101 protein-coding genes and 1 riboswitch (2 of these 102 running past the window's edge) are annotated in these 113,757 nt (G+C 72.3%); of the genes, 48 read left to right on the top strand and 53 right to left on the bottom strand.

From position 1 onward, the window contains the following. On the bottom strand, positions 1 to 708 hold the 5' portion of the coding sequence (panB, locus tag IH48_RS0126585) for a 3-methyl-2-oxobutanoate hydroxymethyltransferase (protein ID WP_030909754.1). Its footprint begins 201 nt before the window's first position; the window shows 708 of its 909 coding nt (coding positions 1-708); it begins with the start codon at positions 706 to 708; its stop codon lies beyond the left edge, outside the window. Between the two features lie 442 nt (positions 709 to 1,150). On the opposite strand from panB, the gene IH48_RS0126580 reads away from it, so the two are divergent. After that, positions 1,151 to 2,068, top strand: coding sequence for an endonuclease/exonuclease/phosphatase family protein (locus IH48_RS0126580; protein ID WP_420705550.1), 918 nt, complete (start codon positions 1,151 to 1,153; stop codon positions 2,066 to 2,068). A gap of 100 nt (positions 2,069 to 2,168) precedes the next feature. On the opposite strand, the gene IH48_RS0126575 is transcribed toward IH48_RS0126580, so the two are convergent. From IH48_RS0126575 to IH48_RS0126550, 6 genes are all read right to left on the bottom strand, one after another. Beyond that, entirely contained in the window at positions 2,169 to 2,957 is a 789-nt protein-coding gene (locus IH48_RS0126575) for a DUF1684 domain-containing protein (RefSeq protein ID WP_030909750.1), read from the bottom strand. A gap of 23 nt (positions 2,958 to 2,980) precedes the next feature. Continuing rightward, the gene (locus tag IH48_RS0126570; RefSeq protein WP_051840592.1) at positions 2,981 to 4,429 is read right to left on the bottom strand and encodes an MFS transporter; all 1,449 of its coding nucleotides are present in this window, start codon (positions 4,427 to 4,429) and stop codon (positions 2,981 to 2,983) included. A gap of 191 nt (positions 4,430 to 4,620) precedes the next feature. Beyond that, the gene (locus tag IH48_RS0126565; RefSeq protein WP_037843275.1) at positions 4,621 to 5,202 is read right to left on the bottom strand and encodes a helix-turn-helix domain-containing protein; all 582 of its coding nucleotides are present in this window, start codon (positions 5,200 to 5,202) and stop codon (positions 4,621 to 4,623) included. Between the two features lie 94 nt (positions 5,203 to 5,296). Further along, positions 5,297 to 6,193, bottom strand: coding sequence for an SDR family NAD(P)-dependent oxidoreductase (locus IH48_RS0126560; RefSeq protein WP_078850045.1), 897 nt, complete (start codon positions 6,191 to 6,193; stop codon positions 5,297 to 5,299). Positions 6,194 to 6,263: 70 nt separating this feature from the next. Further along, positions 6,264 to 6,554 carry a hypothetical protein gene (locus IH48_RS0126555; protein ID WP_030909744.1) on the bottom strand — a complete coding sequence of 97 codons (291 nt, stop codon included), beginning with the start codon at positions 6,552 to 6,554 and terminating at the stop codon, positions 6,264 to 6,266. A 112-nt stretch (positions 6,555 to 6,666) separates the two neighbouring features. Next, positions 6,667 to 8,028, bottom strand: coding sequence for a glutamine synthetase family protein (locus tag IH48_RS0126550; protein WP_030909742.1), 1,362 nt, complete (start codon positions 8,026 to 8,028; stop codon positions 6,667 to 6,669). Positions 8,029 to 8,332: 304 nt separating this feature from the next. On the opposite strand from IH48_RS0126550, the gene IH48_RS0126545 reads away from it, so the two are divergent. Then, positions 8,333 to 8,995, top strand: a complete 663-nt coding sequence (locus IH48_RS0126545) for a Type 1 glutamine amidotransferase-like domain-containing protein (protein ID WP_030909740.1) — start codon at positions 8,333 to 8,335, stop codon at positions 8,993 to 8,995. A gap of 29 nt (positions 8,996 to 9,024) precedes the next feature. On the opposite strand, the gene IH48_RS0126540 is transcribed toward IH48_RS0126545, so the two are convergent. Continuing rightward, positions 9,025 to 9,633 carry a pyridoxamine 5'-phosphate oxidase family protein gene (locus IH48_RS0126540; protein WP_051840591.1) on the bottom strand — a complete coding sequence of 203 codons (609 nt, stop codon included), beginning with the start codon at positions 9,631 to 9,633 and terminating at the stop codon, positions 9,025 to 9,027. A 174-nt stretch (positions 9,634 to 9,807) separates the two neighbouring features. On the opposite strand from IH48_RS0126540, the gene IH48_RS0126535 reads away from it, so the two are divergent. After that, positions 9,808 to 12,819, top strand: coding sequence for a bifunctional [glutamine synthetase] adenylyltransferase/[glutamine synthetase]-adenylyl-L-tyrosine phosphorylase (locus tag IH48_RS0126535; RefSeq protein WP_030909736.1), 3,012 nt, complete (start codon positions 9,808 to 9,810; stop codon positions 12,817 to 12,819). A 267-nt stretch (positions 12,820 to 13,086) separates the two neighbouring features. Here the strand turns inward: IH48_RS0126535 and IH48_RS0126530 are convergent, their stop codons facing one another. Continuing rightward, on the bottom strand, positions 13,087 to 14,007 hold the full coding sequence (locus tag IH48_RS0126530) for a phosphatase PAP2 family protein (protein ID WP_078850044.1): 921 nt from the start codon (positions 14,005 to 14,007) through the stop codon (positions 13,087 to 13,089). A gap of 238 nt (positions 14,008 to 14,245) precedes the next feature. Here IH48_RS0126530 and IH48_RS0126525 point away from each other — a divergent pair, with 238 nt between their 5' ends. Continuing rightward, positions 14,246 to 16,099 carry a glycoside hydrolase family 13 protein gene (locus IH48_RS0126525; protein WP_078850043.1) on the top strand — a complete coding sequence of 618 codons (1,854 nt, stop codon included), beginning with the start codon at positions 14,246 to 14,248 and terminating at the stop codon, positions 16,097 to 16,099. Positions 16,100 to 16,252: 153 nt separating this feature from the next. Further along, on the top strand, positions 16,253 to 16,942 hold the full coding sequence (locus tag IH48_RS0126520) for a DUF4230 domain-containing protein (protein ID WP_030909730.1): 690 nt from the start codon (positions 16,253 to 16,255) through the stop codon (positions 16,940 to 16,942). Here IH48_RS0126520 and IH48_RS0126515 read toward each other — a convergent pair. Next, on the bottom strand, positions 16,939 to 17,676 hold the full coding sequence (locus IH48_RS0126515) for a TetR/AcrR family transcriptional regulator (protein ID WP_030909728.1): 738 nt from the start codon (positions 17,674 to 17,676) through the stop codon (positions 16,939 to 16,941). The two genes, IH48_RS0126520 and IH48_RS0126515, sit on opposite strands and share 4 nt — an antisense overlap. Positions 17,677 to 17,728: 52 nt before the next feature. Here IH48_RS0126515 and IH48_RS0126510 point away from each other — a divergent pair, with 52 nt between their 5' ends. Next, on the top strand, positions 17,729 to 18,040 hold the full coding sequence (locus IH48_RS0126510; protein ID WP_030909726.1) for a hypothetical protein: 312 nt from the start codon (positions 17,729 to 17,731) through the stop codon (positions 18,038 to 18,040). Between the two features lie 752 nt (positions 18,041 to 18,792). Here IH48_RS0126510 and IH48_RS0126505 read toward each other — a convergent pair. From IH48_RS0126505 to IH48_RS0126495, 3 genes are all read right to left on the bottom strand, one after another. Next, positions 18,793 to 20,865: a hypothetical protein gene (locus IH48_RS0126505; RefSeq protein ID WP_030909724.1), complete on the bottom strand. Its 2,073-nt coding sequence runs from the start codon at positions 20,863 to 20,865 to the stop codon at positions 18,793 to 18,795. Positions 20,866 to 21,010: 145 nt separating this feature from the next. After that, positions 21,011 to 21,679 (bottom strand): LuxR C-terminal-related transcriptional regulator, encoded by a 669-nt coding sequence (locus IH48_RS0126500; protein WP_030909723.1) that lies wholly within the window; start codon positions 21,677 to 21,679, stop codon positions 21,011 to 21,013. After that, a complete protein-coding gene (locus tag IH48_RS0126495; RefSeq protein ID WP_030909722.1) occupies positions 21,664 to 22,935 on the bottom strand; it encodes a sensor histidine kinase in 1,272 nt (423 codons plus the stop codon). Before IH48_RS0126495 ends, IH48_RS0126500 begins: the two co-directional genes overlap by 16 nt. A gap of 186 nt (positions 22,936 to 23,121) precedes the next feature. On the opposite strand from IH48_RS0126495, the gene IH48_RS0126490 reads away from it, so the two are divergent. The 3 genes from IH48_RS0126490 to IH48_RS0126480 all read left to right on the top strand — a co-directional run bounded on the left by IH48_RS0126490 (position 23,122) and on the right by IH48_RS0126480 (position 25,071). Further along, positions 23,122 to 24,033 (top strand): Gfo/Idh/MocA family protein, encoded by a 912-nt coding sequence (locus IH48_RS0126490; protein WP_030909721.1) that lies wholly within the window; start codon positions 23,122 to 23,124, stop codon positions 24,031 to 24,033. Positions 24,034 to 24,187: 154 nt separating this feature from the next. Beyond that, on the top strand, positions 24,188 to 24,499 hold the full coding sequence (locus tag IH48_RS0126485) for a hypothetical protein (protein WP_078850041.1): 312 nt from the start codon (positions 24,188 to 24,190) through the stop codon (positions 24,497 to 24,499). Positions 24,500 to 24,576: 77 nt separating this feature from the next. Beyond that, positions 24,577 to 25,071: a GNAT family N-acetyltransferase gene (locus IH48_RS0126480; RefSeq protein WP_030909718.1), complete on the top strand. Its 495-nt coding sequence runs from the start codon at positions 24,577 to 24,579 to the stop codon at positions 25,069 to 25,071. A gap of 44 nt (positions 25,072 to 25,115) precedes the next feature. On the opposite strand, the gene IH48_RS0126475 is transcribed toward IH48_RS0126480, so the two are convergent. From IH48_RS0126475 to IH48_RS0126460, 4 genes are all read right to left on the bottom strand, one after another. Then, positions 25,116 to 26,117: a hypothetical protein gene (locus IH48_RS0126475; RefSeq protein WP_030909717.1), complete on the bottom strand. Its 1,002-nt coding sequence runs from the start codon at positions 26,115 to 26,117 to the stop codon at positions 25,116 to 25,118. A 159-nt stretch (positions 26,118 to 26,276) separates the two neighbouring features. Further along, the gene (locus IH48_RS0126470) at positions 26,277 to 27,470 is read right to left on the bottom strand and encodes a PP2C family protein-serine/threonine phosphatase (RefSeq protein WP_030909715.1); all 1,194 of its coding nucleotides are present in this window, start codon (positions 27,468 to 27,470) and stop codon (positions 26,277 to 26,279) included. Between the two features lie 103 nt (positions 27,471 to 27,573). Next, a complete protein-coding gene (locus IH48_RS0126465; RefSeq protein WP_030909712.1) occupies positions 27,574 to 27,936 on the bottom strand; it encodes a DoxX family protein in 363 nt (120 codons plus the stop codon). After that, on the bottom strand, positions 27,933 to 28,457 hold the full coding sequence (locus IH48_RS0126460) for a cupin domain-containing protein (protein ID WP_051840589.1): 525 nt from the start codon (positions 28,455 to 28,457) through the stop codon (positions 27,933 to 27,935). The genes IH48_RS0126465 and IH48_RS0126460 overlap by 4 nt, the downstream gene beginning before the upstream one ends. A gap of 80 nt (positions 28,458 to 28,537) precedes the next feature. Here IH48_RS0126460 and IH48_RS0126455 point away from each other — a divergent pair, with 80 nt between their 5' ends. Further along, positions 28,538 to 29,389, top strand: a complete 852-nt coding sequence (locus IH48_RS0126455) for a LysR family transcriptional regulator (RefSeq protein ID WP_030909709.1) — start codon at positions 28,538 to 28,540, stop codon at positions 29,387 to 29,389. Positions 29,390 to 29,444: 55 nt separating this feature from the next. On the opposite strand, the gene IH48_RS0126450 is transcribed toward IH48_RS0126455, so the two are convergent. After that, positions 29,445 to 30,266 carry an SDR family NAD(P)-dependent oxidoreductase gene (locus IH48_RS0126450; protein WP_030909707.1) on the bottom strand — a complete coding sequence of 274 codons (822 nt, stop codon included), beginning with the start codon at positions 30,264 to 30,266 and terminating at the stop codon, positions 29,445 to 29,447. An 86-nt stretch (positions 30,267 to 30,352) separates the two neighbouring features. On the opposite strand from IH48_RS0126450, the gene IH48_RS0126445 reads away from it, so the two are divergent. Next, entirely contained in the window at positions 30,353 to 31,204 is an 852-nt protein-coding gene (locus tag IH48_RS0126445) for a helix-turn-helix transcriptional regulator (RefSeq protein ID WP_030909704.1), read from the top strand. Here IH48_RS0126445 and IH48_RS0126440 read toward each other — a convergent pair. Beyond that, complete coding sequence (locus IH48_RS0126440; protein WP_078850098.1) at positions 31,194 to 31,748, bottom strand: molybdopterin-dependent oxidoreductase; 555 nt, start codon at positions 31,746 to 31,748, stop codon at positions 31,194 to 31,196. The genes IH48_RS0126445 and IH48_RS0126440 overlap by 11 nt on opposite strands. Positions 31,749 to 32,143: 395 nt before the next feature. Between IH48_RS0126440 and IH48_RS36380 the strand changes: the two genes are divergently transcribed. Both IH48_RS36380 and IH48_RS36375 read left to right on the top strand, forming a co-directional pair. Next, entirely contained in the window at positions 32,144 to 32,284 is a 141-nt protein-coding gene (locus IH48_RS36380) for a hypothetical protein (protein WP_158710355.1), read from the top strand. Between the two features lie 73 nt (positions 32,285 to 32,357). After that, entirely contained in the window at positions 32,358 to 32,534 is a 177-nt protein-coding gene (locus tag IH48_RS36375; protein ID WP_158710354.1) for a hypothetical protein, read from the top strand. A 259-nt stretch (positions 32,535 to 32,793) separates the two neighbouring features. On the opposite strand, the gene IH48_RS0126425 is transcribed toward IH48_RS36375, so the two are convergent. Further along, a complete protein-coding gene (locus IH48_RS0126425) occupies positions 32,794 to 33,393 on the bottom strand; it encodes a TetR/AcrR family transcriptional regulator (protein WP_037843273.1) in 600 nt (199 codons plus the stop codon). 242 nt (positions 33,394 to 33,635) lie between these two features. Here IH48_RS0126425 and IH48_RS0126420 point away from each other — a divergent pair, with 242 nt between their 5' ends. Both IH48_RS0126420 and IH48_RS0126415 read left to right on the top strand, forming a co-directional pair. Further along, positions 33,636 to 33,842: a hypothetical protein gene (locus tag IH48_RS0126420; RefSeq protein ID WP_030909698.1), complete on the top strand. Its 207-nt coding sequence runs from the start codon at positions 33,636 to 33,638 to the stop codon at positions 33,840 to 33,842. Beyond that, a complete protein-coding gene (locus tag IH48_RS0126415; RefSeq protein ID WP_030909695.1) occupies positions 33,839 to 35,344 on the top strand; it encodes an FAD-dependent monooxygenase in 1,506 nt (501 codons plus the stop codon). The genes IH48_RS0126420 and IH48_RS0126415 overlap by 4 nt, the downstream gene beginning before the upstream one ends. A 192-nt stretch (positions 35,345 to 35,536) precedes the next feature. On the opposite strand, the gene glnA is transcribed toward IH48_RS0126415, so the two are convergent. Continuing rightward, positions 35,537 to 36,946 (bottom strand): type I glutamate--ammonia ligase, encoded by a 1,410-nt coding sequence (gene glnA / locus IH48_RS0126410; RefSeq protein WP_030909692.1) that lies wholly within the window; start codon positions 36,944 to 36,946, stop codon positions 35,537 to 35,539. Between the two features lie 273 nt (positions 36,947 to 37,219). On the opposite strand from glnA, the gene IH48_RS0126405 reads away from it, so the two are divergent. Beyond that, positions 37,220 to 37,687, top strand: a complete 468-nt coding sequence (locus IH48_RS0126405) for an RDD family protein (RefSeq protein ID WP_030909689.1) — start codon at positions 37,220 to 37,222, stop codon at positions 37,685 to 37,687. 697 nt (positions 37,688 to 38,384) lie between these two features. Here the strand turns inward: IH48_RS0126405 and IH48_RS0126400 are convergent. The 4 genes from IH48_RS0126400 to lipB form a co-directional block, all read right to left on the bottom strand. Further along, the gene (locus IH48_RS0126400) at positions 38,385 to 39,083 is read right to left on the bottom strand and encodes a DUF4191 domain-containing protein (RefSeq protein ID WP_030909687.1); all 699 of its coding nucleotides are present in this window, start codon (positions 39,081 to 39,083) and stop codon (positions 38,385 to 38,387) included. 10 nt (positions 39,084 to 39,093) lie between these two features. Beyond that, positions 39,094 to 39,309, bottom strand: coding sequence for a hypothetical protein (locus tag IH48_RS0126395; RefSeq protein ID WP_030909684.1), 216 nt, complete (start codon positions 39,307 to 39,309; stop codon positions 39,094 to 39,096). Between the two features lie 319 nt (positions 39,310 to 39,628). Next, entirely contained in the window at positions 39,629 to 40,630 is a 1,002-nt protein-coding gene (lipA, locus tag IH48_RS0126390) for a lipoyl synthase (RefSeq protein ID WP_051840730.1), read from the bottom strand. 157 nt (positions 40,631 to 40,787) lie between these two features. Continuing rightward, entirely contained in the window at positions 40,788 to 41,618 is an 831-nt protein-coding gene (gene lipB / locus IH48_RS0126385) for a lipoyl(octanoyl) transferase LipB (RefSeq protein WP_030909678.1), read from the bottom strand. A 375-nt stretch (positions 41,619 to 41,993) separates the two neighbouring features. On the opposite strand from lipB, the gene IH48_RS0126380 reads away from it, so the two are divergent. After that, complete coding sequence (locus IH48_RS0126380; protein WP_030909675.1) at positions 41,994 to 43,622, top strand: hypothetical protein; 1,629 nt, start codon at positions 41,994 to 41,996, stop codon at positions 43,620 to 43,622. A 689-nt stretch (positions 43,623 to 44,311) separates the two neighbouring features. Here IH48_RS0126380 and IH48_RS0126375 read toward each other — a convergent pair. From IH48_RS0126375 to IH48_RS0126365, 3 genes are all read right to left on the bottom strand, one after another. Next, a complete protein-coding gene (locus tag IH48_RS0126375; RefSeq protein ID WP_051840728.1) occupies positions 44,312 to 45,673 on the bottom strand; it encodes an NAD(P)/FAD-dependent oxidoreductase in 1,362 nt (453 codons plus the stop codon). A gap of 715 nt (positions 45,674 to 46,388) precedes the next feature. Beyond that, on the bottom strand, positions 46,389 to 47,279 hold the full coding sequence (locus IH48_RS0126370) for a TIGR01777 family oxidoreductase (RefSeq protein WP_030909669.1): 891 nt from the start codon (positions 47,277 to 47,279) through the stop codon (positions 46,389 to 46,391). Between the two features lie 78 nt (positions 47,280 to 47,357). Next, positions 47,358 to 47,891: a DUF4240 domain-containing protein gene (locus IH48_RS0126365; RefSeq protein WP_030909666.1), complete on the bottom strand. Its 534-nt coding sequence runs from the start codon at positions 47,889 to 47,891 to the stop codon at positions 47,358 to 47,360. Positions 47,892 to 48,039: 148 nt separating this feature from the next. Here IH48_RS0126365 and IH48_RS0126360 point away from each other — a divergent pair, with 148 nt between their 5' ends. Next, on the top strand, positions 48,040 to 49,002 hold the full coding sequence (locus IH48_RS0126360) for an SDR family oxidoreductase (protein ID WP_030909663.1): 963 nt from the start codon (positions 48,040 to 48,042) through the stop codon (positions 49,000 to 49,002). Positions 49,003 to 49,044: 42 nt separating this feature from the next. Here the strand turns inward: IH48_RS0126360 and IH48_RS0126355 are convergent, their stop codons facing one another. Further along, a complete protein-coding gene (locus IH48_RS0126355) occupies positions 49,045 to 49,827 on the bottom strand; it encodes a dioxygenase (protein ID WP_030909661.1) in 783 nt (260 codons plus the stop codon). A gap of 148 nt (positions 49,828 to 49,975) precedes the next feature. Between IH48_RS0126355 and IH48_RS0126350 the strand changes: the two genes are divergently transcribed. Together IH48_RS0126350 and IH48_RS0126345 are read left to right on the top strand one after the other, a co-directional pair. Further along, entirely contained in the window at positions 49,976 to 50,650 is a 675-nt protein-coding gene (locus IH48_RS0126350; RefSeq protein WP_030909659.1) for a glyoxalase, read from the top strand. Between the two features lie 60 nt (positions 50,651 to 50,710). Then, entirely contained in the window at positions 50,711 to 51,196 is a 486-nt protein-coding gene (locus IH48_RS0126345) for an iron chaperone (protein WP_030909657.1), read from the top strand. A 155-nt stretch (positions 51,197 to 51,351) separates the two neighbouring features. Here IH48_RS0126345 and IH48_RS0126340 read toward each other — a convergent pair whose 3' ends face one another. The 3 genes from IH48_RS0126340 to IH48_RS0126330 all read right to left on the bottom strand — a co-directional run bounded on the left by IH48_RS0126340 (position 51,352) and on the right by IH48_RS0126330 (position 54,153). Continuing rightward, on the bottom strand, positions 51,352 to 52,077 hold the full coding sequence (locus IH48_RS0126340) for a dienelactone hydrolase family protein (RefSeq protein ID WP_030909656.1): 726 nt from the start codon (positions 52,075 to 52,077) through the stop codon (positions 51,352 to 51,354). Positions 52,078 to 52,191: 114 nt separating this feature from the next. After that, complete coding sequence (locus IH48_RS0126335; protein WP_107059374.1) at positions 52,192 to 52,902, bottom strand: IMP cyclohydrolase; 711 nt, start codon at positions 52,900 to 52,902, stop codon at positions 52,192 to 52,194. Between the two features lie 348 nt (positions 52,903 to 53,250). Next, positions 53,251 to 54,153, bottom strand: a complete 903-nt coding sequence (locus IH48_RS0126330; RefSeq protein ID WP_030909652.1) for a dihydrodipicolinate synthase family protein — start codon at positions 54,151 to 54,153, stop codon at positions 53,251 to 53,253. Between the two features lie 71 nt (positions 54,154 to 54,224). On the opposite strand from IH48_RS0126330, the gene IH48_RS0126325 reads away from it, so the two are divergent. Then, the gene (locus IH48_RS0126325; RefSeq protein WP_030909650.1) at positions 54,225 to 55,121 is read left to right on the top strand and encodes a LysR family transcriptional regulator; all 897 of its coding nucleotides are present in this window, start codon (positions 54,225 to 54,227) and stop codon (positions 55,119 to 55,121) included. Between the two features lie 285 nt (positions 55,122 to 55,406). Here the strand turns inward: IH48_RS0126325 and IH48_RS36370 are convergent, their stop codons facing one another. Further along, positions 55,407 to 55,877 carry an ATP-binding protein gene (locus IH48_RS36370; protein ID WP_037843271.1) on the bottom strand — a complete coding sequence of 157 codons (471 nt, stop codon included), beginning with the start codon at positions 55,875 to 55,877 and terminating at the stop codon, positions 55,407 to 55,409. Between the two features lie 149 nt (positions 55,878 to 56,026). Between IH48_RS36370 and IH48_RS0126315 the strand changes: the two genes are divergently transcribed. Both IH48_RS0126315 and IH48_RS0126310 read left to right on the top strand, forming a co-directional pair. Beyond that, the gene (locus IH48_RS0126315; RefSeq protein ID WP_030909647.1) at positions 56,027 to 56,893 is read left to right on the top strand and encodes a DUF5753 domain-containing protein; all 867 of its coding nucleotides are present in this window, start codon (positions 56,027 to 56,029) and stop codon (positions 56,891 to 56,893) included. Continuing rightward, on the top strand, positions 56,890 to 57,111 hold the full coding sequence (locus IH48_RS0126310) for a DUF397 domain-containing protein (RefSeq protein WP_030909644.1): 222 nt from the start codon (positions 56,890 to 56,892) through the stop codon (positions 57,109 to 57,111). Before IH48_RS0126315 ends, IH48_RS0126310 begins: the two co-directional genes overlap by 4 nt. Positions 57,112 to 57,228: 117 nt before the next feature. Here the strand turns inward: IH48_RS0126310 and IH48_RS37155 are convergent, their stop codons facing one another. Further along, positions 57,229 to 58,761: a WYL domain-containing protein gene (locus IH48_RS37155; protein WP_234434388.1), complete on the bottom strand. Its 1,533-nt coding sequence runs from the start codon at positions 58,759 to 58,761 to the stop codon at positions 57,229 to 57,231. Between the two features lie 309 nt (positions 58,762 to 59,070). On the opposite strand from IH48_RS37155, the gene IH48_RS0126295 reads away from it, so the two are divergent. Further along, complete coding sequence (locus IH48_RS0126295; protein WP_030909640.1) at positions 59,071 to 59,580, top strand: GNAT family N-acetyltransferase; 510 nt, start codon at positions 59,071 to 59,073, stop codon at positions 59,578 to 59,580. A gap of 209 nt (positions 59,581 to 59,789) precedes the next feature. Then, positions 59,790 to 61,733, top strand: coding sequence for a S9 family peptidase (locus tag IH48_RS0126290; protein WP_030909637.1), 1,944 nt, complete (start codon positions 59,790 to 59,792; stop codon positions 61,731 to 61,733). Positions 61,734 to 61,754: 21 nt separating this feature from the next. On the opposite strand, the gene IH48_RS0126285 is transcribed toward IH48_RS0126290, so the two are convergent. From IH48_RS0126285 to IH48_RS0126255, 7 genes are all read right to left on the bottom strand, one after another. Continuing rightward, a complete protein-coding gene (locus tag IH48_RS0126285; protein WP_030909634.1) occupies positions 61,755 to 62,747 on the bottom strand; it encodes a helix-turn-helix transcriptional regulator in 993 nt (330 codons plus the stop codon). A gap of 105 nt (positions 62,748 to 62,852) precedes the next feature. Continuing rightward, positions 62,853 to 65,522 (bottom strand): pyruvate dehydrogenase (acetyl-transferring), homodimeric type, encoded by a 2,670-nt coding sequence (gene aceE, locus IH48_RS0126280; RefSeq protein ID WP_030909631.1) that lies wholly within the window; start codon positions 65,520 to 65,522, stop codon positions 62,853 to 62,855. A 242-nt stretch (positions 65,523 to 65,764) separates the two neighbouring features. Next, positions 65,765 to 66,409: a GntR family transcriptional regulator gene (locus IH48_RS0126275; protein ID WP_030909628.1), complete on the bottom strand. Its 645-nt coding sequence runs from the start codon at positions 66,407 to 66,409 to the stop codon at positions 65,765 to 65,767. 184 nt (positions 66,410 to 66,593) lie between these two features. Beyond that, entirely contained in the window at positions 66,594 to 68,360 is a 1,767-nt protein-coding gene (sucB, locus tag IH48_RS0126270; RefSeq protein ID WP_030909625.1) for a 2-oxoglutarate dehydrogenase, E2 component, dihydrolipoamide succinyltransferase, read from the bottom strand. Positions 68,361 to 68,418: 58 nt separating this feature from the next. Further along, positions 68,419 to 69,807 carry a dihydrolipoyl dehydrogenase gene (lpdA, locus tag IH48_RS0126265; protein ID WP_030909622.1) on the bottom strand — a complete coding sequence of 463 codons (1,389 nt, stop codon included), beginning with the start codon at positions 69,805 to 69,807 and terminating at the stop codon, positions 68,419 to 68,421. Between the two features lie 657 nt (positions 69,808 to 70,464). Next, on the bottom strand, positions 70,465 to 72,015 hold the full coding sequence (locus tag IH48_RS0126260) for a leucyl aminopeptidase (RefSeq protein ID WP_030909619.1): 1,551 nt from the start codon (positions 72,013 to 72,015) through the stop codon (positions 70,465 to 70,467). Positions 72,016 to 72,171: 156 nt separating this feature from the next. After that, the gene (locus tag IH48_RS0126255; RefSeq protein WP_030909616.1) at positions 72,172 to 72,987 is read right to left on the bottom strand and encodes an adenosylcobinamide-GDP ribazoletransferase; all 816 of its coding nucleotides are present in this window, start codon (positions 72,985 to 72,987) and stop codon (positions 72,172 to 72,174) included. A gap of 85 nt (positions 72,988 to 73,072) precedes the next feature. Here IH48_RS0126255 and IH48_RS0126250 point away from each other — a divergent pair, with 85 nt between their 5' ends. Together IH48_RS0126250 and IH48_RS0126245 are read left to right on the top strand one after the other, a co-directional pair. Beyond that, on the top strand, positions 73,073 to 73,837 hold the full coding sequence (locus IH48_RS0126250; RefSeq protein ID WP_030909612.1) for a hypothetical protein: 765 nt from the start codon (positions 73,073 to 73,075) through the stop codon (positions 73,835 to 73,837). A 356-nt stretch (positions 73,838 to 74,193) separates the two neighbouring features. Then, on the top strand, positions 74,194 to 75,432 hold the full coding sequence (locus IH48_RS0126245; protein WP_030909609.1) for a styrene monooxygenase/indole monooxygenase family protein: 1,239 nt from the start codon (positions 74,194 to 74,196) through the stop codon (positions 75,430 to 75,432). Between the two features lie 68 nt (positions 75,433 to 75,500). Here the strand turns inward: IH48_RS0126245 and IH48_RS0126240 are convergent, their stop codons facing one another. Beyond that, positions 75,501 to 76,592, bottom strand: coding sequence for a nicotinate-nucleotide--dimethylbenzimidazole phosphoribosyltransferase (locus IH48_RS0126240; protein WP_051840588.1), 1,092 nt, complete (start codon positions 76,590 to 76,592; stop codon positions 75,501 to 75,503). Between the two features lie 119 nt (positions 76,593 to 76,711). Then, positions 76,712 to 77,920, bottom strand: coding sequence for a bifunctional adenosylcobinamide kinase/adenosylcobinamide-phosphate guanylyltransferase (locus tag IH48_RS0126235; RefSeq protein WP_030909602.1), 1,209 nt, complete (start codon positions 77,918 to 77,920; stop codon positions 76,712 to 76,714). Positions 77,921 to 78,049: 129 nt separating this feature from the next. Here IH48_RS0126235 and IH48_RS0126230 point away from each other — a divergent pair, with 129 nt between their 5' ends. Further along, the gene (locus tag IH48_RS0126230; protein WP_030909599.1) at positions 78,050 to 78,292 is read left to right on the top strand and encodes a hypothetical protein; all 243 of its coding nucleotides are present in this window, start codon (positions 78,050 to 78,052) and stop codon (positions 78,290 to 78,292) included. A 101-nt stretch (positions 78,293 to 78,393) separates the two neighbouring features. Here IH48_RS0126230 and IH48_RS0126225 read toward each other — a convergent pair whose 3' ends face one another. The 3 genes from IH48_RS0126225 to IH48_RS0126215 all read right to left on the bottom strand — a co-directional run bounded on the left by IH48_RS0126225 (position 78,394) and on the right by IH48_RS0126215 (position 81,005). Then, complete coding sequence (locus IH48_RS0126225) at positions 78,394 to 79,533, bottom strand: S1C family serine protease (RefSeq protein WP_030909596.1); 1,140 nt, start codon at positions 79,531 to 79,533, stop codon at positions 78,394 to 78,396. Positions 79,534 to 79,605: 72 nt separating this feature from the next. Next, positions 79,606 to 80,328, bottom strand: coding sequence for a class I SAM-dependent methyltransferase (locus IH48_RS0126220; RefSeq protein WP_030909593.1), 723 nt, complete (start codon positions 80,326 to 80,328; stop codon positions 79,606 to 79,608). Between the two features lie 80 nt (positions 80,329 to 80,408). After that, a complete protein-coding gene (locus IH48_RS0126215) occupies positions 80,409 to 81,005 on the bottom strand; it encodes a DUF3043 domain-containing protein (RefSeq protein ID WP_078850040.1) in 597 nt (198 codons plus the stop codon). A gap of 295 nt (positions 81,006 to 81,300) precedes the next feature. Here IH48_RS0126215 and IH48_RS0126210 point away from each other — a divergent pair, with 295 nt between their 5' ends. From IH48_RS0126210 to IH48_RS0126190, 5 genes are all read left to right on the top strand, one after another. Beyond that, on the top strand, positions 81,301 to 82,101 hold the full coding sequence (locus tag IH48_RS0126210) for a PspA/IM30 family protein (RefSeq protein WP_030909588.1): 801 nt from the start codon (positions 81,301 to 81,303) through the stop codon (positions 82,099 to 82,101). Positions 82,102 to 82,110: 9 nt separating this feature from the next. Further along, a complete protein-coding gene (pspAA, locus tag IH48_RS0126205; RefSeq protein WP_030909585.1) occupies positions 82,111 to 82,395 on the top strand; it encodes a PspA-associated protein PspAA in 285 nt (94 codons plus the stop codon). A gap of 622 nt (positions 82,396 to 83,017) precedes the next feature. Next, on the top strand, positions 83,018 to 84,325 hold the full coding sequence (locus IH48_RS0126200) for a sensor histidine kinase (RefSeq protein WP_078850039.1): 1,308 nt from the start codon (positions 83,018 to 83,020) through the stop codon (positions 84,323 to 84,325). Continuing rightward, a complete protein-coding gene (locus IH48_RS0126195) occupies positions 84,322 to 85,014 on the top strand; it encodes a response regulator (RefSeq protein WP_030909581.1) in 693 nt (230 codons plus the stop codon). Before IH48_RS0126200 ends, IH48_RS0126195 begins: the two co-directional genes overlap by 4 nt. Before the next feature lie 233 nt (positions 85,015 to 85,247). Continuing rightward, a complete protein-coding gene (locus tag IH48_RS0126190) occupies positions 85,248 to 88,394 on the top strand; it encodes an efflux RND transporter permease subunit (protein ID WP_030909565.1) in 3,147 nt (1,048 codons plus the stop codon). 80 nt (positions 88,395 to 88,474) lie between these two features. On the opposite strand, the gene nadA is transcribed toward IH48_RS0126190, so the two are convergent. Then, on the bottom strand, positions 88,475 to 89,662 hold the full coding sequence (gene nadA, locus IH48_RS0126185) for a quinolinate synthase NadA (RefSeq protein ID WP_030909563.1): 1,188 nt from the start codon (positions 89,660 to 89,662) through the stop codon (positions 88,475 to 88,477). 295 nt (positions 89,663 to 89,957) lie between these two features. On the opposite strand from nadA, the gene IH48_RS0126180 reads away from it, so the two are divergent. Then, complete coding sequence (locus IH48_RS0126180; protein ID WP_030909560.1) at positions 89,958 to 90,314, top strand: HesB/IscA family protein; 357 nt, start codon at positions 89,958 to 89,960, stop codon at positions 90,312 to 90,314. Between the two features lie 592 nt (positions 90,315 to 90,906). Here the strand turns inward: IH48_RS0126180 and IH48_RS0126175 are convergent. Both IH48_RS0126175 and IH48_RS33605 read right to left on the bottom strand, forming a co-directional pair. Continuing rightward, positions 90,907 to 92,439, bottom strand: coding sequence for a hypothetical protein (locus IH48_RS0126175; protein WP_030909557.1), 1,533 nt, complete (start codon positions 92,437 to 92,439; stop codon positions 90,907 to 90,909). A 139-nt stretch (positions 92,440 to 92,578) separates the two neighbouring features. Beyond that, positions 92,579 to 92,803, bottom strand: coding sequence for a hypothetical protein (locus tag IH48_RS33605; RefSeq protein WP_037843267.1), 225 nt, complete (start codon positions 92,801 to 92,803; stop codon positions 92,579 to 92,581). A 152-nt stretch (positions 92,804 to 92,955) separates the two neighbouring features. Between IH48_RS33605 and IH48_RS0126165 the strand changes: the two genes are divergently transcribed. Continuing rightward, positions 92,956 to 93,933 carry a carbohydrate kinase family protein gene (locus tag IH48_RS0126165; RefSeq protein WP_030909554.1) on the top strand — a complete coding sequence of 326 codons (978 nt, stop codon included), beginning with the start codon at positions 92,956 to 92,958 and terminating at the stop codon, positions 93,931 to 93,933. Positions 93,934 to 93,967: 34 nt separating this feature from the next. On the opposite strand, the gene IH48_RS0126160 is transcribed toward IH48_RS0126165, so the two are convergent. Beyond that, positions 93,968 to 95,383 carry a cysteine desulfurase/sulfurtransferase TusA family protein gene (locus IH48_RS0126160; protein WP_030909551.1) on the bottom strand — a complete coding sequence of 472 codons (1,416 nt, stop codon included), beginning with the start codon at positions 95,381 to 95,383 and terminating at the stop codon, positions 93,968 to 93,970. A gap of 243 nt (positions 95,384 to 95,626) precedes the next feature. Between IH48_RS0126160 and coxB the strand changes: the two genes are divergently transcribed. The 4 genes from coxB (at position 95,627) to IH48_RS0126140 (ending at position 100,129) form a co-directional block, all read left to right on the top strand. Further along, a complete protein-coding gene (coxB, locus tag IH48_RS0126155) occupies positions 95,627 to 96,598 on the top strand; it encodes a cytochrome c oxidase subunit II (protein WP_030909548.1) in 972 nt (323 codons plus the stop codon). Next, positions 96,595 to 98,337: a cytochrome c oxidase subunit I gene (gene ctaD / locus IH48_RS0126150; protein WP_030909545.1), complete on the top strand. Its 1,743-nt coding sequence runs from the start codon at positions 96,595 to 96,597 to the stop codon at positions 98,335 to 98,337. Before coxB ends, ctaD begins: the two co-directional genes overlap by 4 nt. Then, the gene (locus tag IH48_RS0126145) at positions 98,334 to 98,732 is read left to right on the top strand and encodes a cytochrome c oxidase subunit 4 (RefSeq protein WP_030909542.1); all 399 of its coding nucleotides are present in this window, start codon (positions 98,334 to 98,336) and stop codon (positions 98,730 to 98,732) included. Before ctaD ends, IH48_RS0126145 begins: the two co-directional genes overlap by 4 nt. A gap of 107 nt (positions 98,733 to 98,839) precedes the next feature. Beyond that, a complete protein-coding gene (locus IH48_RS0126140; RefSeq protein ID WP_030909539.1) occupies positions 98,840 to 100,129 on the top strand; it encodes a L,D-transpeptidase in 1,290 nt (429 codons plus the stop codon). Between the two features lie 108 nt (positions 100,130 to 100,237). Here the strand turns inward: IH48_RS0126140 and IH48_RS0126135 are convergent, their stop codons facing one another. After that, positions 100,238 to 100,639, bottom strand: a complete 402-nt coding sequence (locus IH48_RS0126135; RefSeq protein ID WP_030909536.1) for a hypothetical protein — start codon at positions 100,637 to 100,639, stop codon at positions 100,238 to 100,240. A 212-nt stretch (positions 100,640 to 100,851) separates the two neighbouring features. Between IH48_RS0126135 and IH48_RS0126130 the strand changes: the two genes are divergently transcribed. From IH48_RS0126130 to IH48_RS0126105, 6 genes are all read left to right on the top strand, one after another. Beyond that, positions 100,852 to 101,472 (top strand): cytochrome c oxidase subunit 3, encoded by a 621-nt coding sequence (locus IH48_RS0126130; protein WP_030909533.1) that lies wholly within the window; start codon positions 100,852 to 100,854, stop codon positions 101,470 to 101,472. A gap of 74 nt (positions 101,473 to 101,546) precedes the next feature. Further along, positions 101,547 to 102,356 carry a c-type cytochrome gene (locus IH48_RS0126125; RefSeq protein ID WP_030909530.1) on the top strand — a complete coding sequence of 270 codons (810 nt, stop codon included), beginning with the start codon at positions 101,547 to 101,549 and terminating at the stop codon, positions 102,354 to 102,356. Beyond that, a complete protein-coding gene (locus IH48_RS0126120) occupies positions 102,353 to 103,402 on the top strand; it encodes a ubiquinol-cytochrome c reductase iron-sulfur subunit (RefSeq protein ID WP_030909527.1) in 1,050 nt (349 codons plus the stop codon). The genes IH48_RS0126125 and IH48_RS0126120 overlap by 4 nt, the downstream gene beginning before the upstream one ends. Then, positions 103,399 to 105,024 (top strand): cytochrome b, encoded by a 1,626-nt coding sequence (locus IH48_RS0126115; protein WP_030909525.1) that lies wholly within the window; start codon positions 103,399 to 103,401, stop codon positions 105,022 to 105,024. Before IH48_RS0126120 ends, IH48_RS0126115 begins: the two co-directional genes overlap by 4 nt. Before the next feature lie 164 nt (positions 105,025 to 105,188). Beyond that, entirely contained in the window at positions 105,189 to 106,253 is a 1,065-nt protein-coding gene (gene trpD / locus IH48_RS0126110; RefSeq protein ID WP_030909522.1) for an anthranilate phosphoribosyltransferase, read from the top strand. A 674-nt stretch (positions 106,254 to 106,927) separates the two neighbouring features. Beyond that, positions 106,928 to 107,045, top strand: a riboswitch (SAM riboswitch). Positions 107,046 to 107,163: 118 nt separating this feature from the next. Next, positions 107,164 to 108,480, top strand: a complete 1,317-nt coding sequence (locus IH48_RS0126105; protein WP_030909519.1) for an aminotransferase class V-fold PLP-dependent enzyme — start codon at positions 107,164 to 107,166, stop codon at positions 108,478 to 108,480. A gap of 51 nt (positions 108,481 to 108,531) precedes the next feature. Here IH48_RS0126105 and IH48_RS0126100 read toward each other — a convergent pair whose 3' ends face one another. Further along, positions 108,532 to 108,813 (bottom strand): Lrp/AsnC family transcriptional regulator, encoded by a 282-nt coding sequence (locus IH48_RS0126100; protein ID WP_030909516.1) that lies wholly within the window; start codon positions 108,811 to 108,813, stop codon positions 108,532 to 108,534. Further along, a complete protein-coding gene (locus tag IH48_RS0126095; RefSeq protein ID WP_030909513.1) occupies positions 108,810 to 109,535 on the bottom strand; it encodes a rhomboid family intramembrane serine protease in 726 nt (241 codons plus the stop codon). Before IH48_RS0126095 ends, IH48_RS0126100 begins: the two co-directional genes overlap by 4 nt. Before the next feature lie 160 nt (positions 109,536 to 109,695). On the opposite strand from IH48_RS0126095, the gene IH48_RS0126090 reads away from it, so the two are divergent. The 3 genes from IH48_RS0126090 to IH48_RS0126080 form a co-directional block, all read left to right on the top strand. Further along, complete coding sequence (locus tag IH48_RS0126090) at positions 109,696 to 111,078, top strand: NYN domain-containing protein (protein ID WP_030909510.1); 1,383 nt, start codon at positions 109,696 to 109,698, stop codon at positions 111,076 to 111,078. A gap of 330 nt (positions 111,079 to 111,408) precedes the next feature. After that, positions 111,409 to 112,434 (top strand): C40 family peptidase, encoded by a 1,026-nt coding sequence (locus tag IH48_RS0126085; protein WP_030909507.1) that lies wholly within the window; start codon positions 111,409 to 111,411, stop codon positions 112,432 to 112,434. Positions 112,435 to 112,712: 278 nt separating this feature from the next. Beyond that, on the top strand, positions 112,713 to 113,757 hold the 5' portion of the coding sequence (locus tag IH48_RS0126080; protein ID WP_420705544.1) for an NlpC/P60 family protein. The gene runs 44 nt beyond the window's last position; only the first 1,045 of its 1,089 coding nucleotides appear in the window; it begins with the start codon at positions 112,713 to 112,715; its stop codon lies off the right edge, out of view.

Below are 113,757 nucleotides of genomic sequence, written 5' to 3'. Positions count from 1 at the left end.
CGGAATGTGCAGGCTGCCCGTCACCTCGGCGGCGAGCTCTCCGGGCACCAGTTCGAGCACCACCGCGAACGCGCCGGCGTCCTGCACGGCCTTCGCGTCACGCAGCAGCTGCTGCGCCGCCTCCTCGCCGCGCCCCTGCACCCGGTAGCCCATCGAGTTGACCGACTGCGGGGTGAGGCCGATGTGCGCCATCACGGGAATGCCCGACCGCACGAGCAGGGAGATCTGCTCGTGCGAGCGCTCACCGCCCTCCAGCTTCACCGCGCCCACGCCCGCGTCCTTCACCAGGCGGGTGGCGCTGCGCAGGGCCTGCACAGGGCCCTCCTGGTACGAGCCGAACGGCAGGTCGCCCACGATCAGCGCGCGCTTGGTGCCGCGCACGACGGCGGCGGACAGCATCGCCATCTCGTCGAGTGTCACCGGCACCGTTGTCTCGTACCCCAGGTGGCAGTTGCCCATGGAGTCGCCGACGAGCATCACGGGGATCCCGGCCTCGTCGAACACGGACGCCGTCATGGCGTCGTACGCGGTGAGCATGGGCCACCGCTCGCCGCGCTCCTTGGCCGCGGTGATGTCGTGGACCGTGATCCTGCGGGAGCTCTTGCCGCCGTACAGGGCCTTGCCGCCGTCGGAGCGCGCCGATGGCCGCCGGCCGGCCGGCGGCTGTTCGGCGGGCGGCTGCTGTTCGCGGGCAGGATGAACTGTCATGGCCGAAGGCCCTTCCGTCATCTCGAGGCGCCCTGACGGCGTCCCCGGACCACCTCCATGGTGGCACTCGCGGACGGGTGCGGGAAGTGGGGGTTGCGCCGCACCCCTGTGATTCCGCCCCCACCGCCGTCGGGGAACCCCCGACGGCGTACGTCACGTCATGGTCTCGGAAGGGCCGTCGTGAGGCGGCACGGAAAGCGGGCTCACATCACCTAGGGTCGGACGGACCCGGGGCGGGACGCGGGACGGGTTCCCGGTCCCGGCCCGGCAGGCACGGGCGAAGTCAGCGAGGGCATACATGACGCAGGAGCGCACGGCGGACACGGAGACGACGACGGTCGCGCAGGACCGGCTCGGCACCGGGATCCGGCGCGGCCCTGCCTGGCTCAAGGGCCCCGCCGGGTTCAAGAGCCCTGCCTGGCTGAGGCGCTGGCGGCCCGGCATGTGGCGCAGGGGAGTGGTGCTCGCGGCCTTCGCCGTCCTGCTCACGCTGCTGATGGCGCTGCATTCGCACATCCCGGACAGAATCGGCAACTTGGGCAGCCTGGCCGAGACCTTCCTGCCCTGGTTCGGCGTCTTCCTGCCCGCCATCCTGGTCCTCGCGCTGGTGCGGCGGTCCGCGACGGCGCTCGTCGCGCTCATCCTGCCCGTCGCCGTCTGGCTGAACCTGTTCGGCGGACTGGTCGTCAGCAAGGAGTCGCCCGGCGGCGACTTCACCGTCGCCACGCACAACGTGGACGCGGACAACCCCGATCCGGCGGGCACGGCCGCGGACCTGACGCGCTCGGGCGCCGACGTCGTCGCGCTCGAAGAGGTGACGCCGGCAGCGCTGCCCGCGTACGAGAAGGGCCTGGCCGGCACGTACAAGTACCACGCCGTCGAGGGCACGGTCGGCCTCTGGAGCAAGTACCCGATGAGCGGCACGCGCGCGGTCGACATCCGGATCGGCTGGAAGCGCGCCATGCGCTCCACGATCTCCACACCGCACGGGGACGTCGCGGTCTACGTGGCGCACCTGCCGTCGGTGCGCGTCAAGCTGCACGCGGGCTTCACCGCCAACCAGCGCGACAAGAGCGCCTTCGCGCTGGGCAAGGCGATCGCGAAGGAGCGCCAGCGGCGCGTGGTCCTGCTCGGCGACCTGAACGGCACGATGAACGACCGCTCCCTCACCGCCGTGACGTCCCAGCTGCGCAGCACGCAGGGCGCGGCGGGCGACGGGTACGGATTCAGCTGGCCCGCGTCGTTCCCGATGGCGCGCATCGACCAGATCATGGTGCGCGGCGTGGGCCCGAGGTCGTCCTGGACACTGCCGCGCACGGGCAGCGACCACCGCCCGATCGCGGCGCGCGTCGAGCTGTGAGCCGGCCGGCACGCCGAGGCCGCGGCGCGGCTACGAGGAGCGCGTCGCGGCCGTGCTGGGCCCTGCCCGCAGGGCGTGTCCCCGACGGGCAGGGCGGGCCTTACCTGACCGGCTTCTTCTCGCCGGCCTCGACGCGGAAGGGGTACCGGTTGCCGGCAGGCGGCGTCGGGCAGATCGGGAAGTGGTCGCCGAAGGCGCAGGGCAGGTTGATGGCCCGGTTGAAGTCGAGCGTGACGTTGCCGTACTCGTCCGGGGCGGGGATGTCGAGCGCGCGGCCCGCCGGGTAGGTGGTGTCATCGCCGGTGGCGTCGGCGAAGACGGTGGTGTACTGCCCGTGGGGGGTGATGACCTGCATCGTGTACTCCTGGCCGGCGATCTCGAAGCGCACCACGCCCGGAGTGGCGTAGTCGTGCGAGCCCTGGCCCACCGTGCGCAGGGCGAGCGACTGGTCGGAGTCGTACGCCTCGAACCTGCCCGGGATGATCCAGTCGGGGTTCGGGTCGTAGGTGGGAACGCCGTCGAACGCTCGCAGGGCCGGAGCGCCCGGGTTGTACGTGATGATGTGGTAGCCCTCACGGTAGGTGATCCCGACCTCCACGTCAGCCGCGACGACCCGTTGGTCGTCGGGCCCGGCGGCGAGGCCGAGGGCCTGAACGGCGGTGAATTCGGCCCCGTCGAAGGACATGGCCGTGCCGTCGGGGTCGACCATCAGCCTGTCGCCGTCCTGCCACCACAGGCCGGGGGTGCCGTCAAACCGGCGAGGGGTGTCATCCAGCCAGTTGACCGACACGGCGGACAGCCAGCCGTGGGGCCGGCTGAGCCACTGCTCCCAACCGGTCCGCCAGGCTTCCCAGTCGGTGCGGTAGCTCTCGGAGAGTGAGGTTTTCATGTCGTAGTCCTCATCGTGTGTGTTCAGTCGCGCGGGGTGGTTTGTTCGGTGTCCGCCCGGTTTTCTCGGCGCTTGCCGAGGGGGCGTGCCCAGACCGCGAACAGCAGCAGGGCAAGGAGGGGGAAGACGATGGCCAGCGTCAGGGCGGTGGAGATTCCGGTCGCTTTTCCGGACGAGGCCGCGGTGCCGGCGAAGACGGTCGACAGAACGGACAGCCCGGTGGCGCCGCCGAGCTGCTGCATGGCCTGGTTCAGGCTTGAGGCCGCTCCCAGGTGCTCCGGCGGAGCGTTGTGCATGATCACGGTGGTCAGCGGTCCGATGGTCAGGCCCGCGCCCAGCCCCAGCAGCAGGAAGGGCCCGAAGAGCCCGCCGAGGTAGCCGCCGGCCGGCGTGATGGATGACATCCATGCCAGGCCGCTCGCCAGGCCGACCATGCCCAGCGAACCGACCAGGCGCTCTCCGTAACGGGTCACCAGACGGCTGACGGTGAAGTTGGTGGTCAGCATGCCCGCGGTGAAGGGAAGCACGGCAAGGCCGGTCTGCAGCGGGGTGAAGTCCAGGACGTCCTGGGTGTAGAGAGCGGCGAAGTAGAGGAAACCGAACTGGCCGGCCGGGATCAGCATCATCGCCAGCAGAGGGGCCGCGCTGGACATGCGCTGGAAGAAGCTCAGCGGTACCACTGGCGACGAGTGGCGGCGCTCGGTCACGACCAACACCGCCAGTCCCGCTGCGGCCAGGACGAAGGATCCGATGACCGTACTGCTCGTCCACCCTTGATCGGCCGCCGTGGTCAGCCCGTAGACCAGAGCGGACATTCCGATCGTGGACGCCGCCGCACCACCGACGTCAAGCCGGCTGGAGTGACGTTCGGTCTCGGGAATCCGCGCCCGGACCCCGAAGAACACCAACGCTCCGATCGGCACGTTGATGAACATCACCCACTGCCACCCGAGGCCGGTGGTCAGGGCGCCGCCCAGGGTGAGACCGAGGCCGGCACCCAGCCCGATGGACAGCACGAACAGCGACATCGCGCGGGCGCGCTGCACACCGGGCCGGGTGATCGACATCAGCAGCACCAGTGTGCTCGGCGCCGCCAGAGCGGCGCCGATACCCTGAAGGACACGCGCCGCGATCAACATGGCCGGTGTTCCGGCGAACCCGCCCAAGGCGGACGCCGCGACGAAGATGGCGATACCGGTCAGCAGCGCCCGCCGCGGGCCGATGATCGAGCCCACCTTGCCGCTGACCAGGACCAGGCCCCCGAACACCAGTGCGTAGGACGTCACGACCCACGACAGGCCGGCGGCCGAGAAACCGAGTGCGCGCTGGATCTCGGGGAGCGCGACGTTCACCACGCTGTTGTCGATCACCAGCGTGACCTGCATCAAGGTGAGAACCAGCACGGACACGTACGGAAGCCGTGTCTGTTCGGCCGTGCCCTGGCCGGTGTCGCCTGCGGTCTGGACGGACATCGATCCTCTCCTCCTGTCTCGCCCGGCACCAGCCGGGTCACAGGGGCGTCAACGGATCTCTGCGGCAGACGAACGCGTCTTTGCCACCTTCGCAAAATGCGGGTCGAGCGGTCATCGGTACGGACCGTTCGCGCAGGCCGGAGGAGGCCCGCGCCGGGCCACGGACTCTCTCGGGCGGCGGGCGGCCCCAGTCACGTCGTGTGCGTGTGGAGGTGCATCTCCTGGCCTTGCTGCCCGAAGATGATGAGCACCTCCAAGGGCCTGCTCCCCGCGTTCACCATCGCGTGCGGGGTCCGGGTGCCGAACTCGGCGGCCTCTCCGGAGCCCAACCGGAACTCCTCATCACCGAGAACGAGCCGCAACGTGCCGGTGAGGACGTAGATCCACTCGCGGCCCTCGTGCACCTGCAGGTCGAGCTGGTCGGGGTGCTGTGCCTGCACCGGCAGCACCTGCTTGAACGCGTTGACGCCGCCCGGATCCCGGGACAGCGGAACCCACACCACGCCGTCACGGGAGATCGGTCGCGGGTGGATGCGCGGATCGCCTGTCGGCGGCGCACCGACCAGTTCGTCGAGCGGCATGCGGTACGCCTGCGCGAGGGGCAGCAGTACCTCCAAGGTGGGACGCCGTTTTCCCGACTCGATCCGGGACAGCGTGCTGATGGACATGCCTGTCAGTTCCGAGAGCTGCTCCAGTGTGCGTCCGCGCCGCCGGCGAATGGCACGCAGCCGTTGTCCGATCGAACTGAGGGCGGCATTGATGTCGTCGGCCATGGCGCAGTCTCGCATCCACCCGCTCGGCATGTCCTGTCGTCCACGATCGGGGAACCACACGTTGACGATGCCGTGCGCCGGCGGTGCGCCGGCGTCAGCGGCCGCCCGCCGCCCTCAGTACCGCGCCCGACACGTAGCTCGCATCCGGCGAGAGCAGCCATGCCACCGCCGCCGCGATCTCCTCCGGTTCGCCCGCGCGCCGCAGCGGGATGCCCGGCGCCATCCTGGCCGGGCGGTCGGGGTCGCCCATCGACGCATGCATGTCCGTGTCCACCAGGCCGGGTGCCACCGCGTTCACACGGATGCCGTCCGGGCCGAGCTCCTTCGACAGGCCGACCGCCAGCGCGTCCACCGCCGCCTTCGTCGCCGCGTAGTGCACGTACTCGCCCGGGCTGCCCAAAGTCGCCGCGGCCGACGAGACGTTGACGATCGCGCCGCCCCGCCCGGTGCCGCTCGGGGCCGTCATGTCCCGTACGGCCCGCCGCGAACACAGCAGTGTGCCCACGAGGTTGACGTCCACCACCCGGCGCAGCACGTCCGTCGGCACGTCGGCCAGCCGCCCGAGCGGGCCCGTCACCGCGGCGTTGTTCACCAGGCCCGTGATCGGGCCGAGTTCGGCCGCCGCCGTGTCGAACAGCAGGTCCACGTCGCCCTCGCGCGAGACGTCCACCCGTACCGTCACGCACCGCGCCCCCGCCTCCCGCACGGCCCGCGCCGTGCGCTCGGCGGCGTCCGCGTCGTTGACGTACGCCAGGGCGATGTCGTGCCCGTCCGCCGCGAGCCGCGCGCAGACCGCCGCCCCTATGCCCCTGCCGCCCCCGGTGACGACGGTGACCGGCCGCCCACCCGGCAGCGTCGCCGGACTGGCGCCGGGCTCCGCCCCGGCCACGGCCTCCTCGATCTCGACCGGCTCCGGCGCGCCCGGCGCGCTCGACGCCCCGTCCGCCGGTGCCGCGCCGCCGCTTCCGCTGTTGCTGTCCTGGCTGCTCATAGTGCTGTTGTCTACACGAAGGACGGCCGGTCCGCCTGCCGCCGGCCGCGCACGCGGGCGGACGGCCGCGTCATGCGCCTTCTTCCCGCTCGCTCGTGTCCTCAGTAACCGCGGTCCGGGCGCGCCTGCGTCCCAGCAGGGCGCTTCCCGCCATCACCAGTCCGATGGCGGCGATCTTGGCGGCCTGGTAGTAGCCCTGCGCCAGGTTCTCCGGTGTGCCCGGCAGCCGGAAGAAGGCCCACACCGCCACCAGAGCACCGAAGGCGATCAGCGCGGCGGAGCCAACCGCCCCGAGCTCCGCCCACCAGGGCGCTGCCGCGTAACCCCGCTCGTCGCTCTGGTCAACGCCCTTGCCGGTCATGGTCTGTTCTCCCGTGCGATGGATGGCCGTCGCAAGCCATGACGCGGGGTACACGCGTGTGGTTCACCGGCACGGGCGGTTCACCGATCCCCAACGGGCGGATCACCGGCCCCTACAGCACCGGCAGGTTCGTGCGCAGCTCGTAGACCGTCACCTGCGAGCGGTACTCCTCCCACTCCTGTTTCTTGTTGCGCAGGAAGAACTCGAAGACGTGCTCGCCGAGCGTCTCCGCCACCAGCTCGCTCCGCTCCATCAGCGCGATCGCCTCGCCGAGGTTCTGCGGGAGCGGCTCGATGCCCATCGCGCGCCGCTCGCCGTCCGACAGCGCCCACACGTCGTCGTCGGCGCCCGCAGGCAGCTCGTACCCCTCCTCGACCCCCTTGAGGCCCGCCGCGAGCAGCACCGCGTACGTGAGGTACGGGTTCGCGCCCGAGTCGATCGACCGCACCTCGACCCGCGCTGAACCCGTCTTGCCCGGCTTGTACATCGGCACGCGGATCAGGGCCGAGCGGTTGTTGTGGCCCCAGCAGATGTACGACGGGGCCTCGCCGCCCGCGCCCGCGCTGCGGCTGGACCCGCCCCAGATGCGCTTGTAGGAGTTGACCCACTGGTTGGTGACGGCGGAGATCTCCGCCGCGTGCGTGAGCAGCCCCGCGATGAAGGACCGGCCCACCTTCGACAGCTGGTACTCGGCGCCCGACTCGTAGAACGCGTTGCGGTCGCCCTCGAACAGTGAGAGGTGCGAGTGCATGCCGGAGCCGGGGTGCTCGGAGAAGGGCTTCGGCATGAACGTCGCATGCACGCCCTGCTCAAGCGCCACCTGCTTCATCACCAGGCGGAACGTCATGATGTTGTCCGCCGTCGACAGCGCGTCCGCGTACCGCAGGTCGATCTCCTGCTGGCCGGGGGCGCCCTCGTGGTGGCTGAACTCGACCGAGATGCCCATCGACTCCAGCATCGTGATCGCCGTACGCCGGAAGTCCATGCCCACGACCTGCGGCGTGTGGTCGAAGTAGCCGGAGTTGTCGGCCGGGGTGGGCCGCGAGCCGTCCAGCGGCTTGTCCTTCAGCAGGTAGAACTCGATCTCGGGGTGTGTGTAGAAGGTGAAGCCCAGGTCGGACGTCTTCGCCAGCATCCGCTTCAGCACGAAGCGGGGGTCCGCGAAGGACGGCGAGCCGTCGGGCATGAGGATGTCGCAGAACATCCGGGCGCTGCCGGGCGCCTCGGCCCGCCACGGCAGGATCTGGAACGTGCCGGGGTCCGGCTTCGCGATCATGTCGGACTCGTAGACCCGCGCGAAACCCTCGATCGCCGACCCGTCGAAGCCGATGCCCTCGTCGAAAGCCTGCTCAAGCTCGGCCGGAGCCACGGCCACCGACTTCAGGAAGCCGAGCACATCGGTGAACCACAGACGCACGAAGCGGATGTCGCGCTCCTCTAGCGTGCGGAGCACGAATTCCTGCTGCTTATCCATTTCCACCTATCCTCGCTGGTCAGGCCGTATGCTCCGGTGTCGGCGCGTGCGTCGGCCGCGCTGGGCGTGTCCCCTCGGTGCCCATACTGCCTGCCGGACGGCCGGGTGGGTAACGCGGCGGCGGCACCGACGCGTGTCGGGGTGCCCGGCCGCCGGGCAGACGGGCCGCAGCCCCGGCGCTGTCAGTGCCGCGTGCCACACTGCGAACGACCGGGCCCACCCGGGCCCACCCGGCCCGCCCGCTTCGTCACGGCGGGCTCCCGCACGCTGTTCGCAGGGCGGTCGTCCCTGCGCTGGAGGCATCGTGAAACTGCTCCTCACGTCCGCCGGAGTGAAGAATCCCAGCATCCGGCGGGCCCTGGTCGACCTCCTGGGCAAGCCCGTCGAGGAGGCCGACGCCCTGTGCATCCCCACCGCCGGCTACGGGCACCCCATGGTGGGCCCGGCCGGAGCCTGGCGCTTCATCACCGGACGGTCCGCCGCCCCGATGTGCGGGCTCGGCTGGAGATCCATGGGCGTCCTGGAGCTCACCGCCCTGCCCGGCATCGGTGCGGAGCGCTGGCAGCCGTGGGTCCGGCAGGCCGACGTCCTGCTCGCCAACGGCGGGGACGCGCTCTACCTGTGCCACTGGATGCGCCGGTCCGGCCTGGCGGAGCTGCTCCCCTCCCTGCACGAGAAGGTATGGGTCGGGATGAGCGCGGGCAGCATGGTGATGACGCCCCGCATCGGGGACGACTTCGTCGAATGGAAGCCGTCCGCCGGAGGCGACGAGACCCTGGGCCTCGTCGACTTCTCCCTCTTCCCGCACCTGGACCACCCGGACCTGCCGGAGAACACCATGGCCGAAGCCGAACGCTGGGCGGCCGCCCTGCCGAACCCGGCCTACGCCATCGACGACGAGACCGCCGTCAAGGTCGCCGACGGAGTCGTCGAGATCGTCTCCGAGGGCCACTGGCGGCTCATCTGACGCGGTTTCCGCCGCCTCGCGGCGGCGGGTCATGCCTCCGGAGCCTCCGGAGCCTCCGGCGCCGCCGGAGTCGCCGGAGTCGCCCGGCCGAAGTCCCACCGAGTCTGGCTGTACGGCGCCTTGCCGAAGCCGTACGCGCGTGACGGCGCGACCCGGAACACCAGGGCCTCGTTCCCGCGTGCGCCCACGAACACTCCGTCGCCGACGTCGAAGTGCCACTCCGCCCCGTATTTCTCCTCCCACGCGCGCGCCAGTACCCGCAGCGAGCCCGGGTCCGTGACCCGCACCGCCTCGCCCTCCACCACCAGGTCCAGGCCGCCGTGCAGCGCGTTCGCGCCCGTCAGGAGCGACACCCGGGGGTCGGCCGCCAGGTTGCGGGCCTTCTGCTCGCCGGCCCCGGTGCAGAAGTGCAGCGCGCCGCGCGACCACACCGCGAGCAGCGGTGTCGTGTGGGGGCCACCCTGCCCGGCTCTCAGCGTCGTCAGCGAGAACAGCTCCGCCGCGCCCAGCGCCTCCACGGCCGCGGACCACCGCGTCGCGCGCGCCGCCGGTTCGCCGTAGCGCGCGTCCAGCACCGTACGCGGTGACGGCCACGCCGCTGCATCAGTCGCCTCAGGTCCGTTCGTCTCGTTCGCCATGGGGTGGCGACTCCCGTCGCGGCCGGAAGTCATCGGCTCCCGTCCCGGCGCCCCCGGGACTAGGCTCGATCCCGGTCCGCAAACCCGCCGTCTTGCATGGCGGACACACCGGGCCGTCAGACGCCGGCGGGACGGGACAGCGCACCGCCGGAAGACGGGACGAGGAGAACCGAGATGACGTCGGCGCCGGGCCGCCGCAGCAGCACGTTCACACGCCTGCTGCGTCAAGGATTCACCGACCCATCCGCCGCCGAGCGGTTTCTCGACATGCCGGCCGTCGCCCCGATAAGGGCCGACCCGCTGCTCCTCGACGCCCTCGGCGCAACCGCCGACCCCGACCTGGCGCTGCGCGGGCTCGTACGGCTCGCCGAGGCGCACGAGAGACCCGAGGAGCGGCAGGTGCTCCTCGACACACTGATCACCGCCAAGCCGCTGCGCGACCGGCTGCTCGGCGTGCTCGGCGCGTCCGAGGCGCTCGGCGACCACCTCGCGCGCCACCCGGAGGACTGGCGGGTGCTGGCGACGTACGAGTCGGCCGACCTGCACCCGGGCGTCGCCGAGTTCGAGCACGAGCTCGCCGGCGTCACCGACGCCGTCGCCCTGCGCGTCGCCTACCGCCGCTGCCTGCTGGCCATAGCGGCACGCGACGTGTGCGGCACCACCACCGTCACCGAGGCCGCCGCCGAGCTCGCCGACCTCGCCACGGCCACCCTGCGCGCCGCACTCGCCCTCGCGTGCGCCGCCGCGCCCGAGGACGCCGCCGCCTGCCGGCTCGCCGTCATCGCCATGGGCAAGTGCGGCGGCCGCGAGCTGAACTACATCTCCGACGTCGACGTGATCTTCGTCGGCGAGCCCCCCGAGGGCGCCAGGGACGTGGACGAGAACACCGCGCTGCGCGCCGCCACCCGCCTCGCCTCGCACCTGATGCGCATCTGCTCGGAGACCACCGTCGAGGGCGCCATCTGGCCCGTCGACGCCAACCTCAGGCCCGAGGGGCGCAACGGCCCCCTCGTGCGCACCCTCAGCAGCCACCTCGCGTACTACGAGCGCTGGGCCAAGACCTGGGAGTTCCAGGCGCTGCTCAAGGCCAGGCCCGTGGCGGGCGACGCCGCGCTCGGCACCGCGTACGAGGACGCCGTCGCCCCGCTCGTCTGGCAGGCGGCCGAGCGCGACCACTTCGTGCCCGACGTCCAGGAGATGCGCCGCCGCGTCGTCGACCAGATCCCCGTCGGCCAGGCGGAACGCGAACTCAAACTGGGCCCCGGCGGGTTGCGCGACGTCGAGTTCGCTGTGCAGCTGCTCCAGCTCGTGCACGGCCGCAGCGACGCGTCGCTGCGCAGCGGCACGACGCTCGACGCGCTGCGCGCCCTCGCCGCCGGCGGCTACGTGGGACGCACGGACGCGGCCCAACTCGACGAGGCATACCGGTTCCTGCGCACGGTCGAGCACCGCATCCAGCTCTACCGGCTGCGGCGCACGCACCTGATGCCGGACGACGAGCACGACCTGCGCCGCCTCGGCCGCTCCATCGGGCTGCGCACGGACCCCGTCGCCGAGCTGACGCGCGAGTGGAAGCGGCATGCCTCGGTCGTGCGGCGCCTGCACGAGAAGCTGTTCTACCGGCCGCTGCTCGACGCCGTCGCCCAGCTCGCACCGGGCGAGATCCGGCTCAGCGCCAAGGCGGCGGGCCAGCGGCTCGAAGCGCTCGGCTACGCCGACCCGGTGGCCGCGCTCAGGCACCTGGAGGCGCTGTCGTCCGGCGTAACGCGCAAGGCGGCCATCCAGCGCACGCTGCTGCCCGTCCTGCTGGGCTGGTTCGCGGACTCCGCCGATCCCGACGCGGGGCTGCTGGGCTTCCGCAAGGTCTCCGACGCGCTCGGCAAGACGCCCTGGTACCTGCGGCTGCTGCGGGACGAGGGCGCCGCGGCCGAGAACCTGGCACGCGTGCTGTCCGCCGGCCGCCTCGCCCCTGACCTGCTGCTGCGCGCGCCTGAGGCCGTCGCGCTGCTGGGCGATCCGGAGGGGCTGAAGCCGCGCGGCCGCGCCGGTCTCGAACAGGAGATCATCGCGGCCGTCGCCCGCTCGGACACCGCGGAGGGCGCCGTCGCCTCCGCGCGCGGGATGCGCCGCAAGGAGCTGCTGCGTACCGCCGCCGCCGACATCATCGGCTCCTACGGCACGGAGGAGAACCCGGTGGAGGCGGACCGCGGGTCGCTCGTCGACCGGGTCGGCGGCGCGCTCAGCGACCTCAACGCGGCGACCATCGCGGGCGCCGTGCGCGCCGCCGTGCGGGAGCGCTGGGGCGACACCCTGCCCACCAGGTTCGCCGTCATCGGCATGGGCCGCTTCGGCGGCCACGAGCTGACCTACGGCTCGGACGCGGACGTTCTCTTCGTGCACGAGCCCCGGGACGGCGTGGACGAGCACGAGGCGGCCGTCGCCGCGTCGGCGCTCGTGACGGAGGTGCGCAGGCTCCTCCAGGTGCCGACGGCAGAACCGCCGCTGCTGATCGACGCCGACCTGCGGCCCGAGGGCAAGAGCGGCCCGATCGTCCGCACCCTCGCCTCGTACCGGGCGTACTACCGGCGCTGGTCGCTGGTGTGGGAGAGCCAGGCGCTGCTGCGGGCGGAGCCGGTGGCGGGCGACCCCGGGCTCGGGGAGCGGTTCGTCGAGCTGATCGACCCGCTGCGCTTCCCGCCGCGCGGCCTTTCCGACGACGACGTGCGCGAGATCCGCCGCCTCAAGGCCCGCATGGAGACGGAGCGGCTGCCGCGCGGCACGGACCCGAACCTGCACACGAAGCTGGGCAGGGGCGGCCTCTCGGACGTCGAGTGGACCGTGCAGCTGATCCAGATGCGCCACGGCCACGAGGTGCCTGGACTGCGCACCACCCGCACCCGTGCCGCCCTCGCGGCCGCACGCGACGCGGGTCTGATCAGCCCGCAGGACGCGGAGACCCTGGACGAGGCGTGGGTGCTGGCGACGCGCGTGCGCGGCGGCGCGATGCTGGTGCGCGGCAGGCCGGGCGACACGTTCCCCTCGGAGAGCAGGGACCTGGCGGCCGTCGGCCGCTACCTGGGTTACGGCCCCGGCCGCGTGGGGGAGATGCTGGACGACTACCTGCGCACGACGCGCAGGGCGCGTGCCGTGATGGAGGAGGTCTTCTACGGCTACGAGGCGCCCTGACCGCCGCAGACTTCGTCATGCGGGGGCGCTCGTCACGGGACGGACGGACCCCGCGCGGCGAGTGCGCACGTGGGGCCGGGCCCGCCGCGTGGCCGGCCGGCGTCCGCGCGGGCAGTCGCCGCTGGATGGACGCCTCGATGCGGTGTGAAGACCCCGGTCGCACGGGGCAGGCCCGCAGGTCGGGAGGCCGAGCCGGGAGGGGTCCAGCGCACTGGGGGGCGGCGGGAGGCGCCGGAGTGGGCCCGCCGGGCGCCCGGCGGAAGCCCGCTAGACGCCCGCTGGTTGCGCTTGTCCCGTCCCGTGTTCCTTGACCACGCGCGGCAGCCGGTAGGGCGCCGTGCCGTACCACAGGCACGAGAGGCCGTAGCCGAACGCCAGGCAGACCACCCCGCCGAACGCGTCGAGCCAGAAGTGGTTGGCCGTCGACACGATCACCAGCAGGGTGAAGACGGGATAGCAGGCGCCGAGGATGCGTGCCCACGGCGCCTTCGCCAGCGCGTAGATCGTCAGGCCGCACCACAGCGACCAGCCGATGTGCATCGACGGCATCGCCGCGTACTGGTTCGACACCGACTTGAGGTCCCCCGTGGAGTCCGAGCCCCACGTGTGGTGCACGACCACCGTGTCGATGAATCCACTCGTCAGCAACCGCGGCGGCGCGAGAGGGTAGAGGTAGTAGCCGAGCAGCGCGATGACGGTCTCCGCCGCGAGCACGAGACGCGCCGCCGCGTACCGGCCGGGGTGGGCGAAGAAGAGCCATACGAGCACCCCGATGGTGATGATGAAGTGCAGCGTCGCGTAGTAGTAGTTCATCGCCACGATCAGCCACGTCACCGAATTGACGGCGTGGTTGACCGACTGCTCCACGGCGATTCCGAGGTGGTGCTCCGCCTGCCAGACCCAGTGGGCGTTGCGCAGCGCCTTGGTGCGCTGTTCGGGAACGGCATTGCGGATCATGGAGTAGATCCAATAGCCGACAGCGATCAGCAGGATCTCGAACCAGATGCGCGGCTTGCGCGGCCTCCTGCGGCGGCGCAGCCACCTTCCTGTGACGGCTGTCGCCCCTCCGGGAAGCGGAGTCGATGCTTCCGTCGTTGCCTGTGCGTCGACCGTCCTTGTCCCCTCGTCAACACCGGGTGACGGTGCGGCCGTGAGACTCGTCCGTCTGTCCACGGTCGGTTCACCCATGGCACAGCAGTCTGCCAGATGGCCTCCACCGAACCGATCATCCGCAGGTCCGGTTCACCACCCGTTTGCCGCACTTTGGGCACACGATGACCAAAACGAGGGCATGTCGCGGCGGCGAGAGCCGAATCGGAGGAGCCCTGACGCCTCCGGTCCGCGTGTCGCTCGATCGCATGTGCGTGCTGTTACCGTTTGATCACGGAAAGCCAACGCCTCCGGCGCCTGAAGAAACAGGGACGACATGATCGAGCCGCCCGCTGCCTCCGCCCGCGACGCCGCACCCGCCGCCGCACCCGCCGCCGTCCCCGAACTCCCCGCACCCCTCGCCCCGTCCGAACCCCGTACCCTCTGCGAACCCCTCGCGCCCCATGCCGCCGGGGCGGACGGCCCCGGAGCCCGGCGCGACTGGTGGCGCGGCGCGGTGATCTACCAGGTCTACCCGCGCAGCTTCGCCGACGGGAACGGCGACGGCATGGGAGACCTCCCGGGCGCCCGCGCCCGGCTGCCGTACCTCAGGGGCCTCGGCGTCGACGCCGTCTGGTTCAGCCCCTTCTACGCGTCGCCGCAGGCGGACGCCGGCTACGACGTCGCCGACTACCGCGCCGTCGACCCCGCGTTCGGCACCCTCCACGACGCGGACGCGCTGATCCGCGACGCGCACGCGCTCGGCCTGCGCGTCATCGTCGACCTCGTGCCGAACCACTCGTCGGAGCAGCACGAGTGGTTCCGCCGCGCCCTCGCGGAAGGGCCGGGATCGCCGCTGCGCGAGCGCTACCACTTCCGGCCGGGAAGGGGCGCGGACGGCGCGCAGCCGCCCAACGACTGGGAATCCGTCTTCGGCGGACCCGCCTGGACGCGCACCACAGACCCCGACGGCACGCCGGGCGACTGGTACCTGCACCTGTTCGCGCCGCAGCAGCCCGACTTCGACTGGGAGCACCCCGCCGTCGCCGAGGAGTTCAGGTCGGTCCTGCGCTTCTGGCTCGACATGGGCGTCGACGGCTTCCGCGTCGATGTCGCACACGGGCTGGTCAAGGCCCGTGGCCTGCCCGACATCGGCGGCAGCGGTCGCCTGCGGCTGCTGTCCGGCGAGGCCGTGCCGTTCTTCGACCAGCAAGGCGTCCACGAGATCTACCGCGACTGGCGCGCCCTCCTCGACTCGTACGCGGGCGAGCGCATCGCCGTCGCCGAGGCGTGGACGCCCACCGTGGAGCGCACCGCCCACTACGTACGCGGTGACGAGCTGCACCAGGCGTTCAACTTCCAGTACCTGGAGACGCCGTGGGACCACGCGGCGCTGCGCGCCGTCATCGACCGCTCGCTCGCCGCGATGAACGAGGTCGGCGCGCCGGCCACGTGGGTCCTTTCCAACCACGACGTGTCACGGCACGCCACCCGGTTCGCGTCGGGCCCAGGGGCGGGTCCGCAGACCCGCGATCCCGGCGACCGGGCGCTCGGCCTGCGCAGGGCCAGGGCCGCGACGCTGCTCATGCTCGCCCTGCCCGGCTCCTCCTACCTCTACCAGGGCGAGGAGCTCGGCCTCCCCGACGTCACCGACCTGCCCGACGAGGTCCGGCAGGACCCGTCGTACTTCCGCGGCGACGGGCAGGACGGCCTGCGGGACGGCTGCCGCGTCCCCATCCCCTGGACGCGCGAGGGCGGTTCCCTCGGCTTCGGCGCCGGCGGCAGCTGGCTGCCGCAGCCCGCGTCCTGGCCGGAGCTGAGCGTCGAGGCGCAGACCGGCGACCCCGGCTCGACGCTGGAGATGTACCGGACGGCCCTCGCCGTGCGCCGCGACCACCCGGGTCTCGGCGCGGGGGACGGCGTGGAGTGGCTCGACGCCCCCGAGGGCGTCCTGGCCTTCGCGCGTCCCGGCTTCGCCTGCACGACCAACGCCGGCGGCGCGCCCGTGCGGCTGGCGGCCCCGGGCAGGCCGTTGCTGTCGAGCGCGCCGGCGTCCGGCGCGGACACCGCACCGGCCGCGGACACGATGCCGGGCCTGCCCGTGGTGCTGCCGCCCGACACGACGGTGTGGTGGACGCTCACGCCGGCCCGCCCGCGGGCGGCCACGGAACCGCCACGCGGGCGCCACTGAACTTCCACCCGTTCTCCGGACACCCGCACGAGGCTGAGGGCCGCGCCAGATCGATGCCGGGCGGCAGGGAGGCGCGGCCATCTCCCGGGCCGGACAGGGTGATTGGCGCCTGCCGGGCCGCGTGAAGGGCGCCATGCGGGACATCCGACAGGTATGACGTCCACAGACGTGCAACCCGATCCGGAAGACGACAGGTACCGTGCGCCCGCGCCGCGCGCACCGCGGTGGCGCAAGGCGCTCATCGCGGTCGTCGCCGTACTCGCGCTGCTGTTCCTCGGCACCCGCATCCACCTGCTGCCCGGCTTCGGCGGCCTGTTCGGCGAGGAGAGCCACGACAGGACGGGGCCGACGCTGCTGCGCTCCATCCAGGACCTGAACCGCTACGAGGCCGCGGAGGGCGACTTCCAGGTGGTGGTCGACCTGCAGAAGGACGCCAGGTTCCTGCCCGACGCGATCCGCGGGACGCGCACCCTGTACGTGGGCGCGGGCACCGTCGGCTCGTACGTCGACTTCTCGGGGATCGGGAAGGACGACGTCACGACGAACGCGGACCGCACGTCGGCGACGATCCGCCTGCCGCACGCGCGGCTCGGCAAGCCCGCACTCGACCCGGACCACTCGTACACGGTCGACAAGCAGCGCGGTCTGCTCGACCGGCTCGGCGACCTGTTCTCCGGCAACCCGGACAGCGAGCAGGCCGTGACGAAACTCGCCGCGCGGCACATCGAGGCCGCGGCGAAGGACAGCGAGCTGGCCAAGCGTGCGGAGACCAACACCACGGCGATGCTGCAAGGGCTGCTGCACTCGCTCGGTTTCACGACCGTCAGCGTCAGCTACCGCTAGCTTCCGGCGGCGGCGCCGCCGGCGCCGCCGAGCAGCCCGAGCTGTTCGGCGAGTTCGCCGAAGGGGCCGTCGGACGGCTCCCCGGCGAGTACGCGCGCCAGCAGCCCGGCCATCCCGTCGTCGTAGGAGGCGCTGACGGCGGCGAGGGCGACGAAGCCGTGCACGAGCTGGAGTTCCACCTCGCAGCGCGGGATGCGGCGGCCGTCCAGCCAGACGAGCGCCGTCGACTCGGCCAGCGCCACCCAGGACTTGACGACGAGCTGCAGGCGCGGCGGCGGGTTGTGGGAGGCGTCGAGGTGGCCGAGCATCCGCTCGTACGCGGCCTTGCGCACCCCGTCGAGTACGGCGCTCGCGCCGCCCGTGCCGGTGGAGGCGGGCGCACCGCGCACGAGGGCGGCGAAGCCGGGCCCGTGCTCGTCGAGGAAGTCGAAGAAACGTTTCACTACACGCAGCAGGCGCGCACCGAACGGCCCCTCGTGCGGTTCGTCGAACCGCGAGACGAGATCGTCGGCGGCCCGGTGCAACGCGGCGGCGTACAGGCCCTGCTTGCCGGGGAAGTAGTGGTACACCAGCGGTCGCGAGATGCCCGCCGCCGTGGCGATGTCGTCGAGGGAGACGTCCTCGGGCGAACGGCGGCCGAACAGGTCGAGTGCCACGTCGGTCAGCTGGCGCCTGCGCTCCTCGACACCCATCCTGCGCCGTCCGCGGGGCGCCGGGGTCATCACCGTCGTCATGGGAACAGCCTAACGGGCTGCGTGTGGCGGAAGTCCGTTACGCTCCCGGTTCATGAGCTCATCAGACCACGAGGACGTGGAGCGGGACGCGGGCGACGAGGTGGTCGCGGTGGGCCTGACGCCACGTCAGGCCCGCATGATCAGGGTCACGATGGGCTGGGTGGTGCTCGCGGGGATGGCGGTCCTGCTCTGGGTCCGCCTGGAACAGCGCCAGTCGGTGCTGGTGATGGGCGTCTACGGGCTGGCGATGGTGGTGTGCGGAGTGGTGATCGAGCTCAGCCGCCACGGCAGGACGCGGCTGGGCACCTACCTGCTCGGCCTGGTCCTCGTGGCCGCGCTCGGGGCGGACTGGCTGCTGCCCTGAGCGCGCCGGGACCTGGCTGCCGGGCCTGGCACCGGCCCTGTCCGGCGTGCGGAGCGGTGGCGTGGAGCCGGACGGCCCGGGTGGCCCCCGACGCGTGCGTTCGCTGTGCCGTCGGCCCGCGGGTGGCGCACCGGCCGGGGCCGGATGGTTCCGGTGGGCCCGGGTGCTTGCGTTCTTCGGGCCGCCACCTATGGGCGTGGGTGGGGCCGCGCCGGGACCTGGTTGCTCGGCCCGGTGCCGGTGGCGGCATCAACCCTGGCGGGTGCAGGGGGCGTGGCGTGGAGCTGGGCGGTCCCGTGTCGGCGCGGACGCGTGCGTTCTTCGCGGAACCACCCATGGGCGTGGGTAGGGCTGCGCCGGGACCTGGTTGCTCGGCCCGGTGCCGGTGGCGGCAGGAACCTCGACGGGTGCCTCGGAGCGGTGGCGTGGAGCTGGGCGGTCGCGTGTCGGCCCGGACCCGTGCGTGGCCGTGAAGCCGCCCGGGTGGGCGCCGATGTACTGCGGTCGCGCCCACCCGGGCGCCGGTGGGGCCGTGACCCGGCTGGGCCGCCCGGTGCCGGCGGCGGCGCGAGCCCCTGCCGGTGGACGGGAACGGCGGGGGCGGACGATCCCGGTCGGCGCCTGGACGCGTGCGTTCTTCGCACAGCGATCCACCTGGCCTCCGATGCGCGGGCAGCCGCGCCACCACCTGTTCCGGCGCCCGCGAGGACGGACGCGGACGGCCCGGACGTGCCGTGGCCGCACGCGGCCGGTCAGTGCAGGGGCTCCAGCGTGTGGCCGTCGTCCAGCGTGCCCTTCAGGCCCGCCTTCGTCGTCTGCTTCGCGGGCAGTGCCATCAGGCGGCCCTGCACGGACGCCTTCAGGTCGCCCGACGCCTTGAGCGACGCCACCCGGTCGCTGCCCGCGCCCAGCAGGAACCAGTCGCCGGACTTCGACTTCCACAACGCGCCCGCCAGCACGTCGGGCGAGTTGGCACCGCACGCGGGCGTGTCCGTGGCGCTCGCCGCGATGGCGCCGGGGTTGCCGTCGGGGCTGCCGTCCTTGCCCGTGGCCACCGGCGGCTGGAACTGCGCCATCACCCTGCTGTCCGCGCCACGCCAGGTCTCGCCGCGCGTGCACACCCAGTCCGCCGTGCCCTCGCCCTCGGGCAGTACCTGCTGTGCGTACTTCCAGGAGTTCACCGACTTCACGCCGTGCCCGCGCATGGTCGGCAGCAGGCACGCCGTGCGCGCCCAGGACGCCCGGTCCGCCTGTGAGGTGACGTCCTTCGGCGACTTCGGCGACCCCGACGTGAGCCGTGCGGGCACCAGTTCGCCGAGGTCCGTCAGCAGCCGCTGCTTCCCCTCGCCGTCCCGTACGTCCAGGGTGTCCCACGACGTGCACGTGCTCGCCAGGGCCGGGCTGCGCAGCGCGCCCGTCACGCCGTCCGCGTCGCGGTGCAGCGGCAGCGCGGACGCGTCGGGCGTCAGCAGGTCGCGCACCGTCGTCGAGGTGACCCACGGCGCCGTCAGATAGCGGACGTTGCCGTCGGAGCGGTCCACGACGACCGCGTCCGACGTGGCGCCGTCCGCCGCGTCCACCCGGGCGAAGTCGATCGCTGCCGCCGACGTGCCCTGGACCGGCTCGGCGTAGCGCACCACGCGCAGGCCGTCGTAGAACAGCACCACACGCGCCCGGTCCACCGTGCCCGCGTAGAGCAGCTGCGGCGGGCCCATCGGCGGCCCCGACGGGGTGCCGGGCGTGGTCGACACCTGGACCGAGGAACCCGGCCGCGCCCACACCGCGAGCGCCCTGCGCAGCAGCTCCTTGTCCTTGACGAGTGGGCCGCGGGCGGGCCACACCGAGTAGTCCGTGCGGCTCGCGTGGTGCCACACCGTGGGGGCGACCTTGACCACCTTCGCCGGGTCAAGGGCGGCCTGCGACGCGGGGTTGAGCGCGTACGGGGGCGCTGCGGGCCCGTCGGGGCCCCAGCCGCTGCCCGGGATCCCGAAGAGCGCCCCGCACACGGCAAGCGCGGCGACCGCGGCGAGCGCCGCCTTGCTGTGCTGTCGGCGGCGCACGAGGTCGGTGGGCCGGGCCTGGAGCGCGCACGGGTCGAACTCGGGGGAGCGCAGCAGCGACAGGTCCAGCGGGGCCGCGCTGCCGGCGCCGCGCGCGCCGGCGCCCGCGCCCGCGGTCCGTTCCTGCCCGGTCGTGCGGTCCGCCTCCCACACCGCGGCGGCGGGATCCGCGACGCCGGCGGCGGCCAGAACCCGCCGCGCCTCCGGGTCGGGCAGCCGATCGAGGCCGCGCAGCACGACTGCGGCGCGCACCGGCGCCGTCATCTTCGCGAGCCGCTGGTCCAGGGCGAGTTCACCCGCGCCGCCCTGCCGGGGGAACAGGCGCAGGCCCCACACACGCGGGAGCGCCGGGGGCAGTTGGGACCGCTTGGGCAGGCCGAACCGCAGCAGCGGCAGCTCCGTGTCGAGGGCCTGGCGCACGACACGGACGCGCAGCAGCGCGTACGCCGGGTCCTGCACTCCGGCCTCGTCCGCCTCGCCTCCCGGGGCCGTGCGGCGGGGCGCGGGCAGCAGCGCCTGTGCGTCCTTGTCACGCCCGCGCGGCAGTGACCGCTGGACGATCGCATGGGCCGTCAGGACGCGGCGGCTCCGGCCCAGCGAGGGCGAGAGGATCAGGTACGCGAGGCGTACCAGGCGGGGGTAGTGCTCGACGAGCGCGGCCTCCGCCCGGTCCACACCGATCGCGGAGAGCGGATCGGCGGAGCCGGTGGGGGAACCGGGCGCGGCAGGGCCGGCGGGGGAGGTGACGGCATCGTGGGAACGCACGTGGAGAAGAACGAGCGATTGGTCGGATGGTCACTCCGCGGCGTGCGCGCCCGTGCACGGAGCGCCACCGTGTGCCGCCGAGCGTGCGGTGCACCGCCCCGCCGCTCACGGCGAGTCGGGCACCGACGGGTCGGGCCGGCGGCCCTCAGCGGGACGGTCCCTGCGTCCTGCCGTGGTCGAGGTAGGCCAGCACGGCGAGCACGCGGCGGTTGTCGTCGTCCGACACCGGCAGGCCCAGCTTGCCGAAGATGTTCGACGTGTGCTTGGCCACCGCACGCTCCGTGACGACGAGTTGCCCGGCGATCGCCACGTTGGAGCGCCCCTGCGCCATCAGCTCCATGACCTCGCGCTCCCGCGGGGTGAGCGTGCCGACGGGGGAGTCGCGCGAACGGCGGCTCAGCAGCTGCTGGATGACCTGCGGGTCCATCACCGTGCCGCCGCCCGCCACCCGCCGGACCGCGTCGATGAACTGCTCCGCGTCGAACACCCGGTCCTTGAGCAGGTAGCCGATCCCGCCGTCGCCGTCGGCCAGCAGTTCGCGTGCGTAGAGCTGTTCGACGTGCTGCGAGAGCACCAGCACGGGAAGGCCCGGCCGCGCCCTGCGGGCCGCCAGCGCGCACTGCAGGCCCTCGTCGGTGTGCGACGGCGGCAGCCGCACGTCGACGACGGCCACGTCGGGCTCCGACTCGGCCAGCGCCCCGGCCAGTTCAGGACCGCTCTCCACGGCTGCGGCGATCTCGAAGCCGTACGCCTCGAGCATCCGCACCAGGCCGTCCCGCAGCAGGAAGAGGTCTTCGGCTAGGACAACGCGCAAGGGATCTCCACGGTCACCATGGTCGGACCGCCCGCCGGGCTGCTGACGGCCAGTACACCGTCGAATGTACCGAGCCTGCGCTCAAGGCCGCTGAGCCCCGAGCCCGTTCCCCCGGACACCGCGCCCCCGTGGCCGTTGTCGGTGACCGACGCGCGCAGCATCCCGTCGCTGTGCGAGAGGTCGATCCAGACCCGGTCGCCCCCCGAGTGCTTCACGGCGTTGGCGAGCGCCTCGCTGACCGCGAAGTACGCGGCGGACTCGACGGGCCCGCCCGCACGCCCCGGCAGCGCCACCGCGACCTCCACCTCCATCGGCATGCGCAGGGCGAGCGCCCTGACCGCGTCCCCGAGACCCCGCTCGGCCAGCACCGGCGGGTGGATCCCGCGCACGAGGTCGCGCAGTTCGGTGAGGGCGTCGGCCGACGAGCGCCGCGCCTGGCCGATCAGCTCCTTCGCCCTGGCCGGGTCCTTGTCGACGAGCGCCTCGATCGTGCCCAGGTCCATGCCGACGGCGACGAGCCTGGCCTGCGCCCCGTCGTGCAGGTCGCGCTCGATGCGGCGCAACTCGGCCGCCGACGCGTCGACGGCGTCGTGCCGCGTCTCGGTGAGCCGCTCCACGCGCCGCGCCAGCTCCTCGTCCCTGCCGGGGTCGAGCAGCGACCGCGTCAGGAGGAAGTGGCCGCGCAGCAGCGCGGGCGCGTACCGGACGCCGAGGCACAGGAACACGGCGCCGAGCGCCGCCGCCGGAAGCGCGGAGAGGGGTCCTGAGACCGGTATGAACCCGTACCAGTAGGGGTCGTGCCGGTAGGCGGCCCACAGCCCGGCGAGGAGTACGAACCCCTCGATCCCGTAGAGGAAGAGCGCGGGCGCGAGGAAGGCGCTGACGCACCCCGCGGTCATGTCGGCCGTCAGCCAGCGCAGATCGCGCCAGGTGGCCGGATCCTTGAGCAGGTGCACCGTCCGCTGCACGTCTCCGACGACGCCGCGCCGGGCATCGGGCGGCAAGGGCCGGTAGGCGGCCGGGATGCGCACCCCCGCCCACTCGGCCGCCCAGGCGCGCCTCCGGTGCGCGTGCCTTCTGACGGCATCCAGCACCGCGGGCGTGGTGAAGAAGCCGACGCCGAGCGGGACGAAGGCGATCGACAGGACGGAGAAGACGAACAGCGTGATCGACCCGGCCAGCGACACCACGAACAGCCGGGCGCCGCGCCATGCCGCGCGCGACGACTCCCGGATCCGCTTCCTCACACCGATCATCTCCTCCCGCACCGGGCACCCCCGTGGACCCGACCACCGGATCGGTCTCCAGTGTGTCCGGCGGCGGGTCGCCCCGTCAGCCGTGCAGCCCCCCATATCGGTGGTGTAGCCAGCACCACCCGGCGGCCGGACGCGGCGGGGACCCGGCGGCCGGCCCCGTCGCGCCGGCACGGCACACTGAACCGCATGAGCAAGCCACGCATCGCACTTTTCGGCACAGGCCCTTGGGCGCAGATGACCCAGGGCCCCGCGCTCGCCGCCCATCCGGGCGCCGAGCTCACCGGCGTCTGGGGGCGCCGCCCCGAGGCGGCGGGCGCGCTCGCCGCCACCCTCGGCACCACCGCCTACTCCGGCGACGAGGGTGCCGACGCGCTGATCGCCGCGAGCGACGCCGTCGCCTTCGCCCTGCCGCCGGACATCCAGGCCCCGCTGGCCGTACGCGCCGCCGCGGCCGGCCGCCACCTGCTGCTCGACAAGCCGGTCGCGGCGACGGCCGAGGGCGCACGCGAGGTCGCGGACGCGGCCGGGCGCTCGGGCGTGTTCTCCGTCGTCTTCTTCACCTCGCGCTTCGAGTCGGCCGTCTCCCGGTGGATCGGCGAACAGGCTGCCAGGGGCGGCTGGTTCACCGCACACGCGCACTGGCTCGGCTCCCTGTACGCGGACGGCTCCGACAGCCCGTTCGCCGCCTCGCCGTGGCGCCGCGAGAAGGGCGGCCTGTGGGACGTCGGACCGCACGCCCTGTCGGTGCTGCTGCCCGTACTCGGCGACGTGACGGACGTGACGGCCGTGCGCACCGAACCCGACCTGACGCACCTGGTGCTGCGCCACGCCTCGGGCACGTCGAGCTCGGTGGCGCTGAGCCTCAGCGCCCCGAAGGCGGGCGCGAGCACGGGCGTCGAGCTGAGCGGGACGCACGGCGTGGAGCGGATGCCGCAGGGGCGCGACACGGCGCAGACGTCCTTCGAGTCGGCGATCGACGGCCTGCTCCAGGCGGTGCGCACGGGCAGGGCCCACGAGGTGGACGTGCGCTTCGGCGCCAGGGTGACGGAGGTCCTGACGCGGGCGGAGGAGAGCATCGGAGCACACGCGCACGCCTGACCGCCGCCGGCGCGGTCCGCCCGCCTCCCCCTCGCGGCCCACAAGGGCCACAAAGTGCCTCTGGCCAGGGAGGATTGTCAGTGGCCGGTAGTAAAATCGAGGTAGTTCGGCAGAGCTGACAGACCGTACGCCAGCCACCGCTAGGAGGTCACCGATGGCCGCTGCCGCGTTGACGGAGACGACGACGATCCACACCGGCGAGTCCCGCCGCGGGCGTCCCGCCGTCCGCCCCGAAACCCTCCCGCCGCTCAGGCGCGCGCCACTGCCCGCGGGCCGGCCCCGTGCGTGGTACGAAGCGCACAACCGCAGGCTGAAGGCCATGCGCCTGGCCATCGCCCTGCTCGACACCGGCGTCTACCGCCCGGCGAGCGCCGATGACGGGCGGATACGCGACACGGCGGCGCGCATCGGCGTGCGCCCGCCGTCCGCCACCACGTGCAGGATGGTCCGCGCCCTGATCGCCTGACGGCGTCCGGGAGGGGCCTGGGAGGCACACGGGCACCTCCCAGGCTCTGGGGGCACTGGGGGAGGCATACTCTTCCCATGGCACACGGCGTTACCGGTGGGGCGAGAGTGGCGATCCGGCGGGCGACCGCACGGGACGCGAAGCGGCTCACCACCCTGGTCGGCTCATCGCGCGCATACGAGGGCCGGTACGCGTCGATGGTCGCCGGCTACCGGGTCGGCCCCGACTACATCGAGACGCACGAGGTCCATGTGGCCGTCGAGGCCCCGGGCGAGGCCCTGGGCCCCGGCGGCCCGGTCCTCGGCTTCTACTCCCTGCTGCTCGCGCCGCCCGAGCTCGACCTCCTCTTCGTGGCCGACTCCGCCCAGCGGCTGGGCATCGGCCGCCTCCTCGTCACACACATGAAGGCGACCGCGCGCGCGGCGGGCGCGGACCACGTCCACGTCGTGTCGCACCCCCCGGCCGAGGGCTTCTACACGAGCGTCGGTGCCACCCGCACGGGCACGAGCAGGGCCGCCCCGCCCGCCGTACCGTGGGACCGCCCGGAGCTCTCGATCCCCACACGCCCCTGACACCACCGGCCCCGACATGACGCCCGTCAGGCCGGGCCCGCTCCTCAGGCGGGGCCCGCCCCGGAGGCGCCGGTGTCCGCGCCTCCCGCGATCCTGCCGGTCATGTCGGCCGTCTTCGCCGCGGGCGGCGCGGTGACGTCGGCCTTCGTCCCGAAGTCCGTGAACCGGAGCTTCGAGTCCAGCGCGAGCTTCTTCCCCGCCGCCGAGCCGCCCGACCCGCTCCCGGCCGACGGGCTCTGCGCCGCCGACGCGGACGCGCCACTGCCGCCGCCCGCGCCCGGGGACATGGGCGCGGGTGTCCTGACCGCCGCCTTGACCTCCTCCTGGCGGATCCTGCCCTGGTCATCGAGCCACAGGTCGACCGGCAGCCTGTCGCCGAGCTGCTGCTTCAGCCGCTTGGCCTGCGCACCGCTGTCCTTCGCGAGCTTGTCCACGTCGACCGACACCTTGTAGTGCGTGGTCTTCGTGCCGTTCACCGTCTCCGTGCCGACCTTGGTGACGTTCTTGCCGCTCAGCCCCTTGACGTACGAGAACGGGGCGGCCGGGTCCGCCATGCGGGTCATGCCGCCCGCGCCGCCCGCGACCTTCTTCAGGTCGATCCTCACCCACGTCCTGCCACCCGGCAGCAGCTTCTTCGCGGCACTCGCCGGCAGCTTCTCGTAGAGGACGCCGTCCACGGTGCGTTCCTCGGTCCGCTGCCCCTGGACGCTCATGCGGAGGTCGCTCGCGCCGTTCGCCAGGTCGATCACGCCCGAGCCGCGGATCGTCGTGCCGCCGCCGTCCGTGCCGCCGACCGTGGTGCTCATGGTCATCTTCGCGGTCCTGGCGTCCGCCGTCTTCCGGTACGCCGACCGCACGGCGCTCGCGCTCTGCCCGTCGCCCGAGCCCCCGCCGCCCGACTCCGAGGCCGACGCGCCTGCCGCGGAGCCCGCCGACGAGGACGCCTCCCCCGCGCTGTGGGAGCCGCAGCCCGCCAGCACACCGACGGCCGCCGCACCACTGATCGCGAAGGCCGCCACCCGGCGGCCCGTGTTCTTCCGGACCATGCCATCTCCCGTTGTGCGCTTGCCTGTTCTGCCTTGGCCTCTCTTGTCCTGACAGGGGTCGGCTACCCGTCCCGCCAGTCCGCATACGCGGCCCCCGGACCGATGCGGGGCGATGCGGGGCGATGCGGGGCGATACGGCAGCCGCCCGCTGACCGCGTGTCAGCGTTCTGGCTTCCACTCCACCAGCACCAGCGTCGCGTCGTCGCGCAGCACGTCCCGCTGGCGGGCCAGCAGCGAGTGGATGAGCTGCCGCAGTGCCTCGGCCGGCATCGTGCCGGCGGCGGTGGCTCGGATGATGGTGTCGGTGAACCGTTCGAGGCCGAACTCCACGTCGCCGACGATCCGCGACTCGGTGACGCCGTCCGTGTACAGCAGCACACGGTCACCGGGCCGCAGCCGCTCCTCGTGCAGCGTCCGTGGGCTCGCGAACAGCTCGGACGGCATGCCCATCGGCGGCTCCGGCGTCCTCTCCAGCGCCTCTTCGAGCACCCGCTCGTCGCGGATGAGGAGCGGCGGGGGATGGCCGCAGTTGCACCACCGCAGGATCCCCTCGTCCGTGTCGAGCCGTGCCAGGATCCCGGTGCAGTACTGCTCGGGCAGCCAGCGGGCGAGTGCACGGTCGATGGTGCCGACCATCTCGGGCAGGTCCGCGTCGGCGCGCCGCGCGCTGCGGCACGCCGCCATCGCCACGGCCGTCGCCAGCCCCGCGGAGAGGTCGTGCCCCATGGCGTCGAGGATCACGGCGTGCAGCGTCGACCCGGTGAGCGAGTGGTCGAAGGCGTCACCGCCGAGCCGGTACGCGGGCTCCAGCACGGCGGTGGAGGTGGCGTGCCGGTTGGCGATGGTGCGCGGCGGCAGGAAGGCGCGCAGCAACTCGGCCGGCAGCCGCATCGTCTCCAGCCGGGTGCGGCGCGCGAAGTCTTCGCTGTACTCGCGCTTCGACACGACCACCATGGACAGCAGCGAGGCCAGGATGCGGCAGCGGCGCCTCAGCGCGGTGTCGACATCCACGGCCGTCACCCCGAGCACCCCGAGCCGCTCGGCCCCGTCCACGAGGGGCAGCCATGTCACCAGACGCTCGTGCCGTGTCTCCTCCATGCGCAGCCCGAGGGTCCGGTACGCGCGCCCCGCCATGGTGGAGTCGATGTCGAGGGGCGGCAGGCCGTCGACGAGCGGCACGAGGAGGCGCTGCTGGAGGTCGACGAGGTAGAGGTCGACCCGCTCGACACCGACGAGCGGGGCGAGCCGGCTCACGAGGACCGGCAGGTCCGTGGGAGACGCCTCGTGCGCCTCGGCCAGGAGCTCTTCGAGCATCTGCTCGTCGATGCCGCCGCCCGGGCCGTCTGCCGCCATCGTCGATCACCGCCCTCAAGGGCAGTCTCGCCCAGGCCCCGGCCCCTCGCGCCTCATGGGCACCCGGACGAGCGGCGGCAGGGCGCCGCCTGTGCGTCCGGGCTCACAGCCACGTCGTCGCCGTCGCGACGGCCGCCGCCGAGGCGAGGACGAGGACGATGTTGAGGGCGATCCGGCGGTCCCCGCGTGCCAGGTGCACCCTGATCGCGCCGGCCTGCAGCACCGTGAACCCGGCGGCCGCGGCCAGGGCGAGCCAGGGCGCGATGCCGGTCAGCGGCGGGAGCACGAGACCGGCCGCGCCGGCCACCTCGGCAGCGCCGAGCGCTCTGACGGCCGCCATCGGCATGTCGTCGACCCAGCCCATCATCGGGCGCAGCCGCTCGCGGCTGCGTACCAGCTTCAGGACGCCCCCGTAGAGGTAGAAGGCGGCGAGCAGGGCGGCGACGACCCAGTACACGGCGGTCACGAGCCCACCCGCGGCGGCTGCTCGCCCGCGGTCCCGCCCGCCGGCTCGGTGGCGTACCGGCTCATCACCAGGGCGGTCGCCTCCGGGGTGACGGCCCCGCCGCCGGCGATCATGTCGCGCAGGTCCCGGAAGTACTGCACGTACAGGTCGGGCGTGAACGTGCTGAGCATGACGGCCGGTTCGCCGGTCACATTGGCGAAGGTGTGGGGTGCCCCCGGCGGAACCATCACCAGCGTTCCCGCGGTCGCGTCGTGGACCTCGTCCCCGACGGTGAACCGGACGGCGCCGGAGATGACGTAGAAGCCCTCGTCGTGCTGGGCGTGCCGGTGCTGCGGCGGCCCGGGCGTGTGCGGGGCGAGTACGGACTCGGCGAGCCCGAGGCGGTGGCCGGTGTTGCTGCCGTCCTCCAGCACACGCAGCCGCGTGCTGCCGAGGACGATGGTCTCGCCGTCGCCGGGGCCCACCACCGACACGGCTGCTCCGGCGCTCTGATCGCCGCTGTTCTTCGGTTCTTCGCTCATGCCCCGATTGCACCGGCAGGGTGCGGCGGCTGTCCAAGACCTGTTCCACGTCCCCGATACCGTACGGGTATCGTCCCACCATGGAGCTACGCACGCTGCGCTACTTCGTGGCGGTCGCCGAGGAGCTGCACTTCGGCCGGGCCGCCGCCCGGCTGCACATGAGCCAGCCGCCGCTGAGCCGCGCCATCAAGCGGCTGGAGGCCGAGACCGGGGCGGCGCTGTTCGACCGGTCGCCCGCCGGCGTCGCGCTCACCGGGGTGGGGGAGGTGCTCCTCGACGAGGCGCGTGCCCTGCTCGACCGGGCGGACCGGCTGCGCGCACGCGTCGCCGCGGCGGCCGGCGCCGCGACGATCACCGTCGGCATCCTGGGTGGCAGCGCCGACCCGCACGCCATCCGGCTGGCCGGCGAATTCCGCAGGCTCCACCCGCGCGTCGAGGTCCGCGTCCGCGACACGGACCTGACCGACCCCACCTGCGGGCTGCACGCCGGCCTCGTCGACGTCGCACTGACCCGCGGACCGTTCGACGAGACCGGCCTCGCCGTACGGGTCCTGCGCGCCGACCCCGTGGGCGCGCTGCTGCGCGCCGACGACCCGCTGGCCCGCCGCGGGAGCCTGGAGCCGGCCGACCTGGCCGGCCGCCGCTGGTTCAGGTTCCCCGAGGGCACCGACGCCCTGTGGCAGGCGTACTGGAACGCCGGGGCCGTCCGCGATGGCCCGGTGGTGCGCGCCGTCCAGGAATGCAGGCAGGCCGTCCTGTGGAACGGCACGGTCGGCATGACGCTCCTGGACGACGAGCCGGCGGAAGGCCTCACGGTCGTGCCGCTGACCGGCGTGGAGCCGAGCCGAGCCGTGGTGGCGTGGAAGGAGGGCGACACGGATCCGCTGATCCGCTCGTTCGTGCGCACCGTGGCCACCGTCTACCGCGACTGAGCGGCCCCGGGCCGGCCCGGGACGGCCCACCGGCTCTCGGCCCGGCCCCTCGATCTCAGGCCCGTGCGCCGCCGTCCACTCGCAGCACCGTGCCGGTCACGTACGAGGCGCGGTCGCTGAGGAGCCAGGCCGCGGCCTGCGCGATCTCCCGCGGGTCCGCCGCGCGGCGCAGCGGTGTGTGTGCCGTGAGACGCTCCCGCAGACCCGGCGAGTCCTGCTCCCAGGCGCTGATCATGTCGGTCGGCGTGTTGCCTGGGGCGATGGCGTTCACGCGGATGCCCTCGGGGCCGTACGTGACGGCCGCCGACTCCGTGAGGCTGTTGACCGCCCGCTTCATGGCGCCGTAGGCCGGCAGCTCGGGGTTGCCCATCAGGCTGCCCACGGACGAGTTGTTGACGACGGCGCCCGTCCCGGCGGTGGCGCGGATCGCGGAGATCTCCGCGACCATCGCCAGCCACACGCCCTTCAGGTTCACGTCGTAGATCTGGTCGAAGTCGGCCTCCTCCATCCGGTCCATCGGGCCGGGCCGCTGGATCGTCGCACCGTTGTTGAAGGCGACGTCGAGTCGGCCGAACACGTCCACGGCGCGGTCCACGGCGGCGCGCACGGAGGCCGAGTCGGCCAGGTCGCACACGACGTACTCCGCGGTGCCGCCCGCCGCCCCGACCTCCTCGGTCACGGCCGCAAGCTGGGCCTCGGTCCTGGCCGCGAGCAGCACCCGGGCGCCCTCCTGGGCGAAGAGCCGGGCCGCGGCGGCCCCGATGCCGCGCCCGGCACCCGAGACGAAGGCGACCTTGCCTGCCAGCAGGCCCTCTCCCGCAGCGGCGCCGGACGTGCCGGTCACGCTGGTTGTGCTGGTCACACTGGTGTTGTCCATGGCACCGAGCCTGCGCCCGTCCGCGCGGGCCGGCCAGGCACCGGCAGTACCTGGCTGGGCGGCCGCCACCCGTACACACTGGATGCGTGGACAGAAGAGAACTGGCCGATTTCCTGCGCAGCCGGCGCGAGCGGATCGCACCCGCGGACGTCGGGCTGCCCGCGGGCACGCGCCGTCGCACGCCGGGGCTGCGGCGCGAGGAGGTGGCGCAGCTCGCGTACATCTCGATCGAGTACTACACGCGGCTGGAGCAGGCCCGCGCGCCGCGCCCGTCGCACGAGGTGCTGGCCGGGCTGTCCCGCGCCCTGCGCCTGTCGGACGCCGAGCGCGACCACCTCCACCACCTCGCGGGCGCGCCGCCGCTCCCGGCGGCCGGGCCGCCGCGCGCGGTACGGCAGAGCATCCTCGACCTGATGCGGCGCCTGCCGCAGGCGGCGGCGACGGTGACGTCCGCGAGTTTCGAGATCCTGGCCTGGAACGACCTGGCGGCAGCCCTGATGGAGGACTTCTCCGCCGTGCCGCGACGCGAACGCAACTTCGTGCGCCGCGTCTTCCTCGGCCCGCACACGAACGGGCAGCGCCTCTACGGGGTTTCCGATGCCGACGAGTTCGCCCGCAACGCGACACAGCGGCTGCGCGCCACGGCCGCCCGCTACCCCGACGACCCCGAGGTGGCCGAGCTCGTGGCCGAACTGCTCGACGGCAGCGAGGAGTTCACACGACTGTGGCAATCGCACGACGTGTCGGCCGAACCCTCACAGCACAAGACGTTCCAGCATCCGCTGGTCGGCCCGGTCACCGTCGACTGCGACGCCCTCGCGATCACCGACCGCGATCAGCAGCTCGTGATCTACACCGCGGCCCCTGGCTCCCCCTCGGAACAGGCGCTCCGGCTGCTTTCGGTCATCGGCACGCAGCGCATGGACGTCACGGGCTGAGTACCGCGGCGGATTCGCGGGAGCGCCGGCCACGCGCGGTGGGCGGTTCGCACTGCCCCGCCGTGCACCGGCCTATCCAGATGCGGGTGATCCGGCTGACATACCGTGCGCCGCAGCGGTCGGTCGAGACGACCAGCTGGCTGCCGGCGACGTCCAGATCCGTGCCGTCCATGCGGGTGGCCAGCACGATGGGCGCGCCGCCGAAATCGGGGTCCATCTCAGCCCAGGTCAGCACGGTGTGGTGACCGTCCAGACCCGTGACGGTCAGCAGAAAGTGGCAGCGGTCCTTGCGCCGTCGTGCGTCGAAGGCCGGCCCGGCGTCGGCGGCCACCTCCCGTAGGAGCGGCCCCTCGAAGGTGTGGTGCCGCACTCCGCTGGTGGCGCAGTCGAAGGTCACCTCGACCCGATGCTGTCGCCAACCCGCCCGCAGGTCGGCCACGGTCAGCGTCATGGTGCGGGCCACCTCGCCGCCCAGCACGAGCGCTGTTGGCGCACGATCCCCGGCCGGGCTGTCGGTGGTGCGAGGAGGAACGACACGGCTCATCGGCATCTGCCTTCCAGGAGAACCCGCGACCCCGTCAGGGCGGCTACGCCAGAGATACCCGAACACTGAATAGCAGAACCGCATTTGCGGCAATGCGACGCCTTTTCGTCTCGATTTTGCCAGCCGAAATCGTATACAATCCCGCAGATGCTAGGAGCGGCCACGGCAGTCCCTGTCGAGACCGCCGACGGAATCCGCCCGCACCATTGCCGCGTGCGTGGTGAGCCGGTCGGCGAGGACCCCGCACGCAGGTCGGGTCGGTGTCCGCGGAGGCGGCGAAGACCACCGCTTCTTCGGGCGTCCCGCCTCGGACTCGTGCCGGGCGGGGGCGCCTTCGTGCGTGCGGACCTTCTGCCGTCGCGTGGGCCGCCGTACGCCGGCCGTACGGGGCCTTCATGATGACGCCGGCCGGCCGGTACGACGTCGACCAGGGCCAGGCCGTCCTACCTCGCGTGCTGTCCTGGCGCGAGGCCGAGTGGCTCCGCGACGCCCTGACGGAACTGCTCGTGCCAACGCCGGTCGGGATGAGCCCATGATGGCCACCGTCCTTTCCGACGGGGACCGCGTCTTCCCCCGCGCGCACCGCGGCTGCCTTCCGGGCGGTGCGTCATGACGCAGTGCCGCAGGGGCGGGCACGAGTTCCCCGTCGAGGACGATTACGGCGGCTACCGCAAGGAGCACGGGGTCGAGCTCATCGGGAAGCGCTCGCACGACGAGGTGCGACCGCCGCACCCGCTCTTGCCCCGGCCCGTGGACGCCGATGAGCCCGCGTCGCGCGCCGGCTGACCGCTCCGGTCGGCGGCGGCACGTGACGGATCCGTCGGCCGGAACCAAGACCGACCCCGAATCGGTGGCCACTGACCGTCTCGGCTTCGCTCGTCCCGTCGAGGAGCGTGTCCAGCAGCGGTCCCACCCGACCTGGCCTGTCCGGGGGGCGGCCACCCTTTGCCGTCCTCGACGACGCAGCTGATCCCTGGAGATCGGATCGCTGCCCCACCGGCCGCAGCCGGGGCTGACCCCGTCGCCGTCACCGGCCCTGCCGTCGTCATGACGTCGGGGTTTCAGCCGAGGAGGCCTGGGCGCTGGTCAGCGCCCGCACGGTCGCCTGGAGGGTGCGGGCGAGTTCGTCGGGTTCGACGGGCTGATCGGTGTCGAGCCAGGTCAGGATGGCATCGAAGATGACGGCCGCCATGAGGGCGGCGATCCATCGGCGTCGAGCCGGGTCGGGGATGCGTTCACGCAATCGGGTCTCGGCAGTCTGCCTGGCGTTGGTGTCCAGCTCGTCGACGTAGTCGGCGAAGTCCGGCTCCCGGCGGGCGTGGCGGTACAGCAGCCGGAAACCGTCCGGGGCCTCGCGGGCGGCCAGGGCGAGTTCTGCCACGGTGTCAGGGTTGAGCTGCGGGTCACGCACGTGGTCGCGGATGCGTCGGCGGGTGTCGAGCAGGACCGCGAGGTACAGGTCGTGCTTGGACTCGAAGTGCCGGTAGATGATCGCTTTGGTGACCCCCGCCGCGGCGGCGACGTCGTCCAGGCTGGTGGCCGCGAAACCGGCCTGCATGAACGAGCGGGCCGCCGCCGCCACGAGCTGGGCTCGGCGCTCCTCGCGCCCCAGCCGCCGCGTTGGCTTCGATCTTTCCTCACTCACCGTGCCACCACCGAACTTTCTCTAGTATCCTTCATAGTGTACAAAGCCAAGTGTATATTGTTCGTTAGACACGGTGCCGCGAGGGGAGGGGTCGGCATGGATCGGCTGCCGTTCGCACGCGGGCAGACCTGCCGGCGTTGGCGCCGTGATACCCGCAACTGCAACAGCAGGCCCCGTCTCGCGGGTGTGCACCCCGACTGGGGATACCGCATGGCTGGTCTGCACGTCTGAAGGAGAGTGTCATGTTCCTCATCCCGCTCCTGTTTCACAGCTACCTCGGCCTCACCGGCACCATCGTGCTCGTCGTCGCGCTGGTTGCACTGCAAATCGCACTCCGCCGCCGCCGCGCCCGGCGCAGCGGCGGACCTCAGGCACCCCGCGGCACCACACGTGGACGCGCCCGGCGCACCGACAACGACCGCACCACCACCACGAAGCCGTCGCGATGACAGACTCGTACGAGGAGATCGACGCCGACGTCCTGGTCGTGGGGGCCGGTCCGACCGGGTTGATGCTGGCCTTCGAGCTAACCCTGGCCGGAGCGAGCGCGATCGTGGTGGAGAAGGCCGAACACCCCAACCCCCAGTCCCGGGCCGGCAACATCCAACCGCGCACCGCGGAAGTGCTGGACATGCGGGGCCTGCTCGATGAGATCTCCGACCCGGCGACCCGGACTCTGTCGCGCGTGGGGCACTTCGCCGGGCTGCCCGTGCGGCTTGACTACACCACGTGGAACACGCCCTACCCAGCCAGCTTGGCCATCGGGCAAGGCCGCATCGAACGCCACCTCGAACGCCTGCTGACCGGGAACGGCACGCCGGTCGAGCGTGGTCAGGAGGTCCTCGGCGTCACCCAGGACGAAGACGGTGTCGAGATCAGGACCGAGCATCGTCGCCGGCGGGCCCGCTATCTGGTCGGCTGTGACGGCGCGCACTCCGCCGTGCGTCGCCTGAGCGACGTCGCGTTCCCCGGGCAGCCCGCCACCAGTCGCTCCACCGTGGTTGACCTGGACCTCACCGGGGACACCCCACCTCCGGGGCAGCACTTCTCCGACTACGTCCGCCATGCCGGCGACCGCTGGACGATGCTGCACCCGATCGAGGACGACCGGTTCCGCATGATGTTCGGCCGCACCGGCGCCGGTCTCGCCGAGGCCGACGAAGGCCCGGTGCATCATGAGGAAGTCGCTCAAGCGTTGCGGGCCACCCACAGCGACCGGGTGCAGGTGCGCGCGGTGCTGGCGGGGTCCCGGTTCAGCGACGCCACCCGCCAGATCGAGCAGTACCGCCACGGCCGGATCCTGTTCGCCGGCGACGCCGCACACATCCACGCCCCGATCGGCGGCCAAGGAGTCAACCTCGGTATCCAGGATGCGACCAACCTCGGCTGGAAGCTGGCAGCCGAACTGCGCGGCGACGCCCCCACCGGGCTGCTCGACAGCTACCACGCCGAACGACATCCCGCCGCCGCGCAGTCGCTGCAACTGACCCTGGCTCAGCGGGCCATCATGAACCCCACCGCACCCGAGTCCAGCGCTCTGCGCGGTCTCATGCTCGACCTCGCCGAACTCCCCGACGTGGTCGCGCGGCTGTCCGGGCTGATGTCCGGTTTGGCGCTGCGCTACGAGTTGCCCGGGCCCGACCATCCGCTGCTGGGTGCCCGGGTACCCGAGGCCACCCTCGCTACCGAGGCCGGCCCGCGGCGGCTCGCTGAGCTCTTGCACCCTGGCCGCGCGCTCGTCCTGCTGTTTTCCGACCGGCTCCGGCCCGAGCTGCCCGACAGCCCGCATGGTCCCTTGATCATCCGGGCCGACCCGGTACCCGAAATCCCCGCCGCTGCCGCCCTTGTCCGCCCTGATGGTTATATCGGCTGGGTCGGCGACGACATCGCCGGCCTGACCCAGGCACTCGCCACCTGGATCACCAACGCAACACCTCTCCACAGCGCGTGACCACTCCGAGCCGATCAAGACCCGGATGTCCATGACCGCGGTACCGATCCCCGACGCGTTCCCCGGAACGAGAAGCGCCGCGCCCGCGCGAAGGCCGCCGGCCTTCCGGCTCCGAGGCGGTGGTGGTCCAGCACCGCCTCCGCCACTCCTCGGCGAAGACGGTGCTGGACACATACGGTCGACAGATGATCTTTAAATGTCGAAGTAAAGCTCGAACTCGTGCGGGTGCGGGCGCAGCTGGATCGGGGCGATCTCCTTCGTGCGCTTGTAGTCGATCCACGTCTCGATCAGGTCAGCCGTGAAGACGCCGCCCGCCTGGAGGTACTCGTTGTCCGCCTCAAGCGCGTCAAGGACGGCCGGGAGGGATGTCGGGACCTGGGGGACGCCCGCGTGCTCCTCGGGGGCGAGCTCGTAGAGGTCCTTGTCGATCGGCTCCGCCGGCTCGATCTTGTTCCTGACGCCGTCGAGACCCGCGAGCAGCAGCGCCGAGAACGCCAGGTACGGGTTGGACGAGGGGTCGGGCGCGCGGAACTCGACGCGCTTGGCCTTCGGGTTCGAGCCCGTGATCGGGATGCGCATCGCCGCGGAGCGGTTGCGCTGCGAGTAGACCAGGTTGACCGGCGCCTCGAAGCCCGGGACCAGGCGGTGGTACGAGTTCACCGTCGGGTTCGTGAAGGCCAGCAGCGACGGCGCGTGCTTCAGGATGCCGCCGATGTAGAAGCGCGCCGTGTCCGACAGGCCCGCATAGCCCTGCTCGTCGTAGAAGAGCGGCGAACCGTTCTGCCACAGCGACTGGTGCACGTGCATGCCCGAGCCGTTGTCGCCGAAGATCGGCTTCGGCATGAACGTCGCGGTCTTGTTGTTGCGCCACGCGACGTTCTTGACGATGTACTTGAACAGCATCAGGTCGTCAGCCGCGTGCAGCAGCGTGTTGAACTTGTAGTTGATCTCCGCCTGGCCCGCGGTGCCGACCTCGTGGTGCTGGCGCTCGACCTCAAGGCCGGCCTGTTCGAGCTCCAGCGAGATCTCGGCGCGCAGGTCCGCGAAGTGGTCCACCGGCGGGGCCGGGAAGTAGCCGCCCTTGTAGCGGACCTTGTAGCCGCGGTTCTCCTCCGTCGAGCCGGTGTTCCAGGCGCCGGCCTCGGAGTCGATGTGGTAGAAGCCCTCGTTCGACGTCGTGTTGAAGCGCACGCTGTCGAAGACGTAGAACTCCGCCTCCGGCCCGAAGAACGCGGTGTCCGCGATGCCCGTCGACGCCAGGTAGGCCTCGGCCTTCTTCGCGATGTTGCGCGGGTCGCGGCTGTACTGCTCGCCCGTGATCGGGTCGTGGATGAAGAAGTTGATGTTCAGCGTCTTGTCACGGCGGAACGGGTCGACACGCGCGGTCGCCAGGTCGGCGCGCAGCGCCATGTCCGACTCGTGGATCGCCTGGAAGCCGCGGATCGACGAGCCGTCGAACGCGAGCTCCTCCGTCGGATCGAACGTCTTCGCCGGGACCGTGAAGTGCTGCATCACACCGGGCAGGTCGCAGAAGCGCACGTCGACGAACTTGACGTCCTCGTCCGAGATGAATTTCTTGGCCTCGTCGGCGTTCTGGAACATCCAGCTCCTCCTCCTCCCGCCTCGGGGAGGGGCGGGGGCTTGAAACTCGGCTGTGCGGGCGAGCGGTCCGTACTCCCTCGGCCCGTGCACGCGGCACACGATGACGGCGACCTTATGTTTCCGCCATTTCTCCAGGATGACCCGTTTGTTTCGCGCACGTTAACCGGCACGCCGCCGCGGGTGCGAGTGCGGTGACGCGCGCGGGAGCGCGCGGCGTGCGCGAACGTGGGGGCGGGCGGCCGCTGGGCCGCGCCCGGCGCGTACCGTGGAGCCGTGGACAACAGGCAAGCAATCGGATCCTGGCTCTCCGGGCCCCGCGCGGCGGCCGAGGACATGGGCGTCGACTTCGGGTACCGCGGCCAGCGGCTCGGCCTGCCGCAGGACGGCCCTGGCTCCGTTGCGCCGCTCGGCCGGCGCTTCGGCGCCATCTTCGTCGACTGGGCGCTGTGCGTCATCGTCGTGTACGGGCTGATCACGCGCGGCAGCGCGAACGTCGTCGAGAACTGGGCGCTCGCCGTCTTCTTCGTGCTCAGCGCCCTCACCGTCGGCACGCTCGGCTTCACCCCGGGCAAGCGGCTCTTCCGCCTCCGGGTCGTCTCCGAGGCCGGAGGCAGGCTCGGCTTCGGGTGGGCGCTGATCCGCTGCGTCCTGCTCTGCCTGGCGATCCCCGCGCTGATCTGGGACCGCGACGGCCGCGGCCTGCACGACCGGCTCGGCCGCGCCGTCCAGGTCAGGATGTAGCCGCGCCGCGCAGCCCGATCGCTGGGCGCCCGGGCCGAGGTGCCCGCCGGACCGCCCTGAGCGCCGGACCGAGCACGCCTGGCGCCGCCGGGCCGCACTCAGCCGTCGGGGCGCCGACGGCGAGCCGAGACGCGCGGGCCCGCGTGGCCCCCTGGTGAGGGGCCGGAGCCGCCGCACCGCAAGGGCCGGAGCGCGCCGAGCGGCCGGGTCGAGAGCACTGGCCCCCTCGGCTGCCGGTGATGCGCCGGAGGGCGCCGAGCGGCCGGGTGCCCGCGGGCTGCCGCCGGTGCGCCGGATCGGCCGCCGGACGCCGCCGGTCCGGCCACGCTCAGCCGTCGGCGCCGGGCGGGCTGTGCTCGACCGTCAGGGCGCCGACGCCGGGTGGGGCCGCGCTGTGCGCCGGGAGCGCCTGGTTATGGTCCCGGGCCGCCGAACCGCGTACCGGACCGCGCCGGCCGGCCGCACCGCGGGGGCCGGAGTGCGCCGAGCCGCCGGGCGCCCGGCCGAAGCCGGTGCGCCGGGCGGCTCGGCGCGACCAGCCCCACCGCCCGGCTGTCGACGCCGCTGAACCGCGCTGACGGGCCGAGTCGGCGTGCCAAGCCGCCCGCGTGCGCGCGGGCATCGAGCCGCCATCGGGCCCGGACATGTGGAAGGGGGCGGCCGGTACCCGGCCGCCCCCTTCCACATCGCCCGCGCGTCAGCGCATCTTGCCGCCCTTCGGCATGCGCACGTTCTTCGGCATGGGCCCCTTCGGCAGCGGCATGTTGCTCATCAGGTCGCCCATCGCGCGCAGCCGGTCGTTGGTGGCCGTCACCGTCGGCCCGTCCACCACGCGCGGCAGCTTCAGCAGCGTGGCGCGCACCTTCTTCAGCGGCACCTGCCCCTCGCCGTCACCCACGATGATGTCCCGCACCGGCACGTCGACGACGACGCGCGCCATCTTCCGCTTCTCGGCCGCGAGCAGCGACTTCAGCCGGTTCGGGTTGCCCTCGGCGACCAGCACGATGCCCGCCTTGCTCACCGCGCGGTGCACGACGTCCTGGCTGCGGTTCATCGCCACAGCCGGTGTAGTCGTCCAGCCGCGTCCCACGTTCTCCAGGACCGCGGCGGCCGCTCCGGGCTGCCCCTCCATCTGCCCGAAGGCCGCGCGTTCCGCGCGGCGGCCGAAGATGATCGCCATCGCGAGGAACGCCAGGATGAAGCCCAGGATCCCCAGATAGAGCGGGTGGCCGAGCGCGAAACCGATGGCGAGGATGACACCGAAGGTGACGATTCCCACGCCCGCGATGACAAGACCGACTTTGGGATCGACCCGCCGGGTCATCTTGTAGGTCTGGGCGATCTGCTTCAGTCGCCCCTGGTTCGCAGCAGAGTCTGCGTTGTCCTTCCTCGCCATACAGGAAAGTTTACGTGGCTTGGGAAGAGCGGTCGGACACAGCCTCGATCACGGACTGGCTCTCCGCGCGTGCGCGGGCGGCGCGCCGGTCCTCAACCACCGCTGACCAGGCATTTCGGCGCGCCGTCCGCTGACCGCCGGCCAGCAGCAGCGTCTCCACGGCGCGCAGCGCGAAACGTGCTGCCGCCAGCGGACGGGCAGTGGGGCGTACCGGCGCGGCCTGCATGATGTCGATCTCCCTGGCGAGACGAGCGGGGAAGAGCGGGATGGTGCGGTGCGATGAATGGTGCGGTGCGATGAGGTGCCGTGTGGTCCGCGGCCGCGGCTGCCCCGGGCGTGCCCGGCGTGTGCGGTGCGTGCGTGCGGCGTCACTCATCGGTGTTACCAGCGCGTGACCCGGCGGTCAAACCGCCGTGACCCGGGGCCGCGGACGCGCCGCGTGCGCCCCGGCGCGCGAGCGGCCCGTACGCGCCCCTCACCTGGGACGTACGTACGGGCCGCTCGGGCAAGCACTGCTACTCGCCGGTAATCACTTGTGCGCGGATTCACACCGCCGGCGGAACCGCCCCGACGCCGGAGGCCGCCCCGACGCCCGCGGGCTGCTGCGCGCTCCTGCGTTCCATCGCCTGCTGGAACAGGCGGCCCGCACGGTAGGAGGAGCGCACCAGCGGCCCCGACATCACGCCGGAGAAGCCGATCTGCTCGGCCTCCTCCTTCAGCTCGACGAACTCGTCGGGCTTCACCCACCGCTCGACGGGGTGGTGGCGCACCGAAGGACGCAGGTACTGCGTGATCGTGATCAGCTCGCAGCCCGCCTCGTGCAGCTGCCGCAGCGCCTCGCTGACCTCGGCGCGCTCCTCGCCCATCCCCAGGATCAGGTTGGACTTGGTGATGAGCCCGGCCTCGCGCGCCTTCGTGATGACGTCGAGCGAGCGCTCGTAGCGGAAGCCGGGGCGGATGCGCTTGAAGATGCGCGGCACCGTCTCGACGTTGTGCGCGAGCACCTCGGGCCGCGACGAGAACACCTCGGCGAGCTGCTCGGGCACCGCGTTGAAGTCGGGGATGAGCAGCTCGACCTTGGTCGCGCCCGCCTCGCGGGCCGCCGTCATCGCGTGGATCTGCCGCACCGTCTCCGCGTACAGCCAGGCGCCGCCGTCCTCCAGGTCGTCGCGCGCGACGCCGGTGATCGTGGCGTAGTTCAGGTCCATTGTGACGACGGACTCGCCCACGCGCCGCGGCTCGTCACGGTCGAGCGCCTGCGGCTTGCCCGTGTCGATCTGGCAGAAGTCGCAGCGCCTGGTGCACTGGTCGCCACCGATGAGGAAGGTCGCCTCGCGGTCCTCCCAGCACTCGAAGATGTTCGGACAGCCGGCCTCCTGGCAGACCGTGTGCAGGCCCTCGCTCTTGACGAGTTTCTGCAGCTGGTTGTACTCGGGCCCCATCTTCGCCCGGGTCTTGATCCACTCGGGCTTGCGCTCGATGGGGGTCTGGCTGTTCCGGACCTCCAGGCGCAGCATCTTGCGTCCGTCGGGTGCGACAGCGGACACGTCCGGCACCTCTTTCTGGCTGGCGCGGCATTCGATTCTTCGGCGAATACCAGGTTACGCCCGTGCATTACGTGGTCTTGTGGTCCGTTCGGACCGTGGTCTCTGGGTCACGGAGGGCTCTCGGGCCGCAGGGCCCGCCGCGTCGGGCAGGCCGTGGTCAGGCGCTCGCGCCCTCCAGCGCCGCGTCCGCGTCCGTGGCGGACACGGGGGAGGCGGCGGAATCGGAGGGCGCCTCCGCCAGCACCTCGCGCAGGTGCCGCTCCACCACGGGCAGGACCTCCGCGACGGGCACATCGCGCCCCAGCTCGTATGCGAGCGACGTCACCCCCGCGTCCCGGATGCCGCACGGCACGATGCGGTCGAAGTACGTGTTGTCGGGGTTCACGTTCAGCGAGAAGCCGTGCATCGTGACGCCCTTGGCGACGCGGATGCCGATGGCCGCGAGCTTGCGGTCCTCACGCCGCTGCCCCGCGTTGGACGGCGCGTACTCCGGGCCGTTGAGCCGCGGGTCGAAGTCGTCCGTCTTGACGCGCGGGTCGAAGTCCAGCACGAGGCCGGGGGAGGCCGCGCGGTCCGCGACCGCGTCGCCCAGCACCCACACCCCGCTGCGGCCCTCCACCCGGGTCGTCTCCACGCCGAACTCGGCGGCCGTCCGGATCAGCGCCTCCTCGAGGCGCCGGACGTGCGCGATGACGTCCACCGGGTTCGGCAGCTTCAGGATCGGGTAGCCCACCAGCTGGCCGGGACCGTGCCAGGTGATCTTGCCGCCGCGGTCCACGTCGATCACCGGGGTGCCGTCGAGGGGCCGCTCGTCGTCGCGCGTGCGCCGGCCGGCCGTGTAGACGGGCGGGTGTTCGAGCATCAGGCAGGTGTCGGGTACCTCGTCGGCGACGCGTGCGGCGTGCACGCGGCGCTGCTCCTCCCATGCGTCCAGGTAGGCGACGGCCTCGTCGCCGAAGCCCAGACGGACGAACCGCAGCTCATCCACGGCAGTGCCTCCTTGTGGCTGCGGCAGCGCAGCCGTCGGTCCAGCTTCCGGTGCGTCGAAGGAGCGCCCGGCACACCGCGGACGTGGTGCGCAGGGGGCGTTTTCCGTGCACTCCGGCGCTTCCGCAACTGTACGGCGGCGGACGGGCAACGTGACGGGGAGGTGGTGGGCGGCCGGTGGACGGCCGATCGGCGCATGTGCCGGAGGCAGATTCACGCGCCGCTCGGCAGAGGTTGCGCGGATCCTCACACGATCGGATGAACCCGGTGTGAAAGCCGGTGTGAGGTTGCTTTTTACCGCTAAATTCGCGCCGATCGTGAGGGGCCGATGGTATGGGGCTGCCCCGGGCCCGGAAGGCAGGAGACCGTACAGCTGATGTCGGAACGACCTCCGCAGCGCAATCCCAACAACAGGCTCGCCGCGCTCATCGCAGAAGCAGGCTTCTCCCACGCGGGCCTCGCCCGCAGGGTCGACCAGCTCGGCCTCGAGCACGGGCTCGACCTCCGCTACGACAAGACGTCCGTCACCCGCTGGCTGCGCGGCCAGCAGCCGCGCGGCACCACTCCGGCGCTGATCACCGAGGTGTTCACGCGCAGACTCGGCCGCCGCCTGACCACCCAGGACCTCGGGCTCGACGCGTGCGCGCCCGTCTACGCGGGGCTGGAGTTCGCCGCCACGCCCGAGGAGGCGGTCGACATCGTCGGCGGGCTGTGGAAGAAGGACTCGGGCAGCCACGCGGAGCTTCGCAAGATCGCGTTCACGCCCGCGGGGCTCGTGGTGCCCAGCAGGGACTGGCTGATCGGCAGGCCCGACGAGCGCGTGGGGCACCCGGCGGTGGCGTCGGGCGCGGCCGGCGCCACCGCGCCGCGGAGACCGGCCCCGGCGGGCGCGGTCGGCGGACCCGGCGCTGCGGGTACGGCCGTGGCCTCCGGTCCGGCCACGGGCGGCCCGGGAGGCGGCGGCGCCGGAGGCGGTGGCGCGGGGGAGGTCCGGGTCCCGTCGCAGCCGTCGGCCGGCCCGCTGGAGTCGGGGCCACGGGCCGCGGCTGTGCCGCGGCCTCGGCCGCACACCGGCGGCGCGGGCCGCGCGGGCGTGCCAGGTCCCCGGGTCTCGGCGGGCGACATCGCGGCCCTCAAGTCGGTGGGCGAGCTCTTCCGCACCCTCGACCAGCGCTACGGCGGCGGCCACGCCCGCCAAGCGCTCGTCCGCTACCTCGAACACGAGGCCGAGCCGATGCTCCGCGGCCTGTACGGGGAGTCCGTCGGACGGCGCCTGTTCGGCGCCGTGGCCGACCTGACGAGGCTCGCCGGCTGGACGTCGTACGACATCGCTGCCCACGGCCTCGCCCAGCGCTACTTCGTGCAGGCGCTCCGGCTCTCGCAGGCGGCGGACGACCGGGCGTACGGCTCGTACGTGCTCGTGACGATGAGCCGCCAGGCGGTGTACCTCAGCCACGGGCGGGAGGCGGTGCAACTCGCGCGGGTGGCGCAGCAGGGCGTGGGGGCGTCGGCGCCGCCGGTCGTGCAGGCCCTGTTGCAGGCGGCGGAGGCGCGCGGGCACGGCGTACTCGGGGATGCGCGCGCGTGCACGTCGGCGCTGCTGCGCGCCGAGCGGGCGCTGGAGGCGGCGCGGCCGGGGGAGGAGGTGCCGTACTGGGCGCGGTTCTTCGACGAGGCGCAGCTCGCGGACGAGTTCGGGCACTGCCACAGGGACCTCTCGCAGTACCGCGCGGCCGCCCAGCACGCGGAGCGCTCGCTGAGCCTGCGCGGGCCCGAGCTGGCGCGCAGCAGGCTGTTCTGCACGGTCGTGCTGGCCACGGCGCGTCTCGGCCTCGGCGAGCTCGACCAGGCGTGCGCGCTGGGCGCCGAGGCGGCGCAGGCGGCGTCGGAGATGAGGTCGGTGCGCGCGGTCGAGTACGTACGCGACTTCGAACGCCGTCTGGAGCCGCACCGGGACGCGGTCGCGGTGCGCACGTACCGCGACCGCGTGACGGCCCTGCGCTGACGGCGCGCCCGCGCGGCGCGGGCGGCCCACTTCGCCCGGTGCGGGCGCTTGCGGGCCGGGCGCGGGCGTGGCGCCCGTGCGGGCGGCCGACCACACCGGCCGCGGGGCGGCCCCGCGCGGCAGCGGCGTCGCGCCCGGGCGCCTGTGTGTCGCCGCCCGGTCCGTCGCCGGTGCGGGGCCGTCGTCAGTGGCGCGCGACGCAGTGGCTGCCTGCCTGCCCGGCAGCGTCCGCTGCGAGACCGGCCACCGTTGCCGGGAAACGGCTCCGGCGGCGTCGGCAGCGCGAGGCGACCCGCTGCGCCCGGCGCGGGCCGCCGTGGCCCCGCGGTGGCCTCGCGGCGTACGAGGGGCCTGAGGCCCATACGCGACGGGCGGGGTGTGGGTCACCACGGTCGTCGCGTCAGCGGCGGCCGGTCGGCCGGCCTGAGCGGGAGGACAGCGGCGCGCTACGCGTCGGGAAGCGTGTGCCGCTCGGTCGCGCCGCACGCGTGGCAGCCCGCCCCGGGGTCGCTGCTGAGGCGGTCCTCGCGGGCGGTAGGTACACCGAGGGCGCGGTGGCGCGGCTTCCGCCCAGACGCGCGGACTTCCCCCGCGGCCTGGACGCGGTGGGGCGATCCCCGCTGCGACGAATTCGCGCCCGTCGCAGGGGGCCTGCGCCCGCGAACCGAGGCGCGGCGCGCGGCCGCGCGCTATGCGGCGGCCCCCTCTGGCGCCTGCCTCGTGGGGCGCGCAGCCTCCGCCGCGTCCTCAGGCCGGTCGCCGCCGCTCACGCGGGCCACGCCCAGGTCCTTCATGGCCGCGTGCGCCGCTCTGCGGCCCGAGTGCAGCGCGCCCTCGACCGTGTTGACCTCGCGGTGGTCACCGCACACGTACAGGCCCGCCAGCAGCCGCACCGCCCTGCGCACGTCGTGCGGCGGGCGCGTCGTCACGACCGCCTCGGGATCGTGGTTGACCGCCAGCGTCTCCCAGCGGTGCGTCGTCACGCCGTACATCCTCGCCAGGTGGCGCCGCACGTCACGTTCCGCGGGCGGCGGGCCCAGCACCGTCGACGTGACGAGCACGCCGCCACGCGGCGCCCGCGCCGGGTCCACGGCGCTCATCACCGCCGTGTGGGACACGGGCCCGGCGCGGTCCGCGTCCAGCAGCAGCGAGGCGCCCGAGGGCGGCGGTTGCGGCGCGCTGTGGTGCACCACCGTCACCGGCTGGAAGCCCGGCATCCGCAGCCCGGGCAGTAACCCGGCCGCCGCGCGGGCCCCGGTCGCCACCACCAGCGCCCGGCACGCGATCTCGCCGTGCTCCTTCGTCGTGACGCGGCTGATCGACGCGTCTGTCACGCACACGTCCGTGTACAGCGCGCACCCCGGCGGAAGCGTCGCCGCCAGCAACCGCGGCAGCGCCGCCGAGCCGCCCTCCGGCACGCAGAGCCGCCCGCGCGCGAATCCACGCAACACCAGATCGGCGCACCGGCTCGACGACGTCAGCTCCGGGTCGTACAGCAGCGCGGACAGCAGCACACGCACGAGCGGAGACGTGTACGCCTCACGCGCGGTGCGTTCAGGGCGCGACACCAGGTGCGCGGTGGGCACGGTGGCGAGGCGCCCGAGAAGCGCGCCCAACCTGGCCTGGCCGAGCGCGACCGGGCGCGGCGGCAGCAGCGACAGGGGGCGGACGCTCGTCAGGGCGCGCGCTGACAACAGCGCGCTCCGTGCGCCCTGCGCGCTCCGTCCGCTCCGTTCGCTCCGTGCGGGGCCGGCGACCACGCCCGTCCGGTACCGCCTGCCGCAGCTGTGCACGGCGAAGCCGGGGGCGAACATCCGCAGCGGCACGGCGTCGAGCCCCGGCGTGCGCCGCAGCGCCGGGTACGCGGTGGAGAGCAGCGGCCCCAGCCGGTCGAGCAGGAAGCCGTCAATGCGGTCGGTCGCCATGCGGCCGCCGACGTGCGGCGCGGCCTCCAGGACGGTGACCGTCAGGCCCGCGGCGGCGAGATGGTGCGCGGCGGCGAGGCCCGCGGCGCCGGCGCCGAGCACGACGACGTCGGCCCGGGCCTCCATGGTGGTGCGGGCACTGACGCGCGGCAGTTGTTCGAGCACGGGCCCCTCCCCGAGGTCGGCACGTCCGACCGGGCCCGAGGCGCCCCGAAGCTCCCCGGAACGGGCCGGTTCGTGGCGAGGCTAAGGGCGGTGGCGCGCGTTCCGTACGCGCACGGGACGGGAGCACCGTGGCACGGGCGGCGCGCACCGGCGCGGGCCGCGCGGCGGCGTACGCCCCCTGGCGCCGCCGCACCGCCCCCACCGGGCCGTCGGAGCCGCACGCTTGGGCCCCGGGCCTCTGTGCCGCTCCCGTGCCGGGCCTCTTGGGCCCCGGGCCTCAGGCCCGGGGCCCCGGCCGCTCCCGCGTGATCGTCGCGGACCTCGCGGGCACAGCCCGTTCCCGGACCCCGCCGTCCGCCGCAGCCCGGGAACGGGGGGCCGCTGACGCGGCGCGATCCCTGGCAGCGCTACGGCCCACTGCCCTGGCCGTGCCGGTCGGACGGTGCCCTCCCGCGGCGCCTTCGGCCCGGTGCCGTGCCGTTGCCGCGTGACGTGACCGTCCCCGGCCCGGGCGATCGCGGCCCGCCGGCGGCGCAGGCCCAGGCGCCGGGCCGGCGCCTGGGCCTGCGGGGACCGTGGCTGACCGCTCCGGCGCGCGGCGGACGGTCCCGGCGGCCCGCGGGGCCGCCACCCTGCCGCCCATGGCAGACGCGGCCCGCGGCGTACGCCGCCCGGCCTACGCCGACGCCGCTCGTACCGCCTCGTCCACCGTCGGGAACGCGAAGCCGAACCCCGAGTCCAGCAGCGCTCGCGGCACCACCCGCTGGCTGCCCAGCACGTCGCCCGACAGCTCGCCGAGCGCCAGCCGCAGCGCCGCCGCCGGGACCGGGAGCGGGGTGGGCCTGTGCAGGACCCGCCCCATCGCCGCCGTCACCTCGCGGTTCGTCACCGGCTCGGGGGCCGTCAGGTTGACCGGCCCCTCAAGCGTCTCCGTGTCGATCAGGTGCCGCAGCGCGGCGACGTGGTCGTGCAGCGCGATGAAGCTCCAGTACTGCCGGCCGTCGCCCATCCGCCCGCCGAGACCCGCCTTGAACAGCGGGAACAGCCGCCCCCACGCACCACCGCCGCGCGCCACCACCAGCCCGGTCCTCGGGAAGACCGTACGGATCCCGGCCTCCTGCGCCGCGGCCGCGGCGGCCTCCCAGTCCACGCACAGCGTGGGCAGGAACCCGTACCCGGGCGGCGCGCTCTCGTCCACCGCGCGGTCGCCCGTGTCGCCGTAGTAGCCGATGGCCGAGCCCGAGACGAGGACGCGCGGCCGCTCGTCCAGCGAGGCGACCGCCTCCGCGATCGCCGCCGTGCCGAGGAGGCGGCTGTCCCTGATCTCCTTCTTGTACGCCTCGGTCCAGCGCCTGTCGCCGATGCCCGCGCCGGCGAGGTGGACGACCGCGGCGCAGCCGCGCAGGCCGTTCGTGTCGACGTGCTGGCGCTGCGGGTCCCACCGCACCTCGTCGCGGGCCGCGGGCTCGCGCCGCACCAGCCGCACCACCTCGTGCCCGTCCGCGCGCAGGGACCGTACGAGTGCCGTACCGATGAGCCCGGTGGAACCGGTGACCGCGATCCTCATACGCCCATCCTGCCCCGATACCGCCGTCCTGCCCCCGGAGGAGGCCGTCACCGCCCCGCCCCGTCATGTCGTGTCGCGTCAGGCGCTGAACGAGTCCGCCCCGAACTGCTCCCACAGCCGCGGGAAGCGCGCCTCCAACACCCCCGGGTCGTCGATGTCGAACGCCGTGCCCTCGGGCTCACGCGGCGGCGCCGGGATCCCCAGGTCCGGTGCTACGGAGCCGGTGAGCTGCTCGTACGCCTCGTCCGCCGCGTACCCGAGGTCCTCGCCGTCCCCGTCCACCTCCTCGTCGAAGTCGTCGAGGAGGTCTGCGAGGCCGTCCGGGTCCTGGAGCGCCCCCTCGAACACCTCGCGCCCCTGGCCGATGAGCCAGCAGCGGAAGAAGTCGAACGCGTCGTCGCTCGCACCGTCGAGCAGGACGGCCGCGGCGCCCCACAGGTCCCACCGGTAGGCGCGGTTGTAGCGGGACTCGAAGTGCCGGGCGAAGTCGAGCACGGCGTCGGGATCGAGCCGCACCAGCCGCTCGACCAGCAGGTCCGCGTGGGCTTCCGGGTCGCCGTCCGCGGCCTCGCGCGTGCTGTCGACGATCTCCCAGAAGTCCGTCTCGTCCATCACGGAACCAAGCATCCTGCCTCGGCGCCCGGCACGCACGCGCGCGCGGTCGCGCGGCGAGTCGTTCGGACGTACACGACACACACGGACAGCGGCGGACGCCGGATACCTGACGTTATCTGTCGGGTATCTCTGGGACGGTCGGGTCATGGACACGGATACGGGCACGGATACGGGCACGCCGCACGCACGTGCGCTGAGGGGCCGGATCGCGCTGGTGGCGGGCGCCACCAGGGGCGCGGGCCGGCAGATGGCCCTCCAGCTGGGAGCGCTCGGCGCGACGGTGTACGTGACGGGACGCACGACACGCGAACAGGTCAGCGAGGTGGGCCGTACGACGGAAACGATCGAGCAGACGGCCGAGCTGGTCACGGCGGCGGGCGGCGAGGGCGTCGCCGTCCCGGCGGACCACCTGGACCCGGCGCAGGTGGACGCGGTGGTGGACCGCATCGGCGCGGACCACGGCAGGCTGGACGTCCTCGTCGACGACATCTGGGGCGGGGAGCACCTGATCGAGTTCGACACGAAGGCGTGGGAGCTGGACCTCGGCAAGACCCTGCGCATGCTCGACCTGGGCGTGCGTGCCCACCTCATCACCCTGCGCTGCGCGCTGCCGCTGCTCGTACGCAACCGGGGCGGGCTTGTCGTCGAGATCACGGACGGCACGCAGGAGTCGAGCGAGCCGTACCGCGGCAACCTCGCCTACGACCTGGTGAAGTACGCGCCGATCAGACTTGCGAAGAACCTCGGCCACGAGCTGGCGGAGGCGGGTTGCACGGCGGTGTCGCTGACGCCCGGCTTCCTGCGCTCGGAGTGGATGCTCGACCACTTCGGCGTGCGCGAGGACAACTGGCGCGACGCCATCGCCCGTGAACCGCACTTCGCGATCTCGGAGAGCCCGGTCTTCGTCGGCCGGGCCGTCGCGGCGCTGGCCGCCGACGAGGACCGGCACCGCTTCAACGGCCGCTCCCTGTCGAGCGGCGAACTGGCGAAGGTCTACCGCTTCACCGACGCCGACGGCAGCGCACCGGACGCCTGGCCGTACATCGCGGCGGCGACGTCGGGGGAGGGCGGCGAGGTGGACGCGGCGGACTACCGCAGGCCGCACTGACGTGAGGCGCGCGGCCATCCCGGACGGCCCGGTCGACGCTCCTCAGCCGAACTGGACGGACCGCTTGGCGAGCCCCATCCAGAACCCGTCGATGACGGTGCGCCGGCTGGCGAGTTCGGACTCGGCGGCCCCGAGCGTGACGAAGAGTGGCGCGAAGTGCTCGGTGCGCGGGTGGGCGAGCCGGCCGGCCGGGGAGGCGTGCTCGAAGTCGAGCAGGGCGTCGATGTCCTGCGCGTCCAGCGCCTGCCGGCCCCAGTCGTCGAACTCCGCCGACCAGCCGGGCACGCCGCCCCCGGTGTGGCGCAGCGCGGCCAGGTTGTGCGTGAAGAACCCGCTGCCGATGATCAGCACGCCCTCGTCCCGCAGCGGTGCCAGCTTCCGCCCGACCTCAAGCAGCCGCTCGGGTTCGAGGGTCGGCATCGAGAGTTGCAGCACCGGGATGTCGGCGGCGGGGAACATCTCCACGAGGGGCACGTAGGCCCCGTGGTCGAGCCCGCGCTCGGGAGCGTCCTGCACGGCCTGGCCCGGGACGCTCAGCAGCTTGCGCACGCTCTCGGCGAGCGCGGGCGCGCCCGGAGCCGGGTACGTCACCTGGTAGTAGTGCTCGGGGAACCCCCAGAAGTCGTACTCGAGTGGCACGCTCCTCGTCGCCCCGACGGCGGGCGGCGCGGCCTCCCAGTGCGCGGACACGACGAGGATCGCACGCGGCCTGGGCAACTCGGCGCTCCACGCCGCGAGCTGGTCCGGCCACTGCGGGTCGTCCGCGAGGGGCGGCGCGCCGTGCGAGAGGTAGAGCGCGGGCATGCGTTCAGGTGCCGTGGTCATCGAGAGCGCCTCCTTGGGCCATCACCCCTTGAATGTTCAACTATACAGCCGCGTCGTCCTTGGTCACGGGCTCCGCCCGTGCGACGTCCGGCCGTGGCCGGATCGAGCAGGAATCGAGAAGTCCCGCCGACGGGCAACTCATAGCGTGATGGCCATGGCAACCACCGCGTCGACCACGTCCATCGCATCCGTCACCCTGGAGGTGGCCGACCGCGAGGCCGCGCACCGCTTCTACACCGCCTTCGGAGTCGGCACGCGCATACGCCTGCTGGCGTCCGAGGCGCACTCCACCGGATTCCGCGGCTTCACCCTGGCGCTCACGGTGTCCCGGCCGGCCACCGTCGACAGCTTCCTCGGCGCTGCCGTGGACGCCGGCGCCACGGTGCTGAAGCCCGTCGCGAGGTCGCTGTGGGGCTACGGCGGCGTCGTCCGGGCCCCGGACGGGACGATCTGGAAGGTTGCGACCTCGGAGAAGAAGGACAACGGCCCGGCCACACGCGAGATCGACGAGATCGTCCTCCTGCTCGGCGTCGAGGATGTGAAGGCCACCAGACAGTTCTACGTCGGCCGGGGCCTGACCGTGGCCAGAAGCTTCGGCGGCAAGTACGCCGAGTTCGCCTCGTGCGAGTCCAGCCCCGTCAAGCTGGCGCTGTACAAGCGCCGAGGTCTGGCCAGGGACCTCGGCGTCGCCGCCGACGGCGCCGGCTCACACCGCGTCATCCTCGGCAGCACCGCCGGCCCCTTCACCGACCCGGACGGATTCGCCTGGGAAGCCGCCACATCGCTCACGCCCGCGCCGTCCACGGCGTCCGCACTGTCCTGACTCCCTTCCCCGACCTCCCGCCCCTGACCTCCCTCACCCGTGTACGAGAGGACATCTGCCATGCAGCACACGAAGTCGCCTGCCGGGAACTCCGGCACGGCCGCCGAGCAGTACGACGGATTCACCGCCGAGGAGCGGGCCGCGATGAAGGAGCACGCGCAGGACCAGAAGAAGGCGGCGGCGCGGCGCGGTTCGTCGCGCGCGGAGAAGGAGGCGGCGGCGGAGCGGGACGTGCTCGCGAAGATCGCCGAGATGCCGGAAGCGGACCGGGTGCTCGCCGAGCGGATCCACGCCATCATCAAGACCGCTGCTCCGGACCTCACGCCCAAACTCTGGTACGGGATGCCCGCCTACGCCAGAGACGGCAAGGTCCTCTGCCACTTCCAGAGCGCGCAGAAGTTCAAGTCGAGGTATGCCACGCTCGGCTTCAGCGACCAGGCGGCACTCGACGACGGTGCCATGTGGCCGGCCGCCTACGCCCTGAAGGAGCTGACCGCAGCCGACGAACAGCGCATCAGCGAGCTGGTCAAGAAGGCGGTGGGCTGACGCAGGCCGGGGTGGAACCGACCGCAAGCCCCCGCCGGAACACCGGCGCTCGACGTGTGCCCCGAGACGGTCGGGGGAACGCCCGGCTGCCAGCCTGCCCCGGCGTCGACGCGGCCGCCACGGCGGGGAGGAGCGAGTATCGGGAGCTGATCGGATCAGTCCGTGACGGGCAGGCACTCGACGAGCAGTGCGACGACGTCGCGCCAGGCTCGCTGTGCGTGGCGTGGATGGTAGCCGACGCCGGGTCGCACGGTGTGGTCGACCGGTGGATGGTGGAAGGCGTGCAGGGCTCCTCCGTAGACCACGAGGCGCCAGTCGACGCCCGCAGCCTCCATCTCCGCGGTGAACGCGTCCCGTTGGGCGGGCGGCATGATCGGGTCTTGCGACCCGACCCCGGCCCACACTGGGCAGCGGATGTGTGCCGCCTCGCCCGGTCGGCCCGTGGTCAGTGCGTTGACTGTCCCAATCGCGCGCAGATCGACACCGTCGCGACCGAGCTCCAGTGCGACTGCGCCCCCGGTGCCGTAGCCGATGGCGGCGGTACGGCGGGGATCGGCCCGTGGTTCGGCGCGCAACACGTCGAGCGCTGCGTGGCCGATGCCCCGCATCCTGTCGGGGTCGGCGAGCAGCGGCATGCAACGGGCCAACATTTCCTTGGGGTCGCCCAAGTAGCGTCCACCGTGGAGGTCGAAGGCCAGCGCCACGTATCCCAGCTCGGCGAGAGCCTCGGCCCGGCGGCGCTCGACATCGCTGAGGCCCATCCCCTCGGGTCCGATCAGGACCGCGGGCCGGCGCTCGTCACCGGCGGGGAGCGCGAGGTGCCCGATCATCGTCAGGTTGTCGGCCGGGTATTCGACCGTACGGGTTGTGACCGTCGTCATACGACTGGACGGTAATGACCGTCGTGCCCGCTCGGGGTGATGTTCACGGATGGCAGACAGCAGTCTGTTCCGACTGCAACACCCGAACGCGTCGCCCCCTGCTGGCAAACGATGTCAGCTCTGAGCCGGCGCCGCTTGCCGAACGTCGGCCTCCGCGAGGCCACCGGGCGAGAAGATCGCGGCGGCGATCCGAAGCTGAGCCGGTAGGGAGGCCCACAGCTCGTCGAGAAGACCGCTGCGATTTCCGGCGGTGATGCTGACCTCGGTCAACGGGTCACCGGTCGTGATCTCGCTCCCGTCCGAGCGGTACGTAGTCATGAGAACCCCCTCGCCGGGCTCCAGGCCGCTGACCTCCAACGTCAACCGGTTTGTAGCCGTGCGTCCCCCGCGGCTGCGCCGCGCGGCACCGAACCAGGCTCGCCCACCGACCCGGCCGTCGGCGACCACGGTCAGGCGAGGAGTGAAGATCGGCGGGTCCGGTTCGTAGTCCAGGCCGCCCAGGGCCAGGGCGGGAAGCTCTCCGGAGCCGAGCCGGTCGGCGACTGTGGCGACCTGTTCGCCGTTGCCGAAGACCAGCCACTGGCCGCTCTGGCGGGCGGCGACGTAGTGACGCAGGTGGTCGTGTGCGCTCGATTCCGATGGGGCGACAAGCAGTGTCCCCTCCGGAGTGCGCTGCAGAGCGCGGTCCTTGGAGGCAGGACTCCGCCCGGTGAGGAAGTACCCGCCAAGCGTCTCGCCGTCGCCGGTTCGGCACCACAGCACCCCGCGTCCGGGGTAGTGGTTGTCCGCCAGTGTGTTGTTCAACCCGTTCACCGAGCTCAGCATCCCTCCGATTGCATGGCGTCCCCGCATCGTGCGAGGCCGTCGACGCTATCCAAGCGAATCTGGACGCGAGGGCCTTCACGGGGCTGCCATCGGGCCCTCTACGGCCACTCGTTGATCGCCGCGACCACTACGGTCGTCTCGTAGTGGGCGGAGAGCTTGTCATACCTCGTGACTACCGCGCGGTGTCTCTTCAAACGATCGTGCCGGCACTCGACTGCCTGGCGTTCCGGTAGTCAGCCAGATAGAAGTAGCGGCAGGCCAAGGTCCTTCGGGGTCCGCGAGTGCAGTAGACCGCTCCTTGTCCTCCGACGCCTGGTCGGACTTCCTCGCCGCGGTCAAGTGGGACGCCTACGGGAGGATCACGCCCATCTCCTCCAGTGCCTCACCCACCGACGCGCGTCGTGCTTTCAGCAGCGGGAGGCGTACATCGGGGGTAGGGATGCGGCCCTGGGCCTGCAGGACGCCCTTGATCACGGCCGGATTGGGGTCTCGAAGCGTGGCCGCAGAGAGACGGGCCAGGGCAGGGCCCAGTTCGCGGGCTCGCTTGTGGTCGCCGTTGTGCCAGGCTGTGACCAGTTCCGTGAAGCGTGCGGTAGCCAGGTGCGCGGAGGCGAGGACGCCACCTGCCGCGCCCAGTGCGAGCAGCGGGGCCAACAGCACATCGTCGCCGGCCAGGACGGCCAAATCCGGCGGCAGGTCGCCGAGCAGGTCCACGGTCTCCTGGTCCACGCGGCCTGTGGCCAGCTTGATGCCCCGGACGTTCGGGTGTTCACCGACGGCGCGCAGTGTTGCCGCGTCGAGCGGCTGCGCAGTGCGGTAGGGGACGTGATAGACGATCAGTGGAATGGGGCTGTGTTCCGCGAGGTGGGCGAAGTGCGCCACCACGCCCGCCGCCCCGGGGCGGCTGAACGCCGGCACGGGAACCAGCGCGGCCGTGGTCTCAGGCCACATCTTCCCGAGTTCCTTCAGAGCCCGCGCCGTCGCCCGGGTGTCGCTGCCGCCCAGGCCGATCGTCAGCGGTGCGCCGCGTTCCCGGCAGACCCGGGCGCAGATCCCCACGACCACGGTCTTCTCCTCCTTGTCCAGCATGGCCGCTTCCGCGGTCGTGCCGAGCGCGACGATGCCGTTGGCGCCCTCGTCGAGCACCGTGTGGGCGAGGGCTTCGAGGGCGTTCTCGGCGATGCTGCCGTCCGCCGTGAACGGCGTGATCAGGGGTACATGAATGCCGTGCGGGAAGGCCAGCTGCGTCATAGGACCAGCGTGGCCCGCTAGGATCGTGCAGGTCCAGTTCACGTTTCCGATTCTGACCGTAAGCTGGACTGATGCTCGATGCACGTCGCCTGCGCCTGCTGCGGGAACTGTCACTGCGCGGCACCATTGCCGCAGTCGCTCAGGGGCTGGCGTTCACGCCCTCGGCGGTCTCCCAGCAGCTCAGTGCGTTGGAGCGCGAAGCGGGAGTGCCGCTGCTGGAGCGCACGGGTCGGCAGGTCGCTCTCACGCCGGCCGCGCAGAACCTCGTACGCCACGCAGAGGTGGTTCTGGAACGTCTGGAAATGGCTGCCGCCGATCTCGCGGACGCACGACATGGTCTGTCAGGACCGCTGCGCATCGGCGCTTTCCCCACTGCCACGCGCACGATCGTCCCGTCCGCGTTGGTCGCGCTCGCGCGTGAGCACCCGGGCCTGGAACCGAGAGTGCGGGAGATCGACCCGGCCGCCGTCGCCGACGCCCTGCGCGGTGGCGACCTCGACCTGGCGCTCGTGCACGAGTACGACTTCGTTCCTTCCATGCCCGAACCGGGGCTGGAGACCGTCCCGCTCTTCACGGAGCCCATGTATCTCGCCTCAACACACCTACCCGAGGCGCCCGATGACATCCCGCTGCTCGCGCGCTTCGGCGGCGTGCCCTGGATCACCGCTACCCCCGGCACGCTCTGCCACGCCATGACCCTCGGAGCATGCCGGGCCGCTGGCTTCATACCCCAAGTCCGACATCAAGTAGACGAGTTCACCACGGTTCTCGCGCTCGTCGCCCTCGGCCAGGGCGTGGCCGTCGTCCCGCACATGGGTGCGGTCGACCCTCCCCGCGAGGTCTCGCTGACCCGCCTCCCGCTAGGCCGCCGCACCCTCGTCGCCCACCGCCGCGGCGCCGCCCGCCACCCGGCCGTCGTCGCCGTTGTTTCCGCCCTCCGTGCCGCTGCTCCGCCGCTGCCCGCATGAGGTCGCAGTTGACCTCTCGCTGTCCCACGCTCAGAATCCCGTACAAGGTGTCCCACGGCCGCTGATGCGCTGCATCCCGCACCGACGCCACCAGCTGGACCAAACGGCTAGCGCTCGGCAGCAGCACAAGGCGCTCGCGCAGCGGGCCCGCCACCGTGTCGAACAACGCCTTCGGCCCGTCTCCCGTCGTTCACGCCCGGGCGTTCGGCCAGGCCGGCAACTCTTCGCGGACCTCGGCGAAGTCGTGCCAGCCGCGAACTGTCGGCGGCTCAACAGCGGATCGGCTCAGGCCATAACCTCTCCCGTAGCGGGAATCCGGCAGCGCACTTGTTTGCCGACCGGCGTGCCCGCGACCCTCCATCCCGGAGCAAGTAGATCGATCAGCGGGAGTCCGCGCCCTGACTCCGCCTCGGGATCGTCCAGCCGTACGCTGCCACGCACGGGCATCGCGAGCCGGTACGGGTCGTGCAGCCTGAGCCGTACGCCTCGTTCCGTGCCGCCGCTGTGCCGCTGTGGTGGTTCGACCGCCACCTCGGCGACGAGTGGCACGAAGTCGCCACAGGCGCGGACCGCGTTGCCGAACAGCTCTGACATCACCAACTGCACAGCGCAAGACTGCCCTTCGGCCACTCCGGCGTCGGCGAGCGTCTTGTCGATGAGGGCGCGGGTGGCATGCAGGTGGTCGGCTGTGGCCGAGAGGTGGAGGACGAAGCCGGTGGGGGTGGAGGTGTGGTACCAGCCGAGGGAGTGAGGCATGGAGGACTCCTGTGTCGGGCGAACTCTGCTCGCTCTGAGCTGACTTGAGGGTGTACCTGTTCTCCCTTGAATCGCAACCTTTCTACCCTAATGAGTGACGGTTCCCCTTTGTGCCCGTCCCGGCGCCCCTTGAATGGCAGCATGTCTGCATGCCCAACGCCCCATTGGCCCCCACCGTCAGGCGCCGCCGCCTTGGAGGAGCTCTGCGCAGGCTCCGCAACGAGGCCGGCCTGAGCTTGGACCGTGCCGCCTCCGCGATGGGGTGGCAGAGCCCGAAGATGTCAAAGATCGAAAATGCGGTACAGGCAATCCGACCCACCGACCTGGACAAACTGCTCACGGTTTACGAGGTGAACGACAGCCAGGTCCGCAGCGCCTTGGAGCAGCTCAGGAACGACGCCGCGAAGAAGGGCTGGTGGCAGGCGTACGCACAGGTTGTCAGCCCTCTGTACGCGGACTACATCTCACTGGAGACGGACGCCGAAGTAGTGTGCTCCTGGTCGCCGCTCCTGGTTCCCGGACTGCTGCAGAGCGCCGCCTACGCGCGCGAGACGATCGCCGGGATCACCACCACTCGGAGTGCCGAAGAGGTCACAGCGCTCGCAGAGGTGCGCATGGCACGCCAGTCCGTGCTCAGTCGGCCCGGCACCCCTCTGGAGTTCTGGGCGATCATTCATGAAGCAGCCCTGCATCTGAGGTTCGCGAGTCGGCCCCGCACCATGCACGAACAGTTGCGCAGACTGCGCGAGACCGCAGAACTGCCCAACGTCACGGTGCAACTTATGCCGCTCAGCGCAACTCCTCATCCAGGACTTGAGGGCGGCTTCTCCCTCACCAAATTCCGGGCACCGTTGCCGAGCGTCGTCCTCTTGGAGAACCCAGGGGGAGCCACGTACGTTGAAGGCGAAGACGCGGTCCCCTTCGAGCGGGCGTACGAGCGCATTCGCGCCACTGCTTTGCCCGTTGAGGACTCACTCGTACGCATCGCCGAGCTGGAAGAAGGCTTCCGGAAGTGACCGACCGCAGGACTGAGCTGTACGAACACGACCTCAGTGGCGCCGTCTGGCACAAGGCGACAGCCAGCGGAGCCGAGAACGACTGCGTCGAGGTCGCCGAACTGCCGCACGGCGCACGGGCCGTACGTGACTCGAAGAACACGGACCGGGAACCGCTGCGGTTCACCGCTTCGGAGTGGGCCGCGTTCCAGGAGGGTGTGATCGCGGGCGAGCTGTGAGCTCGTAGGGCGGAAACGGCTGCGGCCCATGAGCGGGAATACTTCATGCGTCACGTTCACGGTTCAGGTCTGATCGATCAATGAACTGGGTCAGCCGTGGATCGGACAGCCCCGCGTTCAGGTCCACCGGACGCGAAATCTGGTGGGTAGCAGTCTGAGGCGGTCCAGTGCGGCGGCGAGTTCAGGGGCTGAGGTCTCAATGCGGTCGCCATCGACCAGCGGAGCAGAGCTGTAGATCTTGCGCAGCGCGTAGTCCCAGGATGACGGGTCATCGGGCGCCCCGCCGGAAACGACCCTCAGCCGATGCGGTTCGTACCGCAGCATGGTGCCCTCGGCACGTGTGGCTTCGAGAGAGTCGAACGCGGACCACAGCTGTGGATCAGTCATCCGTGCGAGCCGGTATGGATCGGCTGCCCCGCTGTCGAGCAGTCGGCGGACCAGGCGCCGCGCCACGGAGACTGGGCCTACGTTGTCCCAGGAGGTGTGCAGTCGTGCCTCTGCGCAGACGAGGTCGACAAGCGTTCCGGCCGTTTCGCGATCGGTTGAGAGCACTGCGTCCTGGAGGTCGAGCCGATCCAGCAGAGCGACTGGATCGGCGTCGAGTCGACCAGCAGCCCGCCCGCTGCGGACGTAGGAGTCAAGGTGGTCGAGGTTGAGCAGGTCGGGGTGGCTGCTCAACGGGGAGGCAGACCCATTACCCATGGCGGCTACGACCGCCTCAGCGCTGATGCCGTTGCTTGCGAGTACAGCGCGGAGCGGGTCGGCCTGGAGGAGGTCGGTGCCGATGGAGTGGTGATCGAGGTCGGCGACGCCTTCGAAAGTGTGGCTGAGTGGCAGATGGCCGATGTCATGCACCAGCGCGGCCACACGCAGCACCTGGTCGGTGGGGCGGAAATGCGAGGCCAGGGACAGAACGCCCAGACTGTGCTCAAGCCTTGAATACGACTGCAGGGTAGTGATCGTTGAGGCCCCACCGTGCGCTATGAAGTGCAGGCGCCGCAGCGGCTCGCTGCGCAGCAGATCGACTTCCACCGGGCTGAGATGGACGGAGATGCGCCAGAGTGGATCGGTGAACACCTCGCACAGGCCGACCACGTTGGTCGAAACAGGCGCTGCGGCGGCTGGTCCGCGGCCTTCCGCCAAGAGTTGATCATTCTGGCTGTTCACCGGGGCACTGTAGTCCGCCGGTCCTGGCCACGCAGGTGAGATTGTCCGTGCCTGCTCCTGCTGGCCGATCCCAGAGACAGGACGGGTACGGCGTGCGTGCTGCTGCCCCGAGGTGGGCCCGGCACGGGGCACGCGGGCCGTCCCGCCAGCGTCGGCGCCGCCTCCGCGAACCGCGCTCGCAGGGGACCCGGGTGCCAAGACCTCCGCCTCCACGGCAAGCCCCAGCAGTTGGCCGACCGCGACGTTCTCCGACTGCATCGCCAGCGTGACCGTGAGCCTGCCCTCCGCGTCCTGCGCCGGGGTCGCCGCGAGCGCCTCCTCGGCTGCCACCCTGTCCGTCATGTGCGGGAGGCGCGCCGCGCCCGCCTTCGTCAGGCGCAGCGTCACCTCGTAGCGCAGCAGCGAGCGCGCGAACTCCGCCGATCGCTCCTGCCAGAACGGTTCGAGTTCGAACTCCGGGTCCCTGCGGAAACGCTCCTCCAACAGGACGGTGTTTTCGTGAGCCGCTCGGCACGGGCCGATCGGTACTGGAGCGCGCTGCGGTGAGCCGGGTTCGGGACCCGGACGGGATCATTGCGATGATACGGTGTCCGGCGTTCGTGTCCGATCCAGATCGAGAAAGTCGGGAGGTGAGGTTGATGACCGCGCTCAAGGCCACTGCCATGTGCTCCGCCCGGACCACCCTCACGTCCCGGGCCGCGGCCTGACCTCATCCGGATCCGCCTCGCTGGGAGCGTGAGCTCGCGAGGCAATATCGACACGAACCAGCCATGGAACGGATCACCATCCATCGTGAGCATCAACTGGATCACGCGCGCTGAGACCAGCGCCGACATCTCCACCATCCGCGACATCACCCTCGCCGCGTTCGACACTCCGTTGGAGGCCGACCTCATCGACGCCCTGCGCGCCGACCCCTCGTGGGTCAACGGGCTGTCCATCGTCGCCACCGACCACGACGGCAGGCTCATCGGCCACGCGCTGCTGACCCGCTGCCACATCGGCGACACGCCGGCCCTGTGCCTGGGCCCCGTCGCCGTCCTGCCCGAGTACCAGAAGACCGGCGCAGGATCCGCGGCTGTCCGCGCCTCGTTGCGGGCTGCCAAGGAGCTGGGCGAGCACTTCGTCACCGTCCTCGGACACCCGGCGTACTACCCGCGGTTCGGCTTCACCCGCGCCTCCCAGCACGGCATCGGGCTCAGCATCGACGTCCCGGACGAGGCCATGATGGCCCTCACCCTCGACGCGGGCCACCCGCTGCCAAGCGGCACGGTTCACTACGCCGCACCGTTCGGCATCTAGTCAAGGCCCGTCGTGCCGGGGCCCCATCGAGCCCCGGCACGGCGGTTCTCGACTGCTCCTCGCACAGCGGGCCAGGTCGAGTGCGGACCCGCCAGGCGGGGCGGGCCCGGGTCTCGGCCGACGGAGATCCGGTATTCACCGGACAGGCGGCACGCCGAAGGCACAGGATGCGCGGGTATCCCTGGTCACGGAATGGGTGGGCGTTGCGGATGAGTGAAGACGTACCGGAGTTGACTGCCGAGCTCCTCGTGGACAGCGCGAAGCCGCGATCCCCGGTGATCTCCCCGGACGGCGTCTGGGTCGCCTACGTGGTGGCCTTACCCGGTCGGGGTCCGCACCCGGCACGTTCACTGTGGGTCGCCGCCGCTGATGGCGCCTCGTCTCCCCGGGAACTGGCCGGGATTACCGCGTGCGAGGGCGTGCCCAGGTGGGCGCCGGACTCGGCGTCGCTCTTCTTCCGGTCGGAGGGGCAGCTGCACCGCGTCGGGCTCGACGGTAGCCAGTGCGAGACCCTGACCGCCTGGCGGGGCGGGATCGTGGACCACTGGCCGCTCGCCGACGGCGGGACGGTCGCCGTGATCGCCGCCGACGAGCCGAGCGAGCGGGACGAGCGCCGGGAGGCCGAGGGCGACGACGCGATCGTATGGGGAGCAGGGGCTGTCCCTGTCCGGTTGCGCCTCCTGCACCTGGGCACGCGTGAGCTGTGTGTGATCGCGGCGCTCGGCGACAGGCACATCATTGACGTGGTCCAGCGACCGGACGGTGGCAGCCTGGCGGTCATCAGCTGGTCCTGCCCGGAGTTCGATCCCGGCACGTTCACCGCCGAGTTGCACGTGGTCGACCCCGCCACGGGAGCGTTTCTCGATCTGGGGCAGGTGGAGCTCGGGGCCTGCTCGCCGATCTGGTGGAGGGCCCGCGATGCCTGGCGGGTGGCTTACCTGGCGATGACCCCGCCTGGCCTGGTCGGCGGGCTCGCCGTTTTCGACGTCGCCGTGCCCGAGCCGGGCGCCGCTGCGGGGAAGCGGGAGCACCGCAACCTGACCGCGGGCATGGACGTCTGCCCGGCCGAGCTGGTGCAGGTCGGGAACGGGATGCCGTTGGCGCTGTTCGCCGACGGACTCGACACCGCCATCTACCGGCTCGACCCCGAGGTGCCGTGCTTCCGGCGTGTGTCCACGCGGGACGGCCGCGTCGACTCACTCACAGCCGACGGCTCGGGTGAGGCGGTCGCCGCGCTGGCGAGCACGGCCTACGAGCCGGGAGAAGTGCACTGCGGGCCTCCCGGCGGCCGGCTGGTCCGGCTCAGCGACACCAGGCCGGATCTGCGCCGGATCAGGTGGGGCAGCCAGGAGCGCCTCGCCTACAAGGCCGGCGACGGCCTGGACCTGGACGGGCTGCTGATCCTGCCGCCCGGCACGCGCCGGCAGGACGGCCCGTTCCCGCTCATCACCCTGGTGCACGGCGGCCCCTACGACCGGTACTGCGACGACCTGAACACCACCTGGTTCGCCCCGCAGTGGCTTGCGACCGCGGGATACGCGGTCTTCCTGCCCAATCCGCGGGGCGGTCAGGGACACGGCCACGCGTTCGCGGCGGCGGTCGCGGGCAGGGTCGGCCTTGAGGAATGGACCGACATCCTCACCGGGATCGACCTGCTGATCGCCGACGGGGTCGCCGACCCGGACCGGCTCGGGATCGACGGCTGGAGCCATGGCGGGTTCATGGCCGCGTGGGCGGTGGGGCAGACCGACCGCTTCAAGGCCGCGCTGATGGGCGCCGGGATCAGCGACTGGGGCATGCAAGCGGCCACCGGCGAGGAGGGGGTCCTGGAATCCGGACTCGGCGGCAGTATCGGCTGGGAGGGCCCGGGCCCGCACGTCCACGACCGGCTCAGCCCGGTGTCGTTCGCGTCGAAGGTCTCCACTCCGGTGCTGATCCTGCACGGCGAGGAGGACACGAACGTGCCACTCGGCCAGGCAACGTTCTTCCACCGTGCGCTGTGCCGATTCGGCGTCGAGCACGAGTTCGTCGTCTACCCCCGCGAGGGGCACCTGATCATGGAGCGCAACCACCGGATCGACGTCCTCCGGCGCACCCGCGCGTGGTTCGGCCGATGGCTCGGTGACCCTGCGCCGGGCAGCGACTGCGTCTGACCCGGCAGACCCGCGCCGGCTCTAGCCGTACAGCCCCGTCAGGGCGCGCGCCGCCTCCGCGAAGCGCGCCCGCAGGGCATCCGGTGCCAGGACCTCCGCCTCCGCCGCGAGGCCCAGTAGCTGGCCGAACGCGACGTCCTCCGACTCCATCGCCAGCGTGACCGTGAGCCTGCCCTCCGCGTCCTGCGCCGGGGTCGCCGCGAGCGACTCCTCGGCCGACGCCCTGTCCGTCACGTGCGGAAGGCGGGCCGCCCCCGCCTTCGTCAGGCGCAGCGTCACCTCGTAGCGCAGCAGCGAGCGCGCGAACTCCGCCGACCGCTCCTGCCAGAACGGCGCCAGCTCGAAATCCGGGTCTCTGCGGAAACGTTCCTCCAGGAGGGCGGCCGAGACGAAGCGGTCGATCCTGTAGACGCGGAACTTCGCGTCGCCGCCGCTGCCCGTCGCCGCCGCGCACGCGTACCAGACCCCTGCCTTCAGGACCAGGCCGTACGGTGCGAGCTCCCGCTCCGCCGCCGGGGTGTCGCCGCCGCCCGGGCGGGCGTACACCGCCGAGATCAGCCGGTCGGCCCACACCGCCTCCGCCAGTACCGGCAGCAGCTCCGGCGTCTGCGGCTCCCGGTACCAGCCGGGCGCGTCCAGGTGGAACCGGCGTGCGACCGCCTCCGGGGTGTCGCGCAGCGACGGCATCAGCGCCGCCGCGACCTTGAGCCGCGCCGCCGACGCCGCGTCCGCGAGGCCCAGCTCGCGCAGCGCGCCCGGCACGCCCGAGAGGAACAGCGCCTCCGCCTCGCCGCGCGCGAGGCCCGTCAGGCCCGTGCGGTAGCCGCCGACCAGCCGGTACCCGCCGCTCCTGCCCCTGTCCGCGTAGACCGGGACACCCGCCTCCGACAGCGCCTGCGCGTCGCGCGTGATCGTCCGCTCGGAGACGTCGAGCTCCCCGGCCAGCTGGGCGGCGGTCATCAAGGGTCTGGACTGGAGCAGGAGCACCATCTTGATCAGGCGGGCAGCGCGCATGAACCCATCATGCAGTGCACACGTACCCTCACGTACAGGAATCCCTGTCGAGGAACTGTGCACACTCCGTGCGCAGTTCCCCGGCAGGGATTCCGATCAGCCGGGTCAGAGACCGTAGCGCTCGCGGGCCTCCGCCACGCGCTGCGGCTTCACCTCGCCGCGCCGCGCGAGCTGCGCGAGCGCCGCCACGACGACCGACTGCGGGTCGACGCCGAAGTGCCTGCGGGCCGCGTCACGCGTGTCGGAGAGGCCGAAGCCGTCCGTGCCGAGCGACGACCAGTCCTGCTCGACCCACTGGCTGATCTGGTCCGGCACCTGCCGCATCCAGTCGCTGACCGCGAGCACCGGGCCCTGCGCACCCGACAGGGCGCGCGTGACGTACGGCACGCGCTCCTCGCCGCGCAGCAGCGCCTCGTCGGCCTCCAGCGCGTCGCGCCGCAGCTCCGTCCAGGACGGCGCCGACCACACGTCGGCCGATACGCCCCACTCGTCGGCGAGGATCTTCTGCGCGTCGAGCACCCAGTGGATCGCCGTGCCGGAGGCCATCAGCTGGATCTTCGGCGCCTCGGCGGCCGTCAGGTCGGCCGCACGGTAGCGGTACAGGCCCTTGAGCACGGACTCCTCGTCGACGCCCTCGGGCATCGCCGGCTGCACCTTCGGCTCGTTGTAGACCGTCAGGTAGTAGAAGACGTTCTCGGCCTCGGGGCCGTACATCCGCCGCAGGCCCTCCTTGACGATGACCGCGACCTCGAAGGCGAACGCCGGGTCGTAAGCGACCACCGCCGGGTTGGTGGAGGCGATCAGGTGCGAGTGGCCGTCCGCGTGCTGCAGGCCCTCGCCCGTCATCGTCGTCTTGCCCGCCGTCGCGCCGACGACGAAGCCGCGGCCCAGCTGGTCGGCGAGCGCCCAGAACTGGTCGCCCGTGCGCTGGAAGCCGAACATCGAGTAGAAGATGTAGAACGGGATCATCGGCTCGCCGTGCGTCGCGTACGACGTGGCGGCGGCGGTGAAGTCCGCGAGCGACCCGGCCTCGGTGATGCCCTCGTTGAGGATCTGGCCGTTCTTCGCCTCCCTGTAGTACAGGAGCTGGTCGCGGTCGACCGGGTCGTACGTCTGGCCCTTCGGCGAGTACAGGCCCGCCGAGGGGAACAGCGACTCCATACCGAACGTGCGGGCCTCGTCGGGGACGACGGGGACCCAGCGCTTGCCGGTCTCCTTGTCCCGCATGAGGTCCTTGACCAGGCGGACGAACGCCATGGTGGTGGCGATCTCCTGCGTGCCGGAGCCCTTCTTCAGCGAGTCGAACGGCTTCTCGGCCGGCGCGGGCAGCGGTTTGGCCGCGACCTTGCGTGCCGGGGCGAGGCCGCCGAGCGCGGCGCGCCGCTCGCGCAGGTACTGGACCTCGGGCGAGTCCTCGCCGGGGTGCCAGTACGGCACGAGGTCGCCGGTCAGGGCGGAGTCGGGGATCGGCAGTTCGAGCAGGTCGCGCATGGTGCGGAACTCGGCGCCCGAGAGCTTCTTCATCTGGTGGTTCGCGTTGCGCGACTCGAAGCCGGAGCCGAGCGTGTGGCCCTTGATCGTCTGGGCCAGGATGACCGTCGGCGCGCCCTTGTGCTCGATCGCCGCCTTGTACGCCGCGTACACCTTGCGGGGCTCGTGGCCGCCGCGCGAGTTCTGGAACAGTTCCAGCAGCTTGGCGTCGCTCAGGCCCTGCGCGATGCGGCGCAGCGACTCGTCGGCGAAGAAGTGCTCGCGGATGTAGGCGGCGTCGCGCGTCGCGTACGTCTGGAACTGGGCGTCCGGGGTCTCGCCGAGGCGGCGCACGAGCGAGCCGTCGGCGTCCTGTGCGAGCACGGAGTCCCACGCCTGGCCCCAGAGGGTCTTGATGACGTTCCAGCCGGCGCCGCGGAACTGGGCCTCAAGCTCGCTCACGATCTTGAAGTTCGGGCGGACCGGGCCGTCGAGGCGCTGCAGGTTGCAGTTGATGACGAACGTCAGGTTGTCCAGGCCCTCGCGGGAGGCGAGCGCGAGGGACGCCGTCGACTCGGGCTCGTCCATCTCGCCGTCGCCGAGGAACGCCCAGACGTGCGAGTTCGAGGTGTCCTTGATGCCGCGGTCGTTCAGGTAGCGGTTGAACCGCGCCTGGTAGATCGCGGAGATCGGGCCGATGCCCATGGAGACGGTCGGGAACTCCCACAGCCAGGGCAGCCGGCGCGGGTGCGGGTAGGAGGGGAGGCCGTCGCCGCCCGCCTCCTGGCGGAAGCGGTCGAGCTGCTCGGCGCTCAGGCGGCCGTCGAGGAAGGCACGGGCGTAGATGCCGGGGGAGGCGTGGCCCTGAAGGTAGAGCTGGTCGCCGCTGCCGTCGCCGTCCTTGCCGCGGAAGAAGTGCTCGAAGCCGGTCTCGTACAGCCACGCCACCGAGGCGTACGTGGCGATGTGGCCGCCGAGGCCCAGCTTGGAGCCGCGGGTGACCATGGCAGCCGCGTTCCAGCGGTTCCAGGCGGTGATACGGGACTCCATCGCCTCGTCACCGGGGAACTCCGGCTCGGCGGCGGTGGGGATGGTGTTGACGTAGTCGCTCTCCAGGAGCCCGGGCAGCGACACCCCGGAGGCACCGGCGTGCTCGAGTGTCCTGCGCAGCAGGTAGGCCGCACGGTGGGGGCCCGCATGCTCGGTGACGGCGTCGATGGAGGCCGCCCATTCTGCGGTCTCCTCGGCGTCACGGTCCGGGAGCTGGTCGAGCTCGCTCGGAAGCTTGCCTACGGGGTCGGGCATGGTCGCCGCCTTCCAAACACAGGAGGGGGTGGAGATAGGGGCCTTGTCTGGCAGGACAGGGCGGTGGGCTGTGGTTCAGCCACCTTCCACTGTAAATCGCTGATCGATGATCGATCAAAGGGGTGATGGGAGAAAGTTGGACGATCCGAAGAAATTGGCATTCGGTGCCAGCGGAAACGGCACGCAGTGACGGCACCGATAAGCCGTTTTCCCTGATCAAAGCCGCATTCCGGGCAGTGGCATCACGCGCGTCGCGGACCGCTGCCGGGGCGCGGCGCGCAACCCAGCACGTGCACCTTCACCATCGGCCCGATGTTCGGGTCGCGGCGCCTGAATGCCTCCACCAGCTCCTGGTGCTCCTCCGCGTACGACTGCTGGACGGTGCCGAGCCAGCGGATCGAGAGCGCGGTGAACACCTCGATCCCGAGCCCCTCCCAGGTGTGCAGCAGCACGCTGTTGCCCGCCGCGCGCACCAGCTCCCGGTGGAACCCCACCGTGTGCAGCACCTGCCCCGTGCCGTCGTTCGCCGTGTCCGCCTCGTACAACGCCGCGACGTGCGGTTCCAGCGCCGAGCAGTCCTCCGCGAGCCGCTCGGCCGCCAGCTCGGCCGCGATCTGCTCAAGGCCCGCCCTGACCGGGTAGCTCTCCTCCAGGTCGGCAGCCGACAGGTTGCGCACGCGCACGCCCTTGTTGGGGGCCGACTCGATCAGCCGCAGGCTCTCGAGCTCGCGCAGCGCTTCACGCACCGGCGTCTGGCTGACCTGTAGCTCGGTCGCGATCCGCCGCTCGACGATCCGCTCGCCCGGCTGCCAGCGCCCACTGACTATCCCCTCCACGATGTGCTCGCGGATCTGCTCGCGCAGCGAGTGGACGACGGGCGGGGTCATGGAAAGCTCCTCCTGGCGGACCGGCCGCCGGTACCGCCCGGGCGGTACCGGCGCTGTTGACGATAGGCGACGGCGGTACGGCGACGCCCCCGCCGGGACGAAGTATCCCGACAGGGGCGTCGTTGCCGTACCGGATCCGGCCGTTACCGCACGGCCGTTACTGCGCGGGTTGCGAGGGAAGGCCTCACAGACCCAGGTCGACCTCGAACTCGCCGGCCTCCAGGAACGCCTTGACGGCCCCCAGGTAGCGTGCCGCGTCGGCGCCGTCCACCAGACGGTGGTCGTAGGAGAGCGCCACGTACGTCATGTCGCGGATCGCGATGGTCTCGCCGAGCTCCGGGTGGTTGATCACCACGGGGCGCTTGACGGTCGCACCGATGCCGAGAATACCGACCTGGTTCGGCGGCACGATGATCGTGTCGAACAGCGCACCGCGCGAACCGGTGTTGGAGATCGTGAACGTCGCGCCCGCCAGGTCGTCGGGCGTGATCTTCGAGGCGCGCACGGCGCCGGCGAGCTCCGCCGTCTTCTTGGCGATGCCGGCGAGGTTGAGGTCGCCCGCACCCTTGATGACCGGGGTCATCAGGCCCTTCTCGGAGTCCACCGCGATACCGATGTTCTCGGTGTCGAAGTAGGTGACCGTGCCCTCGTCCTCGTTGATGCGCGCGTTGACGACCGGGTGGGCCTTCAGCGCCTGGGCGGCGGCCTTCACGAAGAAGGGCATCGGGGACAGCTTCACGCCCTCGCGGGCGCCGAAGGCGTCCTTCGCCTGCGCGCGCAGGCGCATCAGCCTGGTGACGTCCACCTCGACCACGGTGGTCAGCTGGGCCTGGCCGTGCAGCGCCTTCATCATGTTGTCGCCGATGACCTTGCGCATGCGGGTCATCTTCACCGTCTGGCCGCGCAGCGGGGACGCCTCGAGCCTCGGCGCCCTTCCGGCGGCCGGAGCGGCGGGGGCGGCCGCCGGCGCCGGGGTCGCGGCGGCCTTGGCGGCCTCCGCGGCGGCGACGACGTCCTGCTTGCGGATCCGGCCGCCGACGCCGGAGCCCTTCACCGAGGAGAGGTCCACGCCGTTCTCGGCGGCGAGCTTGCGGACCAGCGGCGTGACGTACGCGCCGTCGTCCGTGGCGCCGTTCGCCGGGGTGGCGGCCGGGGCCGGGGTCGGGGCGGGCGCCGACGGCGCCGGGGCGGGCGCGGCCGGGGCCTGTGCCACAGGGGCAGGGGCAGGGGCCGGGGCCTGCTGAGGGGCGGGGGCAGGAGCCGGCGCCGGGGCCTCCTGCTGGGCGGGCTGCGCCGGGGCGGCGGCCGGGGCCGCCTGCTGCTGGGGCGCGGCACCGGGAGCGCCGATGACGGCGAGCTTCGCGCCGACCTCGGCCGTCTCGTCCTCGCCGACCACGATCTCCAGCAGGACGCCCGCGGTGGGCGCGGGGATCTCGGTGTCGACCTTGTCGGTGGAGACCTCGAGCAGCGGCTCGTCCTCCTCGACGGACTCGCCGACCTCCTTGAGCCAGCGGGTGACGGTGCCCTCGGTGACGCTCTCGCCGAGCGCCGGCAGGACGACGTCGGTGCCCTCGGCGCCGCTCGCGCCGGAGGCGGCCTGCGCCGTCGGAGCGCTCGGCGCGCTCGGCGCCTCCGGCGCCTGAGCCTCCGCAGCCGGCTGCGGAGCCTGCGCCGGCTCGGCCGCCGGGGCCTCCTGCGCGGCCGGCGCGCCCGAGCCGTCGTCGATGAGGGCCAGCTCGGCGCCCACCTCGACGGTCTCGTCCTCGGCGACCCTGATCGACGAGAGGACGCCCGACGCGGGGGCGGGGATCTCGGTGTCGACCTTGTCGGTGGAGACTTCGAGCAGGGGCTCGTCGGCCTCCACCCGCTCACCCTCGGCCTTGAGCCAGCGGGTGACTGTGCCCTCGGTGACGCTCTCGCCGAGCGCCGGCAGGGTTACGGAAACCGCCATGGTTTCTCTTGCTCCTATCGGGAAGTGCGGTAGTGGTCTCGTCTCGCGGACTGACGAGTCAGTCGTGGGCGTGCAGGGGCTTGCCCGCCAGCGCGAGGTGGGCCTCGCCGAGCGCTTCGCTCTGGGTCGGGTGGGCGTGGATGAGCTGCGCGACCTCGGCCGGCAGCGCCTCCCAGTTGTAGATCAGCTGTGCTTCGCCGACCTGCTCGCCCATACGGTCACCGACCATGTGGACGCCGACCACCGCACCGTCCTTGACCTGGACGAGCTTGACCTCGCCCGCGGTCTTGAGGATCTTGCTCCGGCCGTTGCCCGCCAGGTTGTACTTGAGGGCGACGACCTTGTCCGCACCGTAGATCTCCTTGGCCTTGGCCTCGGTGATGCCGACGGAGGCGACCTCGGGGTGGCAGTACGTCACCCGCGGCACGCCGTCGTAGTCGATCGGCACGGTCTTGACGCCGGCCAGGCGCTCCGCCACCAGGATGCCCTCGGCGAAGCCGACGTGGGCGAGCTGGAGGGTGGGCACGAGGTCCCCGACGGCGGAGATCGTTTCGATGTTCGTGCGCATGTACTCGTCGACCAGGATGTAGCCGCGGTCCATGGCGACGCCCTGCTCCTCGTAGCCGAGGCCCTGCGAGACCGGGCCGCGGCCGATCGCGACCAGCAGCACCTCGCCCTCGAAGGTCTTGCCGTCGGCCAGCGTCACGCGCACGCCGTCCTGCGTGTACTCGGCCTTCTCGAAGAACGTGCCGAGGTTGAACTTGATGCCGCGCTTGCGGAAGGCGCGCTCCAGCAGCTTCGAGCTGTTCTCGTCCTCGACGGGCACGAGGTGCTTGAGGCCCTCGACGATCGTCACGTCGGTGCCGAACGACTTCCACGCGGACGCGAACTCGACGCCGATGACGCCGCCGCCGAGGATGATCGCGGACTTCGGCACGCGGTCGAGCGACAGCGCGTGGTCCGAGGAGATGACGCGGTCGCCGTCGATCTCCAGGCCGGGCAGCGACTTCGGCACGGACCCGGTCGCCAGGAGGATGTGGCGGCCCTCGACGCGGCGGCCGTCCACATCGACGGAGGTGCGGGAGGACAGGCGCCCCTCACCCTCGATGTAGGTCACCTTGCGGGACGCGATGAGCCCCTGGAGGCCCTTGTGCAGGCCGGCGATCACGTCGTCCTTGTACTTGTGCACGGCCGCCATGTCGATGCCCTCGAAGGTGGCCTTGACACCGAACTGCTCGGACTCGCGCGCCTGGTCGGCGATCTCGCCCGCGTGCAGCAGGGCCTTCGTGGGGATGCAGCCGTTGTGCAGGCAGGTGCCGCCGACCTTGCCCTTCTCGATCAGGGCGACGTCCAGGCCCAGCTGCGCCCCGCGCAGGGCCGCGGCGTAACCACCGCTACCACCGCCGAGGATCACTAGGTCGAAAACGGTGCTGGCGTCGTTCGCCACGTCACGTTCCTCCATGCATGTGCGCCGTACGCCGGGCGGGTAACACGTCCGGACGGCTGGTGTTCGGCCGCTTCTCTTCGGCCCTGTGGTGGGGGCCCTGTCCTGCCGAGAACCCATCTTTGCACTTGTCGGCGGTCGGCGGGACGCGGGGCGGCGCTGCGGAGCGGCGGGTGAGCGGAGTCACGTCGCCGCCGCGCCGCCCGGTGACGGGCGGCGCGCCGGCGACGCGCAAGCGAGCCGGCAGGTCCGGGCGTCCCGGCGCCCCGGGGCGTCCCGGCTGCCCCGGTCGTCCCCGTGGCCCGGCCCTCCCGGCGGTCCAGCCGTTTCGGCGGCACGGGCGGTCCGGGGGAGTGGGCGCCCCGGCGATGCCGGGTGGCCGGGGCGCCCCGTTGTCCGGTCGGCCCTGGTGGCCCGGGCACCCGCGCGGTCCCAGTCGTTCGGGTAGCGACGGCGGTTCCGGCGTCCGCTGCGGCCCGGCGGATCAGGTCTCCGCAGGCTCGGCCCGGTCCTGCGCGGTTCGGGCGACCTCGGCCGCGCCGGTGGCCAAGCCGTCCCGATGGCTCGGGCGGTGCCGAGGCCGGGGCCGCCGCGGCGGCGCGGGGGGGTCTGAGGGCCGGGCGGCCCGAACCGCGTGTGCGGCTCGGGCCGCCCGGCGGGTCAGCCGAGGTCGCCGGCCGCCGCGTGCTCGGCCAGCGAGACGAGCGTGCGCACGGCGGAGCCGGTGCCGCCCTTCGGCGTGTAGCCGAACGGCGCGCCCTCGTTGAACGCGGGGCCCGCGATGTCCAGGTGCGCCCAGGTGGTGCCCTCCGGCACGAACTCGCGCAGGAAGATGCCGGCGACGAGGCCGCCGCCCATGCGCTCGCCCATGTTGGCGAGGTCGGCGATCGGCGAGTCGAGGCCCTTGCGCAGGTCCACGGGGAGCGGCATCGGCCAGGCGGCCTCGCCGGTCTCGCCGGCGATCTCGTACACCGCCGTGCGGAACGCGTCGTCGTTGGCCATGACGCCGAACGTGCGGTTGCCGAGCGCGAGCACCATCGCGCCGGTCAGCGTCGCCACATCGACGATCGCGTCCGGCTTCTCCTCGGCGGCGCGCGTGATGGCGTCGGCCAGCACCAGGCGGCCCTCGGCGTCCGTGTTCAGCACCTCGACGGTCTTGCCGCTGTACATCCGCAGCACGTCGCCGGGGCGGGTGGCCGACCCCGACGGCATGTTCTCGGCGAGCGCGAGCCAGCCCGTCACGCCGACCTTCAGGCCGAGCCTGGCGGCCGTGACCACCGCGGCGAAGACGGCGGCGGCGCCGCTCATGTCGCACTTCATGGTCTCGTTGTGGCCGGCAGGCTTGAGCGAGATGCCGCCCGAGTCGTACGTGATGCCCTTGCCGACGAACGCGAGGTTCTGCTTCGCGCCGCGCGGGGTGTAGGAGAGGCGCACCAGCCTGGGCGGGTTGACGGAACCCTGCCCGACGCCGATCAGGCCGCCGTAGCCGCCCTTGGCGAGCGCCTTCTCGTCGAGCACCTCCACCTTGATGCCGTGCTCCTTGCCCGCGGCGGTGGCGATGGCGGCGAAGTCGGCGGGGGTGAGGTCGTTGGAGGGGATGTTGATCAGGTCGCGGGCGCGGTTGATCTCCTCCGTCAGCGCGATCGCCCGGTCCGCGGCGGCCTTGTGGGCCTTGTCGCGCGGCTTCGCGCCGAGCAGCGCGGCCTCGCCGAGCGGCTGCTTGCCCGCGTCGTCCTTGGTGGCGGCCTTCGCGCCGTTCGCCTTCTTGCGCTCACCGTCGCGGTACGTGGTGAAGGCGTACGAGCCGAGCAGGATCCCCTCGCCGATCGCGGCGACGTCCTCGGCGGCCTCCACGGGCAGCGCGATGCCGGCCTTCTTGGTGCCGGTGAGGGCGCGCGCGGCGACACCGGCGGCGCGGCGCAGCGACTCGGTGCCGTACGCCTCGTCCTTCTCGGGCACCGGGCCGAGGCCCACGGCGAGCACGACGGGGGACTTGAAACCCGACGGCGCGGGCAGCTTGGTCACCTCACCCTCGGCGCCGGTGGCCCCGAGGGTCTCGAGCACGCCGGCGAGCCTGCCGTCGAACCCCTTGTCCACGGCCTCGGCGCCTGTGGCGACGACCGGTCCTGCGGCGCCCTTGGCGACGCCCACGACGATGACGTCGGCGCGCAGTGTGGCGGCGCCCGACGTGGTGAGAGTGAGAGCAGTCACGGTGGTGAATTCTCGCTTCCGTTGAGTTCCTTGGCGGTCGAGTGGTGGGCCGACCTGCCCGGCGCGTCGCGGAACCGGCCCTGACAACGCCGTGGCTGAGCCTACGCGCGCCGCTGACGTCAGCAATCTCGTCCCCTGGACACCCGGGGCCCCTCGTCAGCGGGGCGAGATCGCGAGTACGACGAGGGCCAGCGTGGCCGCGCTCTCGCACAGCGCGCCGAGCACGTCGCCCGTGATACCGCCGAACCGGCGTACACAGTGGCGAAGGAGCAACTGCGCGGCGGCGCAGGCCAGCAGGACCGCCGCGCCGTCCCGTACGGCGTCGGCGGCGGAGAAGGCGAGCCCGAGCGCGGCCGCGGTGAGCGCCACCACGGCCACGGCCGCTGCCGCCGCCCGCGTGGACACCGTCCCCGCGACGGCCGCGCCGAGGCCGCCGGGCCGCGCGGAGGGCACGCCGGTACGGCAGCCGAGCACGAAGACCACGCGGGCGGCGACGGCCGCGACCGCGATCCCGGCGGCCGCGCGTGCCGCGCCGTGCTCGTAGAGCCTGTCCACGGCGGCGACCTGGGCGAGCAGCGCGAGCAGCAGCGTGATCACGCCGAACGGGCCGATGTCGGACTGCTTCATCACGCGCAGGGCGTCCGCGGCCGGCTTGCCGCTGCCGAGCCCGTCCGCGGTGTCGGCGAGCCCGTCGAGGTGGAGGCCGCGGGTGAGGGCGGCGGGCACGGCGACCGCTGCGACGGCCGCGAGCAGCGCGCCCGTGCCGCACAGCCACAGCGCGGTGGCCACCGCCGCGGCGACCACGCCGACGACGATCCCCGCGAGCGGTGCGGTGAGCATGCCGAGGCGCGCGGCCGAGCGGTCCCAGCGCGTCACGCGCACGGGCAGCACGGTCAGGGTGCCGAGGGCGAACCGTGCGCCGTCGCCGAGCGAACTGCCCGGGGGCGGTGGGGGAGCGGAGGAGTCGGCCACCGCCGCACCCTAACCGCGGGCGCGCGAGGGCAAGGCGGGATAAATTACGCATACAGTTCGTATCGGTCGCCGGAGGCGGGGTGGCATGGGTCACTGGTTCCATCAGAATGTGGTGGAGCCGGGCAAGCTGCCGATGCTGCTCGCGCTCTTCTCCTTCGTCGTGTGCTTCCTGCTGACCCGCACGATCACCCGCCTCATCAGGGCGGGCAGGGGCCCGTTCCGCAACGTGACGCCCGGCGGCATGCACATCCACCATGTGGTGCCCGGCGTGATCCTCACGGTGATCGGCGGCTTCGGCGCCGTGAGCACGGGCACGCGCGGCCCGACGCCCGCGGTGTTCGCCGTGGTCTTCGGCGTCGGCGCGGGCCTCGTGCTCGACGAGTTCGCGCTGATCCTGCACCTGGACGACGTGTACTGGACGGAACAGGGCCGGCAGAGCGTCGAGGTGGTCGTGCTGGCGGCGGCCCTCGCGGGCCTCGCGCTCGGGGGTTTCGCGCCGCTCGGTGTCGACTCGCTGAGTGTGGAGCAGCGGCAGGACCGCGTGACGGCCATCGTGACGATCGTCGTCAACTGCCTGTTCGCCATCGTCACCTTCCTCAAGGGGAAGCCGCGGATGGGCCTGATCGGCGTGCTGGTCCCGCTCGTCGCGCTGATCGGCGCCGTCAGGCTGGGGCGGCCGGGCTCGCCCTGGGCCAAACGCTTCTACCGCGCACGCCCCAGGGCCCGGGCGCGCGCGACGCTGCGCGCGTACCACCACGACGCACGCTGGGCGGGCCCGAGGCGGACGTTCCAGAACTGGCTCGGCGGCGCCCCGGACCCATCGCCCCCCGGCGCGGTTCCGCCGCGCTGACGCTCGCGCGGCGCTTCCTGTTCTCCGTCGCGCTCCGCGGTGACCCGCACGCCAGGTGCCGGCCGCCGCTCCGACTCTTGGCTCTCGCAGGCTGTGGCGGTGACGGAGGGTCGGCCTCCCAGGACCGGGGCATTCGTGGGCGGCGCACACATGCGCCGGCCGTCGACTGGGTAGGTCCGCTGCGAAACGGTCGACGGCCTTCTCCCGCGACCGGTGGACGCGCCGGCCGGGCCGGGCCGGCGTCCCGCCCTCCCGATGGACCCGGTGCCCCACCCGGCTCCGGAATTCGTCCATGTGGCCGGTCAGTTCGGAGCGTGCACGTCGGCGGTACCCCGCGACAGGGAGGACAGGACGCCATGCCCCACATCGGCATCATCGGAGCCGGCACAGCCGGTCTGCACCTGGGCCTGCTGCTCCGTCGTCAGGACATACCCGTCACCCTCTACTCCGCCCGCAGCCCCCGGGACCTCGCGTCGAGCAGGCTTCTGGCCACCGTCGCCCACCACGCGCCGACCCTGCGTCGTGAGAGGGACCTCGGAGTGCACTTCTGGCCGGTCGAGGAGTACGGCTACACCTGCCACCATCACTACGTGGGAGGGGACAGGCCGCTGCGCTTCCGTGGCGACTTCACCGCACCGTCCTCGGCCATCGACGATCGCCTGTACCTGCCCGCTCTCGCCGAGGCCTACGAGAACAACGGCGGAGAACTGCGAGTGGGCCACCTCGAAGCGAGAGACCTCGCCGCCCTCGCGGATCGGCACGACCTGGTGGTCGTGGCGGCCGGCCGCTCCGCCTTCACCGAGCTCTTCCCCCGCCGTGACGCGCACAGTCCGTTTCGCGCACCCCAGCGAAGGCTCTGCGCCGGCCTCTACCACGGCGTCCACCCGGCGGAGCCCAAGGGTGTGACCCTCAGCATCTCCCCAGGCAACGGCGAACTCGTCGAAATACCCCTGTTCTCCCGCGACGGCCATGTCACCGCCCTGCTCTTCGAGAGCATCCCCGGTGGCGAACAGGACGTCCTCGGCGACATCTCCTACGACGAGGACCCCGCGCTCTTCACCCGGACCGTGCTCGGCAGGCTCGCCGCGCACCACCCGGACGTCTTCCAGCGGGTCGACCCCGGCCGATTCGGCCTCACCGGTCCCCTGGATCTCCTCCAGGGCGGGATCGTACCCACGGTGCGGACGGACCACGCCCGCCTGCCGAACGGCCGTTATGCCCTCGCCATCGGGGACGCCCACACCGTGGTCGACCCGATCACGGGGCAGGGCGCCAACTCGGCGTCCCACTCCGCCTGGGTCACCGGCGAGGAGATCTGCGAGGATCTCGCCCTGGACGAACTCTTCTGCCGGCGGGTCGCGCGACGCCGTGCCGACGTCGTCCTGGGCGCCGCACGCTGGACCAACCTCATGATCCAGCCGCCTCCCGACCACCTGCTCGGGCTCCTGGCGGCGATGAGTCAGAACCCGGGCGCAGCGGGCGAGTTCACCGACAACTTCGGCCATCCCGACCGCCAGTGGCGCATTCTGGCGACGCCTGAGCGGACCCGGGCCTTCCTCGCTCGCCACGGCGCGGGGCCCGGGTCCCCATGGTGACTGGTGCAACTTTCCGGCAGCTGGTGGCCCGCCGCGTCGGTCACGCCGCGTCGGTCACGTCGCGTCGGTCACGTCGCGTCGAGGAGGCCTCCGGCTGCGTCCGGCTCCTGCTCGTGCGAAGCCTCGGGGAGCTCCGCCGCCAGCGCGGCCGCCGCCTGGACGAGGGGGAGGGCCAGCAGCGCCCCCGTCGCGCCGCCCACCGTGACGCCCTGTTCGAGCAGCGGCGTCATCGCCATCCGGTCGAGCGCCTTGGCCTGGCCGGGCTCGTTCGTCGTCTGGCCCGCGAGCCACCAGTCCGGGGCGCGGAACGCCGCCCGCTGGCCCACCAGCGCGCAGGCCGCGGAGACCACGCCGTCGAGGATCACCGGCATCCTGCGCACCGCGCTCTGCAGCAGGAACCCGGTGGTGGCAGCCAGGTCCGCGCCGCCCACCGCCGCGAGCAGCTGCAACTGGTCGCCGAGGACCGGCCGCGCCCGCCGCAGGGCGTCCCGGATCGCCGCGCACTTGCGCATCCACGCCAGGTCGTCGATCCGCACGCCGCCGCGGCCCGTGACCACCGACGCGTCCGTGCCGCACAGCGCGGCGATCAGGGTCGCCGCCGCCGTGGTGCCGCCGACGCTCAGGTCGCCGAGCACCGCGAGGTCGGTGCCCGAGTCGGCCTCCTCGTCGGCGATCCGCATCCCGAGCCGCACGGCCTGCTCGGCCTCCTCCGGGGTCAGCGCGTCCTCGACGTCGATACGGCCGCTGCCGCGCCGCACCCGGTGCCGCACGACCTCGTCGGGCAGCAGCGACGGGTCGCAGTCGAGGCCCGCGTCCACGACGCGCACCCCCACGCCGGCGCGGCGCGCCAGCACCGCCCCCGCGCTCTCGCCGTCGAGCGCGGCACGCACCAGCGCGTGCGCGGTGGAGGCGGGGCGGCCCGAGACGGAGAGCGCGGCCACGCCGTGGTCCCCGGCGAAGACCACCACGCGCGGCTGCGACACGGCCTTCACCGGCACGCGGCGCTGCGCGGCCGACAGCCACTCGCCCAGCTCGTCCAGGCGCCCGAGCGCCCCGGGCGCGACGGTCTGCCGCTGCCTGCGTTCCTCGGCGTCCCGCCGCATACCGCTGTCGGGGCGCTCGATCAGATCGGAGAAGTCGTCGAGATTCAGGGCGCTCATGTGGTCGAACAGTACCCGTCCCGGCGCCGCCCGCCGCCTGCCAGGTGCCGTGGTCCGCCCGGGCGTTGGCGGCCGTGGGCCGCTGCGCCGCCGGCCCGGCCGCCCGGCGCGCCGCGCGCTCAGCCGCGCAGCCGCAGCGCCTGCCCCGCCACCACGAGCAGCAGGTGCTCGCACTCCGCCGCGAACGCCGCGTTGAGGCGGCCCAGTTCGTCACGGTAGCGCCGCACCGACGCCGTGGCGGGCACGACGCCCGAGCCCACCTCGTTGGTCACCGCGACGACGGTCCGCCGGGTGGCGCGCACCGCCTCGATCAGCTCCGACGTGCGCTCGTGCAGGGCCTTGCGGCCGCCGCCGTCCCACGCCGCGTCGTCCCAGGCGCCGACGCGGTCCATCGCGTCGGTCAGCCACAGCGACAGGCAGTCGATCAGCAGCGGCGGCCCGTCGCCCGCGAGCAGCGGCACGAGGTCGCAGGTCTCCTGCGTGCGCCAGGACGCCGGGCGCCGGTCGCGGTGCGCGCGCACCCGCTCGGCCCATTCGGCGTCGCCGTCGCGCCCGCCGCCGGTCGCCACGTACACGACGCCGGGGAACGCCGCGAGCCGCCGCTCCGCCTCCACCGACTTGCCCGAGCGGGCCCCGCCCGTCACCAGCGTGCGCCGCGGCACCTCGGGGCCCGGGCGGTAGGCGCCCGCGGTGAACGTCGTCCCGTCCGGCACCGCGCGGGCGCCGGCGGCGGCCAGCCGCCGCTCCAGTTCGGGGCCCTGCGGCACGTCGTGGCCGAGGTGGGCCGCGACGACGTCCGTCGCGGGACCGGCCGCGCCCACCGCACGCAGCCGTGCGACGGCGTCGGGCCGCCCCACCACGTCGGCCACCACGACGTCGTAGGCGGGCGAAGGGTCGCGCTCGGGCTCCACCCCGGCGGGCGCGCCGCCGGGCGGCAGGTACAGCAGCCGCTCGCCGTCCGGCGCGGTCACCTCGTACCCGGTGCCCGGCGCGTCCATCGGCACGGCACGCACCCGGTGACCGCTCAGCAGCGTCAGCACCCGGCCGTCCGCCGCGCGCCCCGCGGACGGCAGTCCAGGCGGCAGCTCGACCGACGGCCCGTCGTGCGGGTGGCTCAGCAGCACCTGCCGCACACCGCCGAGCGTCTGGCCCGCACGCGCGGCGGCGAGCGCGGCGCCCGGTGTCAGGTCGAGCAGCAGGACGCCGTCGACGAGCAGCGCGGTCGCGGCCCTGGCGTGCGGGCCGCGGGCCGCCGCGCACACGGCGCACGGGCATTCGGGGCGGGGCAGCCCGTCGGGGGCTCCGGTGCCCAGCAGTGTCAGTTCCACACGCACGATCCTCCCGCGACACCGCCGGCGGTGCGCGTCCGGCTACGCTGCGGTCAGCAAGAGTGATCAGGCAGCAGTGATCCCACAGCGGGCGGGGCGCGCGGCGGCCCGCTCCACCTGGAGGCGGACATGGCGTGGACGTGGCGGTTCGAGAAGGCCGACGGGACGGAGGTCGCGCCCGCCGTGGCGGCCGAGGAGTTCTCCACCCAGGGCGACGCGGAGTCGTGGGTCGGCGAGGAGTGGAAGGAACTCCTCGAGGGCGGCGCGGACCAGGTCACGTTGTTCGAGGACGGCACGAAGGTCTACGGCCCGATGAGCCTGCACGCCGAGCAGGCGGCGGGGCCCGCGGACGCGCCGCCGGAACAGGCGTAGCCGCCAGGCCGGGCATCGCAGGTGTGGCGCCGTACGGACCCGGGTCCGTACGGCGCCACACGTCTGCGGTCGGCCACACAGGGCCGCCCGCACCCGGTCGCCTACATCTCGCCCAGCTTCACCTTCGCCGTCTTGGATGCGCCGTTCCGCAGGTACGCAACGGTGACGTGCTGGCCCGGTTTGTCCGCCGCGAGCGCACGGGACAGCGACGTGATGTCCGTGATCCGCCGGCTGCCGAGCCTGACGATGATGTCGCCGGCCTTGAGACCGGCGGCCCGCGCGCCGCCGTTCTTGGTGGTGGAGACGACCGCGACGCCCGTCGGCTGGAGGTCGGTGCCGAGCACCGTACGGCCCGTGATGCCGAGCGCCGCCCGCCCCGAGTGCGTGACCTTGCCGTTCTTGATGATCTGGTCGGCGACCGTCTTCACCGTCGAGGCCGGGATCGCGAAGCCGATGCCGGGCGCCGCGCTGCCGCTGCTGCCGCCGATGCCCGGGTCGGTCGCCGCGAGCGTCGGAATGCCGATGACCTCGCTGTTGAGGTCGACGAGCGCGCCGCCGCTGTTGCCCGGGTTGATCGCGGCCGACGTCTGCACCATGTCGGAGATGGTGGCGCCGGTGCCGCCGGACTCGCCCGATCCCTCGCTGACGGTCCGCCCGACGGCGGAGACGATGCCCTGGGTGACGCTGCTCGACAGGCCGAGCGGCGACCCCATCGCCAGCACGATCTGGCCGACGGCGACCTCGGACGAGTCGCCGAAGCGCGCGGGGCGCAGCCCCTTGGGGATGGCGTCCAGCTTGATCACCGCGAGGTCCTGCTGCGGGAAGCTCGACACCAGGCGGGCGGTGAGCGGCTGCTCCCGGGTCGCGACGGTCACCTTGAACGTCTTGCCGGAGCCGACGACGTGGGCGTTGGTGACGATGTGGCCGTGCGTGTCGTAGACGATGCCGGAGCCGAGCGCGTTGCCCGCGTCGATCTGGACGACGGACGGCAGCACGTTCTTGATCGTGCCCTCGTAGTCCGTCTGCAGGTCGCTCGTCGCACGGCTCGGCGCCGCGGCCTGCCCCGCGGGGGTGGGCGCCTCCGCCCGCCCCGTCGCCGTGGTCGCGGCGATCGGCGCGATGGGGCCGGCCGGCATTCCCTCGGCCGCCGAGCAGCCGGAGGCCAGGGCGGCCGCGCAGAGCCCGGCGGCCAGGGTCAGCAGCGGCCGACGCGAGCGGCCGCGGAGAAGGGATCGATCCATGCCCGGAGTATCCCTTTTAACCTATTTATCGAAAGGGTGGCGCGCTCGGAGGCCGCCGTTCGCTCACCCGTCTCAGCCGCGCACCCCGCACAGGTGCAGCAGCGAGGCCACGCAGCGGTAGGGGTCCGTGCGTCCCGCGCGCTCCTCGGCCGCGAGCAGCCGGTCGAGCTCGGCGCCGGCCGGGGCCTGGGCGTCGTCGGGCGCGCCGTCCGTGAAGACCCGCACCCCGTACCAGGCGTGCAGTGGCGCGGCGATCCCCGCCAGCGTCCGCGTCAGGTCGGCGAGCCGGTCGGCCCGCACGGCAAGGCCCTCCTCGTCCGTGCGGGTGAGCTGGTCGAACGCGGTGAGCGCGGCCCGCCAGTCGCCCGCCTGCCCGGGCCGCAGGGCGGCCGCGTCGCCGTTGCGCACCAGGAGCGAGAGCAGGCCGCCGGGCGCCAGCATCCTGGCGAGCCCCGCGAGGAGCGCGTCCCGCTCCCGTACGCGCATCAGCACGCCGTGGCAGAGCACCACGTCGAAGGCGCCCGGCTTGAAGTGCACCCCCGTGTCCACGCCGTCGCCCTCGACGAACCTGACCCGCTCCCTGATGCCGTCCGGCTCGCCCGCCAGCTCGGCGCGCGCGGCGGCGAGCATCTCCGGGTCGGACTCAAGACCGGTCACCGCGTGCCCGGCGCGCGCGAGGCGCAGCGCCTGGGTGCCGCGTGCCATCCCCACGTCGAGGACGCGCAGCCGCCGGCCGACGGGGAAGCGGCCGGATATCTGCTCCTCCAGCTGGAGCGAGACGAGTTCCTGGCGCACCACGTCCCGCAGCCCGCCCTGCCCGGTGAGCCAGGGCGTGGCACCGCCGGCCGGCCACGACGGGCCGGCCGGCCGGCTGCTCAGAGCTTCGCCCCGCGCTTGACCTGCGGCTTGGGCAGGCGCAGCTTGCGGATCTGGAGCGTACGCATCAGGCCGTACATCACCACGCCGCGGCCCGAGTCGTTCGGGAAGCGCCGCGCGATGGCCCTCTTCAGCCGCATGCCGAGGAAGATCGAGTCCACGACGATGGCGATGATGAGGAGCAGCCACAGCAGCAGCGCGATGTTCTGCAGCGCCGGCACCCTGACCATCGTCAGCACGAGGATCACGACGGCGGACGGCAGGAAGAACTCGGCCGCACAGATCCTGGCGTCCACGTAGTCGCGCGCGAAGCGGCGCACGGGCCCCTTGTCCCTGGCGGGCAGGTAGCGCTCGTCGCCGTTGTTCAGCGCCTCGCGCTGGCGCGCCATATCGGCCCGGCGCGTCTCCCGCTGGCGCTTGACCGCGGTCTTGCGGTCGGCGGGTGGCGTCACGGCACGGCGGCGCTGGGACTGCGCCTCACTCCGCTTCGGCGTGGGCCTGCCCTTGGGCGCCTGCGGATCACGGGGTTGCTTGGTCAGGTCGGCCGTCACCTTGGTGCCGGGCGCCTTCTCTTCGTTCGAACGGCTACGGAACACAATCGCCAAGGGTACGGGCTCGGGTGCATGGACCCCACCCCCATGGGGAACGATCCCGCAACGGCCTTCGTCTCCCGGCTGTGCGCGGGCGCGTTCGCGCGGGCCCGCACAGGGCCGGGAAGGCGCCGCCCGGGGCGGCCCCTACTCCCTCCGCCGGAGCCGTCCACGCGCACAGTCGTCCTTGGGGATGAGCGCATCCGCGCTCGAACAGTGCGGTAATAGAGGCAGGGCCCGTACTGTGGGTCTTGTAGGAGTGCTGGATCCGGAGTCCGTCAGAAGGGGGCGCGCGAAGCCCATGAGCGGTGTCATGAAGCGTATGGGGATGATCTTCCGCGCGAAGGCCAACAAGGCCCTGGACAGGGCCGAGGATCCGCGCGAGACCCTCGATTACTCCTACCAGAAGCAGCTCGAACTGCTGCAGAAGGTGCGCAGGGGCGTCGCGGACGTGGCGACGTCGCGCAAGCGCCTGGAACTGCAGCTCAGCCAGCTTGGCGGGCAGTCGACGAAGCTGGAGGAGCAGGGCCGCAAGGCGCTCGCCCTCGGCCGGGAGGACCTGGCGCGCGAGGCGCTGTCCCGCAAGGCCGCGCTCCAGCAGCAGGTCTCCGACCTGGAGACCCAGCACCAGACGCTGCAGGGCGAGGAGGAGAAGCTCACGCTCGCGGCGCAGCGGCTGCAGGCCAAGGTGGACGCCTTCCGCACCAAGAAGGAGACCATCAAGGCCACGTACACGGCGGCCCAGGCGCAGACGAGGATCGCCGAGTCCTTCTCCGGCATCTCCGAGGAGATGGGCGACGTCGGCCTCGCGGTCCAGCGCGCCGAGGACAAGACGGCGCAGTTGCAGGCGCGGGCGGGCGCCATCGACGAGCTGCTGGCCTCGGGCGCCCTGGACGACCAGTCGGGGACCGCGAAGGACGACATCGCGACGGAGCTCGACCGCATCTCGGGCGGTTCCGACGTGGAGCTGGAGCTCCAGCGCATGAAGGCGGAGCTGGCGGGGGGCTCGTCCTCGTCGCAGCAGGCCATCGAGGGCGGCTCGCAGCAGGGGGACGCGCAGGGGCCGAACTTCAAGAAGACCGACACGAACGACCGGGGCTGAGGACGCGTCATGATCGTACGGATCATGGGGGAAGGGCAGGCGCGGCTCGCCGAGGACCACCTCGCCGAGCTGAACGAGCTGGACGACCGGCTCATGGCCGCGGTCAAGGGCGGCGACGAGGCGGTCTTCCGGCGCACGCTCACCGCGCTGCTCGACCGCGTGCGCGAGCTGGGTGAGCCGCTGCCCGACGACTCCCTGGAGCCGTCGGGGCTGATCCTGCCCGCGCCCGACGCCACCCTCGAAGAGGTCCGCGAGCTGCTCAGCGACGAGGGCCTGATCCCCTCGTCGGTCTGACGGACCGGCTCCGACCACCGTGCGCACCTCCCGTCCGGGCGACTCCACCGCCCCGCGTCCACAGGACGCGGGGCGGAGCCCTGCGTCCCCGCCTCCGGCGGCCTCGGCCGCCACAGCCGCCGGGGACGGAGACCAGGCCCCGGGCGCACGGACGGCCCCGGGCCCGGCGCCTGAGCCCGCCACGGCCCACGCACCGGCGGCGCCCGGGGGTGGCCCCGCCGGGCCTGGTGACACCGCCGCGGCAGGGGGCGCGACCCCCTCGACAGCTGCTGCGGCACCGGGCCCTGCGCCGGCGCAGCCTGTGGCCGGTCACGGAGCGGCACCCGTGCCCGCCGGGGGTGGTAGCCCGGCTTCGACCTCAGCTCCGGCCGCCGCGTCGGCGCCGCCGCTTGGAGGGGCCGGGAGACCTGAGGCCCCTGGCCTTGGCCGGGACGGCGGCCCGGCTCCGGGCGCCGGGACGGCTCCCGCCCGCGTGTCGGGCTCGGCCTCCGCCGGGGCCGGTGGCCGTGAGGCCCCCGTGAACGCCGGGGGCCGCGAAGTGGTCCCCGGCGTCGGGACGGCCTCGGGCTCCGCGCCCGCGTCGGCTTCGGCGCCTGCTGGGGCCGGAGGGCCTGCGGCCCCTGTGCCCGTCCGGGGCGGCGACCCGGTCCCGGGCGCCGGGACGGCGGCGTCCGCGCCCGCTCGTGGGCAAAGCCTCGCCGCAGGCGTACTCGCGCATGCGCGCTGCTGGAGCCGTGCCCACACGCTCGCGCCCGATGCCTGCCTCGCCCTCGCCGTCCTCGTCTGCATGATCGCCACCTCCCTCGTGCACCCGCGCGGCGGCAGGGGCTTCACCACGCCCATCGAGGTGCACAGCCCGAGCGCCCTGAGCCTCGCGCTGATGGCCGTCGCCGCGGCCACGCTCGTGCTGCGCAGGCGGCGGCCGCGCACCGTGCTGCTGGTGACCAGCGCGCTCACCACCGTCGGGGTGATCACCGCGAACCCGGCCCCGCCGGTCGTGTTCAGCGTCGTCATCGCGCTGTTCACGGTCGCCGCGCACACCGACCGCCCCACGACATGGCGCGTCGGCCTGCTCACCATGGCCGTACTGACCGGTGTGGCGATGGGGCTCGGCTCCGGGCCCTGGTACGCCCAGCAGAACCTGGGCGTCTTCGCGTGGACCGGCATGGCCGGCGCGGCGGGCGACGCCGTGCGCAGCCGCCGCGCGTTCATCGACGCGATGCGGGAGCGTGCGGAGCGCGCCGAGCGCACCCGCGAGGAGGAGGCCGGCCGCCGCGTCGCCGAGGAGCGGTTGCGCATCGCCCGTGACCTGCACGACGTCGTCGCCCACCACATCGCGCTCGTCAACGTGCAGGCCGGGGTCGCGTCCCACGTCATGGACAAGCGCCCCGACCAGGCCAAAGAGGCGCTCGCGCACGTACGGGAGGCCAGCAGGAGCGCCATCGACGAGCTGCGCGCCACGGTCGGCCTCCTGCGCCAGACGGGCGACCCGGAGGCCCCCACGGAACCCGCGCCAGGACTCGACCAGCTCGACGCGCTCGTCGGGACGTTCCGCTCGGCCGGCCTGCCCGTCAGGTGCGTGGTCGAGGCGGGCGACGCGCCGCTGCCGGCCGCCGTGGGGCTCGCCGCGTACCGGGTGGTCCAGGAGGCGCTGACCAATGTGCGCAAGCACGCGGGCGCGGATGCCGAGGCCGAGGTGAGCGTCTTGCGCGCGGGCGGGGGCATCGAGATCACGGTGGTCGACGACGGGGCGGGCGAGGCCCCGCGTGACCCGGCACCCGGCGGCGGCCACGGGCTGCTCGGCATGCGCGAGCGCGTCGCCGCGCTCGGCGGCGCCCTCGTCGCCGAACCCCGCCACGGCGGCGGGTTCCGCGTCCAGGCGATACTGCCCGTGCAGCCGCTGCGCAGACGAGAACAGGAGCACGCGTGACGATCAGGGTCCTGCTCGCGGACGACCAGACGCTGCTGCGCAGCGCGTTCAGGGTGCTGGTCGACTCGGAGCCGGACATGGAGGTCGTCGCCGAGGCGGCGGACGGCGCGGAGGCCGTGGCGCTCGCCGCCTCCGAGAAGGCCGACGTGGTCCTCATGGACATCCGCATGCCCGGCACGGACGGGCTCGCCGCGACCCGCATGATCAGCGCCGACCCGGCGCTCGCCGGGGTGCACGTGGTGATGCTGACGACCTTCGAGGTCGACGAGTACGTCGTGCAGTCGCTGCGCGCGGGCGCCTCCGGCTTCCTCGGCAAGGGCGCGGAGCCGGTGGAACTCCTCAACGCGATCCGGATCGCCGCGGCCGGCGAGGCGCTGCTGTCGCCCGCGGCGACCAAGGGGCTGATCGCCTCGTTCCTCGCGCAGCGCGGCCCGGCGGGGGACGGGGAGCAGGACGGCTCCGGCGCCCGTGCCGAGCGGCTGGCCGCGCTCACCGTGCGGGAGCGCGAGGTGCTCGGCCTCGTCGCCGGCGGCCACTCCAACGACGAGATCGCCGAGCGCCTCGCCGTCAGCCCGCTCACGGTGAAGACCCACGTGAACCGCGCGATGGCGAAACTCGGCGCACGCGACCGCGCCCAATTGGTGGTATTCGCGTACGAATCGGGCCTGGTGCGGCCGGGGGTGGAGTAGCACTCCTCCGCCGTGTACTCCAGGCGCGGTACGCCGGGGGCACCGGAAAGGGACCTGCGGCTGACGGAAGCGGCCACCCCCATGCCTGATCGTGTAGTGGGGGCCTGAGCACCGACCCGGCGGCATCCGCCCGACGGAACTGTCGGGCATGACCAAGAGGCCGGCCCGCGGCGCCGGCACCCCTGCCGCCCCGCGCGGACGCGTACACCGCACGCAAATAGAAGAGAGACCCCATGTCCTGGCTGTCCCGGTTCAGCCTCAGACAACGGGCCCTGGTGGGCCTGATGTCGATCATCGCGCTCGTGTTCGGGGCGATAGCGATACCGCAGCTCAAGCAGCAGCTGCTGCCGCCCATCGACCTGCCCCTGGTGTCGGTCGTCGCGCCCTACCAGGGCGCCTCGCCCGATGTGGTCGAGAAGCAGGTGTCGGAGCCGCTGGAGAACGCCATGAAGGCGGTCGACGGCGTCAGCAGCGTCACCTCCACGTCGAGCGAGGGCAGCGCCACCGTCGTCGCCAGCTTCGACTTCGGCCAGTCGGGCACCAAGCAGCTCGTCGCCGACATCCAGCAGGCGGTCAACCGCGCGTCCAACAAGCTGCCGAGCGACGTCGACCCGCAGGTCATCGCCGGTAGCACGGACGACCTGCCGACGGTGGTGCTCGCCGTCACGTCGGACAAGGACCAGCAGGCGCTCGCCGACCAGCTCGACCGCACGGTCGTACCGGACCTCCAGGACATCGACGGCGTCGGCCAGGTCACCGTCGACGGCGTGCGCGACCTCCAGGTCGACGTCACCCCCGACGCGAAGAAGCTCGCGGCCGCGGGACTGAGCGCCGCGTCGGTCTCGGACGCGCTGAAGGCCGGCGGGGTCCCCGTGCCCGCGGGCTCGTTCGCGCAGGACGGCAAGAACCGCACCGTGCAGGTCGGCACGGGCTACACCTCGCTGCAGCAGATCAAGGACCTCGAAGTCGCCCCCCAGGCGGCGCCCGGCGCCGCGCCCGGCAAGCCCGTGCGCCTCGGCGACATCGCCACCGTCGCCCAGCGGCCCTCCGCGCAGACGTCCCTGACCCGCACCGACGGCAAGCCGAGCCTCGCCGTCAACATCACGATGGACTCGCAGGACGGCAGCGCCGTCTCCATCTCCAACGCCGTCAAGGACAAGCTGGCCCACCTGCGCAAGGTGCTGGGCTCCGGCACGAAGATCGTGGTCGCGAGCGACCAGGGCCCCGCCGTCTCCAAGTCGATCTCCGGCCTGACCACCGAGGGCGCGCTCGGCCTGCTGTTCGCGGTCCTCGTGATCCTGCTCTTCCTGGCGTCGATCAGGTCCACGCTGGTCACCGCGATCTCCATCCCGCTGTCCGTCGTCATCGCGCTGATCGTGCTGTGGCTGAACGGCGAGACGCTGAACGTCCTCAGCCTCGGCGGCCTGACCATCGCCATCGGCCGCGTCGTCGACGACTCGATCGTCGTGCTGGAGAACATCAAGAGACACCTCGGCTACGGCGAGGAACGCCACAAGGCGATCGTCAGCGCCGTCAAGGAGGTCGCGGGCGCGGTCACCGCCTCCACGCTGACCACCGTCGCGGTGTTCCTGCCGATCGGCCTGGTGGGCGGCATCGTCGGCGAGCTGTTCGGCTCGTTCTCGCTGACGGTCACGGCCGCGCTGCTCGCGTCGCTGCTGGTGTCGCTGACGGCGGTGCCGGTCTTCTCGTACTGGTTCCTGCGCGCCCCCAAGGGCGCCAAGGGGCTCGGCGAGGACGAGGCGCGCCGCCGCGCCGAGGAGAAGGAGACCCACAGCAGGCTCCAGCGCACGTACGTGCCGGTGCTGCGGTGGGCCACACGCAAGCGCGTCACCAGCGTCCTGATCGCCGTGGTGATCCTCGTCGGCACGCTCGGCATGTCGAGCTTCCTGAAGACGAACTTCTTCGACAACAGCGACCAGGACGTCCTGTCCATCAGCCAGAAGATGGACCCGGGCACCAGCCTCGGCGCGACGAACGAGGCCGCGAAGAAGGTCGAGCACGTGCTCGCGGGCATGGACCAGGTGAAGGACTACCAGGTCACCGTCGGCACCTCCGGGTTCCAGGCGGCGCTCGGCGGCGGCGCGGGCACCAACCAGGCCAGCTACCAGGTCACCATCAAGGACGCGTCCCAGTACGAGAAGACGCAGAACGCCATCGAGGCCGAGCTGCGCGGCCTCAAGGGCATCGGCGACACCACGGTCACGGCCGGCGGCGGCTTCGGCAGCCAGGACCTGAGCGTCACGGTCAAGGCCGGCGACTCGGCGACGCTGAGGAAGGCGTCCGACCAGGTGACCCACGCCGTCTCCACGCTGCACGGCGTCACCGACGTGCGCAGCGACCTGTCGCAGTCCGTCCCGCGGATCTCCGTCACCGCCAACGACAAGGCGGCGGACGCCGGGTTCACCAACGCGACGCTCGGCGCGGCCGTGGCGCAGGCCGTCAGCGGCACCAAGTCCGGCACGGCGATCATGGACGACACCGAGCGGGACGTGGTGGTGACGTCCAAGCACCCCGCGACGACGATCTCCCAGCTCAAGGATCTGCCGCTCGGCCAGGTGAAGCTCGGGCAGATCGCCGACGTCAAGGTGGTGCCTGGACCCGTCTCCATGACGAGGATCGACGGCAACCGCGCCGCGACCGTCACCGCCCGGCCCGTCGGCGACAACACCGGCTCGGTCAGCACCAAGCTCCAGTCCAAGATCAAGGCGCTGAAGCTGCCGTCGGGCGCCACCGCGTCCATCGGCGGTGTGACCTCCGACCAGAACGACGCGTTCAAGAAGCTCGGCCTTGCCATGCTGGCCGCGGTCGCGATCGTGTTCATGCTGCTCGTCGGCACGTTCAGGTCACTGGTGCAGCCGCTGATCCTGCTGGTGTCGATCCCGTTCGCGGCGACCGGCGCGCTCGGCCTGCTGCTGATCACCGGCACCCCGCTCGGCGTGCCCGCCATGATCGGCATGCTGATGCTGATCGGCATCGTGGTCACCAACGCGATCGTGCTGATCGACCTGATCAACCAGTACAGATCGAGGGGCCTCGGCGTCGTCGAGGCGGTCGTGGAGGGCGGCAGGCACCGCCTGCGTCCCATCCTGATGACGGCACTCGCCACGATCTTCGCGCTGCTGCCGATGGCGCTCGGCGTCACGGGGGAGGGCGGCTTCATCGCCCAGCCGCTCGCGGTGGTCGTGATCGGCGGCCTGATCTCCTCGACGCTGCTGACCCTGCTGCTCGTGCCGACGCTCTACGCGATGGTCGAGCTGCGCAAGGAGCGCAGGGCGAAGAAGAAGGCGGCCAAGCGGGGCGCCACCCCGCCGCAGGCCGGCGCGTCGGAGGACCGCGCACCGCAGGGCGCCGGCGTCTGAGCCGTACGCGCAAGGGTGTGCCCCCGGTGGATCCGTCCACCGGGGGCACACCCTTGCCGCCTGCTGCTACGGCGATGCCGCTACGGAAGCGCCAGCATCCGCTCCAGGGCCACCTGCGCGTGGTGCGCGGTGTCCGCCTCCACCCGGATCTGGTTGACCTCCTTGCCGTCCGCGAGCGACTCCAGCGTCCACACCAGGTGCGGCAGGTCGATGCGGTTCATCGTCGAGCAGAAGCAGACGGTGCGGTCGAGGAAGACGATCTCCTTGCCCTCGGGGGCGAACCGGTCCGCCAGGCGGCGCACGAGGTTGAGCTCCGTGCCGATCGCCCACTTCGATCCGGCGGGTGCCGCTTCGAGGGCCTTGATGATGTACTCCGTCGAGCCGACCTCGTCGGCCGCCGCGACCACCTCGTGCTTGCACTCCGGGTGCACGAGGACCCGGACGCCGGGTATCCGCGCGCGCACCTCGTTCACCGACTCCAGCGAGAAGCGGCCGTGCACCGAGCAGTGGCCGCGCCAGAGGATCATCCGCGCGTCCCGCAGCTGCTCGGCGCTCAGGCCGCCGTTCGGCCGGTGCGGGTCGTAGACCACGCAGTCCTCGGGCGACATGCCGAGGTCGCGTATCGCGGTGTTGCGCCCGAGGTGCTGGTCGGGCAGGAAGAGCACCTTGTCGCCCTGGCCGAACGCCCAGTCGAGCGCGCGCTGCGCGTTGGACGACGTGCAGATGGTGCCGCCGTGCCTGCCGGTGAACGCCTTGATGTCCGCGGAGGAGTTCATGTACGAGACGGGCACGACGCCGTCGGCCACACCCGCGTCCGTCAGGACGTCCCAGCACTCCGCGACCTGCTCGGCACTCGCCATGTCGGCCATGGAGCAGCCGGCCGCGAGGTCGGGCAGGACGACCTTCTGCGCGTCCGAGGTGAGGATGTCCGCCGACTCGGCCATGAAGTGCACGCCGCAGAAGACGATGTACTCGGCGCCGGGCCGGGCGGCCGCGTCGCGCGCGAGCTTGAAGGAGTCACCGGTCACATCGGCGAACTGGATGACCTCGTCGCGCTGGTAGTGGTGGCCGAGGACGAAGACCCGGTCGCCGAGCCGCTCCTTCGCGGCGCGTGCGCGCGCCACCAGATCGGGGTCGGAGGGTGCGGGCAGGTCGCCGGGACACTCCACGCCGCGCTCGCTCCTCGGGTCGGCCTCCCGGCCGAGCAGCAGCAGCGCCAGCGGAGTGGGCTGCACGTCGAGTTCCGTAAGGGGTTGGGCCGTGGTCACGTCACGCACCCTTTCTGCTCTGCGGACCTGTGTACTGCGCCGCCGTACTGCGCCGCGCCTTTTCGTCGTTTTGACGCTATCTATCATATCCGCTTCGCGTCACTTTGACGATGCCGATCGTGTCGATGTGACGTGAAACCCGGCTCGCCGTACCCCGCCACCACGGGCCCGTGTCGGAGCGCCGGGCGTGTGCGAGCATGAGAGGGGGAATGAGAAACCGGGCCGTGGAATGAACCCGCGGCCGTGCCGGTTGCAAGTGTCGGCAAGCAGTCCGTACAACCCGGGAGAGAAGCAGATGTCCGTATCGGACGACACCACCACCGTGAGCGACGGCATCCTCCTGTCCGACGCCGCCGCGGACAAGGTCAAGACCCTGCTCGACCAGGAAGGCCGCGACGACTTGGCACTGCGCGTCGCCGTTCAGCCCGGTGGCTGCTCCGGCCTGCGTTACCAGCTCTTCTTCGACGAGCGCTCGCTCGACGGTGACGTCGTCAAGGAGTTCGGCGGCGTCAAGGTCGTCACCGACCGCATGAGCGCCCCGTACCTGGGCGGCGCCTCGATCGACTTCGTCGACACGATCGAGAAGCAGGGCTTCACCATCGACAACCCGAACGCGTCGGGTTCCTGCGCCTGCGGCGACAGCTTCCACTGAGCACTGGGCGCACGCGCACACCGGACAGCACAGGGCGGCAGACCCCCTCGGGGGTCTGCCGCCCTGCTGCTGCGCAAGCGCCCCGGCGCACTGACCGAGGGCGGCCCCTTCGAGGGCCTCGTCCGCACGGTGGCCATCGCCTACGGCCCGCCGGCGCCCGTCGCCAGGCCTGTGCGACCGGCCGGGTGACTCGCCGCGAGCGGCCCGCATGCGTGCGCCCTGCCCGGCATGGGTCCGTCCGCCCGCTGGGCGGGCCGGCAGTCGTCGCCAGGCCTGTGTGGCCGCCCGGCGACTCGCCATGAGCGGCCCGCATGCGTCGCGCTGTGCGCGTGAGGGCGGCGCCCCGCAGGGGTCCGTCCGCCCGCTGGGCGGGCTGACCGTACGCGCGCCGCCGTACGCGCTCCCGCCGCGGCGGGAGGCCGCCCCGCCCGCGGCTGCCCGCCGTTCGAGAGTGTGGCACCGGGTCACCGGGCCACCGGGCCACGGGTGACCCGGTGACCCGCACTGCCGGCGTGCCCGGGCGGTCCGCATGCCGATGGCACCCGCACGCCGAAGGCGCCCGCGGGCTCGCGCCGCCGCGGCGACGGGGGCCTCAGGCCCCCGAGCGCGGCACCTCCGCGCCTGTCGCGGCACTGATCACCTTCCGGTCGCCCAGCGGCTGCTTCAGCGTCACCGTCTTCGTCAGCCGCTTCGCCAGCGCCATGCACTCCTCGCCCGGCTTCGGGGTGGGCTTTTGCAGCCTGACCTTCACCGCGTGCCCCGACTCGTCCGCGCTCAGCGAGTACTCCCCGCACACCCCGCCGTAGAACCGCAGCGTGAGGTCGCGGCCGTGCGTCGTGTACGAGAGCGAGGGCGCCCCGGGCGCGCCGGACGCCCCGGTGCCGCCGCCCGGCTTCATCCCGTGCGGGGGCACCGACCGCAGGTAGGCGGGTGCCACCGCCGTCTGCGTCACCGTGTACGCGGGCGAGCCGCCGCCCGGCTCCACCGTGAACAGCCACGACGGCACCAGTGCGAGCCGCCCGTCCACGGCACGCGCCGCGAGGCCGAACTCCACCCTGTCCACCGGCACGGTCCGCTGCTGCGGCGTCCTCGACGCGTCCGGCAGGCCCGCCGTGCACGCGGGCGCGGCCGGTGCGGCCTCGGCCCCGGTGACCGGCCCGTGGACCACCGGAGCCGGCGTGCCGCACCCGGTGCCCTGCCCGGCGCCCGACGCCCCCAGGTTCAGCGCCTTCAGCGCCGCCGTCGCGCTGACCGCCGGGTAGGACGTCCCGGCCTCCGGCACGGAGAGCTCGCCGCCGCCGCTCTCGACGCGCCCGTCGGACCCGACCTGCAGCCCGGTCGTCCAGCCGTACGTCGGCAGCCCGTCCACCACCGGGTCCGCGTCCACCACCCGTACGGCGCCGAGCAGCCGGCTCGCGTCGACCCGCGCGCCGGCCTGGCCGAGTGCCCTCAGCACGGGCGCCGCGGCCTGCTTCGCCGCGTCCTCGCTCACCGCGCCGCCGGCGCCACCGCCGTGCACGAGCGGCTTGCCGCCGGTGCACGGCTTGCCCTTGGCGCAGTTGTCGCCGCCCGCGGGGGAGTAGCGGGAGAACGTCCAGTCGCCTGGCGCCTTCTTCTGCACCCGCAGCAGCGGCCCGCCCCCGTCCGCCGCCGTGCCGGCCAGCCAGGAGTCCCCGGACGAACGCGGCGCCCCGGTCACCCCGAGCGCCTTCGCGAGCGCCGCCACCCGCGCCTTCGTCACGTCGGCTCCGCGGTCGTACACGGGCGCCTTGCCGGGCCCGGCGGGCAGCGGCCCGCTCGCCCGGTAGAGGGCGCCCCGCGGATCGGGCTCGCCCGGTGCGATGCCGCGCGGCGGCACCTGCACCCGGGACGGGGAGGGACCGACCGAATCGATCGGGTGGTACGCGGGTCCGACGGACAGCGGCGGCGCGGCGTCCGACGCGCCGCCACCGCCGCCACCCGCGCCCACCGCCAGGTACGTCCCGCCGCCCGCCACGACGAGGACCGCCGCCACCACCGACGCCACCGCGAGAGGCGAGCGCCGGCGGCGCGGGGCCGCACCGGCCTCCGGCCCGCCGGGCGCGCTCCCGCCGCGAGGTCCTTCCGGCTGCTGCGTGCTGTCCACCGCTGCGCTCCCTCGCCCGTCGTCCATCCGTATGGCCGCGGCCGTTCGTGTGTCCACGGTCAACGATGGGACGTGGCGGCGGCGCACCCGGTTCCGGCGCGCGGGGGGCCGGCCCAGGAGCCGTACGGGTCCTGGCGGGTCAGCCGCCGTACTCGGGCATCGCGGCGACCAGCCGTACCGACCCCGGGTCCACGCTCACTCCGCGGATCGGCCGGGCGGCAGCGGCCGCCGCCGCGGCAGTGGGGTGCGCCTCCCAGCGCGGCGCCATGCGCGCGCAGTCGCCGCGCAGCTCCGCCATCCCGGCCCCCGGCTCGATACCGAGGTCGCCGCCGGCCCGCTTCCGCCGCACATCGTGGATCGCCATACGGCCACCGTACGCACGCACCCACAAGGGGCAAAGCGCTACCTTCGGGTAGTTTCCCGACGACACAGTCAATACCCTGCGGCCCTGTCCGCACCCGCCCGACCGGGTAGCGTGAAGTGCCAACCGTTCGTACCCCCAGGAGCGTTCACGCCGTGCGAATCGCAGTCTCCGGCTCCATCGCCACCGACCATCTGATGACCTTCCCGGGCCGCTTCTCGGACCAGCTGGTCGCCGACCAGCTCCACACGGTCTCCCTGTCCTTCCTCGTCGACAACCTCGACGTGCGCAGGGGCGGTGTCGCTCCGAACGTCTGCTTCGGCATGGGGCAGCTCGGCCTCAGGCCGATCCTCGTCGGCGCGGCGGGTGAGGACTTCGACGAGTACCGCGCCTGGCTGGAGCGGCACGGTGTCGACACCGGTTCCGTGCGCATCTCCGACCACCTGCACACCGCGCGCTTCGTGTGCACCACGGACACCGACCACAACCAGATCGGCTCGTTCTACACCGGCGCCATGAGCGAGGCGCGGCTCATCGAGATCCAGCACGTCGCCGACCGTGTCGGCGGCCTCGACCTGCTGCTGATCGGTGCCGACGACCCCGAGGCGATGCTGCGCCACACCGAGGAGTGCCGCTCGCGCGGGATCCCGTTCGCCGCCGACTTCTCCCAGCAGATCGCCCGCATGGACGGCGACGGCATCCGCGCACTCCTCGAAGGCGCCACGTACCTCTTCTCCAACGAGTACGAGAAGGGCCTCATCGAGGCGAAGACCGGCTGGAGCGACGAGGAGATCCTCGGCCGGGTCGGCCACCGCGTCACCACCCTCGGCAAGAACGGCGCCCGCGTCGAGCGGGCCGGCGAGCCCGCCATCGAGGTCGGCTGCGCCCAGGAAGAGGCCAAGGCCGACCCGACGGGCGTCGGCGACGCCTTCCGCGCAGGCTTCCTCGCCGGACTGTCCTGGGGCGTCTCGCACGAGCGCGCCGCCCAGGTCGGCTGCATGCTGGCGACCCTCGTCATCGAGACCGTCGGCACCCAGGAGTACACGCTCGCGCGCCACCACTTCATGGAGCGCTTCACCAAGGCGTACGGGCACGACGCGGCCATCGAGGTCCAGGCGCACCTGCCCGCCTGACCCCGGTCCCGCTACCGGGCGGGGCGAGCGCACGTCATGACAGCCGGCGGACCACGTAGGCGACACCGCGGTCCGCCGGCCGCTCGCCCACGTACTCCTGGCCGCGCATCCCGCACCAGGCGGGGATGTCGAGGCGCGCCGCCTCGTCGTCGGACAGCACCGTCACGACCCCGCCGACCGGGACGGTGCCGAACACCCTGGCCAGTTCGATCACCGGGATCGGGCAGCGCCTGCCCAGCGCGTCGACGACCAGCGGCTCCTCGCCGCCCGCCCCGTCGTCCGCGCCCGCGGCCGCGGGCGCGTCCCCGGACGCCCCGGCGGAAGGCGCCGCATCCGGCGCGCCGAGCTGCCGGCGTACGGCCTCGACCGCGCCGGGCAGCACGCCGAGGAAGCGCTCCACCTCCTCGCCCGTCGTCCCGCGCGGCAGCGACACGCGCACATTGCCCTCCGACAGCACGCCCATGGCGCGCAGCACATGGCTGGGCGCCAGCGTGTCGCTCGTGCACGACGACCCCGACGACACGGAGAAGTCCGCGCGGTCGAGCTCGTGCAGCAGTGCCTCCCCGTCGACATGGAGGCACGAGAACGTGACGAGATGGGGCAGCCTGCGTACCGGATCGCCCACCACCTCGACATCGGGCACCAGTTCGGGCACCCGTGCCCTGATCGTGTCGACCAGCCCCCGCAGCCGCGCGTTCTCCTCCGCCGCCTCCGCCCGCACCGCGCGCAGCGACGCCACAGCGGCCACCACCGCGGGCAGGTTGCCGAAGCCGGGCGACCGCCCCGACTCCCGCTCGTCCGACGGCCCGGGCGGCGAGAACCGCACCCCCTTGCGCACCACGAGCAGGCCCACCCCGGGCGGCCCGCCCCACTTGTGCGCGCTCGCCGCAAGCAGCGACCAGGGGCCCGGCACGGCGCCCCAGGGCAGTGACTGCGCCGCGTCCACCAGCAGCGGTACGCCGCGCTCGCCGCACAACCCCGCCACCTCGGCCACCGGCTGCTCCGTGCCCACCTCGTGGTTGGCCGACTGGAGGCAGGCCAGCGCCGTGCCGTCGCCCAGCGCGTCGCCGAACGCCGACGCCCGCACGGCCCCGAGCCGGTCGACCGGAACCTCCGTCACCGTGCCGCCGAGCCGCGCCGCGTGCAGCACCGAGGAGTGCTCGACCGCCGACACCACCACGCCGTCGCCGACACGCCGACGGCCGCGCAGGGCGCCGGCCGTCCCCGCGTGGACCGCGTGCGTCCCCGAAGGAGTGAAAACCAGCTCGTCCGCGCGGCACCCGACGGCCTCCGCCGCGGCCTGGCGCGCGCTGTCGAGCAGCAGCGAGGCGCGCCGCCCCTCCCGGTGCAGCCTGGCCGGGTCGGCCCACCCCTCGTCAAGGGACGCCAGCAGCGCCTGGCGGGCGACGGGGTGCAGCGGGGCGGCGGACGCGGAGTCGAAGTAGGACACGCCGTGAGGCTAACGGTCCGGCGCTCACCGGCGCCGGAGTGAGTGTCAGAAGTGCGGCCCGGCCTGGGGTTGAATCCCTTCGGGCACTCGGACGGCGCGTTGGGCACCCTCCCCGCGAGACGCCGAAGGGCGTCCAGTAGGGTTTGGTCCGCATAAACATCAAACCCCTGCCCGTGACAGGGCCGGCGACGACCGAGACGGCCGCAGCCGGTCGCGCGGGCGAGACTCTCGGGAAGGCGCTACGTGAGTCCCAACGGCTCCGACCGCTCGTCGCGGCGCCCGATGCGGCGGAAGCTGCCGCAGGCGGTGCTGATCGCGGGCCTGATCATGGTGACCGCTACCGGTTGCTCGTACAAGGATTTTCCACGCCTTGGTCTACCGACTCCGGTCACTGAACAGGGTCCTCGGGTCCTCTCCCTGTGGCAGAGCTCCTGGGCCGCGGCCCTGGTGGTGGGCTGCCTCGTCTGGGGCCTGATCATCTGGAGCGTCGTCTTCCACCGGCGCAGCCGCACGAAGATCGAGGTTCCCCCGCAGACCCGGTACAACCTCCCCATCGAGATGTTGTACACCGTGGTCCCGCTGATCATCGTCTCGGTGTTCTTCTACTTCACCGCGCGCGACGAGACGAAGCTGATCCAGCTCTCCCCCAAGCCCGCCCACACCATCAACGTGGTCGGCTACCAGTGGAGCTGGGCGTTCAACTACGTCGAGAACGTCGACGGAAACGACGCGACCGGGTCGAAGATCCCGAGCGAGCTCAAGGCGATCCCGCCCAAGTACACCAAGGCGTTCCCCAAGGGAGCCGAGGGCGTCTACGACGCCGGCACGCCGGGCGAGACCAACCCCCAGACCGGCAACCCAGGCCCCACGCTCTGGCTGCCCAAGGGTGAGAAGGTGCGCTTCGTCCTCACGTCGCGCGACGTGATCCACGACTTCTGGGTACTGCCGTTCATGATGAAGATGGACGTCATCCCCGGGCACACCAACTCCTTCGAAGTGACGCCGACCCAGTACGGCACCTTCCGGGGCAAGTGCGCCGAGCTCTGCGGAGTCGACCACTCGCGCATGCTCTTCAACGTGAAGATCGTCTCGCCCAAGGCCTATCAGCAGCACCTGAAGGACCTGGCCAAGAAGGGCCAGACAGGCTACGTCCCCGCGGGCATCGCCCAGACGGGACACGCCGCGACCTCTGAGGCGGAGGACAAGAAACTGTGAGCATCCTCAACGAACCCCAGGGTGCCGCCGCGGACGAGGACTCGTACGCCAACGAGATCCCGGTCCGCAACCGGCAGCCAGGCAACGTGGTCGTGAAGTGGGTGACCACCACCGACCACAAGACGATCGGCTCGCTCTACCTGATCACGTCGTTCGCCTTCTTCTGCCTCGGTGGCATCCTCGCCCTGTTCATGCGTGCGGAACTGGCGAGGCCCGGCCTCCAGATCCTGTCGAACGAGCAGTTCAACCAGGCGTTCACGATGCACGGCACGATCATGCTGCTGATGTTCGCGACGCCGCTGTTCGCCGGCTTCACGAACTGGATCATGCCGCTCCAGATCGGCGCGCCCGACGTCGCCTTCCCGCGGCTCAACGCCTTCGCGTACTGGCTCTACCTGTTCGGCTCGCTGATCGCGGTCGGCGGCTTCCTCACGCCGCAGGGCGCGGCCGACTTCGGCTGGTTCGCCTACTCGCCGCTCTCCAGCGTGGTGAACTCGCCCGGCGTCGGCGGTGACCTGTGGATCCTGGGTCTGGCCTTCTCCGGCTTCGGCACGATCCTCGGCGCCGTCAACTTCATCACCACGATCATCTGCATGCGTGCTCCCGGCATGACGATGTTCCGCATGCCGATCTTCACGTGGAACGTGCTGCTGACCGCCGTGCTGGTCCTGCTCGCCTTCCCCGTGCTGGCCGCCTCCCTGTTCGCGCTGGAGGCCGACCGGAAATTCGGGGCGCATGTGTTCGACTCCGCCAACGGCGGGGCACTGCTCTGGCAACACCTCTTCTGGTTCTTCGGCCATCCAGAGGTGTACATCATCGCGATCCCGTTCTTCGGGATCATCTCCGAGGTCATCCCGGTCTTCAGCCGCAAGCCCATGTTCGGCTACATCGGCCTGATCGCGGCGACGATCTCCATCGCCGGCCTTTCGGTGGCGGTGTGGGCGCACCACATGTACGTGACGGGCGGCGTGCTCTTGCCGTTCTTCTCCTTCATGACCTTCCTGATCGCGGTACCGACCGGTGTGAAGTTCTTCAACTGGATCGGCACCATGTGGAAGGGATCGTTGTCCTTCGAGACACCGATGCTGTGGTCGATCGGCTTCCTCATCACGTTCGCCTTCGGCGGCCTCACCGGCGTCATCCTGGCCTCACCGCCGCTCGACTTCCACGTCTCCGACTCGTACTTCGTGGTGGCGCACTTCCACTACGTCGTCTTCGGCACCGTGGTCTTCGCGATGTTCGCGGGATTCCACTTCTGGTGGCCCAAGTTCACCGGCAAGATGCTGGACGAGCGACTCGGCAAGATCAGCTTCTGGACGCTGTTCATCGGCTTCCACGGCACGTTCCTCGTGCAGCACTGGCTGGGAGCCGAGGGCATGCCGCGCCGCTACGCGGACTACCTGGCGAGCGACGGCTTCACGACGCTGAACACGATCTCGACGATCAGTTCCTTCCTGCTCGGCCTGTCGATCCTGCCGTTCCTCTACAACGTCTGGAAGACCGCCAAGTACGGCAAGAAGGTCACGGTCGACGACCCGTGGGGCTACGGGCGTTCGCTCGAATGGGCGACGTCGTGCCCGCCGCCGCGGCACAACTTCCTCACGCTGCCGCGCATCCGCTCCGAGTCCCCGGCGTTCGACCTGCACCACCCGGAGATCGCCGCGCTCGACCAGCTCGCGCACGTCGAGGGCGACAAGGCCCTGGCGGGCAGCGGCAGTGAGAAGGAGGCCGGCAAGTGAAGATCCAAGGACGGTTCTTTCTCTTCCTGTCCCTCTTCTTCCTGATCGTCGCGATCGTCTACGGCTACTGGTCGCACGAGACGGCCGGCACCGTGGCGCTGTTCCTGGCCTTCGGGCTGTCGATCATGATCGGCTTCTACCTGTCGTTCACCGCGCGGCGCATGGACCAGCTCGCGCAGGACAACAAGGAGGCCGATGTCGCGGACCAGGCCGGCGAGGTGGGGTTCTTCTCCCCGCACAGCTGGGCCCCCGTCTCGCTGGGCGTCGGCGGCGCGCTCGCCTTCCTCTCCGTGGCGATCGGCTGGTGGCTGCTGTACTTCTCGGCACCGCTGATCATGTACGCACTGTACGGCTGGGTGTTCGAGTACTACCAGGGTGAGAGCCGGAACCAGTAGCACACGAAGTACCCCGAGGGACCCGGACACTCCGACAAGGAGGTCCGGGTCCCTCGTTTGCCACATCCGTCGCGCCAGTCGTGACGAACCTTCATAGCGTGAGGTCCATGAACCACACGCCTCGCTACCGCACCGTTGCCGGCTGCACCCTGCTGCTCGCGTCCCTCGGGGCGGGGGCGGCCGCGTGCGGCGGCACCGACAGCGGGAAGCTCTCCACGCACCCCTACGACGCGGCCGACCAGATCTCGTTCGCCGCCGCCAAGGACAAGAAGCCCTGGCCGCTGAACAAGCCGCTGGAGATCACGGCCAAGGACGGCGACGGGCGCATCACCGACGTCACCGCCGTCGACGCCTCCGGCCACCACCTCGCCGGCGAACTGGCCGCCGACGGCCTGCGCTGGCGCTCCACGGCCCCCCTCACCGCCGGCACCCACTACACCGTGAAGGTGGCCACGGAGGACGGTGACGGGAAGCCCGGCACCCGCAAGCTGTCCTTCGACACCGCGCCGCCCCCCTCCAAGAAGCAGCTGAAAGTCACCTTCGGCCCGCAGGCGGGGGAGTACGGCGTCGGCGAGCCCATCACCGCGAAGCTCAGCGCGCCCGTGAAGTCCAAGTCGGCGCGGGCCATAGTGGAGCGCTCCCTCAAGGTCACCTCCGTGCCCGCCACCAACGGCTCCTGGTACTGGGTCGACTCCACGCACCTGCACTACCGGCCGAAGGAGTACTGGCCCACCCACGCCACCATCAAGGCGACGAGCAACCTCGGCGGCGTGAAGGTCGACGGCAAGCTCTACGGCGGCGACTCCAAGCCGCTCACCGTCACCACAGGCGACCGCTTCATCGCCGTCACCGACGTCGCCGACCACACCTTCACGGTGTACCGCAACGGCGAGGAGATCAAGACCATCCCCGTCTCCACGGGCAAGCCGGGCTTCGACACGCGCAACGGCATCAAGGTCGTGCTGGAGAAGCAGGCCTTCGTGCAGATGCGCAGCTCCACCGTGGGCATCGCCGCCGGCAGCTCCGACTCGTACGACATCCCGGTGCACTGGGCCACCCGGGTGACTTGGAGCGGCGAGTACGTGCACGCCGCACCGTGGTCGGCGGGGGCGCAGGGCGTCGCCAACACCAGCCACGGCTGCACCGGCATGTCGACCGCCGCCGCCGAGTGGTACTTCGACGAGGTGCGCCCCGGCGACATCGTCAAGGTCATAAACAGCGACGGCGACATGATGGAGCCGTTCGGCAACGGCTTCGGTGACTGGAACCTCAGCTGGGCCAAGTGGCAGAAGGGCAGCGCCCTCAATGGGTCGGGCTCGTCCAGCGGAGCCGGCAAGAGCGCGGTGAACTCCGACCGGAACGTCGTCCAGGCCTCGCGCCTGCGCCCGGCGGTCTGAACCCCCGCCGACCGCACGCGTAGCGCAGGAAGCGCCGCTCCCGCCCCTCAGGGGGCCCGGGGCGGCGCTGCCGCGCCCCGAGCCGACCCTCGGTAGGGCAGGACCCGATCAGGCTCCGACGGCCAGCCTGCGGCGCAGGAGCGACGCCAGCGCGTCCGCGAACCCCACAGGTTCAACCGGAAGAGTGACGGCCGCGTCGGCGCGGCTCCACGTGGCGAGCCAGGCGTCCTGCGGGCGGCCGATCAGCAGCAGCACCGGCGGGCAGGCGAAGACCTCGTCCTTGATCTGCCGGCACACGCCCATGCCGCCGGCCGGCACGGACTCCCCGTCCAGCACGCAGACGTCCACTCCGCCCCGGTCCAGGGCGTCCAGCACGGCAGGCAGCGTCGCGCACTCCAGGAACGCGACCGGCGGGACGTCGGCCGCCGGCCTGCGCCCCGCGGCCAGCCTGACCTGTTCACGGGTGTTGGCGTCGTCGCTGTAGACAAGCACGGTGGCGGTCGGCCGCATTGTTCCTCCATGGCTTGAGGCATCTGCGCCGGCCCAGGGCGGTCGCCCCCGCCATGGACCGTTGCGCGGATGCTACTCCGTCCCACGCCCTGTCAGCACCGGTAAGAACGTTCGTCGGCCGAGCCGTTGACTGAGCCGTTCGAGCTGGACACAGGGCATAGACACACCGAACGGGACCCCCCGGGGTGAGGGCGGGATAAGCGACCGACATAATGTCCGTCGTGGCGACAGCAACGACAGTAGAAACCGGGCACGCGCACCCGACGGTCAATCGGCCGAACCTCACCAGCGTCGGAACCATCATCTGGCTGAGTTCCGAGCTGATGTTCTTCGCGGCCCTCTTCGCGATGTACTTCACCCTGCGTTCGGTGATGGGCAGCGGGTTCTGGCACTCCATGAACACGCACCTGGATGTCCCGTTCGCGGCGGGCAACACCACGATCCTGGTGCTCTCATCGCTCACCTGCCAGCTCGGCGTCTTCGCCGCCGAGCGTGGTGACGTGAAGAAGCTCCGATCGTGGTTCGTGATCACGTTCATCATGGGTGCGATCTTCATCGGCGGCCAGATCTTCGAGTACACCAATCTGGTCAAGGACGACGGCATCTCGCTCTCGTCCGGCCCGTACGGATCGGTGTTCTACCTGACCACCGGGTTCCACGGCATGCACGTGACGGGCGGGCTCATCGCCTTCCTGTTCGTGCTCGGCCGTACGTACGTGGCCAAGAGATTCACCCATGAGCAGGCTACGGCCGCCATCGTCGTGTCCTATTACTGGCACTTCGTCGATGTCGTCTGGATCGGCCTCTTCGCCACGATCTACCTGATCAAGTAGCGGGGCACGCGCCCGACGCGCTCGCACACACACCAGAAGTACCGACGCAGAAGATCCTGACACCGGGGTAATCCGTGAAAAAGCTCTCCGCACGACGACGCCACCCATTGGCGGCGGTCGTCGTCCTACTCCTCGCGCTGGCGGCCACAGGGGGGCTGTACGCCGCGTTCGCGCCCGCGGACAAGGCGCAAGCTGACACTTCCGCCCAGTCCCTCGCCATCGACGAGGGCAAGAAGCTCTACGACGTCGGTTGTGCCAGCTGCCACGGAACCGGTGGTCAGGGCAGCTCCGAGGGCCCGAGCCTGGTGGGCGTCGGCGCCGCGGCCGTCGACTTCCAGGTCGGCACCGGGCGCATGCCGGCGCAGCAGCCCGGCCCGCAGATCGAGAAGAAGCGGGTCCAGTACAACCAGAAGCAGATCGACCAGCTCGCCGCGTACGTCGCGTCTCTCGGCGCCGGTCCGTCCATCCCGACCTCCAAGGAGTACAACCCCGCGGGGTCGGACGTCGCCAAGGGCGGCGAGCTGTTCCGGACGAACTGCACCCAGTGCCACAACTTCAGCGGCGAGGGCGGTGCGCTCACGGACGGAAAGTTCGCGCCCGACCTCGAAGGCGCGTCGGCCAAGCACATCTACGAGGCCATGCAGACCGGCCCGCAGAACATGCCGTCCTTCCCGGACACGACGATGCCGACGAAGCAGAAGCAGCAGATCATCGCCTACATCCACACGATCAACAGCTCGAAGTCCTCGACGCCCGGCGGTCTCAAGCTCGGTGGCCTCGGCCCGGTGAGCGAGGGCCTCTTCGCCTGGATCTTCGGTCTGGGCGCCATCATCGCCGTCACCGTCTGGATCGCGGCCCACACCGCTAAGGCCAAGAAGTCATGAGCCAAGACACGCCGCCGGAAGAGAAGCTGCCGAGCGAGCAGACACACGGCCCCCTCGCCCGCGGTGAGGAGGACCCGTTCGCGGACCCGGGGCTGCCCCCGCACCTGCCGCGCATCCAGGACATCGACGAGCGGGCCGCCAAGCGCTCCGAGCGCACGGTCGCCTTCCTGTTCGTCCTCTCGATGCTGGCCACCGTCGCGTTCATCGCGTCGTACGTGGCGTTCCCGATCGACAAGATCGTCTACATCTTCCCGTTCGGGCACGTCAGCATCCTGAACTTCGCCCTCGGCATCACGCTGGGCATCGCCCTGTTCTGCATCGGCGCCGGCGCCGTGCACTGGGCCAGGACGCTGATGTCCGACCGCGAGACGCCGGACGACCGGCACGCCATCGAGTCGCCGCCCGAGGTCCGCGCGAAGGTCATGTCGGACTTCGCGGACGGCGTCGCCGAGTCCGGTTTCGGTCGCCGCAAGCTGATCCGGAACACGATGTTCGGCGCCATGGCGCTCGTTCCGCTCTCCGGTGTCATGCTCCTGCGCGACCTGGGCCCGCTGCCCGAGAAGAAGCTCCGCGCCACCATGTGGGCCAAGGGCAAGCAGCTCATCAACATGAACACGATGCAGCCGCTGCGTCCCGAGGACGTGGGCGTCGGTTCGCTCACCTTCGCCATGCCCGACGGGCTGAAGGAGTCGGACGAGGACTTCCAGGAGCAGATCGCCAAGGCCGCCCTGATGATCGTCCGCATCAAGCCGGACGAGATCAAGGACAAGCGCGAGCTCGACTGGTCGCACCAGGGCATCGTCGCCTACTCGAAGATCTGCACCCACGTCGGCTGCCCGATCAGCCTCTACGAGCAGCAGACGCACCACGTGCTGTGCCCGTGTCACCAGTCCACCTTCGACCTCTCCGACGGCGCCAAGGTCATCTTCGGCCCGGCCGGCCACCCGCTTCCGCAGCTGCGGATCGGCGTGAACGGCCAGGGCAACCTGGAGGCGCTCGGCGACTTCGACCAGCCCGTCGGCCCTGCCTTCTGGGAGCGCGGATGAGTACCACTACTGCACCGAACCGCGAGGCACCCGCGGGCGAGCGCATCGCGGACTGGGCGGACGGCCGGCTCGGCCTGTACTCCCTGGCCAAGACGAACATGCGCAAGATCTTCCCGGACCACTGGTCCTTCATGCTGGGTGAGGTCTCGCTCTACAGCTTCATCATCATCATCCTCACGGGTGTGTACCTGACGCTGTTCTTCCACCCTTCGATGAACGAAGTGGTGTACCACGGCAGTTACGTGCCGCTCCAGGGCATCCGGATGTCCGAGGCGTTCAACTCCACGGTGAACATCAGCTTCGACGTCCGCGGTGGTCTGCTGATCCGGCAGATCCACCACTGGGCCGCGCTGATCTTCCTCGCGGCGATGTTCGTGCACATGATGCGCGTGTTCTTCACGGGCGCGTTCCGCAAGCCGCGCGAGGTCAACTGGCTGTTCGGCTTCCTGCTGTTCGTCCTGGGCATGTTCACCGGCTTCACCGGCTACTCGCTCCCCGACGACCTGCTGTCCGGCACCGGTGTGCGGTTCATGGAGGGCGCGATCCTGTCCGTTCCGGTCGTCGGCACGTACCTGTCGATGTTCCTGTTCGGCGGCGAGTTCCCGGGCGGCGACTTCGTCGCCCGGTTCTACTCGATCCACATCCTGCTGCTGCCCGGCATCATGCTCGGGCTGGTGGCGGCGCACCTCATCCTGGTGTTCTTCCACAAGCACACGCAGTTCGCGGCGCCGGGCCGCACGGAGAAGAACGTCGTCGGCATGCCGCTGCTGCCGATCTACATGGCCAAGGCGGGCGGCTTCTTCTTCCTGGTGTTCGGCCTGATCGCGATCGTCGCGGCGATCGCATCGATCAACCCGATCTGGGCCATCGGACCCTACCGGCCCGACCAGGTCTCCACCGGCGCCCAGCCCGACTGGTACATGGGCTTCTCCGAGGGCCTGATCCGTGTGATGCCCGGCTGGGAGATCAACTTCGCGGGCCATACGCTCGTCCTGGGCGTGTTCATCCCACTGGTGATCTTCCCGCTGGTGCTGGCCGCGATCGCCGTCTACCCGTTCATCGAGGCCTGGGTGACCGGGGACAGGCGCGAGCACCACATCGCGGACCGGCCGCGCAACGCGCCGACCCGCACCGGCTTCGGCGCGGCGTGGATCTCGTGGTACTTCGTCCTGCTCGTCGGCGGCGGCAACGACATCTGGGCCACGCACTTCCACCTGTCGATCGAGAACATCTCGTGGTTCGTGCGGATCGCGTTCTTCGTCGTCCCGGTGCTCGTGTTCATCGTCACCAAGCGGGTCTGCATGGGCCTGCAGCGGCGTGACGCGGAGAAGGTGCTGCACGGCCGCGAGTCTGGCGTCATCAAGCGGCTGCCGCACGGCGAGTTCGTCGAGGTGCACACGCCGCTCAACCAGGCCGATCGGTTCAAGCTCACGGCGCACGAGCAGTACCAGCCGCTCGACGTCGGCGAGACCGTCGACGAGAACGGCGTGGAGCGCAAGCTGCCCCGCGGCGAGAAGCTGCGGGCGCGCCTCAGCAAGGGCTACTACGGCGAGGGGAACCAGATCCCCAAGCCGACCGCCGAGGAGTACAAGGAGATCACCAGCGGCCACGGCCACCACTGATCCCCGGCTCCGCCGGACGCTGTCACCACACACCGGGCCCCGGTCCGTGTCCCCTCGGGGGCACCGGCCGGGGCCCGGTCGTGCCGGCTCCCGGCGCCGATAGGCTACGGAGCGCGCAGCCGGCGGCCCGCCGGCGTTGAGGACACCCAGCCACAGGAGCGACCATGAGCGCTGTGACCCCCACCGGAGGCGACACCGTGGCGGCCCGTAGCTGGCCGGGCGTCCTGAACGCGCTGCTGCGCGGCGAGAGCCTGGGCCCCGACGACACGGCGTGGGCGATGGACCGCATCATGCGCGGCGAGGCGACGGACGTGCAGATCGCCGGGTTCGCGGTCGCGTTGCGCGCGAAGGGCGAGACCGTCGAGGAGGTGACGGGCCTCGTACGGGCGATGTACGAGCACGCCCGCACCATCGAGGTGCCGGGCAGGACGGTCGACATCGTCGGCACGGGCGGCGACCTCGCGAAGACCGTCAACATCTCCACGATGGCGGCCATCGTGGTGGCCGGGACGGGCGCGAAGGTCGTCAAGCACGGCAGCCGCGCGTCGTCGTCGGCGAGCGGCGCGTCCGACGTGCTCGGCAAGCTCGGTGTCAACCTGGAGTTGACGCCGGAGCGAGTGGTGGAGGTCGCGGAGGAGGCCGGCATCACCTTCTGCTTCGCGGTGAAGTTCCACCCGGCGCTGCGGCACGCGGCCAAGGCGCGCGGCGAGCTCGGCGCGCAGACGACGTTCAACATCCTCGGCCCGCTGACCAATCCGGCCCGCGTACGGGCGCAGGCGGTCGGGGTCGCCGACGCGCGCATGGCGCCCATCGTGGCGGGCGTGCTGGCGGAGCGCGGGAACTCGGCGCTGGTGTTCCGGGGCGACGACGGTCTCGACGAGCTGACGACGACGGCCACGTCGCGCGTGTGGCGTGTGCGGGACGGCCTCGTGGCGGAGGAGGCGTTCGACCCGCGCTCGGTGGGGCTCGACCTGGTGCCCGTCTCCGCCCTGCGCGGCCAGGACGCCTCCTACAACGCCGAGGTCGCGCGCCGTCTCCTCGCGGGCGAGCGCGGGCCCGTACGGGACGCGGTGCTGCTGAACGCCGCGGCCGCGCTGGTGGCGCTCGACCAGACGGACGACGCGCTCTCCGTCCAGCTCACGGCCGGTCTGGCACGCGCCGCGGAGTCGGTGGACTCGGGCGCGGCGGCGCGCGCCCTGGCGAACTGGGTCGAGGCGACCAACCGCTGACGCGAGCGGGGCGCCGCGCGCCCCGCCTGCCGCCGGCCTCTTGACGTCCAGCCGTGAGGGCGTCCCGCGTGGTGCCGCGATCCGGTCGCCGCGGGTGCCCGCACGCGGGTGCGGGGGTGATGTCCCTGGGGCTCAGGCGCGGGGCGGCACGGTGGCCACCGGGTGCCTTCGCCCGCAGGCGTGGGTGCCCGTCGGTGCTTGGGGGCGGGGGCGCCCCGGTAGTGCCGCGAGCCGGGCCCCGCAGGTGCGGGAGCGCCCGCCTCGCCGACCGGGGTGACTGCATCCGCGCCCACGCGTGCGATGGCCGTGAGGTCCCTGGTGTCCTGGCGTGGGGCGTCCCGGTAGTGCCGCGAGCCGTTTCCCGCAGGTGCGGGGCCCGTCGACGGGGGCGGGTGTGTTCGCGTCACGCGCGCGAAGGCCATCGGGCCGACGCCCGGCCGCGAGGGGGTGCCGCGTGGTCGCGCGTGCCTCGGGCTGGGCAGGCAGGCGCCACCCCACCTGCGGGGAAACCCGCGCGTGCGATCGCCGCGAGTCCTCTGGGTCCGGGCGCGGGATGCCCCGGGTGCCGTGTGCCTTCCCTCCGCAGGGCCGGGCGGGCGGGCCCGCGGGACGGGACGGAGGGGCGCGGCCCCCTCCGCCGTGACGGCGAGGGGCTGTGGCATACTCGCGTCCCAGGTCATGAGTGACAGCGACTTCGGCCCCGGCCCGCTGTCCGGCAACCCTCCGTCCGTGGCGGGGTGCCCCGGGTGAAGACCAGGCCGTGGGCAGCGAGGTCCGCGGCAAGCGCGGGCCCTGCGTTTCCCTGGGGTCCAGGTCCTCAGAGGGAGCTGTCCGTGAACAAGCGAATGCGATAGGCGCCGCGCGCGCCCCTCCGTGTCCCCTCACCAGAACTGCCACGAAGGAATTCGCCATGTCCGTCAACCTGGACACCCTGGACACCCCCGCCGCACGCCAGGACAGCCACGCAGCCCCCGCGCCGCTGCCCGTCCTCGGCACCGATGTCGCCGTGCCGCTCGCCGACGGCACCGAGATCCCGTACGCGGCCCTCGACTACGCCGCCAGTGCCCCCGCGCTGCGCCGCGTGTGGGACGACGTCGCCGCGTACGCCCCCTACTACGGCAGCGTCCACCGCGGCGCCGGGCACCTCTCGCGGCTGTCCACCGACCTGTTCGAGGAGAGCAGGCGCACCGTCGCCGGCTTCCTCGGCTGCCGCGAGGACGACCAGGTCGTCTTCACCCGGTCCACCACCGACTCGCTGAACCTCCTCGCGACCGCGCTCCCCGCCGGTTGCGAGGTCTTCGTCTTCGAGACCGAGCACCACGCGGCGCTCCTGCCCTGGGGGCGCACGGCGGACGTCACCGTTCTCGACGCGCCGCGCACGCCCGTCGCCGCGGTCGCGGCGCTGGAGGCTGCGCTGGCCGCGCGTGACGAGACCAGGCCCGCGCTGGTGTGCGTGACCGGCGCCTCGAACGTGACCGGCGAGCTGTGGCCCGTGCCCGAGCTGGCCGCCGCCGCGCACCGCCACGGCGCCCGCATCGTGCTGGACGCGGCGCAGCTCGTGCCGCACCTGCCCGTCGACGTGGCCGCGCTCGACGTCGACTGGGTCGCCTTCTCCGGCCACAAGCTGTACGCGCCGTTCGGCGCGGGAGTGCTCGCGGGCCGCGCCGACTGGCTGCGGGCGGCCGAGCCGTACCTCGCGGGCGGCGGCGCCACCCGCCGGGTCGCGCGCGGCGGCGACGGCGGCGTCACCGTCGACTGGAACACCGACGACTCACGGCACGAGGCCGGCTCGCCCAACGTGATCGGCGCCTACGCGATCGCCTCCGCGTGCCGTGCGCTGACCGACGCCGGGTTCGAGCACCTCGCCGGGCGCGAGCAGGTGCTGCTCGGCCGGCTGACGGCCGCGCTGGACGAGCTCCCTCGGGTGCGGGTGCTCAGCCTGTTCGGCGAGGGCGCGCACCGCGTCGGGGTGCTGTCCTTCGTCGTGGACGGGTACGACAGCGCGGACTTCGCCGCCGCGCTCTCCGACCGCTACGGGATCGGCGTGCGCGACGGGCTGTTCTGCGCCCACCCGCTCGTCCGGCTGCTGACGGGCGCGGACGGCGTGGACGGCGGTGACGGCTGCGGCGAGGGGCCGCTGAACGCGGTGCGCGTGAGCTTCGGCGCCGGCACGCCGCAGGAGCACGTCGAGCGGTTCGTACGGGCGGTGCGCGAGCTGGCCGCCTGACGGCCGCCGCTGCCGGGCGCCAGGGTCAGGCCCCGGCGCCCGGCGCCTGGATCAGGCGTCGAGGCCGATCGAGAACGCCGCTTCCAGATCGTGCTGCGAGTACGTGCGGAACGCGACGTGCGTGTCGGTCGCCTCGACGCCCTGGATCCTGCTGATCCGGCCGGGGATCACGTCCGCCAGGTCGTCGTGGCGGGCCACGCGGACCATCGCGATCAGGTCGTACGTGCCCGTCACCGAGAACACCTCGCTGACGCTCTCCAGCGCCGCGATCGACTCGGCGATCTCGGGGATCCTGTCGACGCTGGTCTTGATGAGCACGATCGCGGTGATCACGGCTGTCGTTCTCCCTCGGTGGCCACGGCTTGGCCCCTCACTCTACCGGGCCGCCAGTAGCACGCCGCCGCGTACAGGAACCCGGCGGTGAACCCCACAAGGTGCGCCAGATAGGCGACCTGCGGCCCCGCCTGGGCCCCCGCAGCGCCGGAGCTCTGGCGCTGCGCGAACCACTGGAGCGCGAACCAGAACAGCAGCACAGTCCAGGCGGGGAACCGCAGGGGCAGGAAGAAGAGGAACGGGAAGAGGCTGGTGACCCGAGCCCCCGGGAAGAGCAGGAGGAACGCGCCGAGTACCCCGGAGATCGCCCCCGAAGCCCCCACGAGCGTCTCGGCGCTGTCCGCGTTGGCCACGGCGTACGCGGACATCGCCAGCGCCCCGACGACGAGGTAGAACACGGCGAAGTGCAGGTGCCCCATGCGCTCCTCGGCCATCCCGCCGAAGACGTAGAGGAACAGCATGTTGCCGAGCAGGTGCAGCCAGTTCCCGTGCACGAACAGCGCGGTGACGGGCGTGACCAGGGCGTGCGGTGTCCACGCGACCAGCTGGTCGGGCACGATGCCCCACCGCTCGAAGTAGGCGCTCTGCGCCGCCAGCAGGGCGTCCGGCTTCCCGTGGGCGGGATCGAGGCCCGACACTGGAGAGACGACGAACGCCAGGCAGCACAGCCCGATGATGCCGTAGGTCACCACCGGGCCGTCCGCCGTCCGCCATTTGATCACGGACAGAGCATGACGCACCGGGGCGATCCGGTACGGACCGCCTCGCCGGATGGGCGGGTTCCGTAGGCTGCGGAGGCCAGGGCAGGCCGTAAGGTTGCCGGACCGAACGTGTTGGGTCGGAGCGGTGCACGAGGGCAGCGAGGTAGTGGGGTGACGGATCGTGGAGCAGCCCGCGGGCGGGGCTGAACCGGACGGCGCGGCCGCCGGGGCCGCGCCGTCCGGCGACGAGTCCCCGGAGGAGCTCGACCGCCCGCTGCCGGAAGGCGTGCGGCGCAAGGTCGTCGCCCTGTGCTCGGACGCCTTCGGCGGCCTGACCGTCGCCGAGCTGCCCGGCCAGCTGCGCCAGTACGCCCGCTTCACGCCGACCCGGCGCGCCAGGTTCGGCGGCAACGCCATGGCCGCGGCGCTCGCGGGCGACGCCGTGTTCCGGCAGCGCGTCGGGGAGCGGCTGGCCGCCGCGGAGCCCGAGATGGCCGCCGCGCTCGAATCGGGGTCGCCGCCCGCCGCGGCCGATCCGGTGGACGTGGCGGCGGCAGCATACGTCCTGCGGCCCCCCGGATGGGTGAAGTTGGTGGCCGCCGCGGGCGAGGAGGCCGAACGCGCGGACGCGGAACGTGCCGGTGACGAGGCCAGGCGCGAACTTGAGCGGCTGCGCGACGAACTCGCCGCGGCGAAGGCGCTCACCCGCACGGAGACCGAGCGGCTGCGCGCCGATCTCGACGCCGCGCGCAAGGAGGCCGACGTACTGCACCGCAAGCTGCGCAGCGCGCTCAGCGACGTCAAGCGCGGTGAGGCCGCGCTGCGCAAGGCCGCTGCCGAGACGGAGGCGGTGCGGGCCGAGGGCGCCGCTCAGGTGTCGGCGGCGGAGAGCGAGACCCGCAGGGTCAGGGCGCGGCTCGCGGAGGCGGAGTCCGCCGTCGAGTCGAGCAGGCGCGCCTCCCGCGAGGGCCGCTCGGTGGCGGACATGCGGCTGAGGCTGCTGCTCGACACGGTCCTCGAATCGGCGCAGGGGCTGCGCCGCGAGCTCGCCCTGCCGCCGGCGTCCGGCCGCCCCGCCGACCTGGTGGAGGCGGTCGAGCCGGGGCGGATGTCGCCGAAGGACATCGCCGCCCGCGCCCTGTCCGCCACCGACCCCGCGCTGCTCGACCAGTTGCTCGCGCTGCCGCAGACGCACCTGGTGGTGGACGGCTACAACGTCACGAAGACCGGCTATCCCACGATGCCGTTGGAGAAGCAGCGCCTGCGGCTGCTCGGCGGGCTCTCGCTGCTTGCCGCCCAGTCGGGCGCCGAGGTCACCTGCGTCTTCGACGGGGCGGAGCTCGCGGCGCCCGTCCTGCTCGCGCCGCCGCGCGGGGTGCGGGTGCTGTTCTCCAAGCCGGGCGTCACAGCGGACGAGTTGATCCGCCAACTGGTGCGCGCGGAGCCGTCGGGGCGTCCGGTCGTCGTCGTCTCCACCGACCGCGAGGTGGCCGACGGGGTCGCGGCGGCGGGCGCGCGCCCGGTAGCGTCCGCCTTGTTGCTGAAGCGGCTTTCGCGCTCCTGAGCAACTCCTGTGCCCAATGCCCGATTTCACCCTTCACGGAGCGCGGCAGAACGTCAGGTCGCGGTCACCGGCTGTGCAAAGTCCGGAATTTATGCCCTCCTGACGAAGATTTTTCGCGCTGGGATTTGAACTGATCACAAGAAGGTCACTAGGGTCGGGTCGAACCTTCGCGCGGTTGATCACCCACCCGGGGTGAACAGCGAAGGAACCGCCGAATTCGCGTAGTTCAGTTCAGCACGGGGGTGCGGGACGCGCGGAGCCGGAACCGGCGCCCCGCGCATGCGGAGAGACGGGCCCGGCAGGCGGCTGAGGAAGAAGGAGCTCGCCTCCGTGGCGTCCCACCGTCGTCCCAAGCAGCCGAACCGCGCCCGTGTCTCGGTGCTCACCGCTACGGCGGCCGCCGCCGTCGCCCTCACCTCGCAGGCCGCGCACGCGGACCCGAAGCCGAGCGTCAAGGACGTCAAGTCCAAGGTCGACGACCTGTACAAGCAGACGGAGCAGGCGACGGAGAAGTACGACGGCGCCAAGAGCCAGGAGGCCAAGCTCCAGAAGGAAGTCGGCAACCTTCAGGACAAGGTCGCGCGCGGCCAGGCCGATCTCAACAAGATGCGCGACGCGCTCGGCGCGATGGCGACCGCCCAGTACCGCACCGGCGGCATCGACCCGTCCGTGCAGCTCTTCCTCTCCTCGAACCCGGACAGCTACCTCGACAAGGCGTCCACGCTCGACCAGGTCAGCGCCAAGCAGGCCGACCAGCTCCGCGAGATCCAGGCCAAGCAGCGTGAGCTCGCGCAGGAGCGCAAGCAGGCCCAGGACAAGATGAAGAGCCTCGCCGCGGCCCGCAAGGAGCTCGGCGGCAAGAAGAAGGAAATCCAGGGCAAGCTCGCCGACGCGAACAAGCTGCTCAACACCCTGACCGCGCAGCAGCGCGCGCAGATGCAGCAGGACGAGCAGCAGGCGGCCAACCGCTCCAGCCAGCGCGTCTCGCTCGGCAAGGGCGTGCCCGCCTCGAAGCGTGCCGCGGTCGCCTTCGCCGCCGCGCAGACCAGGCTCGGCAAGCCGTACGTCTACGGCGCCACCGGCCCCAACTCGTTCGACTGCTCGGGCCTCATGATGTGGGCGTACGCGCACGCCGGCGTCTCCCTGCCGCGCACCTCGCAGGCCCAGGGCACCGTCGGTCCCCACCTCGGCAGGAGCCAGCTCGAGATAGGCGACCTCGTCATCATGGACGGCGGCAGCCACGTCGGGATGTACGCGGGCAACGGCCAGGTGCTGCACGCGCCTCACACGGGCACGGTCGTCAAGTACGAGGCCATGTCCGACATGATCTTCGACTACGGCGTCCGCGTAGGCTGAGGCGCCCACCGCACACCTGCCGAACCGCGAACCACACCGCCCGAACGGGCGATTGTGTGCACGCCGAGCTGACACCGCGCCCCGCCGGTGACCTGTTGGTCTCCCGCGGGGCGCCCGTGTGTCGCGTGGGGCGGGTCGCTGGCCGGTGCGTGATCGCCCGGCTACTGTCTGCTGCGCGCGGCACCGGCCGCGTGAGCGCGCACCGCGCGCGTCCAGCGGAAGGGAGTGCGGCTCCTGTGGTGTCCCATCGCCGTCCACCGGTGTCAGGCCAACGACCGGTGTCTGCTGAAGGACCAGTCCCTTCCGGGCACGCGGCACCGGCGCGGCACCGGCGGCAGGGCCCGGGTGCGGGCGGCAGGGCCGGCGCCGTCATCGCACTGTCGGCCGCCGCCGCCTCAGCCGCCGCGGCACTCGGCGCCGCCCCGGCGGACGCCCAGCCGGCGGCGACCCCCGCGGCCACCCGGGCACGGGTCGACGCGCTCTACGAGCAGGCGGAGCGCGCCACGCAGAGTTACGACGCCGCGACCGAGCGGGTCGCCACCCTCACGGACCGCGTCCGCAGCACCCAGAGCGACGCAGCGCGCGGCCAGGCGCGCATCAACACCATGCGCGGCGCCCTCGGGTCCGTCGTGGGCGCCCAGTACCGCTCGGGTGGCATCGACCCGTCGCTCGCGCTGCTGCTGACGTCCGACCCGGACACGTACCTCGAACGCGCCACGTTCCTCGACCGGATCGGGGAGCACGACTCAGGCACCCTGCACCGGCTCCGGCAGGCCCAACGCGGTCTCGACCAGGAACGGGCCACCGCGGCGCACGAACTCGCGCAGCTCAAGCAGAGCAGGGCCGCCGTCGCCCGGCACAAGCACACCGTCGAGGCGAAACTCGCCGAGGCACGCCACCTGCTGGCCGCGCTGCCCGCCGCCGACCGCGCCCCCTACGGCCGCGCCTCGCGCGGCAGCGGCCGCCTCGGCGACCTCGGCGACGTGTTCGGCGCCGAGGGCGGTGGCGCCTCGCCCGCCTCGTCGCGCGCCGCCGCGGCCCTCGCCGCGGCGCGCAGCGCGCTCGGCAAGCCGTACGCGTGGGGCGCCGAAGGCCCGAACAGCTTCGACTGCTCGGGGCTCATGCAGTGGGCCTACGCGCAGGCCGGGGTCGCCCTGCCGCGCACCTCGCAGGCCCAGCGGTACGCGGGCCGCCGCATCCCGCTGTCCGAAGCGCGCCCCGGCGACCTCGTCACCTACCGCGCCGACGCCAGTCACATCGCCATGTACGCCGGCCACGGGCAGGTCATCCACGCCCCCTACCCGGGCGCCTCGGTGCGCTACG

The organism is Streptomyces sp. NRRL F-5126, assembly GCF_000721265.1.
Taxonomy (GTDB): Bacteria; Actinomycetota; Actinomycetes; order Streptomycetales; family Streptomycetaceae; genus Streptomyces.
This window is presented reverse-complemented; position numbering and strand designations above follow the sequence as displayed.

Coding starts and splice junctions, on each gene's coding strand:
- IH48_RS0126580 (WP_420705550.1), top strand. CDS start 1,151: ATGTGGCGCAGGGGAGTGGTGCTCGCGGCCTTCGCCGTCCTGCTCACG.
- IH48_RS0126575 (WP_030909750.1), bottom strand. CDS start 2,957: ATGAAAACCTCACTCTCCGAGAGCTACCGCACCGACTGGGAAGCCTGG.
- IH48_RS0126570 (WP_051840592.1), bottom strand. CDS start 4,429: ATGTCCGTCCAGACCGCAGGCGACACCGGCCAGGGCACGGCCGAACAG.
- IH48_RS0126565 (WP_037843275.1), bottom strand. CDS start 5,202: ATGGCCGACGACATCAATGCCGCCCTCAGTTCGATCGGACAACGGCTG.
- IH48_RS0126560 (WP_078850045.1), bottom strand. CDS start 6,193: ATGAGCAGCCAGGACAGCAACAGCGGAAGCGGCGGCGCGGCACCGGCG.
- IH48_RS0126555 (WP_030909744.1), bottom strand. CDS start 6,554: ATGACCGGCAAGGGCGTTGACCAGAGCGACGAGCGGGGTTACGCGGCA.
- IH48_RS0126550 (WP_030909742.1), bottom strand. CDS start 8,028: ATGGATAAGCAGCAGGAATTCGTGCTCCGCACGCTAGAGGAGCGCGAC.
- IH48_RS0126540 (WP_051840591.1), bottom strand. CDS start 9,633: ATGGCGAACGAGACGAACGGACCTGAGGCGACTGATGCAGCGGCGTGG.
- IH48_RS0126535 (WP_030909736.1), top strand. CDS start 9,808: ATGACGTCGGCGCCGGGCCGCCGCAGCAGCACGTTCACACGCCTGCTG.
- IH48_RS0126530 (WP_078850044.1), bottom strand. CDS start 14,007: ATGGGTGAACCGACCGTGGACAGACGGACGAGTCTCACGGCCGCACCG.
- IH48_RS0126525 (WP_078850043.1), top strand. CDS start 14,246: ATGATCGAGCCGCCCGCTGCCTCCGCCCGCGACGCCGCACCCGCCGCC.
- IH48_RS0126520 (WP_030909730.1), top strand. CDS start 16,253: ATGACGTCCACAGACGTGCAACCCGATCCGGAAGACGACAGGTACCGT.
- IH48_RS0126515 (WP_030909728.1), bottom strand. CDS start 17,676: ATGACGACGGTGATGACCCCGGCGCCCCGCGGACGGCGCAGGATGGGT.
- IH48_RS0126510 (WP_030909726.1), top strand. CDS start 17,729: ATGAGCTCATCAGACCACGAGGACGTGGAGCGGGACGCGGGCGACGAG.
- IH48_RS0126495 (WP_030909722.1), bottom strand. CDS start 22,935: ATGATCGGTGTGAGGAAGCGGATCCGGGAGTCGTCGCGCGCGGCATGG.
- IH48_RS0126490 (WP_030909721.1), top strand. CDS start 23,122: ATGAGCAAGCCACGCATCGCACTTTTCGGCACAGGCCCTTGGGCGCAG.
- IH48_RS0126485 (WP_078850041.1), top strand. CDS start 24,188: ATGGCCGCTGCCGCGTTGACGGAGACGACGACGATCCACACCGGCGAG.
- IH48_RS0126480 (WP_030909718.1), top strand. CDS start 24,577: ATGGCACACGGCGTTACCGGTGGGGCGAGAGTGGCGATCCGGCGGGCG.
- IH48_RS0126475 (WP_030909717.1), bottom strand. CDS start 26,117: ATGGTCCGGAAGAACACGGGCCGCCGGGTGGCGGCCTTCGCGATCAGT.
- IH48_RS0126470 (WP_030909715.1), bottom strand. CDS start 27,470: ATGGCGGCAGACGGCCCGGGCGGCGGCATCGACGAGCAGATGCTCGAA.
- IH48_RS0126460 (WP_051840589.1), bottom strand. CDS start 28,457: ATGAGCGAAGAACCGAAGAACAGCGGCGATCAGAGCGCCGGAGCAGCC.
- IH48_RS0126455 (WP_030909709.1), top strand. CDS start 28,538: ATGGAGCTACGCACGCTGCGCTACTTCGTGGCGGTCGCCGAGGAGCTG.
- IH48_RS0126450 (WP_030909707.1), bottom strand. CDS start 30,266: ATGGACAACACCAGTGTGACCAGCACAACCAGCGTGACCGGCACGTCC.
- IH48_RS0126440 (WP_078850098.1), bottom strand. CDS start 31,748: ATGAGCCGTGTCGTTCCTCCTCGCACCACCGACAGCCCGGCCGGGGAT.
- IH48_RS36380 (WP_158710355.1), top strand. CDS start 32,144: ATGATGACGCCGGCCGGCCGGTACGACGTCGACCAGGGCCAGGCCGTC.
- IH48_RS36375 (WP_158710354.1), top strand. CDS start 32,358: ATGACGCAGTGCCGCAGGGGCGGGCACGAGTTCCCCGTCGAGGACGAT.
- IH48_RS0126420 (WP_030909698.1), top strand. CDS start 33,636: ATGTTCCTCATCCCGCTCCTGTTTCACAGCTACCTCGGCCTCACCGGC.
- IH48_RS0126415 (WP_030909695.1), top strand. CDS start 33,839: ATGACAGACTCGTACGAGGAGATCGACGCCGACGTCCTGGTCGTGGGG.
- glnA (WP_030909692.1), bottom strand. CDS start 36,946: ATGTTCCAGAACGCCGACGAGGCCAAGAAATTCATCTCGGACGAGGAC.
- IH48_RS0126400 (WP_030909687.1), bottom strand. CDS start 39,083: ATGGCGAGGAAGGACAACGCAGACTCTGCTGCGAACCAGGGGCGACTG.
- IH48_RS0126395 (WP_030909684.1), bottom strand. CDS start 39,309: ATGCAGGCCGCGCCGGTACGCCCCACTGCCCGTCCGCTGGCGGCAGCA.
- IH48_RS0126380 (WP_030909675.1), top strand. CDS start 41,994: ATGTCGGAACGACCTCCGCAGCGCAATCCCAACAACAGGCTCGCCGCG.
- IH48_RS0126375 (WP_051840728.1), bottom strand. CDS start 45,673: ATGGAGGCCCGGGCCGACGTCGTCGTGCTCGGCGCCGGCGCCGCGGGC.
- IH48_RS0126370 (WP_030909669.1), bottom strand. CDS start 47,279: ATGAGGATCGCGGTCACCGGTTCCACCGGGCTCATCGGTACGGCACTC.
- IH48_RS0126365 (WP_030909666.1), bottom strand. CDS start 47,891: ATGGACGAGACGGACTTCTGGGAGATCGTCGACAGCACGCGCGAGGCC.
- IH48_RS0126360 (WP_030909663.1), top strand. CDS start 48,040: ATGGACACGGATACGGGCACGGATACGGGCACGCCGCACGCACGTGCG.
- IH48_RS0126355 (WP_030909661.1), bottom strand. CDS start 49,827: ATGACCACGGCACCTGAACGCATGCCCGCGCTCTACCTCTCGCACGGC.
- IH48_RS0126350 (WP_030909659.1), top strand. CDS start 49,976: ATGGCCATGGCAACCACCGCGTCGACCACGTCCATCGCATCCGTCACC.
- IH48_RS0126345 (WP_030909657.1), top strand. CDS start 50,711: ATGCAGCACACGAAGTCGCCTGCCGGGAACTCCGGCACGGCCGCCGAG.
- IH48_RS0126340 (WP_030909656.1), bottom strand. CDS start 52,077: ATGACGACGGTCACAACCCGTACGGTCGAATACCCGGCCGACAACCTG.
- IH48_RS0126335 (WP_107059374.1), bottom strand. CDS start 52,902: ATGCTGAGCTCGGTGAACGGGTTGAACAACACACTGGCGGACAACCAC.
- IH48_RS0126330 (WP_030909652.1), bottom strand. CDS start 54,153: ATGACGCAGCTGGCCTTCCCGCACGGCATTCATGTACCCCTGATCACG.
- IH48_RS0126325 (WP_030909650.1), top strand. CDS start 54,225: ATGCTCGATGCACGTCGCCTGCGCCTGCTGCGGGAACTGTCACTGCGC.
- IH48_RS36370 (WP_037843271.1), bottom strand. CDS start 55,877: ATGCCTCACTCCCTCGGCTGGTACCACACCTCCACCCCCACCGGCTTC.
- IH48_RS0126315 (WP_030909647.1), top strand. CDS start 56,027: ATGCCCAACGCCCCATTGGCCCCCACCGTCAGGCGCCGCCGCCTTGGA.
- IH48_RS0126290 (WP_030909637.1), top strand. CDS start 59,790: ATGAGTGAAGACGTACCGGAGTTGACTGCCGAGCTCCTCGTGGACAGC.
- IH48_RS0126285 (WP_030909634.1), bottom strand. CDS start 62,747: ATGCGCGCTGCCCGCCTGATCAAGATGGTGCTCCTGCTCCAGTCCAGA.
- aceE (WP_030909631.1), bottom strand. CDS start 65,522: ATGCCCGACCCCGTAGGCAAGCTTCCGAGCGAGCTCGACCAGCTCCCG.
- IH48_RS0126275 (WP_030909628.1), bottom strand. CDS start 66,409: ATGACCCCGCCCGTCGTCCACTCGCTGCGCGAGCAGATCCGCGAGCAC.
- sucB (WP_030909625.1), bottom strand. CDS start 68,360: ATGGCGGTTTCCGTAACCCTGCCGGCGCTCGGCGAGAGCGTCACCGAG.
- IH48_RS0126250 (WP_030909612.1), top strand. CDS start 73,073: ATGGGTCACTGGTTCCATCAGAATGTGGTGGAGCCGGGCAAGCTGCCG.
- IH48_RS0126245 (WP_030909609.1), top strand. CDS start 74,194: ATGCCCCACATCGGCATCATCGGAGCCGGCACAGCCGGTCTGCACCTG.
- IH48_RS0126240 (WP_051840588.1), bottom strand. CDS start 76,592: ATGAGCGCCCTGAATCTCGACGACTTCTCCGATCTGATCGAGCGCCCC.
- IH48_RS0126230 (WP_030909599.1), top strand. CDS start 78,050: ATGGCGTGGACGTGGCGGTTCGAGAAGGCCGACGGGACGGAGGTCGCG.
- IH48_RS0126225 (WP_030909596.1), bottom strand. CDS start 79,533: ATGGATCGATCCCTTCTCCGCGGCCGCTCGCGTCGGCCGCTGCTGACC.
- IH48_RS0126210 (WP_030909588.1), top strand. CDS start 81,301: ATGAGCGGTGTCATGAAGCGTATGGGGATGATCTTCCGCGCGAAGGCC.
- pspAA (WP_030909585.1), top strand. CDS start 82,111: ATGATCGTACGGATCATGGGGGAAGGGCAGGCGCGGCTCGCCGAGGAC.
- IH48_RS0126190 (WP_030909565.1), top strand. CDS start 85,248: ATGTCCTGGCTGTCCCGGTTCAGCCTCAGACAACGGGCCCTGGTGGGC.
- IH48_RS0126180 (WP_030909560.1), top strand. CDS start 89,958: ATGTCCGTATCGGACGACACCACCACCGTGAGCGACGGCATCCTCCTG.
- IH48_RS33605 (WP_037843267.1), bottom strand. CDS start 92,803: ATGGCGATCCACGATGTGCGGCGGAAGCGGGCCGGCGGCGACCTCGGT.
- IH48_RS0126140 (WP_030909539.1), top strand. CDS start 98,840: ATGAACCACACGCCTCGCTACCGCACCGTTGCCGGCTGCACCCTGCTG.
- IH48_RS0126135 (WP_030909536.1), bottom strand. CDS start 100,639: ATGCGGCCGACCGCCACCGTGCTTGTCTACAGCGACGACGCCAACACC.
- IH48_RS0126130 (WP_030909533.1), top strand. CDS start 100,852: ATGTCCGTCGTGGCGACAGCAACGACAGTAGAAACCGGGCACGCGCAC.
- IH48_RS0126120 (WP_030909527.1), top strand. CDS start 102,353: ATGAGCCAAGACACGCCGCCGGAAGAGAAGCTGCCGAGCGAGCAGACA.
- IH48_RS0126115 (WP_030909525.1), top strand. CDS start 103,399: ATGAGTACCACTACTGCACCGAACCGCGAGGCACCCGCGGGCGAGCGC.
- trpD (WP_030909522.1), top strand. CDS start 105,189: ATGAGCGCTGTGACCCCCACCGGAGGCGACACCGTGGCGGCCCGTAGC.
- IH48_RS0126105 (WP_030909519.1), top strand. CDS start 107,164: ATGTCCGTCAACCTGGACACCCTGGACACCCCCGCCGCACGCCAGGAC.